The 111690-nt window shown below is 73.3% G+C and carries 103 protein-coding genes and 1 tRNA gene (2 of these 104 cut by a window edge); 47 read left to right on the top strand and 57 right to left on the bottom strand.

Features of this window, described 5'->3' with window-relative positions:
* Positions 1–39, top strand: the 3' portion of a protein-coding gene (locus tag ACZ4VF_RS03805) for a hypothetical protein (protein ID WP_467922961.1). 291 nt of this gene lie to the left of the window's left edge; only the last 39 of its 330 coding nucleotides appear in the window; its start codon lies beyond the left edge, outside the window; its stop codon occupies positions 37–39.
* Positions 40–127: 88 nt separating this feature from the next.
* On the opposite strand, the gene ACZ4VF_RS03810 is transcribed toward ACZ4VF_RS03805, so the two are convergent.
* The 3 genes from ACZ4VF_RS03810 to ACZ4VF_RS03820 form a co-directional block, all read right to left on the bottom strand.
* Positions 128–215, bottom strand: a tRNA-Leu gene (locus tag ACZ4VF_RS03810).
* A 451-nt stretch (positions 216–666) separates the two neighbouring features.
* A complete protein-coding gene (locus ACZ4VF_RS03815; protein ID WP_467922963.1) occupies positions 667–1344 on the bottom strand; it encodes a GntR family transcriptional regulator in 678 nt (225 codons plus the stop codon).
* Positions 1345–1503: 159 nt separating this feature from the next.
* Positions 1504–2451 (bottom strand): beta-ketoacyl-ACP synthase III, encoded by a 948-nt coding sequence (locus tag ACZ4VF_RS03820; RefSeq protein WP_467922965.1) that lies wholly within the window; start codon positions 2449–2451, stop codon positions 1504–1506.
* Between the two features lie 1160 nt (positions 2452–3611).
* Between ACZ4VF_RS03820 and fdhD the strand changes: the two genes are divergently transcribed.
* Positions 3612–4460, top strand: a complete 849-nt coding sequence (gene fdhD / locus ACZ4VF_RS03825; protein ID WP_467922966.1) for a formate dehydrogenase accessory sulfurtransferase FdhD — start codon at positions 3612–3614, stop codon at positions 4458–4460.
* Positions 4461–4492: 32 nt separating this feature from the next.
* On the opposite strand, the gene ACZ4VF_RS03830 is transcribed toward fdhD, so the two are convergent.
* Positions 4493–4930, bottom strand: a complete 438-nt coding sequence (locus ACZ4VF_RS03830) for a MarR family winged helix-turn-helix transcriptional regulator (RefSeq protein ID WP_467922967.1) — start codon at positions 4928–4930, stop codon at positions 4493–4495.
* Between the two features lie 133 nt (positions 4931–5063).
* Between ACZ4VF_RS03830 and ACZ4VF_RS03835 the strand changes: the two genes are divergently transcribed.
* Both ACZ4VF_RS03835 and ACZ4VF_RS03840 read left to right on the top strand, forming a co-directional pair.
* Positions 5064–5981, top strand: a complete 918-nt coding sequence (locus tag ACZ4VF_RS03835) for a quinone oxidoreductase family protein (RefSeq protein WP_467922969.1) — start codon at positions 5064–5066, stop codon at positions 5979–5981.
* Between the two features lie 111 nt (positions 5982–6092).
* Positions 6093–7967, top strand: a complete 1875-nt coding sequence (locus ACZ4VF_RS03840) for an exo-alpha-sialidase (protein WP_467922970.1) — start codon at positions 6093–6095, stop codon at positions 7965–7967.
* Here the strand turns inward: ACZ4VF_RS03840 and ACZ4VF_RS03845 are convergent.
* Positions 7917–9008, bottom strand: a complete 1092-nt coding sequence (locus tag ACZ4VF_RS03845) for a bile acid:sodium symporter family protein (protein ID WP_467922971.1) — start codon at positions 9006–9008, stop codon at positions 7917–7919. The two genes, ACZ4VF_RS03840 and ACZ4VF_RS03845, sit on opposite strands and share 51 nt — an antisense overlap.
* A gap of 144 nt (positions 9009–9152) precedes the next feature.
* Here ACZ4VF_RS03845 and ACZ4VF_RS03850 point away from each other — a divergent pair, with 144 nt between their 5' ends.
* From ACZ4VF_RS03850 to ACZ4VF_RS03860, 3 genes are all read left to right on the top strand, one after another.
* Positions 9153–10022 carry a LysR substrate-binding domain-containing protein gene (locus ACZ4VF_RS03850; protein WP_467922972.1) on the top strand — a complete coding sequence of 290 codons (870 nt, stop codon included), beginning with the start codon at positions 9153–9155 and terminating at the stop codon, positions 10020–10022.
* A 639-nt stretch (positions 10023–10661) separates the two neighbouring features.
* Entirely contained in the window at positions 10662–12488 is a 1827-nt protein-coding gene (locus ACZ4VF_RS03855) for an AMP-dependent synthetase/ligase (protein ID WP_467922974.1), read from the top strand.
* Between the two features lie 177 nt (positions 12489–12665).
* Entirely contained in the window at positions 12666–13502 is an 837-nt protein-coding gene (locus ACZ4VF_RS03860) for an aldo/keto reductase (RefSeq protein ID WP_467922976.1), read from the top strand.
* Positions 13503–13677: 175 nt separating this feature from the next.
* On the opposite strand, the gene ACZ4VF_RS03865 is transcribed toward ACZ4VF_RS03860, so the two are convergent.
* Positions 13678–14289 carry a hypothetical protein gene (locus ACZ4VF_RS03865; RefSeq protein WP_467922978.1) on the bottom strand — a complete coding sequence of 204 codons (612 nt, stop codon included), beginning with the start codon at positions 14287–14289 and terminating at the stop codon, positions 13678–13680.
* A gap of 210 nt (positions 14290–14499) precedes the next feature.
* Here ACZ4VF_RS03865 and ACZ4VF_RS03870 point away from each other — a divergent pair, with 210 nt between their 5' ends.
* Positions 14500–15204 carry a glycoside hydrolase family 75 protein gene (locus tag ACZ4VF_RS03870; RefSeq protein WP_467922980.1) on the top strand — a complete coding sequence of 235 codons (705 nt, stop codon included), beginning with the start codon at positions 14500–14502 and terminating at the stop codon, positions 15202–15204.
* Positions 15205–15217: 13 nt separating this feature from the next.
* On the opposite strand, the gene ACZ4VF_RS03875 is transcribed toward ACZ4VF_RS03870, so the two are convergent.
* From ACZ4VF_RS03875 to ACZ4VF_RS03890, 4 genes are all read right to left on the bottom strand, one after another.
* Positions 15218–15925 (bottom strand): SDR family oxidoreductase, encoded by a 708-nt coding sequence (locus ACZ4VF_RS03875; RefSeq protein WP_467922982.1) that lies wholly within the window; start codon positions 15923–15925, stop codon positions 15218–15220.
* A gap of 72 nt (positions 15926–15997) precedes the next feature.
* Complete coding sequence (locus ACZ4VF_RS03880) at positions 15998–16885, bottom strand: methyltransferase (protein WP_467923765.1); 888 nt, start codon at positions 16883–16885, stop codon at positions 15998–16000.
* 148 nt (positions 16886–17033) lie between these two features.
* On the bottom strand, positions 17034–18878 hold the full coding sequence (locus ACZ4VF_RS03885) for a glycoside hydrolase family 6 protein (RefSeq protein WP_467922983.1): 1845 nt from the start codon (positions 18876–18878) through the stop codon (positions 17034–17036).
* Positions 18879–18910: 32 nt separating this feature from the next.
* On the bottom strand, positions 18911–20386 hold the full coding sequence (locus ACZ4VF_RS03890) for a cellulose binding domain-containing protein (protein WP_467922985.1): 1476 nt from the start codon (positions 20384–20386) through the stop codon (positions 18911–18913).
* A 263-nt stretch (positions 20387–20649) separates the two neighbouring features.
* Here ACZ4VF_RS03890 and ACZ4VF_RS03895 point away from each other — a divergent pair, with 263 nt between their 5' ends.
* Together ACZ4VF_RS03895 and ACZ4VF_RS03900 are read left to right on the top strand one after the other, a co-directional pair.
* Positions 20650–23562, top strand: a complete 2913-nt coding sequence (locus ACZ4VF_RS03895; protein WP_467922986.1) for a glycoside hydrolase family 48 protein — start codon at positions 20650–20652, stop codon at positions 23560–23562.
* 95 nt (positions 23563–23657) lie between these two features.
* Positions 23658–26318 (top strand): cellulose binding domain-containing protein, encoded by a 2661-nt coding sequence (locus ACZ4VF_RS03900; RefSeq protein ID WP_467922987.1) that lies wholly within the window; start codon positions 23658–23660, stop codon positions 26316–26318.
* A 305-nt stretch (positions 26319–26623) separates the two neighbouring features.
* Here the strand turns inward: ACZ4VF_RS03900 and ACZ4VF_RS03905 are convergent, their stop codons facing one another.
* Together ACZ4VF_RS03905 and ACZ4VF_RS03910 are read right to left on the bottom strand one after the other, a co-directional pair.
* Positions 26624–27373, bottom strand: coding sequence for a class I SAM-dependent methyltransferase (locus ACZ4VF_RS03905; RefSeq protein WP_467922989.1), 750 nt, complete (start codon positions 27371–27373; stop codon positions 26624–26626).
* Between the two features lie 5 nt (positions 27374–27378).
* Positions 27379–27684 carry a 4a-hydroxytetrahydrobiopterin dehydratase gene (locus tag ACZ4VF_RS03910; RefSeq protein ID WP_467922991.1) on the bottom strand — a complete coding sequence of 102 codons (306 nt, stop codon included), beginning with the start codon at positions 27682–27684 and terminating at the stop codon, positions 27379–27381.
* 86 nt (positions 27685–27770) lie between these two features.
* Between ACZ4VF_RS03910 and ACZ4VF_RS03915 the strand changes: the two genes are divergently transcribed.
* The 3 genes from ACZ4VF_RS03915 to narJ all read left to right on the top strand — a co-directional run bounded on the left by ACZ4VF_RS03915 (position 27771) and on the right by narJ (position 30181).
* Entirely contained in the window at positions 27771–28598 is an 828-nt protein-coding gene (locus tag ACZ4VF_RS03915) for a helix-turn-helix domain-containing protein (protein ID WP_467922993.1), read from the top strand.
* 98 nt (positions 28599–28696) lie between these two features.
* The gene (locus ACZ4VF_RS03920; protein ID WP_467922995.1) at positions 28697–29560 is read left to right on the top strand and encodes a helix-turn-helix domain-containing protein; all 864 of its coding nucleotides are present in this window, start codon (positions 28697–28699) and stop codon (positions 29558–29560) included.
* 153 nt (positions 29561–29713) lie between these two features.
* Positions 29714–30181 carry a nitrate reductase molybdenum cofactor assembly chaperone gene (narJ, locus tag ACZ4VF_RS03925; protein ID WP_467922997.1) on the top strand — a complete coding sequence of 156 codons (468 nt, stop codon included), beginning with the start codon at positions 29714–29716 and terminating at the stop codon, positions 30179–30181.
* Between the two features lie 63 nt (positions 30182–30244).
* Here narJ and ACZ4VF_RS03930 read toward each other — a convergent pair whose 3' ends face one another.
* The 5 genes from ACZ4VF_RS03930 to ACZ4VF_RS03950 form a co-directional block, all read right to left on the bottom strand.
* Positions 30245–30670 (bottom strand): OsmC family protein, encoded by a 426-nt coding sequence (locus tag ACZ4VF_RS03930; RefSeq protein WP_467922999.1) that lies wholly within the window; start codon positions 30668–30670, stop codon positions 30245–30247.
* A gap of 67 nt (positions 30671–30737) precedes the next feature.
* Positions 30738–32471, bottom strand: a complete 1734-nt coding sequence (locus ACZ4VF_RS03935; protein ID WP_467923766.1) for a vWA domain-containing protein — start codon at positions 32469–32471, stop codon at positions 30738–30740.
* A 50-nt stretch (positions 32472–32521) separates the two neighbouring features.
* Positions 32522–33583, bottom strand: coding sequence for an ATP-binding protein (locus ACZ4VF_RS03940; protein ID WP_467923001.1), 1062 nt, complete (start codon positions 33581–33583; stop codon positions 32522–32524).
* Positions 33584–33662: 79 nt separating this feature from the next.
* Positions 33663–35750, bottom strand: coding sequence for a phage holin family protein (locus ACZ4VF_RS03945; RefSeq protein WP_467923003.1), 2088 nt, complete (start codon positions 35748–35750; stop codon positions 33663–33665).
* A 145-nt stretch (positions 35751–35895) separates the two neighbouring features.
* A complete protein-coding gene (locus ACZ4VF_RS03950; RefSeq protein WP_467923005.1) occupies positions 35896–36327 on the bottom strand; it encodes a hypothetical protein in 432 nt (143 codons plus the stop codon).
* A gap of 84 nt (positions 36328–36411) precedes the next feature.
* Here ACZ4VF_RS03950 and ACZ4VF_RS03955 point away from each other — a divergent pair, with 84 nt between their 5' ends.
* Entirely contained in the window at positions 36412–37185 is a 774-nt protein-coding gene (locus ACZ4VF_RS03955) for an MBL fold metallo-hydrolase (RefSeq protein WP_467923767.1), read from the top strand.
* The gene (locus ACZ4VF_RS03960) at positions 37182–37820 is read left to right on the top strand and encodes a DedA family protein (protein WP_467923007.1); all 639 of its coding nucleotides are present in this window, start codon (positions 37182–37184) and stop codon (positions 37818–37820) included. The genes ACZ4VF_RS03955 and ACZ4VF_RS03960 overlap by 4 nt, the downstream gene beginning before the upstream one ends.
* Here ACZ4VF_RS03960 and ACZ4VF_RS03965 read toward each other — a convergent pair.
* The 3 genes from ACZ4VF_RS03965 to ACZ4VF_RS03975 form a co-directional block, all read right to left on the bottom strand.
* Positions 37803–38957 (bottom strand): MBL fold metallo-hydrolase, encoded by a 1155-nt coding sequence (locus tag ACZ4VF_RS03965; RefSeq protein ID WP_467923009.1) that lies wholly within the window; start codon positions 38955–38957, stop codon positions 37803–37805. The genes ACZ4VF_RS03960 and ACZ4VF_RS03965 overlap by 18 nt on opposite strands.
* Positions 38954–40210, bottom strand: coding sequence for an aminotransferase class I/II-fold pyridoxal phosphate-dependent enzyme (locus tag ACZ4VF_RS03970; RefSeq protein WP_467923011.1), 1257 nt, complete (start codon positions 40208–40210; stop codon positions 38954–38956). Before ACZ4VF_RS03970 ends, ACZ4VF_RS03965 begins: the two co-directional genes overlap by 4 nt.
* A gap of 107 nt (positions 40211–40317) precedes the next feature.
* Positions 40318–41142 (bottom strand): hypothetical protein, encoded by an 825-nt coding sequence (locus tag ACZ4VF_RS03975; RefSeq protein ID WP_467923013.1) that lies wholly within the window; start codon positions 41140–41142, stop codon positions 40318–40320.
* A 343-nt stretch (positions 41143–41485) separates the two neighbouring features.
* On the opposite strand from ACZ4VF_RS03975, the gene ACZ4VF_RS03980 reads away from it, so the two are divergent.
* The 4 genes from ACZ4VF_RS03980 (at position 41486) to ACZ4VF_RS03995 (ending at position 44934) form a co-directional block, all read left to right on the top strand.
* Positions 41486–43282 (top strand): thiamine pyrophosphate-requiring protein, encoded by a 1797-nt coding sequence (locus tag ACZ4VF_RS03980; protein WP_467923015.1) that lies wholly within the window; start codon positions 41486–41488, stop codon positions 43280–43282.
* 76 nt (positions 43283–43358) lie between these two features.
* A complete protein-coding gene (locus ACZ4VF_RS03985) occupies positions 43359–43736 on the top strand; it encodes a DUF2795 domain-containing protein (RefSeq protein ID WP_467923017.1) in 378 nt (125 codons plus the stop codon).
* On the top strand, positions 43733–44386 hold the full coding sequence (locus tag ACZ4VF_RS03990; RefSeq protein ID WP_467923018.1) for a diguanylate cyclase: 654 nt from the start codon (positions 43733–43735) through the stop codon (positions 44384–44386). The genes ACZ4VF_RS03985 and ACZ4VF_RS03990 overlap by 4 nt, the downstream gene beginning before the upstream one ends.
* A gap of 5 nt (positions 44387–44391) precedes the next feature.
* The gene (locus ACZ4VF_RS03995; RefSeq protein ID WP_467923019.1) at positions 44392–44934 is read left to right on the top strand and encodes a type 1 glutamine amidotransferase domain-containing protein; all 543 of its coding nucleotides are present in this window, start codon (positions 44392–44394) and stop codon (positions 44932–44934) included.
* 121 nt (positions 44935–45055) lie between these two features.
* On the opposite strand, the gene ACZ4VF_RS04000 is transcribed toward ACZ4VF_RS03995, so the two are convergent.
* The 3 genes from ACZ4VF_RS04000 to ACZ4VF_RS04010 all read right to left on the bottom strand — a co-directional run bounded on the left by ACZ4VF_RS04000 (position 45056) and on the right by ACZ4VF_RS04010 (position 47811).
* Complete coding sequence (locus ACZ4VF_RS04000) at positions 45056–45343, bottom strand: DUF6158 family protein (protein WP_467923020.1); 288 nt, start codon at positions 45341–45343, stop codon at positions 45056–45058.
* Positions 45344–45465: 122 nt separating this feature from the next.
* On the bottom strand, positions 45466–47085 hold the full coding sequence (locus tag ACZ4VF_RS04005; protein WP_467923021.1) for an ABC-F family ATP-binding cassette domain-containing protein: 1620 nt from the start codon (positions 47083–47085) through the stop codon (positions 45466–45468).
* A gap of 42 nt (positions 47086–47127) precedes the next feature.
* Complete coding sequence (locus ACZ4VF_RS04010) at positions 47128–47811, bottom strand: histidine phosphatase family protein (RefSeq protein ID WP_467923023.1); 684 nt, start codon at positions 47809–47811, stop codon at positions 47128–47130.
* Positions 47812–47885: 74 nt separating this feature from the next.
* Between ACZ4VF_RS04010 and ACZ4VF_RS04015 the strand changes: the two genes are divergently transcribed.
* The 3 genes from ACZ4VF_RS04015 (at position 47886) to ACZ4VF_RS04025 (ending at position 50568) form a co-directional block, all read left to right on the top strand.
* On the top strand, positions 47886–49376 hold the full coding sequence (locus ACZ4VF_RS04015; RefSeq protein ID WP_467923025.1) for a phosphatase PAP2 family protein: 1491 nt from the start codon (positions 47886–47888) through the stop codon (positions 49374–49376).
* A gap of 157 nt (positions 49377–49533) precedes the next feature.
* On the top strand, positions 49534–50355 hold the full coding sequence (locus ACZ4VF_RS04020) for a class I SAM-dependent methyltransferase (protein ID WP_467923026.1): 822 nt from the start codon (positions 49534–49536) through the stop codon (positions 50353–50355).
* A gap of 42 nt (positions 50356–50397) precedes the next feature.
* A complete protein-coding gene (locus ACZ4VF_RS04025; RefSeq protein WP_467923028.1) occupies positions 50398–50568 on the top strand; it encodes a hydrophobic protein in 171 nt (56 codons plus the stop codon).
* Between the two features lie 35 nt (positions 50569–50603).
* Here ACZ4VF_RS04025 and ACZ4VF_RS04030 read toward each other — a convergent pair whose 3' ends face one another.
* The 13 genes from ACZ4VF_RS04030 to ACZ4VF_RS04090 all read right to left on the bottom strand — a co-directional run bounded on the left by ACZ4VF_RS04030 (position 50604) and on the right by ACZ4VF_RS04090 (position 60561).
* Positions 50604–50900, bottom strand: a complete 297-nt coding sequence (locus tag ACZ4VF_RS04030; protein WP_467923030.1) for a gas vesicle protein K — start codon at positions 50898–50900, stop codon at positions 50604–50606.
* Positions 50897–51085, bottom strand: a complete 189-nt coding sequence (locus tag ACZ4VF_RS04035; RefSeq protein WP_467923032.1) for a gas vesicle protein — start codon at positions 51083–51085, stop codon at positions 50897–50899. The genes ACZ4VF_RS04030 and ACZ4VF_RS04035 overlap by 4 nt, the downstream gene beginning before the upstream one ends.
* Positions 51082–51951, bottom strand: a complete 870-nt coding sequence (locus tag ACZ4VF_RS04040) for a GvpL/GvpF family gas vesicle protein (protein WP_467923033.1) — start codon at positions 51949–51951, stop codon at positions 51082–51084. The genes ACZ4VF_RS04035 and ACZ4VF_RS04040 overlap by 4 nt, the downstream gene beginning before the upstream one ends.
* On the bottom strand, positions 51948–52295 hold the full coding sequence (locus ACZ4VF_RS04045; protein ID WP_467923035.1) for a gas vesicle protein: 348 nt from the start codon (positions 52293–52295) through the stop codon (positions 51948–51950). The genes ACZ4VF_RS04040 and ACZ4VF_RS04045 overlap by 4 nt, the downstream gene beginning before the upstream one ends.
* Positions 52292–53545: an SRPBCC family protein gene (locus ACZ4VF_RS04050; protein ID WP_467923037.1), complete on the bottom strand. Its 1254-nt coding sequence runs from the start codon at positions 53543–53545 to the stop codon at positions 52292–52294. The genes ACZ4VF_RS04045 and ACZ4VF_RS04050 overlap by 4 nt, the downstream gene beginning before the upstream one ends.
* Positions 53542–54183, bottom strand: coding sequence for a DNA primase (locus tag ACZ4VF_RS04055; RefSeq protein WP_467923039.1), 642 nt, complete (start codon positions 54181–54183; stop codon positions 53542–53544). The genes ACZ4VF_RS04050 and ACZ4VF_RS04055 overlap by 4 nt, the downstream gene beginning before the upstream one ends.
* Before the next feature lies 1 nt (position 54184).
* Complete coding sequence (locus ACZ4VF_RS04060) at positions 54185–54442, bottom strand: gas vesicle protein GvpG (RefSeq protein ID WP_467923041.1); 258 nt, start codon at positions 54440–54442, stop codon at positions 54185–54187.
* A 31-nt stretch (positions 54443–54473) separates the two neighbouring features.
* A complete protein-coding gene (locus ACZ4VF_RS04065) occupies positions 54474–55244 on the bottom strand; it encodes a GvpL/GvpF family gas vesicle protein (protein WP_467923043.1) in 771 nt (256 codons plus the stop codon).
* Positions 55241–55660: a gas vesicle structural protein GvpA gene (locus ACZ4VF_RS04070; RefSeq protein ID WP_467923045.1), complete on the bottom strand. Its 420-nt coding sequence runs from the start codon at positions 55658–55660 to the stop codon at positions 55241–55243. The genes ACZ4VF_RS04065 and ACZ4VF_RS04070 overlap by 4 nt, the downstream gene beginning before the upstream one ends.
* A gap of 66 nt (positions 55661–55726) precedes the next feature.
* Positions 55727–56119: a gas vesicle protein GvpO gene (locus ACZ4VF_RS04075; protein WP_467923046.1), complete on the bottom strand. Its 393-nt coding sequence runs from the start codon at positions 56117–56119 to the stop codon at positions 55727–55729.
* Positions 56120–56164: 45 nt separating this feature from the next.
* A complete protein-coding gene (gene ligD / locus ACZ4VF_RS04080; protein WP_467923048.1) occupies positions 56165–57100 on the bottom strand; it encodes a non-homologous end-joining DNA ligase in 936 nt (311 codons plus the stop codon).
* Positions 57097–58944: a transketolase gene (locus ACZ4VF_RS04085; protein WP_467923049.1), complete on the bottom strand. Its 1848-nt coding sequence runs from the start codon at positions 58942–58944 to the stop codon at positions 57097–57099. The genes ligD and ACZ4VF_RS04085 overlap by 4 nt, the downstream gene beginning before the upstream one ends.
* A 42-nt stretch (positions 58945–58986) precedes the next feature.
* Entirely contained in the window at positions 58987–60561 is a 1575-nt protein-coding gene (locus tag ACZ4VF_RS04090; RefSeq protein WP_467923051.1) for an NAD(P)/FAD-dependent oxidoreductase, read from the bottom strand.
* A gap of 214 nt (positions 60562–60775) precedes the next feature.
* On the opposite strand from ACZ4VF_RS04090, the gene ACZ4VF_RS04095 reads away from it, so the two are divergent.
* The gene (locus ACZ4VF_RS04095) at positions 60776–61732 is read left to right on the top strand and encodes an LLM class F420-dependent oxidoreductase (RefSeq protein ID WP_467923052.1); all 957 of its coding nucleotides are present in this window, start codon (positions 60776–60778) and stop codon (positions 61730–61732) included.
* A gap of 108 nt (positions 61733–61840) precedes the next feature.
* Here the strand turns inward: ACZ4VF_RS04095 and ACZ4VF_RS04100 are convergent, their stop codons facing one another.
* Positions 61841–62266, bottom strand: a complete 426-nt coding sequence (locus ACZ4VF_RS04100) for a phage holin family protein (protein ID WP_467923054.1) — start codon at positions 62264–62266, stop codon at positions 61841–61843.
* Between the two features lie 81 nt (positions 62267–62347).
* Between ACZ4VF_RS04100 and ACZ4VF_RS04105 the strand changes: the two genes are divergently transcribed.
* On the top strand, positions 62348–62695 hold the full coding sequence (locus ACZ4VF_RS04105) for a VOC family protein (RefSeq protein ID WP_467923056.1): 348 nt from the start codon (positions 62348–62350) through the stop codon (positions 62693–62695).
* Here ACZ4VF_RS04105 and ACZ4VF_RS04110 read toward each other — a convergent pair.
* From ACZ4VF_RS04110 to ACZ4VF_RS04150, 9 genes are all read right to left on the bottom strand, one after another.
* Complete coding sequence (locus tag ACZ4VF_RS04110; protein ID WP_467923058.1) at positions 62683–63246, bottom strand: GNAT family N-acetyltransferase; 564 nt, start codon at positions 63244–63246, stop codon at positions 62683–62685. The genes ACZ4VF_RS04105 and ACZ4VF_RS04110 overlap by 13 nt on opposite strands.
* Positions 63247–63263: 17 nt before the next feature.
* Positions 63264–64187 (bottom strand): S66 peptidase family protein, encoded by a 924-nt coding sequence (locus tag ACZ4VF_RS04115; protein WP_467923060.1) that lies wholly within the window; start codon positions 64185–64187, stop codon positions 63264–63266.
* Entirely contained in the window at positions 64184–66151 is a 1968-nt protein-coding gene (locus tag ACZ4VF_RS04120) for a S9 family peptidase (protein WP_467923061.1), read from the bottom strand. Before ACZ4VF_RS04120 ends, ACZ4VF_RS04115 begins: the two co-directional genes overlap by 4 nt.
* Positions 66152–66154: 3 nt before the next feature.
* Positions 66155–67471 carry a M20/M25/M40 family metallo-hydrolase gene (locus tag ACZ4VF_RS04125; RefSeq protein WP_467923063.1) on the bottom strand — a complete coding sequence of 439 codons (1317 nt, stop codon included), beginning with the start codon at positions 67469–67471 and terminating at the stop codon, positions 66155–66157.
* Entirely contained in the window at positions 67464–68297 is an 834-nt protein-coding gene (locus ACZ4VF_RS04130; protein WP_467923065.1) for a M55 family metallopeptidase, read from the bottom strand. The genes ACZ4VF_RS04125 and ACZ4VF_RS04130 overlap by 8 nt, the downstream gene beginning before the upstream one ends.
* A 69-nt stretch (positions 68298–68366) precedes the next feature.
* On the bottom strand, positions 68367–69086 hold the full coding sequence (locus tag ACZ4VF_RS04135) for a class I SAM-dependent methyltransferase (protein ID WP_467923066.1): 720 nt from the start codon (positions 69084–69086) through the stop codon (positions 68367–68369).
* 77 nt (positions 69087–69163) lie between these two features.
* Positions 69164–71704: a SpoIIE family protein phosphatase gene (locus ACZ4VF_RS04140; RefSeq protein ID WP_467923067.1), complete on the bottom strand. Its 2541-nt coding sequence runs from the start codon at positions 71702–71704 to the stop codon at positions 69164–69166.
* Between the two features lie 143 nt (positions 71705–71847).
* Positions 71848–74232, bottom strand: coding sequence for an MFS transporter (locus ACZ4VF_RS04145; RefSeq protein WP_467923068.1), 2385 nt, complete (start codon positions 74230–74232; stop codon positions 71848–71850).
* 160 nt (positions 74233–74392) lie between these two features.
* A complete protein-coding gene (locus ACZ4VF_RS04150) occupies positions 74393–74836 on the bottom strand; it encodes an SRPBCC family protein (protein WP_467923069.1) in 444 nt (147 codons plus the stop codon).
* Between the two features lie 231 nt (positions 74837–75067).
* On the opposite strand from ACZ4VF_RS04150, the gene ACZ4VF_RS04155 reads away from it, so the two are divergent.
* From ACZ4VF_RS04155 to ACZ4VF_RS04165, 3 genes are all read left to right on the top strand, one after another.
* Positions 75068–76111 (top strand): Rv2578c family radical SAM protein, encoded by a 1044-nt coding sequence (locus tag ACZ4VF_RS04155; protein ID WP_467923070.1) that lies wholly within the window; start codon positions 75068–75070, stop codon positions 76109–76111.
* A 146-nt stretch (positions 76112–76257) separates the two neighbouring features.
* Positions 76258–77841 (top strand): alpha/beta hydrolase, encoded by a 1584-nt coding sequence (locus tag ACZ4VF_RS04160; RefSeq protein WP_467923071.1) that lies wholly within the window; start codon positions 76258–76260, stop codon positions 77839–77841.
* Positions 77842–77892: 51 nt separating this feature from the next.
* Positions 77893–78438 (top strand): GNAT family N-acetyltransferase, encoded by a 546-nt coding sequence (locus tag ACZ4VF_RS04165; protein WP_467923072.1) that lies wholly within the window; start codon positions 77893–77895, stop codon positions 78436–78438.
* Between the two features lie 7 nt (positions 78439–78445).
* On the opposite strand, the gene ACZ4VF_RS04170 is transcribed toward ACZ4VF_RS04165, so the two are convergent.
* Positions 78446–79027, bottom strand: coding sequence for an adenylosuccinate lyase (locus tag ACZ4VF_RS04170; protein ID WP_467923073.1), 582 nt, complete (start codon positions 79025–79027; stop codon positions 78446–78448).
* Between the two features lie 390 nt (positions 79028–79417).
* Here ACZ4VF_RS04170 and ACZ4VF_RS04175 point away from each other — a divergent pair, with 390 nt between their 5' ends.
* The 9 genes from ACZ4VF_RS04175 (at position 79418) to pssA (ending at position 90348) form a co-directional block, all read left to right on the top strand.
* Entirely contained in the window at positions 79418–81232 is a 1815-nt protein-coding gene (locus ACZ4VF_RS04175; protein WP_467923074.1) for a 3-hydroxyacyl-CoA dehydrogenase family protein, read from the top strand.
* A 160-nt stretch (positions 81233–81392) separates the two neighbouring features.
* On the top strand, positions 81393–82205 hold the full coding sequence (locus ACZ4VF_RS04180) for a TetR family transcriptional regulator (protein WP_467923075.1): 813 nt from the start codon (positions 81393–81395) through the stop codon (positions 82203–82205).
* Between the two features lie 406 nt (positions 82206–82611).
* On the top strand, positions 82612–83949 hold the full coding sequence (ccrA, locus tag ACZ4VF_RS04185) for a crotonyl-CoA carboxylase/reductase (RefSeq protein ID WP_467923768.1): 1338 nt from the start codon (positions 82612–82614) through the stop codon (positions 83947–83949).
* A gap of 17 nt (positions 83950–83966) precedes the next feature.
* Positions 83967–85994 (top strand): protein meaA, encoded by a 2028-nt coding sequence (locus ACZ4VF_RS04190; protein ID WP_467923076.1) that lies wholly within the window; start codon positions 83967–83969, stop codon positions 85992–85994.
* A complete protein-coding gene (locus tag ACZ4VF_RS04195) occupies positions 85991–86953 on the top strand; it encodes an HpcH/HpaI aldolase/citrate lyase family protein (protein WP_467923077.1) in 963 nt (320 codons plus the stop codon). The genes ACZ4VF_RS04190 and ACZ4VF_RS04195 overlap by 4 nt, the downstream gene beginning before the upstream one ends.
* 5 nt (positions 86954–86958) lie before the next feature.
* On the top strand, positions 86959–87471 hold the full coding sequence (locus ACZ4VF_RS04200; protein ID WP_392813747.1) for a MaoC family dehydratase: 513 nt from the start codon (positions 86959–86961) through the stop codon (positions 87469–87471).
* A 2-nt stretch (positions 87472–87473) separates the two neighbouring features.
* Entirely contained in the window at positions 87474–88679 is a 1206-nt protein-coding gene (locus tag ACZ4VF_RS04205) for an acyl-CoA dehydrogenase family protein (RefSeq protein ID WP_190050162.1), read from the top strand.
* 171 nt (positions 88680–88850) lie between these two features.
* On the top strand, positions 88851–89507 hold the full coding sequence (locus ACZ4VF_RS04210) for a phosphatidylserine decarboxylase (protein ID WP_467923078.1): 657 nt from the start codon (positions 88851–88853) through the stop codon (positions 89505–89507).
* A gap of 22 nt (positions 89508–89529) precedes the next feature.
* Positions 89530–90348 carry a CDP-diacylglycerol--serine O-phosphatidyltransferase gene (gene pssA / locus ACZ4VF_RS04215; protein ID WP_467923769.1) on the top strand — a complete coding sequence of 273 codons (819 nt, stop codon included), beginning with the start codon at positions 89530–89532 and terminating at the stop codon, positions 90346–90348.
* A 96-nt stretch (positions 90349–90444) separates the two neighbouring features.
* Here the strand turns inward: pssA and ACZ4VF_RS04220 are convergent, their stop codons facing one another.
* Entirely contained in the window at positions 90445–91596 is a 1152-nt protein-coding gene (locus ACZ4VF_RS04220; RefSeq protein WP_467923079.1) for a glycerate kinase, read from the bottom strand.
* Between the two features lie 150 nt (positions 91597–91746).
* Between ACZ4VF_RS04220 and ACZ4VF_RS04225 the strand changes: the two genes are divergently transcribed.
* Both ACZ4VF_RS04225 and ACZ4VF_RS04230 read left to right on the top strand, forming a co-directional pair.
* Positions 91747–92820 (top strand): ADP-ribosylglycohydrolase family protein, encoded by a 1074-nt coding sequence (locus ACZ4VF_RS04225; protein ID WP_467923080.1) that lies wholly within the window; start codon positions 91747–91749, stop codon positions 92818–92820.
* A 28-nt stretch (positions 92821–92848) separates the two neighbouring features.
* Positions 92849–93343 carry an NUDIX domain-containing protein gene (locus ACZ4VF_RS04230; protein ID WP_467923081.1) on the top strand — a complete coding sequence of 165 codons (495 nt, stop codon included), beginning with the start codon at positions 92849–92851 and terminating at the stop codon, positions 93341–93343.
* A gap of 4 nt (positions 93344–93347) precedes the next feature.
* Here ACZ4VF_RS04230 and ACZ4VF_RS04235 read toward each other — a convergent pair whose 3' ends face one another.
* Entirely contained in the window at positions 93348–93548 is a 201-nt protein-coding gene (locus ACZ4VF_RS04235; RefSeq protein WP_467923082.1) for a type II toxin-antitoxin system VapB family antitoxin, read from the bottom strand.
* Positions 93549–93634: 86 nt separating this feature from the next.
* Here ACZ4VF_RS04235 and ACZ4VF_RS04240 point away from each other — a divergent pair, with 86 nt between their 5' ends.
* On the top strand, positions 93635–94372 hold the full coding sequence (locus ACZ4VF_RS04240) for an SIR2 family NAD-dependent protein deacylase (protein ID WP_467923083.1): 738 nt from the start codon (positions 93635–93637) through the stop codon (positions 94370–94372).
* A 27-nt stretch (positions 94373–94399) separates the two neighbouring features.
* On the opposite strand, the gene ACZ4VF_RS04245 is transcribed toward ACZ4VF_RS04240, so the two are convergent.
* The 3 genes from ACZ4VF_RS04245 to ACZ4VF_RS04255 all read right to left on the bottom strand — a co-directional run bounded on the left by ACZ4VF_RS04245 (position 94400) and on the right by ACZ4VF_RS04255 (position 97314).
* The gene (locus tag ACZ4VF_RS04245) at positions 94400–94882 is read right to left on the bottom strand and encodes a methylated-DNA--[protein]-cysteine S-methyltransferase (protein WP_467923084.1); all 483 of its coding nucleotides are present in this window, start codon (positions 94880–94882) and stop codon (positions 94400–94402) included.
* Positions 94883–94903: 21 nt separating this feature from the next.
* Positions 94904–96382: an AlkA N-terminal domain-containing protein gene (locus ACZ4VF_RS04250; RefSeq protein WP_467923085.1), complete on the bottom strand. Its 1479-nt coding sequence runs from the start codon at positions 96380–96382 to the stop codon at positions 94904–94906.
* Positions 96383–96459: 77 nt separating this feature from the next.
* On the bottom strand, positions 96460–97314 hold the full coding sequence (locus ACZ4VF_RS04255; RefSeq protein ID WP_467923086.1) for a methylenetetrahydrofolate reductase: 855 nt from the start codon (positions 97312–97314) through the stop codon (positions 96460–96462).
* A gap of 161 nt (positions 97315–97475) precedes the next feature.
* On the opposite strand from ACZ4VF_RS04255, the gene ACZ4VF_RS04260 reads away from it, so the two are divergent.
* Positions 97476–98195, top strand: a complete 720-nt coding sequence (locus tag ACZ4VF_RS04260) for a B3/B4 domain-containing protein (RefSeq protein ID WP_467923087.1) — start codon at positions 97476–97478, stop codon at positions 98193–98195.
* 12 nt (positions 98196–98207) lie between these two features.
* The gene (locus tag ACZ4VF_RS04265; RefSeq protein ID WP_467923088.1) at positions 98208–100124 is read left to right on the top strand and encodes an aminotransferase-like domain-containing protein; all 1917 of its coding nucleotides are present in this window, start codon (positions 98208–98210) and stop codon (positions 100122–100124) included.
* A 16-nt stretch (positions 100125–100140) separates the two neighbouring features.
* Here the strand turns inward: ACZ4VF_RS04265 and ACZ4VF_RS04270 are convergent, their stop codons facing one another.
* The 5 genes from ACZ4VF_RS04270 to ACZ4VF_RS04290 form a co-directional block, all read right to left on the bottom strand.
* Positions 100141–100593, bottom strand: coding sequence for a DUF7144 family membrane protein (locus ACZ4VF_RS04270; protein WP_467923089.1), 453 nt, complete (start codon positions 100591–100593; stop codon positions 100141–100143).
* Positions 100594–100749: 156 nt separating this feature from the next.
* Entirely contained in the window at positions 100750–101259 is a 510-nt protein-coding gene (locus ACZ4VF_RS04275) for an O-acetyl-ADP-ribose deacetylase (protein WP_467923090.1), read from the bottom strand.
* Positions 101256–102674, bottom strand: a complete 1419-nt coding sequence (locus ACZ4VF_RS04280) for a phytoene desaturase family protein (RefSeq protein WP_467923091.1) — start codon at positions 102672–102674, stop codon at positions 101256–101258. The genes ACZ4VF_RS04275 and ACZ4VF_RS04280 overlap by 4 nt, the downstream gene beginning before the upstream one ends.
* 89 nt (positions 102675–102763) lie before the next feature.
* Positions 102764–103609 carry an inositol monophosphatase family protein gene (locus ACZ4VF_RS04285; protein WP_467923092.1) on the bottom strand — a complete coding sequence of 282 codons (846 nt, stop codon included), beginning with the start codon at positions 103607–103609 and terminating at the stop codon, positions 102764–102766.
* Positions 103610–104322: 713 nt separating this feature from the next.
* Positions 104323–106149 carry a gamma-glutamyltransferase family protein gene (locus ACZ4VF_RS04290; RefSeq protein ID WP_467923093.1) on the bottom strand — a complete coding sequence of 609 codons (1827 nt, stop codon included), beginning with the start codon at positions 106147–106149 and terminating at the stop codon, positions 104323–104325.
* 215 nt (positions 106150–106364) lie between these two features.
* Here ACZ4VF_RS04290 and ACZ4VF_RS04295 point away from each other — a divergent pair, with 215 nt between their 5' ends.
* The 6 genes from ACZ4VF_RS04295 to ACZ4VF_RS04320 all read left to right on the top strand — a co-directional run.
* Complete coding sequence (locus ACZ4VF_RS04295; protein WP_467923094.1) at positions 106365–107048, top strand: Crp/Fnr family transcriptional regulator; 684 nt, start codon at positions 106365–106367, stop codon at positions 107046–107048.
* 146 nt (positions 107049–107194) lie between these two features.
* Entirely contained in the window at positions 107195–108097 is a 903-nt protein-coding gene (locus ACZ4VF_RS04300; protein ID WP_467923095.1) for a nucleotidyl cyclase domain-containing protein, read from the top strand.
* Positions 108087–110309, top strand: a complete 2223-nt coding sequence (locus ACZ4VF_RS04305; RefSeq protein WP_467923096.1) for a hypothetical protein — start codon at positions 108087–108089, stop codon at positions 110307–110309. Before ACZ4VF_RS04300 ends, ACZ4VF_RS04305 begins: the two co-directional genes overlap by 11 nt.
* A 67-nt stretch (positions 110310–110376) precedes the next feature.
* The gene (locus tag ACZ4VF_RS04310) at positions 110377–111096 is read left to right on the top strand and encodes a hypothetical protein (protein WP_467923097.1); all 720 of its coding nucleotides are present in this window, start codon (positions 110377–110379) and stop codon (positions 111094–111096) included.
* Positions 111093–111365 carry a DNA-binding protein gene (locus ACZ4VF_RS04315; RefSeq protein ID WP_356157860.1) on the top strand — a complete coding sequence of 91 codons (273 nt, stop codon included), beginning with the start codon at positions 111093–111095 and terminating at the stop codon, positions 111363–111365. The genes ACZ4VF_RS04310 and ACZ4VF_RS04315 overlap by 4 nt, the downstream gene beginning before the upstream one ends.
* 82 nt (positions 111366–111447) lie before the next feature.
* Positions 111448–111690, top strand: the 5' end (the start) of a protein-coding gene (locus tag ACZ4VF_RS04320; RefSeq protein ID WP_467923098.1) for a hypothetical protein. It continues 801 nt past the right edge of the window; only the first 243 of its 1044 coding nucleotides appear in the window; the start codon lies at positions 111448–111450; its stop codon lies off the right edge, out of view.

The raw sequence follows: 111690 nt of genomic DNA on the forward strand, positions 1-111690 counted from the left end.
TCGAGCGCCAGCCGTCTCGGCCTGTCATCCCTGGTCTGACCAGGAGATTCGCTCGGCTGTTGGTCACGTGGTTGGTCACGCCACAGCCGGAGAAACAGAAAAACCCCAGATCAACTGGGGTTTCTGCTGGTGTCCGAGGGGGGACTTGAACCCCCACGCCCGATAAAGGGCACTAGCACCTCAAGCTAGCGCGTCTGCCATTCCGCCACCCGGACTAGGTGTCTGCCGCCTTGCGGGGTGTGTTCCCCGCGGCGACATGGACAACAATACCAAGGTTTCGGAGTGCGTTTCACCTGCGTATCCGTCCGCCGGGTGGCCCGGACCAGCGGGATTGGCGACGGTATACGGTCCGCGAGGCCTTGTGTGCCGAACGTGGTCGCGGGTGGTCGATGGGGGCGGACGCGGGCGGAGAAGCCGGTCTCCTGTCGGCCTGGAACCCAGGACCGGAACGCACGCCGGCCCTCGGCCGAGAAGTGTGTGCGCACACCCCGGCCGCCGGGGCGTCCAAGGTGGCGGCGGCACTCGCCCCCGCTGCTGCGGCGGCCGGGCCGGGCCGGTGGACCGGCGGTGTCTTGCGCGGGGCCGCACCCGGCCTTCTGGCGACCGGCGGGAACGTCCTTCGGCGGGCGGGGAATCCAGTGTCCTCCGCTCGCCGACGGGCCTGGTTCAGGTCGCGTCGCGCTCGTGGTACGACCGTCGGGTGTGCTCGGTGTGGGCGCGCATCAGCTCGGTGGCGCGCCGCTCGTCACGGGCGGCGATCGCGGTGATCAGCGCGCGGTGCTCGATCCACGACTGCCGGCCGCGCTGCCCGGCCACCGGCGTGTGGTACCAGCGGACCCGCCGGTCGACCTGGGCGGCGAGTCCGGCGAGGACGGAGTTGCCGGCCAGTTCCATCACCTTGGTGTGGAAGGCGGCGTTGAGGGCGACCACACGGTCCACGTCCTCGTCCGCCACCGCCTGCTCGCCCTCGGCGCAGAGCTCCTCCAGGGCGGCGATGCCGGGGCTGCCCGCGTGCGCGGCGGCCAGCCGGGCCGCCTCCGCCTCCAGCAGGGTGCGGACCGTGAGTAACTGGTCCGCCTCCTCGTCGGTCGGCTCGCGCACGAAGGCGCCCTGGGCGGGCCGCAGATCCACCCATCCCTCGGTGTTGAGCCGCTGGAGCGCCTCGCGCACGGGCTGCCGCGAGACACCGAGGTGCCCGGCGAGTTCGCTCTCGACGAGGTGCCGGCCCGGTTGCAGCGCGCGGGTGGTGATCAGCTCCAGCAGGGCCTCGTAGACGCGTTCACGCAGTGGTCCGGGCCGTTCCAGTCTGGGCACCGCCCCCGGCGGCACTCCGGCCGACAACATCGCGGTCCCTCCTCGGCGGGTCTGGCCGCGTGGGCCCTGGGCGCGTGCGCTGGCGCCGGCGCTCGGTCTCGGTTGCCCTTCGGCGGCAGTCTACGGCGCGCAGTGTCCAGCGGGCGGGGCAGACGGGATCTCGGCCGGGGGGACGGCGCGGGTACCGGTTCAGGGACAGCGCACGACCTGTCCGGCGTACGAGAGGTTGCCGCCGAAGCCGAAGAGCAGCACCGGGTCGCCGGTGCCGACCGCTCCCTGTTCGCGCAGCTTGGAGAAGGCGAGCGGGATGCTGGCGGCCGAGGTGTTGCCGGACTCGGTGACATCGCGGGCGATGACCGCGTTGACGGCGCCGAGCTTCTGGGCCAGCGGTTCGACGATCCGCAGGTTGGCCTGGTGCAGGACGACCCCGGCGAGGTCCCCGGGCGCCACCCCGGCCTTCTCGCAGGCCTGGCGGGCGATGGCCGGCAGCTGGGTGGTGGCCCAGCGGTAGACGCTCTGGCCCTCCTGGGCGAAGCGCGGCGGCGTCCCCTCGATCCGCACGGCGTGTCCCATCTCCGGCACCGAGCCCCACAGCACCGGCCCGATCCCGGGCGCCTCCCCCGGCGGGCAGGCCGTCACGACGGCGGCCCCGGCTCCGTCGCCGACCAGGACGCAGGTGCTGCGGTCGGTCCAGTCGGTCACGTCGGACATCTTGTCGGCGCCGATGACCAGGGCGCGGGTGGCCGCGCCGGCCCGGAGGGTGTGGTCGGCGGTGGCCAGGGCGTGGGTGAAGCCGGCGCAGACCACGTTGACGTCCATGGCGGCGGGCCGCGGGATGCCGAGCCGGGCCGCGACGCGGGCGGCGGTGTTCGGGGAGCGGTCGATCGCGGTGGAGGTGGCGACGAGCACCAGGTCGATGTCGCCGGGGCCGAGCCCGGCCGCGGCGAGGGCCTTGGCGGCGGCGTGCGCGGCCAGTTCGTCCACGGGCTCGTCGGGGCCGGCGATGTGCCGGGTGCGGATGCCGACCCGGGTGCGGATCCACTCGTCACTGGTGTCGACCATGCCCGCCAGGTCCTCGTTGGTGAGCACCTGGGCGGGCTGGTAATGACCGATGGCGGCGATGCGTGAGCCGTTCATGCCGGGGATCCCCCTCGTGGCCGTGGGTAGCGGGATGCCCCAGTCTGATCAGTGACTCACGGGTACGACGGCAGGTGAAGCCACAGGAATCGGGCTCCTTCGTTGTCGGCTCCCCTCAGACGGTCTCTTCCGGACAGTGGGACGAGCCCCTCCCGGACAGCCGGACGTACACGCGTCCGCCGCGTCACCATCCGGGCCCTCCACCGAGCACCGCGCCGCCAAGGTACGCGGGACTTTCCGGACCCGCGCCGGGTCGACCCGCTTCGTCACATGGACGTGGCCGGTGTGCCGCCGGACCACCTCTCCCCGCTTCGGTCCTCGCGGGGAACAGCACTTCAGCACTTCGACCCCGTCGTTCCCGCCGTGGCCGGTGCGGTCGCCGTCCGGGTCGTCCGGCCGGGTGCCGTGCCGGCCGATGCCGGCCGATGCCGGCCGTGCCCCGGCCGAGCGCGGCCGCGAAGCGGGCCTCGCCGCTCCCCCACGGCACCGTCGCCCGGGCCCAGGGGCGGCTCCGGCCGCGGCGCGGCGTCGCCGGCCGCCGCGACGTCGAGGTCGACGGGGAGACAGCGCCGGTCAGCGGGTCCGTACGGGTCTCGGTATGTTCGAACCGGGCGTCGGGCAGCACCCCGGTCGTCCGGCGCAGGTCTCGGCGTGCTCGAACCGGGCGCCGGGCAGGACCCCAGCCGTCCGGCGCAGGTCTCGGCGTGCTCGAACCGGGCGCCGGGCAGGACCCCAGCCGTCCGGCGCACCTCCTCGGCCGTCGAGACTTCGGCGGTGAGCCGCACGTCCTCGCGCCCGGCACACCACCTCGACCGCCGCGAATCCGACGGAGAGCCACACGCCCTCGCGCCCAGCACACCTCCTCGACCACCGCGAATCCGGCGGAGAGCCACACGTCCTCGCTCGGTTGCCCCACGAGCGCGGCCAGACGCCTGGCCTGCCGATGGGCCTCGGCCTCGGCCGCGGAACGGAAGACGGGACACGCGACGGAGTCGCCCACACCGGGCACGCTCGCACGCCTGCGGGCGGCCGGCCATGCGGACGTTCGCCGGCGCCCTTGTCCGGCAGTGGGCTGCGCGTCGCCCGTCCCCGTGCAGGACAATGAGGCGTGAAGGGCCGTTTCGGCTGCCAGCGCGTACAGAACCGGGGCTGATCAGGACATGGGACGAGTCACGGAACGCCGCAAGGTCCTGCGCATACGGGACGGCGCGGTGTCCACCCGCCCGGACACGCTCGTCGCCGAGGAGCCCCTGGAGATCCGGCTGAACGGCAAGCCGCTCGCGATCACCATGCGCACCCCCGGCGACGACTTCGCGCTGGCGGCCGGCTTCCTGGTGAGCGAGGGCGTCCTGGCCTCGGCGGCCGATCTGCAGAACATCGTCTACTGCGCGGGCGCCACGGCGGACGGCTCCAACACCTACAACGTGGTCGACGTGAAGACCGCGCCCGGTGTCGTCCTGCCCGACTTCACCCTGGAGCGGAACGTCTACACCTCCTCCTCGTGCGGGCTGTGCGGCAAGGCCAGCCTGGACGCCGTCCGTACGACCACGCGCTGGCCGATCGCCGACACTCCCCCGCTCCGGGTCACGCCCGAACTGCTGGCGGCCCTGCCCGACCGGCTGCGGGAGGCCCAGCGGGTGTTCGACCGGACCGGGGGCCTGCACGCGGCGGCCCTGTTCGACGAGGAGGGGCGGCTCCTGGACACCCGGGAGGACGTGGGCCGGCACAACGCGGTCGACAAACTGATCGGACGGGCCCTGCAGAACGACGGGCTGCCGCTGTCCCGGACGATCCTCATGGTCTCCGGCCGGGCCTCGTTCGAGCTGGCGCAGAAGGCGGTGATGGCGGGCATCCCCGTGCTCGCGGCCGTGTCGGCGCCCTCGTCGCTCGCGGTGGACCTGGCCGCGGAGACGGGGCTGACCCTGGTGGGTTTCCTGCGCGGCAGCTCGATGAACGTGTACGCGGGCGAGGACCGGATCGCCCTGCGGGAGCCGGCCGCCCGGGACTGAGCCGGCGCCGGTCGGGCGTCATGGCCGGGGCGTCAGGCGTCCGTGCCGGAGATCCGCAGCAGCAGGTCCACGAACCGGTCCCGTTCGGCGGCCGACAGCGGGGCGAGCAGCGCGTCGTTGGCCTCGCGGGCCGCCCTCTCGCAGCGTACGAGGAGCCGGGCGCCCTCCTCGGTGAGGGAGACGGCGTTCTTGCGCCGGTCGCGGGGGTCGGGGGCGCGCTCGACCAGCCCCGCGGACTGCAGGTCGTTGAGGATCCCGACGACGTCCTTGGGGTCGAGGCTCACACTGCGGCCGAGGTCGGCCTGGGCCACCGGGGCGAGGTCCCGGACGGCGGAGAGCACGACGTGGTGCCACATCTTCAGCCCCTCGGCGGCGAGGGCCTCGGCGACCAGGGCACGGCCTCGCGCGGCGGCCCGTCCGAGGAGCCAGCTGGGCAGGGAGCGGATCGCGGGCAGGGGTGCTTCGGCCATGCCCGCAGCCTATCCCAAGAATCATTGGACTTTCCAACGATCCCTCCGTACCGTTGGGGCTCCCCATGAATTCATGGGTCTTCCCAACGATTGGCCCTGCCGGGCCTCACCCGGCCGGCCACTGGAGGTTGCGATGCGTCGCGTCCGGTACGAAGCCACCGGCGGTCCCCTGTTCGTGGAGGAGGCACCCGTCCCCGAACCCGGCCCCGGTGAGCTGCTGGTGCGGTGTGGGGCCGTCGGCGTCACCCTGCCGATGGTCCGCAAGGTGACCGAGGCCGCGGAACCGGTGCCGCTGGGCGGTGAGCTGGCGGGCGAGGTGGTCGCGGCCGGCGAGGGCGTCACCCGCTTCCGCGCCGGCGACCGGGTGACCGGGCTGTGCTTCGGACACGGGTACGCCGAGTACGCCGTGCTGCACGAGGCCATGGCGTCGCCGGTACCGGACGGTGCCGACGCGGTGACCGCGGTCGCGCTGGTGCGCAGCGGCCTGGTGGCGCTGGGCGCGCTGGAGGCGGCGCGGTGCGCACCGGGCGAGTCGGTCCTCGTCACGGCGGCGGCGAGCGGCGTCGGGCACCTCGCCGTCCAGCTGGCGCGGGCCCGGGGAGCCGGACGGGTCGTGGGTGCGGTGTCCGGCCCGGCGAAGGCGGACTTCGTGCGCGCGCTCGGCGCGGACGACTGCGTCCGGTACGGCGACGACAGCTGGGGCGACCCGGTCGACTGCGTCCTGGACGCCGTCGGCGGCGACCTTCTCCGCCCCGCCCTCGCCGCGCTGGCGCCGCACGGCCGCCTGGTCGCCTACAGCTCGGGCGGTGGCACCGTCCGGGCCTACGACCTGCTGGTGGGCGCCAAGTCGGTGATCGGCTTCCAGATGGCGCTGATCGCCCGCGGCCGGCCGGACCTGTACGAACAGTGGCGGCAGGAGCTGTGGCGGCTGTCCGCCGAGGGCGCCCTGAGGCCGGCCGTGCACGGGGAGTTCGCCCTGGAGGACGCGGGGGCGGCGCACGAGGCGGTGACGAGCCGGGCCAACGTCGGCAAGGTCGTCCTGCGCCCGTAACAGCCTGCACGCTTCTTGTGACGTGGACCACTCCCCACTACCGTCGAGGGGACGTACGTCGTGGGATGTCCAAATGTCCAAATGTCCGGCCGACGAAGGGCAGGTCGCACCGTGCCGTCACGTCCGCGGGCCCGTCTCGGATCGCTGCCGGCCGCCGCCGTCACCGTCGCCGGCCTCCTCCTCGCCCTCGCCCCCGCGCATCCGGCCCACGCCCGGCCGACGGGCGGAAAGCCGCAGTTCGAACAGCAGGTGCTGTTCAAGGCCGCCCAGGACCCCGGCTACGCGTGCTTCCGCATCCCGGCGGTCGTCCGCACGGGCGACGGCACGCTGCTGGCGTTCGCCGAGGGCCGGGTCCTCAACTGCGGGGACGCGGCCGACATCGACATCGTCCTCAAGCGCTCCACCGACGGCGGGCGCACCTGGGGGCCGTTGCGGGTGGTCAACGAGGGCGCCGGCGACACCCACGGCAACCCGGCGCCGGTCGTGGACCGGGACACCGGCCGCATATGGCTCGCCGAGACCTACAACACGGGCCGTACCGACAGCGCCAGTTGTTCGGTGCCCTGTGACCGCACCCCGCATCTGCAGTACAGCGACGACGACGGCCTCAGCTGGTCGCAGCCGCGCGACCTGAGCCCGGAGATCCTGCCCGCCGACTGGAACTCCTGGTACGCCACCGGGCCCGTGCACGGCATCCAGCTGACCCGCGGCCGGTACGCGGGGCGCCTGGTCTTCGGGGTCAACACCGAGACGTGGAACGGCAGCAGGGTCACCGCCAACCACGCGGCCCTGGTCGTCAGCGACGACCACGGCGGCCACTGGAGGATCGGCGCCACCGACAGCCGGTCCGTCGCCGCCGACGGCACCTTCCGGCAGAAGCCCTCCGAACTCACCCTCGCCGAACGCGGGGACGGTGCGGTCCTGGTCAGCGGCCGGGAACAGGACGGCACCGACCTCGGCCACCGCACCCAGGCCGTCAGCCGAGACGGCGGCACCAGCTTCACCGCGCCCTTCCGCGGCCTGCCCGGCCTGTACACGCCGCAGGTGCAGGGTTCGCTGCTGCGCCTCGGCGACCGCCTGCTGCTGGCCTGCCCCGGCGACCCCGACCGGCGCCGCACGATGATGGTCCGCTCCTCCTACGACGGCGGCCGGACCTGGGACGGTGTCGACCGCGGCACGGTCGTCACCACGGACTGGTCCGGCTACTCCGACCTGGTGCGCATCGGGTCCGGCACGGTCGGCCTGCTGTACGAGGGCGGGGCGGTGGACGCGCGCGACGAAATCCGCTTCGCCCGCTTCACCGAGGACTGGCTCGCCCCGCGCCGCGGCCCCGACCCGGTCACCCCCGACCTCGCCGCGCACGCCCGCCCGGCGGCGGTGCTCGGCGACCCGGAGGAGGTGGACGGTGTGTCCGGGAACGCCCTGGAGTTCGACGGCACCGACGACGCCGTACGCCTGCCGTACCGCGCCGGCCTGCCGCTGGGCACGAAGGATTTCACCGTGTCGCTGTGGTTCCAGTACGCGGCGACCACCGGGGAGCAGCCGCTGCTGTGGATGGGCGGCGTCGGCACCAGCCAGCCGCAGGTGTGGCTGCGCGGGGAACCGGCGAGCAACCGGGTCCAGGGGCTGATCACCGTACGGAACGGGGCCGGTGCCCCGCAGACCGCGTACGTGCGCACGGGCGGCGCGTACAACGACGGCGCGTGGCACCGGACGGTCCTGCGCCGGGGCGGCGGCCGGCTGTCGTTGTCCGTCGACGGTACGGAGTCCTCCGTCGCCGACGTCCCGGGCTCGGTGAGCCGTAACTCCCCGTTCGGGGTCCACCTCGGTCAGCGGATGGACAGCCGCGCCTTCCTCACCGGTGCGCTGGACGAGGTGCGCGTCTGGGACCGGGCGCTCACCGACGAGGAGCTGACGGACCCGGAGGTGCTGCGGTCACCGCAGGACACGGTTCTCCGGCTGCCCCTCGACCGGGTGCGCGGCTGACCTCCCGGGGGTGTCCGCGGCGGCCCCGGGGTCCGCGCCTGTGGCCGTGCCCGGCTCCGTGTCCGTGGCCGCCTCGGGATCGCGGGCCCGGCGCTTGGCGATGACCGCGCACACCATCAGCTGCATCTGGTGGAAGAGCATCAGCGGCAGGACGGCCAGGGAGGCCTGGGCGCCGAACAGGACGCTCGCCATCGGCAGACCGGAGGCGAGGGACTTCTTCGACCCGGCGAACTGGATGGCGATCCGGTCCGCGCGGCCGAAGCCCAGCGCCCTGGCGCCGTACCAGGTCAGGAGCAGCATGACGGCCAGCAGAACGGCCTCGACGCCGAGGAGCCCGGCCAGCCGGACGGGACTGACCTGGTGCCAGACGCCCCGGTTCATGCCCTCGCTGAAGGCGCTGTAGACGACCAGCAGGATCGAGCCGCGGTCGACGAGGCCGAGGACCTTCTTGTGGCGGGTGACGAACCCGCCGATCCAGCGCCGCAGCACCTGCCCCGCGAGGAACGGCACGAGCAGCTGGAGCACGATCTTCACCAGGGAGTCGGTCGAGAACCCGACCTGCTCGCCGCCGAGCAGGCCCGCCGCGAGCAGCGGGGTGAGGACGATGCCGACGAGGGAGGAGAAGGATCCGGCGCAGATCGCGGCGGGCACGTTGCCGCGGGCGATCGAGGTGAACGCGATGGACGACTGGATCGTGGACGGCACCAGCGTCAGGAAGAGCAGGCCCTGGTAGAGGGGCTGGTCCAGCAGGACCGGCACCAGAGCGCGCGCGGCCAGTCCGAACCCCGGGAAGAGGACGAAGGTGCAGACCAGCACGGTGAGGTGGAGCCGCCAGTGGCGCAGTCCGTCCAGCGCCTCACGGGTGGACAGCCGGGCGCCGTAGAGGAAGAAGAGGAAGGCGATCGCGGCCGTGGACGCGCCCGAGGTGACGTCGGCGGCGGTGCCCCGGGCGGGCAGGAGCGCGGCGAGACCCACCGTCCCGAGCAGCAGCACGATGTACGGGTCGATCGGCGGCCGACTCGGCCGGCGCAGGCGTTTCACGGTGCTCCGATTGCTGTGGGCGACGGGCGGTCCCGGGCCGTACGGCCCCTTTCCATGGTCCTCCTCCCACCACTGATCGGGAATCCCGCACACCGCTCTGACTGTCATCATGATCGGTGATGGGCACCGCTACGCTTGGCGGTCGTGTACGACCCGACCCATCTGCGCACCTTCCTGGCGGTCGCCCAGACGCTGAGCTTCACGCAGGCCGCCCGGCGGCTGGGGCTGCGCCAGTCGACGGTCAGCCAGCACGTGCGCCGGCTGGAGGACGCGGCCGGCCGGCAGCTGTTCTCCCGGGACACCCACTCGGTGGAGCTGACCGAGGACGGGGAGGCGATGCTGGGGTTCGCCCGCCGGATCCTGGAGGTGCACGAGCAGGCCACGGCCTTCTTCACCGGCACGCGCGTGCGTGGCCGGCTGCGCTTCGGCGCCTCGGAGGACTTCGTGCTGACCCGGCTGCCGGAGATCCTGGAGGGCTTCCGCTACGACCATCCGGAGGTCGACCTGGAGCTGACGGTGGAGCTGTCGGGGACGCTGCACGAGCGGCTGGCCGCCGGAAAGCTCGACCTGGTGCTGGCCAAGCGGCGCCCGGAGGATCCGCGCGGCGAGCTCGTCTGGCGCGACGACCTGGTGTGGATCGGCGCCGAGCGGCTGCGCCTGGAGGCCGACCGGCCCGTTCCGCTGATCGTGTACCCGCCGCCTGGCATCACCCGGGCCCGCGCGCTGGAGGCGCTGGAGGAGCAGGGCCGCCCGTGGCGGATCGTGTGCACGAGCGGCAGCCTCAACGGGCTGATCGCCGCCGCCCGGGCCGGACTCGGGGTGATGGCCCACTCCCGGCGGCTGGTCCCGCCGGGCCTGTTCCGGCTGCCCGACCGCGTGGGCCTGCCGGATCTGGGCAGGGTCGACTTCGTCCTGGTCCACGGCCGCCGCCGGGGGCCGGCCGAGGAGGCGGCGAACGCGCTGGCCGCGGCGATCCTGGCCGGCGGCGAGCGGCTGCGCCGCAGCAGCGGCTGACCCGTCGCCCGCGCTCACCGCGCGGGACGGTGCGTCAGCCGCTTCATCCCGCGCGGGAACGGCGTCGCCTCCGCGTGCCGCACGCCGTCCAGGTGGCCCCGGGACCGGCGGTGGTGGACGCGAAGGCGGTCTCGTCGTGGCCGGCCAGGGTCGCCTCCGCGCGGTGTACGGAACATCGAGTACGGCTCCGCGCTCCTCGGTCGGTCAGGGCGGACAGGGCGGACAGGGCGGACAGGGCGGACAGGCGGCATCCGAGCGCGGGCCCGGAGCCGCCGGTGGCGCCCCGGAGTCCGGGGTGGGCGGCGCGGCCGTCGCGTTCGGGGACGGCGAGCGGCGGGGCGTCCTCCGGTTCCAGGCGGCGCCCGCGAAGCCCTCCGGCGCGGCACGCCCCCGCCCGGGCGGTGCCGTAAGCGGGGCGTACAGATTCGGTGGAGATTACGGTACCGAAACTTACTGACCCGTCAGTATTGTGTCCGGCCCTTCCCCATGTGCGCGCATTTCACGGTGGCCTTCCAGGCGGAACGTGAGGTTTGATCGGTTTCCTCACCCCTCCCGCGTACCGACCGGGTGGGGTAGCTTTCACCGCGCTGTGCGGTGATGGAGACCACGTCACTGAGGCGCGAGACACGGGGAGCGAGGTTGCGCGAGTTCACCAACCCTCCGCTGGCGTCGCCGCCGCCGGCGGGCGGTCTGGCAGACGTCGTCTTCGACCATGCCCGGACCGACCCCCTGCACATCGCGCTCGGCCGCAAGGACGCCGCCGGACAGTGGCGGGACGTGACCTCCGCCGAGTTCCGCGACGAGGTCATGGCCCTCGCCAAGGGGCTGCTGGCCGACGGTGTCCGGTTCGGCGACCGGGTCGCGATCATGTCCCGCACCCGCTACGAGTGGACCCTCTTCGACTTCGCCCTGTGGACCATCGGCGCCCAGGTGGTGCCCGTGTACCCCACCTCCTCGGCCGAGCAGTGCTTCTGGATGCTCTACGACGCCGAGGTCACCGCGGCGATCGTGGAGCACGAGGACCACGCGATGACCATCGCCACCGTCATCGACCGGCTGCCGAACCTGCGCCGGCTGTGGCAGCTGGACGCCGGCTGCGTGCAGGAGCTGTACGACTCCGGGGCGCACCTGGACGACGAGGTGGTGCACCGGCACCGGGAGGCGGTCACCCCGGACTCGGTCGCCACCGTCATCTACACCTCCGGCACCACGGGCCGTCCCAAGGGCTGTGTGATCTCGCACGGCAACTTCATGTTCGAGGCGGACACGGTGATCCGGCGCTGGGAGCCGGTGTTCCACTCGAAGAAGGGTGACGAGGCCTCCACGCTGCTGTTCCTGCCGCTGGCGCACGTCTTCGGGCGGATGGTGGAGATCGCCGCGATCCGCGGCCGGGTCCGCTTCGGGCACCAGCCGCAGCTGAACGCCGCCGCCCTGCTGCCCGATCTGGCCGCGTTCCGGCCGACGTTCATCCTCGCGGTGCCGTACATCTTCGAGAAGGTGTTCAACGCGGCCCGCCGCAGGGCCGAGAAGGAGGGCAAGGCCGGGCCGTTCGAGAAGGCCGTGGACATCGCCGTCAAGTACGCGGAGGCCGTCGAGGCGAAGGCCTGGGGCACCGGGCCCGGTCCGTCGGCGGGGCTGCGCATGCAGCACCAGCTGTTCGACAAGCTGGTGTACGCGAAGGTCCGCGCCGCGATGGGCGGCCGGATCCGGAACGCGATGTCCGGCGGCTCGGCCATGGACCGCCGGCTGGGGCTGTTCTTCGCGGGCGCGGGCGTGCAGATCTACGAGGGCTACGGCCTCACCGAGTCGACGGCCGCGGCGACCGCCAACCCTCCCGAACGCACCCGCTACGGCACGGTGGGCCAGGCCATTCCGGGCGTGACCGTGCACATCGCCGACGACGGGGAGATCTGGCTACGCGGCGGCAACGTCTTCCAGGGGTACCTCAACAACCCGAAGGCCACCGACCAGACCCTGCACGACGGCTGGCTCGCCACCGGCGACCTCGGCTCCCTGGACGAGGACGGCTATCTGACCATCACCGGGCGCAAGAAGGAGATCCTGGTGACCTCCGGGGGCAAGAGCGTCTCCCCGGGCGTGCTGGAGGAGCGGGTCCGCGAACACCCGCTGGTCAACCAGTGCATCGTCGTCGGCAACGACCGCCCGTACATCGCGGCCCTGGTCACCCTCGACCAGGAGGCGGTCGAACACTGGCTCCAGATGCGCGGCAAGCCGAGGATGACCGCGGCCAAGCTGGTGCACGACCCGGATCTGGAGACGGAGGTGCGGCGGGCGGTGGTCGCCGCCAACACCCTGGTCTCGCAGGCCGAGTCGATCCGCACCTTCCGCATCCTGGCCCAGCCGTTCACCGAGGAGCACGGGCTGCTGACACCGTCGCTGAAGCTGAAGCGGAAGGCGATCGAGAAGGCGTACGCGAACGAGGTCGACGCGCTGTACGAGATGTGACCGGCCCCCCGGACCGGTCGGCGGCCGTGCAGGCCGGCCGGCATCAGGCGGGTGTCGCCGGTCAGGAATCCTCTCACCGGTCAGTCGGTACGGATTGCGCGATCAGGAATGCGGAACGGCCCGTGATCGTTGACCATGGGAGTACCACCTGTCGACAACCGAAGGATCAAGAGGCTCGTGAGCAGCAAGGTCCCCCCGATCATCCTCAACAACGGCGTCGAGATGCCCCAGCTGGGCTTCGGCGTCTGGCAGGTGCCGGACGACGAGGCCGAGCGGGCCGTCGCCACGGCGCTGGAGGCCGGGTACCGCAGCATCGACACCGCTGCGATCTACGGCAACGAAGAGGGCACCGGCAAGGCCATCGCCGCCTCCGGCCTGCCCCGCGAGGACATCTTCGTCACCACCAAGCTCTGGAACAGCGACCAAGGCTACGACTCCACGCTGCGTGCCTTCGACGCGTCCCTGGGGAAGCTGGGGCTCGACTACGTCGACCTGTACCTGATCCACTGGCCGCTGCCGTCCCGGGACAGGTACGTCGACACCTACAAGGCGTTCGAGAAGCTGCTCGCCGACGGCCGGGCCCGCGCCATCGGCGTCTCCAACTTCCTGCCGGAGCACCTGCGGCGGCTGCTCGCGGAGACCTCCGTCGTCCCCGCGGTCAACCAGATCGAGCTGCACCCGCACCTGCAGCAGCAGCAGGCGCGCGAGGTCCACGCGGAGCACGGCATCGCCACCGAGGCCTGGTCGCCGCTCGGCCAGGGCAAGGGCCTGCTGGAAGTCCCGGCGATCGTCGCGATCGCGCGCAAGCACGACCGCACCCCGGCCCAGATCGTGCTGCGCTGGCACCTCCAGCTCGGCAACATCGTGATCCCGAAGTCCGTGACGCCGTCCCGGATCAGGGAGAACATCGAGGTGTTCGACTTCAGCCTGGACGACGAGGACCTCGCGGCGATCAGCGCGCTCGACGAGGAGCGGCGGCTCGGCCCCGACCCGGCCGCCTTCGACATGGCCTGACACGCCGGACGGTGACACCCCGGACGGTGACACCCCGGACGGCCTGACACGCCGGCCCGGGCGACACCGCCCCGCGCCGCGGACGGCCGTGCGCCCCGCCCTGCCGCGGGCCGCACGGCCGTCCCGTCGTCTCGCGCGAAGCGCACGCCCGGCGCACTCCAGCCGCACGCCCGGCTCACTCCAACCGCACGTCCGCGTACACCACCTCGAACTCCTCCAGCCCGACGACGTCCGCGTGCGCCTTCGTCGACGCCTCGTGGCGCGCGGCCGCCACGGCACCGCGCGAGGCCGCCATGGAGGCGCGGTCCACGAACACGGTGCCGGCCAGGGCCCGCCCCCGGTCACGGTCGATCAGCAAAGTGGTCCTGGCCAGTCCGGGCAGCGACTCGGCCTTCGGCACCACCGTGGCCCGGAAGGTGTCGATGACCAGATCCGCGTCGCGCGGGTCGAACTCCATCCGGCAGTAGCGCAGTCCGCCGCCCTGCCGTGGCGGCCTGACCTGATGGAACACCGGCGCCTCGTAGTGGGCGACCGACACGGTGCCCGCGAACGGTTCCAGCAGCGCCCCGCGCCGCTCCCGCATCACCTCGTCGCTGTGCCGCTGGTCCTCCTCGGTCCCCCACCAGCTCACCGCGAGGAGCTTGCCGAGTTCCCGGTCCGCGAACACGCCCGCGCCGCGGTATCCGGGGCGCTCCTCCAGCAGGTCCCGCCCCTCGCCGTTCAGTGACCGGAAGGCCGTGCCGAGCAGCGCCGGATCTCCGGTCGCGTACACCGCGCGTACGAACATGAGCCTCACCTCCGGGCCACGGCGACCGCCGGAACAGGGCCGGACGTATCCGGATACATCCGTACTGTCCAGTCTCCCCGGCGCGGCAAATCACCGCAATACGCACCGATTTCAGCCGTTCGCCATCCCGGGGTTGACGGGGGCATGGCGATGGACCACCGTGGTGGACCATCTGGTAAGGAAACTTTCCTAACAGAAGGGACCCCCCACGTGCGTCTCCGATCACTGACTCTCGCCGCGGCGTCCGGCACCGCCCTGCTCGCCGCCGGACTCCTGCCCGCGCACGCCTCCGCCGCCGCCCCCCGGTCCGCTCCCGGGTCCGCCCAGGAGGGCACGGTCGGCGCCGCCGACCTCCTCGCCAAGGTGACGTCCTGTACGCAGGTCTCCACCGGCAAGTACAAGACCGACGACGAGACCTCGGCCACGGTCCCCGTGTGCGGCAAGAACGGCGCGGTGTTCTGGAAGGCCGACATGGACGTCGACTGCGACGGCCAGCGCACCGCCAACTGCAACGAGGACCGCGACCCCTGGTACCAGGACGACACCGCCTTCCACCAGTCCGACGGCAAGCCGCTGAAGGCGGAGACCCTGCCGTACGTCGTGGTGCCCAGCACCAGCAGCATCTGGAACTACACGAACGCCGGCATCAAGGGCGGCGGTGTGGTCGCCGTCATCTACAACAACAAGGTCGAGTACGCCGTCGTCGGCGACACCGGCCCCTCGAAGATCATCGGCGAGGCGTCGTACGCCACCGCCAAGGCACTCGGCATCGACCCCGACCCGGAGACGGGCGGCACCGACTCGGGCGTGACCTACATCCTGTTCAAGAACTCCAAGGTCACCCCCATCGAGAGCCACAGTGCCGCGGTCTCCCTCGGCGACCAGCTGGCCAAGCAGTTCATCGCCGCCAACTAAGGTGCGGCGTACGTCAGTTGGGCTGGCCCAGCGGGCGTATGACGACGGTGTTGACGTCGACCCCGGCCGGCTGCCGGATCGCCCACACGACCGACTCGGCGATCTGGCCGGCGGTGAGCAGATGCCCCGGGGGCAGGTGGCCGAGCCCGTCCCAGAACGGGGTCTCCACCCGGCCGGGGGCGACCAGCGTCACGCCGATCCCGAAGTCCGTGACCTGGCGCCGGGTGTTCTCGGCCAGCCCGGTGATCGCCCACTTGGTGGCGCCGTAGAGGTTGCCCGGGGCGTTCACGAACCCGGCGACGCTGCCGACGAGGACGATCCGGCCGCCGGTCTCCTTCAGTGCCTCGACGGAGGCCCTGATCAGCAGGGCCGGGCCCAGGACGTTGGTGAGCACCATCTCGGACCAGCCGGCCGGGTCGCCCTCGGCGACCGTGTCGTGCGTGGCGACCCCGGCGTTGGCGACGACGGTGTCCAGCCGGCCGAAGGCCTCGAGCGTGCGGTCGACCGCGTCCTGGACGTCCTCGTAGGCCGCCGCGTCACCGGCCACCGTCCGCAGCTCCGCCGGATTGCCGAGTCCGTCGGCGAAGTCCCGCAGCCGCTGCTCCGTGCGCCCGGTGACGGTGACCCGCCACCCGGCGTCCAGCAGCCGCCGGGCGACGGCCGCGCCGATGCCGGTGCCTCCGCCGGTGACGAGTGCGACCGGAGCGTCGTTCGTGGTCATGCGGGCCCCCTGTGGTGTCGGTGATCGCAGGGAGTCCATCACGTGGAGAGCGCTCGAAGTCAAGTGTCCGGGTCAGTCCCGCCGGACGGCCGCGTGCACGGTGTGCGCGCCCAGCACGAACACGTCGGGCCGGACGTGCACGCTCGCCGGGTCCAACGGGTCGAGCAGCCGGTCGAGGGTGGCGCGGTCCTCGGCGTCCAGGGCGTCCCCGACGCCCTCGCGCAGCCGGGACAGGTGCGCGGCGACATAGCCGCGGGCCCGGTCGCCGACGGGGGCGGGCAGGTCGAGCAGGAAGGTCCGGGTACGGGTGTGCCTGAGGCCGGCGGAGGTCAGCAGGGCGGGCCAGTCCTCGGTCTCGGCGACCGAGCCCGGCAGGCCGGCGCGCATCCGGGCGAACCACTCCTCCCCCAGCGCGTCCATCCGCGCCTGGAGTCCGGGGCGGCCGATGCCGATGTCCCGGGGCAGGAAGCGGGAGGGCAGACCGCCCTCCAGGAGGGCGAGGGTGCCGCCGGGGGCGAGCCGCGCGGCGAACGCGGCGAGCGCGGCCCGCTGGTCGCCGAGGTGGTGCAGGCTCCGGCCGGCCCACAGCAGGTCCGCCGGATACTCCAACGCGTCCAGAACACCGGGCAGTTCACCGGCGAGGGTGCCGAAGCGGTCGGCCACGCCCTGGCGGGCGGCGCGGGCACGGGCGCGCTCCAGCAGTGGCGCGGCGGCGTCGACGGCGACGACCCGGGCCCCGGGGAACGCCTCGGCGAACAGGCAGGAGACCACTCCGGGACCGCTGCCCGCGTCCACGATCAGCCCCGGCTCGGTCACCTCCTGCCCGAGCCAGGCCATGGCCCGTTCGTAGACCGGTCCGAACAGTTCCGCCTGCGACTCCAGCAGGGGGCCCATCTCGTTCCAGTCGACGTCCGTGCCGTGTCCGTACCCGTGCCCGTGCTGGTGGTGGTCGTGCGCCATGGTGGTCAGCCTCTCTCCCGGCATGCCGTCAGGGTGCGACGGCATGCCGGGCGGAGGCCACTTCTGTTGCCGGTCCGGCAAAACGGGATGCCGTTCCGTCCGCCGGGGCCCGGGAGGGTGGCACCCGGGCCCCGGCGGGGTCACCGCGTCAGGACAGCGGCGGGTAGGCGTTCTGCACCAGCTGCTGGAACTGGGCGGAGAACCAGTGCCCGGCCAGCGGTGCGTTCGGCAGCGCGCCGGTGGGGTTGTTGCCGTTGCGGGCGTTGCCGCCGTAGGTCGGGTCGCACATCCGGTCGAAGCCCTTGCCCTCGTCGTTGGAGACGGCGGAGCTGGCTCCGTCCGACTCCCCCGGGGGCTTGACCCACACGTAGGCGTCGATCCCGGCCGCCGGGGCCGCGGTCGGCCGTTCACCGAGGCCGGCACCGCTCTGGTTGCACCAGTTGCCGGCGTGGATGCGCCGGTCGACGCGGCTGCCGTTGACGTAGTCGTCGACGGAGGTCAGCGGGCCGGACTTGGTGGGCCGGGCGGAGCCGCCCCAGCCGTTGCGGGAGGTGTCGATCAGCATGCCGAGGTTGCTGCTGAACCCGGCCGCGACCAGCTTGTCGCGCAGCGCCTGGGCGAAGGACTGCTCGTCCACGTACTGGTTCCAGTCCACCCACTTCGACTGGCGCACGGTCTGCCCGTTGACGCTGTCGGTGACCTTGAAGTACGGCTCCTTGGTGGCGCTGTAGTTGGCGGTGTTGACGATGAAGCCGGTCACGTCGCTCAGGCTCGCGCCGTTGGTGGTGGCGACCTTGTAGAACTCCTGGACGGTGGGCCCGAGGTTGGAGTCCCAGCCGAGCCAGGCGTGGTGGCCGGCGTCGATGTAGTTGTAGACGTTCGGGATGGCGCCCAGCTTGTCCAGGGCGTAGCTGACGCCCTTCTCGTAGTTGCCGTTGGACTTCATGGTCGCGCAGGCGTCGGTGCTGCCGGCGGTGCCGCCCGCGTTGGTGACCAGGTTGGGCAGGGAGTCCGGCTCGATGACGGTGGCGATCCGCAGGCCCGCGTACTTGGGGTCGGAGAGGATCGACGCGATCGGGTCGATGTACTGGGTCTTGTACTTGTCGATGTCGTTCGGCCCCAGTTCGCCGTTGGAGGCGAGGGCGGAGCAGTCGCGGCCGGGCAGGTCGTAGATGACGAGCTGGACGACCAGTTCGCCGGAGCCCTTCTGCTTCAGTGCCTCGTCGAGGTGGGCGCGCAGCCCCATGCCGCCGTTCACGCCGTTGATGGTGGCGATCCGGTCGAGCCAGACCGCGGTGGGCTGGTTGGCGACACGGCTGCCGCCCGGTTCGGCGGCGGCCTTGGCCGACCACTCGGGGTTCACGTAACCCTTGGCGCCGGCATAGGGGTTGTCGGCGCGGCTGCCGGTGTTCCCGCCGTCTCCGCCGCCGGTGCTGCCGCCGGTGCTGCCTCCCGTGCCTCCACCGGTGCTGCCCCCGGTACCGCCTCCCGTGTCTCCGCCCGTGCTGCCCCCGGTACCGCCTCCCGTGTCTCCGCCGGTGCTGCCGCCGGTGCTTCCGCCGCTGCCGCCGTCGACGTTGCAGGTGACGCCGTCGAGCGTGAAGGTGGCCGGGACGGAGTTGGTTCCGCTGTAGGAGCCGTTGAAGCCGAAGCTGACCGTGCCGCCGGCCGCGAGCGTGCCGTTGTAGCTCTCGTTGGCGGCGGTGACCGCGGTCCCGCTCTGGGTGATCTTCGCGCTCCAGCCGCTGGTGACCTTCTGGCTGCCGCCGAACGTCCACTTCAGCGCCCAGCCGGACTTGGCGGCGCCGTTGTTGGTGACGGTCACGGCGGCGGTGAAGCCGGTGTCCCACTGGCTCTGGATCTTGTAGTCGACGGCGCAGGCCGGGGCGGCGGCGGAAGCCGAGCCGGACGGCAGGGCCGCGAACGCCGTTCCGGAGGCGCCGGCGAGAAGCCCCAGGGCCACCAGCAGTGTGGTATGGGTGGTACGACTCATGAGTGCGGGTTCCTTCGGTGTTCCGTTGGGATCTACGGGTTGAGGGCGCGCAGGTGGTCGCGCAGCCCGGTGCCGTACGCGGTGGGTGTGCCGTCGTAGGCGGAGATCAGGGACGGCCCGGAGGAGCAGTCCCAGGTGTTCCAGGTCCAGCCGAGGTACGACAGGTTCCGGTCGTCGAACCACTTCATGACCCGGTCGGTGAACCCGTGGGCGCAGGTGTTCTCACCGATCTCCCCGGCGACCAGGGGGACCTGGGCGGCCACGGGTGCGAGCGTGGAGTTCCAGCAGCTCTCGGTCGAGCAGGTGTTGAAGTTGTAGACGTGGTAGGCGGCCGCGAGATTGCCGGCCGGGTCGGTGGGCCTGTACGTGTTCCACTGGCTGAGGTCGTTCGCGTACGCGAGCCCGCCGGCCATGACGACGTTCCTGGCGCCGGTGGCCCGGATGCTGTCCACGAGGTCCTGCATGCCGGCGACCTCGTAGGAGATGCCGGGGCAGGTGCCGCCGTCCCGCCAGCACTTCCAGGCGTCCGTGGTACTGGAGGTCGCCCGGTCCGGGTAGGGCTCGTTGAACAGGTCGAACACGGTCGCCTGGTCGTCCTTGAAGGTGTTCGCCACGGACGCCCAGAACGCGGGGCTGTACTGCATGTCGGGCATCGGCTTCTGACAGGTGGCGTGCACGTCGGAGCAGCCGGCCGAGTTCCCCGTGTACTGGCCGTGGGACCAGTGCAGTTCGACGATCGGGGTCAGGCCGTGCGCCTCGACGCGGGCCACCAGGTCCTTGACGGCGGCGATGTAGGCGGCGCCGCCGTACTCGGGCTTGATGTGGGAAAGGCCCAGCCAGCACTCCTCGTTGAGCGGGATGCGCACCGCGTTAGCCTTCCAGTCGGCGATCGCCTTGATCGCCGCGTCGTCCACCGGGCCGTCCCAGATGCCGTAGCCCTGCACGCACATGAACTCGCCGCCGGACCGGTTGACGCCGAGCAGACGGCGGGTCCTGCCGCCGGCGTCGGCGAACTTGTTGCCGGAGACGTGCAGCGCGGGCGCGGTGCCGCCGGCCGGGGGCGGGTCCGTCGGCGGCGGGTCGGTCGGCTCGCTGTCGGCGTTGCAGGTGGTGCCGTTGAGCTTGAACACGGCGGGCGCGGTGTCGCCGCCCGCCGAGGAGGCGAGGAATCCGGCGCTCACGCTCGCGCCGGTGCCGAGCGCGCCGTTCCAGCCCTCGTTGGCGGCGGTCACGGTGGTGCCGGACTGGGACCACCTGGCGTTCCAGCCCTGGGTGACCTTCTGCCCGCCGGGCAGGTCGAAGGTGAGTTTCCAACCGCTCAGCGCGGCCTGGTTGTTGGTGATCTTCACGGAGCCCTGGAAGCCGCCGTCCCACTGGCTGGTGACGGTGTACTCCACCGTGCACGCGGGTGCGGAGGCCTGGGCCGATGCCGCCGGGACGAGCGCGCTCGAGGCGAGCGCGACCGCACCGGCGGTGGATAAAAGTACTGAACGCGGGGGGTGTCGCATGAGCGACTCCTTGCAGGCTGGCGCGTCGTGACGGACGCGTCGACTGAACGGAATCGCTCCCACTGGTGCGAGTGAAGGTAGCGCCAAGTGGCGGGAATGCCCAGGGGCGCTGCTTCACTTTTCCTGAACCGGATCCGTCGAATCTTTTCGACTCATCAAGCACCTTGACCGGTCCCGGCCCCGTCCCCACTATGGGAGCGCTCCCACTGGTTCAAGCCTTGACGTCCGACCGAGCCGCCATGCCCGCAAGGAGGAACCAGCCCATGGATCCCGGACGCACACGCAGATCGGCGCGCCGGCTGTGGCCCGCGGTGGCCGCCGCGTTCGCCCTGCCCCTGTCGATGCTCGCCACCGCGAACACCGCCGCGCACGCGGCGTCCGTGCAGTGCAGCGTCGACTACAAGACGAACGACTGGGGTTCGGGCTTCACCGCCGACCTCACGATCACCAACCGCGGCACGGACAGCATCAACGGCTGGACGCTGACGTACGCCTATGCGGGCAACCAGAAGCTCAGCAACGGCTGGAACGGCACCTGGTCCCAGTCCGGCCAGACGGTCACCGCGAAGAACGCCTCCTACAACGGCACCATCGCGGCGGGCGCCGCCGTCTCCACCGGCGCCCAGTTCACCTACAGCGGCACCAACACCGCGCCCACCTCCTTCGCCGTCAACGGCACCACCTGCGCAGGCGCCCACCAGCCGCCGGTGACCGTGCTGACCAGCCCGAGCGCGGGCGCGGTCTACTCGCAGGGACAGGCGGTGCCGCTCGCGGCGACCGCGGCGGCGGCCGACAACGCGACCATCAGCAAGGTGGAGTTCTACGACGACACCACGCTGCTGGGCACGGACACGAGCGCGCCGTACTCGCTCTCGGCCTCCAGCTTGTCCGTGGGCAGTCATTCCCTGGTGGCGAAGGCGTACGACAGCCTGGGCGCGTCCGCCGCCTCCACCCCGGTCGGCATCACCGTCGCCTCCGGCCCCGCCGTGGTCGCCTCGCCGAGCCAGCTCGGGGTGCAGCAGGGCAAGTCGGGCACCTTCTCGGTGAAGCTGTCGACGCAGCCCAGCGCGAACGTCACCGTGAACACGGCCCGCACGGACGGCAACTCCGGCCTGTCCGTGACCGGTGGCTCCTCGCTGACCTTCACCCCGTCGAACTGGAACACCGCGCAGCCGGTGACCATCACGGCGGACTCCTCCGGCACCGGCAGCGCGACCTTCACCGCCTCGGCCACCGGCCACACCAAGGCGACGGTCACCGTCACCGAGCTGCCCGCGTCGAAGGCGTACGACGCCCGCTTCCTGGACCTCTACGGAAAGATCACCAACCCGGCGAACGGCTACTTCTCCCCCGAGGGCATTCCGTACCACTCGGTGGAGACGCTGATCGTCGAGGCGCCGGACCAGGGCCACGAGACCACGTCGGAGGCGTACAGCTACCTTCTCTGGCTGCAGGCGATGTACGGCAAGGTCACCGGTGACTGGTCGAAGTTCAACGGCGCGTGGGACCTCATGGAGAAGTACATGATCCCCACGCACGCCGACCAGCCGACCAACTCCTTCTACAACGCCTCCAAGCCGGCGACGTACGCTCCCGAGCTGGACACGCCGAACGAGTACCCGGCGAAGCTGGACACCTCGGTGCCGGTGGGCTCGGACCCGATCGCCGGTGAGCTGAAGTCGGCCTACGGCACGGACGACGTCTACGGCATGCACTGGATCCAGGACGTGGACAACGTCTACGGCTACGGCAACGAGCCCGGCAAGTGCGAGGCCGGCCCCACGGCCACCGGACCGTCGTACATCAACACCTTCCAGCGCGGCGCGCAGGAGTCCGTCTGGGAGACCGTCCCGCAGCCGACCTGCGACGCCTTCAAGTACGGCGGCAAGAACGGCTACCTGGACCTGTTCACCGGCGACAGCTCCTACGCCAAGCAGTGGAAGTACACCGACGCCCCGGACGCGGACGCGCGCGCGGTGCAGGCCGCCTACTGGGCCGACGTGTGGGCGAAGGCGCAGGGCAAGAGCGGTGACGTGTCCGGGACGGTCGCCAAGGCCGCGAAGATGGGCGACTACCTGCGGTACGCGATGTACGACAAGTACTTCAAGAAGATCGGCAACTGCACCAGCCCGTCCTGCCCGGCCGGCACCGGCAAGGACGCCTCGCACTACCTGCTGTCCTGGTACTACGCCTGGGGCGGCGCCGTCGACACCTCCGCCGGCTGGGCCTGGCGGATCGGCTCCAGCCATGTCCACGGCGGCTACCAGAACCCCCTCGCCGCCTACGCGCTCAGCTCCACCGCCGACCTGAAGCCCAAGTCGGCGACGGGCGCCTCCGACTGGGGCAAGTCGCTCCAGCGGCAGCTGGAGTTCTACCAGTGGCTCCAGTCCTCCGAGGGCGGGATCGCGGGCGGCGCGACCAACAGCTGGCAGGGCCGGTACGCCAGCCCGCCGGCCGGAGCGTCCACCTTCTACGGCATGTACTACGACTCGCAGCCCGTCTACCACGACCCGCCGTCCAACCAGTGGTTCGGCTTCCAGGCGTGGTCGATGGAGCGGGTCGCCGAGTACTACCAGCAGACCGGGAACGCCCAGGCCAAGGCGGTCCTCGACAAGTGGGTGAAGTGGGCGCTGTCCAAGACCACGATCAACCCGGACGGCACCTACCGGATCCCCTCCACCCTCCAGTGGTCGGGTCAGCCCGACACCTGGAACGCGTCGAGCCCCGGTTCCAACAGCGGACTGCACGTCACCGTCGCCGACTACACCGACGACGTCGGCGTGGCCGCCGCCTACGCCAAGACCCTGACGTACTACGCCGCCAGGTCCGGTGACAGTGCCGCCAAGTCCACGGCGAAGGCACTGCTGGACGGCATGTGGAACAACTACCAGGACGGCCTCGGCATCGCCGTCCCCGAGACCCGCACCGACTACAGCCGGTTCAACGACAGCGTGTACGTGCCGAGCGGCTGGACCGGCACCATGCCGAACGGTGACGCGATCAACTCCTCGTCCACGTTCTCCTCGCTGCGGTCCTTCTACAAGAGCGACCCCAACTGGTCGAAGATCGAGGCCTACCTCAAGGGCGGTGCCGCGCCCGTCTTCACGTACCACCGCTTCTGGGCCCAGGCGGACATCGCCCTGGCCATGGGCTCGTACGCGGAGCTCCTCGAATAGTCCCCGCTAAGGCTCCGCGTACCGCGACGGGCGGCCCCCACCCGGCTGGGGGCCGCCCCGTCGTCGCGCGCTCCCCTCCAGGAAGGACCCCCACCGTGCGAAGAACCCGCGTCCTCACCGCCGTACTGGCCCTCGCCGCCGGGCTGCTCGCCGGCACCCCGCCCGCGCTGGGCGCCGCCGGCGCCCCGAAGGCGGCCCTCGCCGCCGACACGTACACCTGGAAGAACGCCCGGATCGACGGCGGCGGCTTCGTCCCCGGGATCGTCTTCAACCGCTCCGAGAAGAACCTCGTCTACGCCCGCACCGACATCGGCGGCGCCTACCGCTGGCAGGAGTCGACGAAGAGCTGGACCCCGCTGCTGGACTCGGTCGGCTGGAACGAGTGGGGCCACACCGGCGTGGTGAGCCTGGCCTCCGACCAGGCCGACCCGGACCGGGTGTACGCGGCCGTCGGGACGTACACCAACAGCTGGGACCCGACGGACGGCGCCGTGCTGCGCTCCGCCGACCGGGGCGCGAGCTGGCGGAAGGCGGACCTGCCGTTCAAGCTGGGCGGCAACATGCCCGGCCGGGGCATGGGCGAGCGGCTCGCGGTCGACCCGCACAGGAACAGCGTGCTGTACCTGGGCGCGCCCAGCGGCAAGGGCCTGTGGCGGTCGACGGACTCCGGGGCGACCTGGTCGCAGGTGACGAACTTCCCCAACCCCGGCACCTACCAGCAGGACCCGGGCGACACGACGGGATACGCGAGCGACAACCAGGGCATCGTCTGGGTCACCTTCGACGAGTCGACGGGGTCGGCCGGGACCGCGACGAGGACGATCTACGTCGGGGTCGCCGACAAGGACAACGCCGTCTACCGCTCCACGGACGCGGGCGCCACCTGGACCCGGCTGGCCGGGCAGCCCACGGGTCATCTGGCGCACAAGGGCGTCCTCGACGCCGAGAACGGCTACCTCTATCTCGCCTACAGCGACAAGGGCGGCCCCTACGACGGCGGCAAGGGCCGGCTGTGGCGGTACGCGACGGCGACCGGCACCTGGAAGGACATCAGCCCGGTCGCGGAGGCCGACACCTCCTACGGCTTCAGCGGACTGACCGTCGACCGGCAGCACCCGGGCACGGTGATGGCGACGGCGTACAGCTCCTGGTGGCCGGACACGCAGATCTTCCGCTCCACCGACAGCGGCGGCAGCTGGACGAAGGCCTGGGACTACACGTCGTACCCCGACCGCTCGAACCGGTACACCATCGACGTGTCCTCCTCCCCCTGGCTGACCTTCGGGGCGGACCCGTCCCCGCCCGAACAGACGCCGAAACTGGGGTGGATGACCGAGTCCCTGGAGATCGACCCCTTCGACTCCGGCCGGATGATGTACGGGACGGGCGCGACGATCTACGGCACCGAGAACCTGACCGCGTGGGACAGCGGGGGCACCTTCACGGTGAAGCCGATGGTGCGGGGCCTGGAGGAGACGGCCGTCAACGACCTCGCGGCGCCGCCCTCCGGCGGTGCCCGGCTGTTCAGCGCGCTCGGTGACATCGGCGGCTTCCGGCACACCGACCTCACCGAAGTGCCGTCGATGATGTACACCTCCCCCACCTTCACCACGACCACCAGCCTGGACTTCGCCGAGTCCGACCCGAACACGGTCGTCCGCGTGGGCGACGTGGACTCCGGCCCGCACATCGCGTTCTCGACGGACAACGGCGCCGGCTGGTTCGCGGGCACGGACCCGCCGGGGGTCAGCGGGGGCGGCACGGTGGCGGCCGCGTCCGACGGCAGCCGGTTCGTGTGGAGCCCGGCCGGCACGGGTGTCCGGTACACGACGGGCTTCGGCAGCTCCTGGTCGGCGTCGAGCGGCATCCCGTCCGGCGCGATCGTGGAGTCGGACCGGGTCGACCCGAAGACGTTCTACGGCTTCGGGTCCGGGAAGTTCTACGTCAGCACGGACGGCGGCGCGACCTTCACCGCCTCCTCGGCGACGGGCCTGCCGAGCGGGGACGGCGTGCGCTTCAAGGCGCTGCCCGGCACCAGGGGCGACATCTGGCTGGCGGGCGGTGCCGCGGACGGGGCGCACGGCCTGTGGCACTCCACGGACGGCGGCGCGAGCTTCACCAGGCTGGCGGGCGTCGAGCAGGCCGACACGATCGGTTTCGGCAAGGCCGCGACCGGAGCCTCGTACCAGACGCTGTACACCAGCGCCGAGATCGGCGGGGTGCGCGGCATCTTCCGGTCCACGGACAGGGGCGCGACCTGGACGCGCATCAACGACGACGCCCACCAGTGGGGCTGGACGGGCGCGGCGATCACGGGCGACCCGCGGGTGTACGGCCGTGTGTACATCGGGACCAACGGCCGGGGCGTGATCTACGGCGACACCTCCGACACGAGCGGCGGGGGCGGGGGTACGACACCGGATCCGACCCCGGCCGGCGCCTGCACGGTGACGTACAAGATCTCCAACCAGTGGTCGGACGGCTTCCAGGCGGACGTGCGGCTCATCAACACCGGCTCGACGGCCTGGAACGGCTGGTCCCTCGGCTGGTCCTTCCCGAACGGCCAGAAGATCACGCAGATCTGGAACGCCGGCCACACCCAGTCGGGGCCGGCGGTGACGGTGAAGAACGTGAGCTGGAACGGCACCGTGGCGGCGGGCTCGTCGGTGGCCTTCGGCTTCACCGGGAGCTGGTCGGGCTCGAACGGGAAGCCGGCGTCGTTCAGGCTGGGCGAGAGGACCTGCACGACCGCCTGACCCCTCTGGTGCTCCGGCGGTTCCCGTGGTGTGCTGGTAGGAGCGGGAAGGACGCGTTCGACCACGCGGAGAAGCGGCCGACTGCCGTGCACCGCGCAATCCGGATCCGCGAGAAGCGGGTGGCGCCCTTCCCGTTCCTTCGCTGTCCCCGAGCGACGACCTCCGCCACCACCACGACCACGGCTCCGCCGTCCGACGAGCGCGAACCGCTGATGCCCCTCGCCGCTTCCGGCCCGTGCGCTCCGGCACCGTGGCCCTCGACGCGCGGGTGGCCGGCCGCCGGCCCGCCGTCATCGGCTCGCGGATCAGGCCGGCCCCGGCCTGCGGAAGGCCCGCAGGCTGAAGCGCGGGTCGGGGCGGGGGCGGTCCTGGTCGGGAAGGGCTGCCAGCCGCGCGGCGAACTCCTCGGTGCGCGGCTCGCCCGGCGGCAGCTGGGTGAACCAGCCGCGGCGCAGGTCGGCGATGGTGCTGCGCGGGCTGCGGCCCTGCCCTGTGCCGCGGAAGGAGCCCTGTCCGGCGGGCCGGAGCCCCACGCGGACGGCGTGCGCGGTGACGGTGTCCGCGGCGTCGGCCGCGGGGCGGCGCGGGCGGGCCGCGAGGACGGCGTCGATGTCGCTGCCGACGTTGTGCGCGGCGGCCTTGTCGACCGTGGTGACGTACACCCCGCCGGGCCGCAGCACCCGGGCGCACTCGGCGACCGCCGTGCGCAGGTCCTCCGGGTCGTCCAGCAGGTGCAGCAGCCAGATGCTGGTGACCGCGTCGAAGGTGCCGTCGGGGAAGGGCAGCCGGCGGCTGTCGGCCCGGACGACCGCGCCGGGCAGCCGGACCGAGGCCCGGCGGACCATGGCCGGGGTGAGGTCGGCGCCGGTCACCCGCAGCGCGGGACGCGCGGCGGCGAGCCGCCGGGTGACGATCCCCGTGCCGCAGGCGACGTCGAGGAGCCGTCCGGACGTCCCGGGTATCAGGCCGAGGACGGCCCGTGCGGCCTCGTGGGCGCGGGCCTCGCCGCCGCGCAGGGTGTCGTAGTGGTCGGCTTCCTTCTCGTAGTCGAGCACATCGCTCAGTGTGCCCCGTGGCCTGGGGCGATGTCCTCCACCCTGCGGGCGAGAGCGAAGTCCTGCTCGGTGACGGCGCCGCCCGCGCTGTGGGTGTTCACGCCGAGGGAGACGGTGTGGTAGCCGAGGGTGAGGTCGGAGTGGTGGTCCAGCTCCTCCTGGATGCCGGCGATGTGGACGACCAGCGCCGCCGCCGCGAAGTGCGAGCCGAGCCGGTAGGAGCGGGTGAGGCGGTCACCGTCCAGGGACCAGCCGGGCAGTTCGGCCAGCCGGTCCTCGATCTCCTTCTGCGACAGCGGTTCTACGGCCATGGCCGGGCTCCCTTCGGTGCTGCCCCCGTGCGGGGACGGCGGACGTGGGTTCAGCCTGCCATGCCGGCGGTACTAGGGTCGGCGGTATGCCTCTCGCCGTGTCCGGTCCCTCCGCCTCCGCCGCCGTCACCGACAGGGGTGTCGGCCCGCTGCTGCGCGCCTGGCGGGAGCGGCGCCGGATCTCCCAGCTGGAGCTGGCGCTGCGCGCCGACTCCTCCGCGCGGCACATCAGCTTCGTCGAGACCGGCCGGTCCCGGCCGAGCGAGGAGATGGTGCTGCGGCTCGCCGAGCGGCTCGAGGTGCCGGTACGGGAGCGCAACGCCCTGCTGCTGGCGGCCGGTTACGCCCCCCGCTATCCGGAGACTCCGCTGGACGATCCGGCGCTGGACGCGCTGCGCGACGGCATGGAGCGGCTCATCCGGGGCTACGAGCCCTACCCCGCGCTGGTGGTCGACGCCGGGTACACGGTCGTCGCCGCGAACCGGGGCATCGCCCTGCTGCTGGAGGGCGTGCCGGAGCACCTGCTGGCCCCGGCGCCGAACGCGATGCGGCTGACCCTGCACCCGGAGGGGCTGGCGCCGCGGATCCGGAACCTGCGGGAGTGGCGCGGGCACCTGCTGGCCCAGATGGAGCGGGAGATCGCCCTGCACCGCTCGGACCGGCTGCGCGCGCTGTACGAGGAGGTGGCGGGCTACCCGGTGGCGGAGGAGCCGCCCGGCGGCGAACCGGCCGGGCCGGTACCGTACTTCGCCCTGCCGCTGCGCATCGAGCACGCCGGCCGGGTGCTGTCGTTCGTGTCCTCCATCTCCACCTTCAACACCCCGATGGACGTCACGGTCGCGGAACTCGCCATCGAGACGTTCCTGCCGGCGGACCCCGCGACCGCGAAGTACCTGCACACTCTGGTGGGTTGACCGGAACCCGGGGCGGCCGGTCGCCTCGGGCACGTGTGCGAGGCGGCGACCCGTGACAGACTGCTCCCCGCGGATCGGCGCGTAGGGGAGGGCGTGGCGTGAGTGAACGGCGGGCTGCGCCCACCGTGGGGCAGGTGGTGCTCGGCAAGCGGCTGCAGGAGCTGCGGGAGGCGGCGGGGCTCAGCCGTGACGAGGCCGCCCGGGTCCTCAGGGTGGCGTCGGCGACCGTACGGCGGATGGAGATGGCCGAGGTCGCGCTGAAGATCCCCTACGTGCAGGTGCTGCTGGGCACCTACGGGGTGCCCGAGGAGGAGGCCGACGCGTTCGTGCGGCTGGCCGAGGAGGCGAACCAGCCGGGCTGGTGGCAGCGGTTCCACGACGTGCTGCCGGACTGGTTCAGCCTGTACGTCAGCCTGGAGGGCGCCGCCCGGATCATCCGCTCCTACGAGCCGCACTTCGTGCCCGGTCTGCTCCAGACCGAGGAGTACGCGCGGGCGGTGCTGGAGGCCGGGACGATCGGGCAGAGTTCGCCGGAGACGGTCGAGCGGCACGTGTCGCTGCGCATGGAGCGGCAGCGGCTGCTGGAGCGGGACGACCCGCCCCACCTGTGGGTGATCATGGACGAGACGGTGTTCCGGCGTCCGGTGAGCATGCGCCCGCGGGTGCTGCGGGACCAGCTGGACCGGCTGCTGGAGTACGCCGTACGGGACCGGGTCACGCTGCAGATAGCGGAGTTCGCGGCGGGCCCGCACCCGGGGACGTACGCGCCGTTCACGCTGTTCCGGTTCGCCGAGCCGGAGCTGCCGGACATGGTGTTCACCGAGTACCTGACCGGCGCGCTCTACCTGGACGCGCGCCGGGAGGTGGCCGCGCACCTGGAGGTGCTGGACCACATGACGGCCCGGGCCGCGTCCGCCCGGCGCACACTGGAGCTGCTGCGCGAGCACCGCGGGCGGCTCTGAGCGCCGGGTGACCCGTACGGGTCTGCGGACGGGTGCGTGGCGGGAGCCGCCCCTAGCTTCTGAGTACGGGGTGTTACCCGGGGAGGCCTGGCTTCTGAGTACGGGGTGCTTCCCGGGGAGGCGGCGTACGTCCGACGACGCGAAGGAGGCCTGATGCCCTCGGACGCGGTGCTCTACCAGGCGGCGGCCCTGTGCCTGACCTATCCGGACGACGACCTGATCGCCCGGCTGCCGCTGCTGCGCGAGGCCGCCCCGCAGCTGCGGGCGTTCACCGACCACGCGGCCCTCACCCCGCCGCGGGAACTGGCCGCGCACTACGTGCGGGTCTTCGGCCTCGCGGACCGGCACGGCCTCTACCTGAGCCGGTGGCCCGACGGCGAGCCCGGGTGCCGCGGGACGTCCCTGGTCCGCTTCCGGGACGCGTACCGCCGGCACGGCCTGGAGTGCAGCGCCGAGGAGCTGCCCGACTTCCTGCCGGCCGTGCTGGAGTTCACCGCGCGGACCGGCGACACCGGCCTGCTCGCCGACCACCGCGACGGCCTGGAGCGGCTGCGGGCGCGGCTGACCGGCTACGGCACGCCGTACGCCGGTGTGCTGGACGCGGTGTGCGCCACGCTCTGACCGCCGGGCGCGAAGGCGGTGCCGCGCCCCTCGTCAGGGCGCGGCACCCGGGGCCGGCGGGCCTCAGGCCAGCTCGGCCGTCAGCGTGATCGTCGTACCGGTCAGGGCCTGGCTGACCGGGCAGTTCTTCTTGGCGTCCTCGGCGGCCGAACGGAAGGCCTCCTCGTCCAGGCCGGGCACCTCGCCGCGCACGGTGAGGTGAATGCCGGTGATGCCCTCGCCCGGCTGGAAGGTGACGTCGGCCTTGGTCTCCAGCCGGGTGGGCGGGGTGCCGGCGCCGGTCAGGCCGTGCGAGAGGGCCATGGAGAAGCAGCTGGAGTGGGCGGCGGCGATCAGCTCCTCGGGGCTGGTCTTGCCGTTCGCCTGCTCGGCGCGCGAGGGCCACGACACCGGCTGCTGGCCGATGCCGGAGGAGTCGAAGGTGACGACTCCGTTGCCTTCGAGCAGGTTGCCTTCCCAGACGGTGTGCGCGGTGCGCGTGGTTGCCACGATGCGTCCTTTCGCGAGTGTCGCGGTTCCGGGGTTCCCGGATCCCCCTATCCGATCACATCCGGGCTCATCGCACTCTGAAGACCGGCCCACGCGGCGTGAACGGCAGGTGACGTCCCTGCGGGATCAGATACGCGTGTTCCCTGCGCACCCGCAGCACGTCGCACCAGCCGTCGGTGACGACCAGCACCGGCGCGGTCGGCGGGAAGTCCTCGGCCCGGTGCAGCAGGTCGATGCCGGGCTGCAGGACCGTACCGCCGCGCCCGTGCACCCGGACCCGGCTCGCGATCTCGGTGACCGGCAGATAGCCGGCGTCGTGCGGGGCCGCGTCGCAGAACACCACGCGCGCGGCCGGTACGTCGCGGGACTCCGCGTAGGAGGCGATCGCGCCGAGCGCCTTGCCGAGCAGGCCGTGCCCCATCGAGCCGGAGGTGTCGAGGACCACCCCGAAGGTGCAGCGGGCGACCTCCTCCGGCGGGAAGTACCGGCCCGCGCGCGGGATGTCGGGGGTGGAGGCCTGGCGGCGCGCGGGCCGGGCGTAGGTCCGTACGGGCTCGGGGCGGGGCACGAACTCGTCGAACCAGCGGGCCAGCCGGGCGTCCCAGGGCAGCGGCGGGTGGCTGAGGGCGCGGATCTCCTCGACCAGGCCGCCGGGCAGGAAGCCGCGTTCCTGCGCCCGGTGCAGGTCCAGGCCCCGGGTGAGGCCGCGGCGGTAGAACTCGTCCAGGTCGACGGGGTCGCGGACCGGGCGGAGCGGGCCGCCGAGGACGTCGCCGGTGCCCTTGCCGCGCAGGGTGGCCAGGCGGCGCATCCGGCGCAGGTCGCCGGCGATGCGGTCGTAGACCTCCTCGGCGGACAGGCCGGCCAGCTGCGGGTCGTACAGCAGTCCCTCGGGCATGGTGCCGACCCGCATCTCGACCAGCCAGCCGTTGATGACGTAGTCGCAGGCGACGTTGAACAGGTAGGGGTCGCGGGCGCCACAGCGGTCGCCGTGGCGCAGGGCGGCGTGCAGCATCTCGTGGGCCAGGACGAACCGCCACTCCTCGTCCTCGAAGGTGCGCAGCGGGTTGACGTAGACCTCGCCGGCCTCGGGGTCGACGGCGGCGATCTGGATGCCGTGGGCGCGGGCGAGTTCGGCGTCGGCGACCAGGGTGAGGCCGGCCGCGATGCCCCCGAGCAGCGGGTAGGAGGAGACGAACCAGCTGAGGGCCTGCTCCCAGGGGCGCCGCACGGCCGGCTCGCCGTCGAGGTTGTCCCGGCGACCGCCGGCCATGTCCATCGCGGCGGACACGGTGCGGGTCAGGGCGGTGGCGAAGGCCAGCTGGCGGTCCGGGGCGGGGCCGCGCCAGTCGAGCCAGTCGGTGAGTACCTGGTCGGGCGCGGAACCGGCGGTGCCGCAGCGCTCGTAGGCGGGCGGCAGTCCGTGGGCGCGCCAGCGGGCGGCGAGCCGCTCCTCGTCGCCGTCGGGGTAGCTCGCGGGCAGTTCCTCCGGGGTGGTGCCGACGGGGAAGCCGAGCAGGAAGCGGTTGACGACGACGCAGCGGGCCGCGAGGTCGTACCGGTCGGGCTGCTCGCGCTGTCCCTTGGCGGCCGGCAGGTGGCCGAAGCCGAGGTGGAGGGCGGCGTGCGCGAGCGCCCACGCCCAGGCGCCGGGCGCGGCGAGCCGGTCCGGGCGGGCGTGCACGGTGCCGTCGGAGTCGGTGACGAGCAGGCCCTCGTGCGGGGCGAGGGCGCAGCTCTCGCTGCGGCAGACGTCGAAGTCCACGGCGGCGAGGGCGGGGTTGGCGCGCAGCAGCCGCATGCCCTCGGCGAACGCCTCGCCGGCCGGGTCGCGTCGCTTCTTCGGCGGGCTCACCGCCGCGCCTCCACCAGGCGGGGCATGTCCCGGGCGGCCTCGACCAGGAACCACGAGGGCAGCACCGGGTTGCCGTCGGCGTCGGAGGCGATCACGGTCTGGGCGACCTCGACGGAGATCTCGGCGAGCTGTACCAGCAGCGACTTGGCGCGGTAGGCGGTCTGCCGGCCGCTCGCCGACATGTGCTCCTTGCTGGCGGGCAGCTCCTTCACGAGCCGGCCGCGGAAGGACTCCGCGAGGTAGTACAGCAGGTCGCGGTCCTGGACGCGGTGCGGCCAGCGGGCGTCGCCCTTGAGGATCGCCTCGATCCCGAACCGGCTGCGCACGACCTTGACGTAGCCGCAGAACGCGGTGGCGTGCGCGGGGGTCAGGGTGCCGTGCGCGAGGACGTCCAGCGTCGGCTCGTCCAGGCCGGGGCCGAAGGAGTGCAGGGCGTCGGAGAGCATGTGCCAGGAGCGGGGCGTGGAGAACGGCTCCTCGGTCTTGGGCGGCTTGGACCACAGGTGATCGGGCCGGTCGGTGAGGTGGTCCACGATCCACGGGTGGATGCCGTTCTCCCCCGCCCAGGCGAGCCAGTCCCGGGCGGACACCTCCAGGTGGACGTGGGTGAGCCGGTTGACCAGGGCGGAGGCGAGCGGCCGGGCCAGGGCGTTGTCGGTGGAGCGGTTCCCGGCGCCGATGACGATGGACCCCGCCGGCAGCTCGTAGTTCCCGATCCTGCGGTCCAGGATCAGGGAGTAGAACGCCTTCTGCACGTCCGGGGTGGCGGCGTTGAGCTCGTCCAGGAACAGGCAGTACGGCTCGTCCCGCGCGATCGCCTCCGGCGGGCAGAACACCGACCGCCCGTCCCGGATCTGCGGCACGCCGATCAGGTCCTCGGGCGCGAGCTGCGTGCCGAGCAGGCTCACGCACTCCAGTCCCAGCGATTCGGCGAACTCCCGCACCAGGGACGACTTGCCGATCCCCGGGGCTCCCCACAGGAAGACGGGCCGGACGGTGGCCAGGCCGAGGAGCAGCTCGGGGACACGGGCGGGGGTGACGGTGACGGCGGCCTGCAAGGCGAGGAGTCCTTGGGGTGTTCGAGGGGCGGGTGACTCGAACAGTCTGGGTCCGCCGCGGTGCGCGCGCAGCCGATTTTCAGGCGGCCCGCTCCGCCTCCACCTCCGGCGCGAGGGGTACCCGGGGTCCGGACAACTCGCCCAGCCAGCGGCGCAGTACGCGGTGGACGTGCTCGGCGCCGGCCGGTTCCCCGCCGTCCTCGGCCGGGGCGGACAGGTCGCGGGGGGAGAGCAGGAACGGGTGGGACTGGGCGCCGCCGAGGCCGCCGTGGGAGCCGATCTGCTCCTCGAAGGCGAGGACTTCGCCGTCGGCGGGGTCGTAGGCGGAGTTCACCATGATGTCGGCGGTGTGCGGGAAGGAGTGGGTGCGGCGGACGGCGTCGGCGGCGCCGGGACCGAAGGGAACCAGCGGGCCGGGCTCGTCGTCCAGCCCGGCCAGCGGGATCTCGGCACCGTGGGCGCCCAGCACCAGGCCGCCGTGCTCCTCGCTGCGCACCAGCAGGAAGCCGATGCCCGGGTGGTTGGCGAGGGTGGGGAGCAGGGCGGGGTGGCGGGCGTCGATCTCCTCCTTGGTCATGCGGTGCGGGACGTCCGGGAAGGAGACCAGGCCGAGGTTGCCGGAGGCCAGCACGATCGGCTCGGAGCCGCGGGCGGGGCGGTGCTGCCCGGTCTTGGCCTCCTCCGGCCGGCGCAGGGCGGCACGGACGGCGGCGCGGGCCTCGGCGCCGCTGTGCGTGCGCTCCGCCCGGCGCGGGACGGGCAGTCCGCAGCCGGCCCGGACGAGGTCGCCGAGGGTGAGGCCGTAGCGGGAGCGGAAGGTTTCGCCGGGGCTCTGTCCGTGGTCGGAGAGGACGACGATCCGGTAGGGGCGCGGGGCGTGTTCGGCGACGCGTTCGAGGAGGGCGAGGGACCGGTCGAGGCGCCGCAGGACCTTCTCGGCGTCCCGGCTGTGCGGGCCGGAGTGGTGGGCGACCTCGTCGTAGGCGACCAGGTCGGCGTAGACGCAGGTGCGGCCGGCGAGCATGTCGCCCATGACCGCGGCGACCACGACGTCCCGTTCGACGACGGTGGCGAAGGCGCGGACGAACGGGTAGAGGCCGCCCCGGGAGACGCGCGGACGCTGCCCGCGCAGGCGGGCACGGGTGGACTGGCCGATCTCGCGGGCCACCTCGGCGACGAAGGACAGGGCGGTGCGGACGGCGTTCGCGGGGTCGGAGAAGTAGGCGAAGTAGCCGGCGCGGGAACGGTTCTCCCGGCCGCGGCGGCGGGTGGCGATCGACAGCACGAGGGCCTGTTCGCCGGCCCCGCCGCTGAAGAGGTTGCCGCGGCTGGCGCCGTCGGCGGTGAGCAGTCCGCCGTCACCGGTGTGCCGTGCGGCCCGGCGTTGCAGCTCGGCGGCGCTCGTCGGCCGGTTGCAGACCATCACCTCACCGCGGTCCTTCTCGTACCAGCGGAAGGCGGGCACGTCGAAGGTGCTGCCGTGCAGGATGCCGAGCTGGCTGGCCCCGGTCTGGCTGGACCAGTCGGTGCGCCAGGGGGTCAGGCGGTGGGAGGAGCGGACGCCGTCCGCCGCCGGGCCGGGGGTCAGCCAGCGGGCCACCGTCGGCATCAGGCCCTTGCGGACGGCGTCCACGAGGACGTCGTGGCCGACGCCGTCGAGCTGGACGCAGACCAGGCCCGGGGCGGTGGGGCAGGGCGGATGGGCGCGGCGGCCGCGGGTGGCGAGGCGGTGCAGCCGGTGGCGGTAGGCCTCGTCGTCGCGCACGGCGAGGGCCCCTCCGGTGGCGGAGGCGACGGCGGACATCGCGGCGGCCACGATGACGGCGGTCTCCGGGGCGACCACGCCGCGGCCGGAGGGGTTGACGCGCAGCGCGAGCAGCAGCAGCGAGCCGTTGAGGAAGAAGACCAGCAGGCCGAGGACGAACGCGGGGACGAGCAGCAGCAGTCGGACCAGGACCGGCCAGGCCACCGCGGACAGGATGCCGAAGGCGCCGGCGCCGCAGGCGGCGGTGACGGCTATGCGGGTGGTGGTGTCACCGTCGGCGGACTGGAGCTGGAAGTCGGGCAGCAGCACGGCGAGGACCAGCATGGTGACCGTGGAGACCGCCCATACGGCGACGCTCCGCCCGATCTGACTGGCGATCCGCCGCCACCGCACCCCTCGCACGCCCCGTACACCTCGTGTCCCGGCCCTCCCCCGCCCCCGTGGGCGGGCGGGCCCCGTCTCGCTCCGCCGGCCCGGCCGGGCCGTCCTCCACCTTGTCACACGGGGTGCCGCCGGCCCGGGCGGGCCGTCGGGGGCCGCTGCCGGGTCACCGCCCGTCGTAGCCGGCCGTCGGCATCGACAGCCGGCGGTGCACCCGCGCCTTCATCTGCGCGTCGTACGCCGGCTCGGCCCGCCCCACCGTCTCCACCCGCACCCCCCGGCGCGCGCACTCGGCGGTGAACTCCTCCACCGACGACAGGGCCCGGCGCAGCACCCGGATGCTGGGCGCGACGAACACGTCCACCCCGGGCCGCACCCCGTCCCAGAGCGCGCAGTGGTCGAAACGCAGACCGCCGACGAGAAGTTCCCGGGCGACCACGTAGCCGCGCTCGGCGGCCCAGCGGGCGCACATGGCGTGCTGGCTGCGCGAGTCCACCAGGAAGGGGTCGGCCTCCAGCTCCTCCAGGGGCGTCAGACTCGCGATGGCGGTCACCCGCACCGTCGTGAGCGCGCCGAAGGCACCCCGCGGCTGTCCCATGGCGTCCCCCTCACCTCCGGGTTTCGCCGCCGACCCTACTCCTGCCCGTAGGCTTCGGGGAGTCGCGTGAAGGAGGCGAAGAGGGTGCCGGTGGAGATCACCTGGTGGGGTCACGCCACCTGTGCGCTGGAGGATGCGAACACACGGGTGGTGACCGACCCCTTGTTCGCCCGACGGCTGGCCCATCTCCGCCGGCGCCGGGGTGCCGTACCGCCCGCCGAGGCCCGCCGCGCCGACGTGGTGCTCGTGTCGCACCTCCACGCCGACCACCTGCACGTGCCGTCGCTGGCGTGCTTCGCCCCGGGCACGCGCCTGCTCGTGCCCCGGGGCGCACCACGGGCGGTACCCGGTCTGCGCCGGCTGCGGCACCTGCGGATCACCGAGGTGGTGCCCGGTGACGAGGTGCGGACGGGCGGGCTGCTGGTCCGGGTGGTGCCGGCGCTGCACGACGGGCGGCGGCTGCCGGTGGGCCCGAGGCGCTCGCCCGCGCTGGGCTACGTCGTCCAGGGCGAGGCGCGCACGTACTTCGCCGGGGACACCGGGCTGTTCGACGCGATGGCCGAGCGGGTCGGGCCGGTGGACGCGGCGCTGCTGCCGGTGGGCGGCTGGGGGCCGTATCTCGGGGAGGGGCACCTGGACGCGGGGCGGGCGGCGCGGGCGCTGGCCGGGCTGGCGCCGCGGGTGGCGGTGCCGGTGCACTACGGGACGTACTGGCCGATCGGCATGGACGCGGTGCGCCCGCACGAGTTCCACGCGCCGGGTGACGAGTTCGTGCGGCTGGCGGCGGCCGCCGCGCCCGGGGTGGCGGTGCACAGGCTGGGGCACGGGGAGAGCGTGCGGCTGGAGGTCGCCCGGTGACGTGGTTCACCGACGCGTCGAGAGCCGTGACGCCCGAGTACACGCAAGCGGCGGCGGGTTACCCGTCGCTGTTCCTCCTGGTGCTGATCGGGGCGCTGGTACCGGTCGTGCCGACGGGCGCGCTGGTGAGTTCGGCGGCGGTGGTGGCGTTCCACCGGACGGAGCCGTTCTCCCTGGCGCTGGTGTTCGCGGCGGCCTCGCTGGCCGCGTTCCTGGGGGACGCGTCGCTCTACTGGCTGGGGCGGCGCGGGATGCGGTCGAAGAACGGGTCGCGGTGGCTGGAGGCGATACGGTCCCGGGCGCCGGAGGAACGTCTCGCGCAGGCGCGGGAGAAGCTGGCGGAGCACGGGGTCGCCGTGCTGGTGCTGTCCCGGCTCGTCCCCGCGGGGCGGATACCGGTGATGCTGGCCTGCCTGATGGCGGAGTGGCCGCTCCGGCGGTTCTCGCGGGGCAACCTGCCCGCGTGTCTGGCCTGGGCGGCCACCTACCAGGTGATCGGCATCCTGGGGGGCTCGTTGTTCCGGGAGCCCTGGGAGGGGGTCGTGGTGGCGGTGGCGCTGACCGTGCTGTTCAGCGTGGCGCCCGGTGTGTGGCGGCGCCTTCGCTCGGGGCGCGCCTCAGTCCAGGATTCCTGAACCGCCGACCGGCAGGTCCCACAGGTCCTCTCGTGCCAGCCCCGCCTTCTCCCAGGCCGTCCGCACCCGCGTGAGCGGTTCCAGCACGGGCTCCGCCGAGAGCACGAACGTGCCCCAGTGCATGGGGGCCATGCGGCGGGCGCCGAGGTCCAGGGTGGCCTGGACCGCTTCCTCCGGGTCGCAGTGGACGTCGCTGAGCCACCAGCGGGGGTCGTAGGCGCCGATGGGCATGAGGGCGAGGTCGATGCCGGGGTAGCGGTGGCCGATGCGGGTGAACCAGTGGCCGTAACCGGTGTCGCCGGCGAAGTAGACGCGCTGCCCCTCGGGCGCGGTGAGGACCCAGCCGCCCCAGAGGCTGTGGCAGGTGTCGGTGAGGGTGCGCTTGGACCAGTGGTGGGCGGGCACGAAGTCGAAGCGGACCCCGGAGAGTTCCGCGCCCTCCCACCAGTCCAGCTCGGTGACGACGGTGAACCGGCGGCGGCGGAACCAGCGGCCGAGCCCGGCGGGGACGAACACCGGGGTGTCACGCGGGAGCCGGCGCAGGGTGGGGGCGTCCAGGTGGTCGTAGTGGTTGTGGCTGATGACGACGGCGTCGACGCGGGGCAGGGTCTCCCAGGGCACGCCCACCGGGGTGACGCGGGCCGGAGTGCCGAGGATGCGGCGGGACCACACGGGGTCGGTGAGCACGGTGAGCCCGCCGGCCTGGACGATCCAGCTGGCGTGTCCGGCCCAGGTGACGGCGAGGGCGCGGGTGTCGACGCGGGGCGGCGGGGCCGGCGCGTACGGCAGGCGGGGGATGTCGGCGAGGCCTTCGGCGCCGGGGCGCACGGCGCCTTCGCGGGCGAAGCGGGCGAGGGCCTTCAGGCCGGGCAGCGGGGCGGTGAGCCGGTCGTGGAACGTCCGGGGCCAGACCCGGCGTTCGCCCAGCGGGCGGGGCTCGGCCAGGGGCGGGACGGGGGGCGCGAAGGCCGGCGCGCCGGGTCCGGCGGCTGCCGTGGCCGCCGTGGTCGTCGCGGCTGCCGTGGCCGTCGTAGCCGTCGTGGCCGCCGTAGCCGTCGTGGCCGCCGTAGCCGTCGTGGTTGTCGCAGCCGTCGTGGTCGTCGGGGCCGGGCCGGGCTCATGCGTCTGCTGCGTCATCGAGGGGACTCCCATCGCTGAGCGTCGCGGAGATCGTCGAAGGCCGACCTCAAGGAGGTCAACGCGCGGTGGAGGTGGGGAAGGTCCAACGGGTCGGGTGACGTGAGGCATTCCGTGCGATCCTCGTCCGTGCCGCCCAGCAGCGGCCCGGTGGCGAGCCGTACGCGCAGCGCCCCGAGGTCGTCGCCGAAGCGGTGGCCGCCGGGCGCGGGCATGCCGAGCCGTGCGGTGAGCAGGTCCTCCAGTTCCTGTGCGTCGCCGACCCCTTGGGCGGCGAGCGGTTCGCGCAGCGGGGCGAGGTCGGCGTACAGATGGCGGCCGGCCTGCGGGGGCCGGGCGAGCGCACCGGCGGCGACGACCGCGGTGTGGGCGGCGGCGGCCACGCGCGCGTGCAGCCGTACGGTGGCCTCGCGGCGTTCGCTGACGGGCGGCGGTTCGTCGAGGGCGTAGCCGGCGGCCGCGGCGACGGGGCCGGCGATGCGGGCGCCGAGGGCGGTGAGGATGTCGAGCACGCGCGCGTGCAGGTGCCGTCCGACGCCGGTGAGCGGGAAGCGGGCGACGGCGGCGGGCCAGCCGGGCGGCAGCAGGGCGCCGGCCAGGTCGGTGACGACGGTGACCTGCTCGGGCCACATCTCCGCGGGGCTGAGCAGCACGGTCTCGCGCGGGGCGTGCACGGTGTCGCGCCAGGTCTCGTCGCTGACCAGGTGCAGGCCCTCGGCGGTGGCGGCCTCCACGGTCTCGTGCAGCAGTTCGGGCGGGGCGACGGTGGCGGTGGGGTCGTCGGCGACGGACAGCACCAGCAGCCGGGGGTCGCCGCCCTCGGCGCGGACCCGGCGCACCGTCTCCAGCAACGCGTAGGGGTCGGGGACGCCGCCGCTCTCGGCCGGGGTCGGCACGTGGTAGGCGGGCCGGCCGAGCACCCGGGCGTACGGCGCCCACCAGGCGGCGCAGGGCCGGGGTACGAGGATGTCCGCGCCGTCGCCGGCGAGCGCGGCGGTCAGCGCCAGCAGCAGGGCGGGGGCGCCGGGTCCGGCGGCCACCTGGTCGGGGACGGTGGGCAGTCCGCGCCGGGTCCAGTAGCCGCAGGCGGCCTCCAGCAGGGCGGGGGCACCGCCGACGGGCTGGACGTCGGCGCGGCTCGCGGCGGCGGCGAGCACGGCCGAGAGTTCCGGGAGCACGGGCAGGCCGTCGGCGGGGAGGGGCGGGCCGTAGCGGACGGGGCCGTGGCCCTCACCGGGGTCCGTCCGCCGCATGTCCGCCTCCGCGCAGTCCGTGTCTTCCCGTGGTCTCCGGGCGGTGCTCTCGGGAACCTGTCTACCCCCCGGGCGGCTCTCCATGGGCGGGGCCGGAGTCGCCCAGGTCACATGCTGGGGGGTTCGCCGCCCAGGAGGCGCCGGCGGCCGTGCAGCCGGTAGGCGGCGCCCGCGCAGGCGGCGGCCAGGCAGGCGGCGCCGGCCGCGAGCGCCGGCACCGAGTCGTTGAAGGTGCCGCCCGCTCCCGCGTCCACGCCTCGCTGGACGGCTGCCGAGCCCTGCCCGTCCGGACAGTCGGCGCCGTGGGAGTCCGGGCACGCGTGGTCGCCGCGCACCCCCTCGTCGTGCCCGGTGTTCCCCCATCCGGAACCATCCTGCACACCCTCCTGGTGTCCGGCGCCGTCCCGCCCGGAGCCATCGCGTCCGGTGCTCTCCCGGCCCGCACCGTCCGGCCCGGCACTCTGCCTGCCCGCACCGTCCGGCCCGGCACTCTGCCTGCCCGCACCGTCCGGCCCGGCGCTCTGTCTCCCCGCGCCATCGGGGCCGGCACTCTCCCGGCCGGCGCCGACCTCACCCGTACCGTCGCGCACGGCCCCGAGCCGGTCGGCACCGTCCGGGCCCACGAGAGCGGACCCGGCGCCGTCCGGCCCCCCGACGGCCGCCCCGGCACCGTCAGCCTCCGACACGCCGGCCACCGCGCCGTCCGGCACCGCGCCGGCCTGCCCGCCCCCGTCGGGCACGGCACCCTCCGGTCCTCCCCCGGAACACGGCGCACCGGCCGGTGACGTGCCGTCGGGGATGTCCGGCACCAGTGCGGTGACGGGATCGCAGGACGCGGGGCCGGCGGGGACGGCGGACGCGGCCGGGCCGGTGAGGGCGAGCACGGCACCGGCGGCGAGGGCGACGGACAGGGCGCGGGCGGTGCGGCGCATGGGAGGTGCTCCTCGGCGGACTACGGGGAAATGACGGCGGGCTGGGGCGCACTGCTGCGGTACGGCGGACGCCGGCACACCGGTACGGCGGCGGCGCCGCCAGGTGCCCGGGTACGGGGCACGGGGCGTGCCCCCGCTGCCATGACAGCCCGCGCGCGGCCGTACCGCGCGCGGCCGGAGCCCATTCGCGCGACACGCGGGGCCAGGCGGGTGACGGCGCTCCCGGCGCGCCCCCGCGGCACCGGCACGCGGCGGTGCCCGGAGGTTTTCCGTCCCCCTCGCAGGTCACTCGGTATCCGCTGACCGCATCGTCCGCTTCGTACTGCACCGGGGAGGTCTCTACATGAGCACCAAGGTCGCCGACCACATTCTGGAGCGCTTGCGCGCCTGGGGCGTGGAACAGGTCTTCGGCTATCCGGGCGACGGCATCAACGGGCTGCTCGCCGCCTGGGGCCGCGCCGAGGACCAGCCACGGTTCATCCAGTCCCGGCACGAGGAGATGTCCGCCTTCGAGGCCGTCGGGTACGCGAAGTTCAGCGGCCGCATCGGAGTGTGCGCGGCGACGTCGGGACCCGGCGCGATCCACCTCCTCAACGGTCTGTACGACGCGAAGCTGGACCATGTGCCGGTGCTGGCGATCGTCGGCCAGACCAACCGGACCGCGATGGGCGGCTCCTACCAGCAGGAGGTCGACCTCCACACGCTGTACAAGGACGTCGCCTCGGAGTTCGTGGAGACGGTGACGGTTCCCGAGCAGCTGCCGAACGTGCTGGACCGGGCGATCCGCACGGCGTACGCCCGGCGCTGCCCCACCGCCCTGATCATCCCGGGCGACGTGCAGGAGCTGGACTACTCCCCGCCGACGCACGAGTTCAAGATGGTGCCTTCCAGCCTGGGCATGAGCGAGTACTCCATGACCCCGACGGACGAGGCGCTGCAGCGGGCCGCGGACGTGCTGAACGCGGGCGACAAGGTGGCCGTCCTGATCGGACAGGGTGCCGCGGGTGCGGTCGCGGAGGTGCGGGAGGTCGCCGAGCTGCTCGGCGCGGGCGTGGCGAAGGCGCTGCTCGGCAAGGACGTGCTGAGCGACGAGCTGCCGTACGTGACGGGGCCGATCGGACTGCTGGGCAGCCGGCCGTCGTACGAGATGATGCGGGACTGCGACACGCTGCTGACGATCGGCTCGTCGTTCCCGTACACCCAGTTCATGCCGGACTTCGGCAAGGCGCGCGGCGTGCAGATCGACATCGACCCGCACATGATCGGCATGCGCTACCCGTACGAGGTGAACCTGGTCGGTGACGCCCGGTCGACGCTGCGCCGGCTGATCCCGCTGCTGAAGACGGACCGCGGCGGACGCGAGTGGTACGACACGGTGTGCGCGAACGTGAAGCGCTGGCACGAGACGATGGAGCGGCGGGCCGCGCTGGCGGCCGATCCGATCAACCCGGAGTACGTGGCCCGGGCGCTGGACCCGCTGCTGCCGGACGACGCGATCCTCACCTCGGACTCCGGTTCGGTCGCCAACTGGTACGCGCGGCACATCACGATGCGGCCGGGCATGCGCGGCTCGCTGTCCGGGACGCTGGCGACGATGGGCCCGGGCGTGCCGTACGCGATCGGCGCGAAGTTCGCCCACCCGGACCGGCCGGTGATCGCGCTGGTCGGGGACGGGGCGATGCAGATGAACGGCCTGGCGGAGATGATCACGGCCGCGAAGTACAAGGACCGCTGGTCGGATCCGCGGCTCGTGGTGGCCGTGTGGAACAACCAGGACCTGAACCAGGTGACGTGGGAGATGCGGGCGATGGAGGGAGCCCCCTCCTTCCTGCCGTCGCAGTCGATCCCGGACGTGCGGTACGCGGAGTTCGCCCGTTCGCTCGGGCTGACCGGCATCCGGGTGGAGAAGCCGGAGGACGTGGAGTCGGGCTGGCGGGCCGCGCTGGCGGCGGACGGCCCCGTGGTGATCGAGTTCCTCACCGACCCCGCCGTGCCGCCGATCCCGCCGCACGCCACCTGGGAGCAGATGGAGGCGACGGCCGCGTCGATCCTGAAGGGGGACGCCGACCGGGGTTCGATGATCAAGCAGGGGCTGAAGGCGAAGGTGCAGGAGTTCCTGCCCGGCCGGGAGAAGCGGTAGCCGTGCGGCACGAACCCCGTGTCGGATACGCGGCACCGGGTACGCGGTCCGGACCTTCGACCCTCTGGAGGGAGACATGCAGCGAGGCAGTGACCGGCTGAGCGTCCACCGGGACGACGAGATGAAGCACGAACTGAAGGGTCTGCTCCGGTCCGGCCATCCCACACGCGCCGAGGAGTGGCACGACCCGGAGCCGGCCGCGGACGACGACCCGGAGGTCTGGGGCGGCCCGGTGGGCGGCCTGGGTTCTCCGGCGTCGCTGGAGCGGACCCGGTTGGAGCTGGCCCGGCACCTGAGCCGGCACTCCTTCCCCGCGAAGCCGGGAGAGCTGGCCCGGGTGCTGCGCCGCGGCAACGCGCCGGGCGGGCTGGTCGACGCGGTGGCCGGGCTGGGGCACGGGCACCGGTACGAGAACCTGGAGCAGCTGGCCGAGGCGCTGGCGGGCGGCGCATGAGCCGGGACCAGGCGGCGGAGATCGCGCGGGGCGCCACGGTCGACGTGGGGGACGTCACCACGCGGTTTCTGCTCTACGGGCTGCTGCCCGGATGGTTCCTGCCGGGGCTCGCGGACTGGGCGATGCACCGGCGCACCCGGATCGAGGACACGGCGGGGACCAAGGAGTCCCTGATCCACTCCCTGATGATGGCCGAGGTGGGCCTGCCCATCGCGCTCACCCTGCGCTACGAGGTCAACCCGCTGCTGCTGTCGGTACAGCTGGGCGCGGCGGCGGTGCACGAGGCGACGGCGCTGTGGGACGTGCGGACGGCCGTCGACAGCGACCGTGAGGTCAAGCCGGTCGAGCAGCACATCCACAGTTTCCTGGAGTCGCTGCCGTTCGGCGGGCTGGCCGCGCTGATGTGCCTGCACGCCGACCAGGTGCGGTCGCTGCTCGCCGGCGGGCGCGGGGACCCGGACGCCTGGCGTCTGGTGCCGCGCCGCCCCGGGCTGTCGCCGGGCTATCTGGCCGGCATCGGGCTCGCGATCGGTGCGTGCGTGCTGCTGCCCTACGGCGAGGAGCTGCTGCGCTGCCGGCGGGCGGCCCGGGCGCGCAAGCGCCGCGCCCGGGTCCACCGGGCGGTGCTGAGGAAAGTGAAAGGGAACTGACAATCATGCGTATCGCGTTTCTGGTGGCACCGGAGGGTGTCGAGCAGGTCGAGCTGACCGAGCCGTGGAAGGCAGCCTCGGACGCCGGGCACGAGCCGGTGCTGGTGTCGACCGAGTCCGGGAAGATCCAGGCCTTCAACCATCTGGACAAGGCGGACACGTTCCCCGTGGACGAGGTCGTGGCCGAGACCTCGGCCGGCTCCTTCGGCGGGCTCGTGCTGCCGGGCGGGGTCGCGAACCCGGACTTCCTGCGGATGGACGAGAAGGCCGTCGCGTTCGTGAAGGACTTCTTCGAGCAGGGCCGCCCGGTGGCCGCGATCTGTCACGCGCCGTGGACGCTGGTGGAGGCGGACGTCGTACGCGGCCGGGTGCTGACGTCCTGGCCGAGCCTTCGAACCGACATCCGCAACGCCGGCGGCACCTGGGTGGACGAGCAGGTGAAGATCTGCGACCACGGCCCCAACCAGCTGGTGACCAGCCGCAAGCCGGACGATCTGAAGGCGTTCTGCGACGCGTTCCTGCACGTGTTCGCCGGCGAGCCCGGCTGACCGTACGGGAAGGGCCGGCCGCACGCGGAGCCGGCCGCACCGGGAGAGTGTCGAGGGCCGGCCCGCGAAGGGCCGGCCCTTTCGGTGTGCCGTGGGGCCGGGGCGGGTGGCGGGGCCGGGGTCAGGTCGCGGGGGTTCCCGGAGCGGCCGCCTCGCCGCAGCCGCGTTCGCGGGCGCCCTCGCGCGTGCGGGCCGCGCTCACCAGGCGGCGGGGGTTGCGGCGCAGGTACTCGCCCTCCAGCTGGGCCATGCGCTCGTTGTGGGCCCGCAGCGCGTCGTTCGAGCCGTACAGGAGCGTGTCGTGGCGCGTGCGGTGGATCGTCTCCAGCTCCTTCATGAGCTGCTGGTCGTCCAGCCGGCTGGGGTCGACTCCGGTCATCGTGGTGCCCCGCTCGTCGTGTTCGTTCATGGGCTTCGGGTACCCGCCCGGCGCGCACTGCCCCCGGGCGATTTCCGGGAGGAATCCGTGGAGCTCGCCTTCCTGGACCCACTGTACGAACATCCCGGGCTCCGGGCCTGCGCGCGGGCGGGCTACCGGGCCCGCTGCACCCGCCGCTCGTCCCAGACCGGCTCCGGGGTCTCGCGGACCCGGCCGTCGCTGCCGAAGACCAGGAAGCGGTCGAAGGAGCGGGCGAACCAGCGGTCGTGGGTGACGGCGAGGACGGTGCCCTCGAAGGCCTCCAGCCCCTCCTGGAGCGCCTCGGCGGACTCCAGGTCGAGGTTGTCGGTGGGCTCGTCCAGGAGCAGGGCGGTGGCGCCGCGCAGCTCCAGCAGCAGGATCTGGAAGCGGGCCTGCTGGCCGCCGGAGAGCCGGTCGAAGCTCTGCTCGGCCTGCTGGGTGAGCTCGTAGCGGCGCAGCCGGGACATGGCGGCGCCCCGGTCCTGGGCGTGTTCCTTCCAGAGGATGTCGAGGAGGGTGCGGCCCTGGAGCTCGGGGTGGGCATGGGTCTGCGCGAAGTGGCCGGGTACGACCCGGGCGCCCAGCTTCCACCCGCCGGTGTGCGCGACGTCCTCGCCGGCGAGCAGGCGCAGGAAGTGGGACTTGCCGGAGCCGTTGGAACCGAGGACCGCGACCCGTTCGCCGTAGAAGACCTCCAGGTCGAACGGCTGCATCAGGCCGGTCAGCTCCAGCGCCTCGCAGGTGACGGCCCGCACGCCGGTACGTCCGCCCTTCAGGCGCATGGTGATGTCCTGCTCCCGGGGCGGCTCCGGCGGCGGGCCGGCCTCCTCGAACCTGCGCAGGCGGGTCTGGGCGGCCTGGTAGCGGGAGGCCAGCTCGTGGCTGACGGTGGCGGCCTGGCGGAGCGACAGGACGAGCTTCTTCAGCTGGGCGTGCTTCTCGTCCCAGCGCCGGCGCAGCTCCTCGAAGCGGGCGAAGCGTTCGCGGCGGGCCTCGTGGTAGGTGGCGAAGCCGCCGCCGTGCACCCAGGCGTCGGCGCCGGCCGGGCCGGGCTCCACGGAGATGATCTTCTGCGCGGCGCGGGAGAGGAGTTCCCGGTCGTGGGAGACGAACAGGACCGTCTTCCGGGTCTGCCGGAGCTGCTCCTCCAGCCACCGCTTGCCGGGCACGTCGAGGTAGTTGTCCGGCTCGTCCAGCAGCAGCACCTCGTCGGTGCCGCGCAGCAGCGCCTCCAGCACGAGCCGCTTCTGCTCGCCGCCGGAGAGGGTGCGGACCTGGCGCCACTGGGCGCGCTCGTAGGGCACGCCGAGCGCGGCGGTGGTGCACATGTCCCACAGCGTCTCGGCCTCGTAGCCGCGGGCCTCGGCCCAGTCGGCGAGGGCCTGCGCGTACCGCAGCTGGGCGGCCTCGTCGTCGACGGTCATGATGAGGTGCTCGGCCTCGTCGACCGCCCGCGCCGCCTCGCGGATGCGGGGCGGGGCGACGGAGACGAGCAGGTCCCGGACGGTCGTCTCGTCCCGCACGGAGCCGACGAACTGGCGCATCACGCCGAGTCCGCCGCTGACGGTGACGGTGCCGCCGTGCGGTTTCAGCTCGCCGGAGACCAGGCGCAGCAGCGTCGTCTTGCCGGCGCCGTTCGGGCCGACCAGCGCGACGGCGGCGCCTTCACCGACCCGGAAGGACACGTCGCCGAGCAGCGCCCTCCCGTCGGGGAGGAAATACTCCAGGTGCGCGGCTTCCAGGTGTCCCATGAGCAGGCATTCTCCGGGCCGACCCGTGCCCCGGGCAAACCGTTATGCGACGCCGCCGCCCGCTCCCGGCCGGCCGGCCGCGCCCAGCGCCTCGCCCGCCGGGCCGCTCCCGCCCGCCGGTTCCACGGTGGCACCCTCCCAGGACACGGCCTTCCAGCCGTCGGAGGGAGAGCCTTCGAGGACGACCACGCCGGTGTTCTCCAGGGGGCGGGCGGCGGCGAAGGCGACGTCGACGTTGCCGGCGCGGGCCGCGGTCCACACGCGGATCGCGGCACCGTGGCTGACCATGGCGACGGCCCGGGCCCCGCTCGCGGCGGCCTCGGCGACCACGGTGTCGAACCGGGCGAGGGCCTCCTCGCCGCTCTCCCCGCCGGGCATGCGCAGCGCGGTGTCGCCGGCCGCCCACGCGAACACCGTCCGCAGGTACCGCCGGCCCTCCGGGCTGTCCCCGGGCAGCATCTCCAGGTCGCCGGCGGACAGCTCGCGGATACCGGCGCGCACGGTCACGTCCAGGCCGCGGGCGGCGGCCAGCGGCGCGGCGGTCAGCTGGGTGCGGACCAGCGTGGAGGCGTAGAGCGCCTCGACGTCCTCACCGGCGAGCGCCTGGGGCAGCGCGGCGGCCTGCGCCTCGCCGAGCGGGGTCAGCCCGGGGCCGGGCACGGCGGTGTCCAGCAGGTGCTCCACGTTGGACGGGGTCTGGCCGTGGCGGACGAGCAGCAGGCGCATCCGGGTTCTCCTCCCGCGCCGGCGGCCGGCGCGCCGGGACACAAGAAACGGGCACTTCAGGGTAACCGCACCCCATGAGCCCAGACCTGGACCTGACGTCGGCCGCGACCGCCGCCCGCACCCCGCTGCGTACGCTTCTCGATCTCGACGGCCGGCTGTTCGAGGCCGCCGCGTCCTGGCGCTGGCCCGGCGCCGAGCACGTCCTGCCGCGTCTGAGCCGCGGCGCGAACCACGGCGTGCTGTGGTTCGCGACGGCCGCCGCGATGGCCGCGAGCCGTACGCCCAGGGCCCGCCGGGCGGCGGTGCGGGGGGTGGCCTCGCTCGCCGTGGCCTCGCTGACCGTCAACACGCTGGGCAAGCGCTCGGTGCGCCGTGCCCGGCCCGTGCTGGACCCGGTGCCGCTGGTGCGACAGCTGAAGCGGCAGCCGATCACCACGTCCTTCCCGTCCGGGCACGCGGCGTCCGCGGCGGCCTTCGCGACCGGTGTGGCCCTGGAGTCCCCGGCCTGGGGCGCGGCGGTGGCGCCGGCCGCGTTCTCGGTGGCGGCGTCCCGCGTGTACACGGGCGTGCACTTCCCGAGCGACGTGCTGGCCGGGGCGGCTCTCGGCGCGGGCGCCGCGTTCCTGGTACGGCGCCTGGTGCCGGCCCGCACCCAGGTCCGGCGGCCCGCCCGGCCGCGGACCGAGGCCCCGGCGCTGCCGGAGGGCGAGGGCCTGGTGATGGTCGCGAACCAGGCGTCGGGGACCGCGGAGCGGGTGCGGGCGCTGCACGACGCGCTGCCGCGGGCGGAGATCGTCGAGTGCGCGCCGGAGGAGGTCGGGGACGAGCTGGAGAAGGCGGCGGCCCGGGCACGGGTGCTCGGGGTGTGCGGCGGCGACGGCACGGTGAACGCGGCGGCCGAGGTCGCCCTGCGGCACGGTCTGCCGCTCGCTGTGCTGCCGGGCGGCACCCTCAACCACTTCGCCTACGACCTCGGTGTGGAGGACGAACGCCGGCTGGCCCATGCGATCCGGCACGGCGAGGCGGTCCGGGTGGACGCCGGCCGGTTCACCACCCGCGGCACCAGCGGCCTGTTCCTCAACACGCTGAGCCTGGGCGTGTACCCGGAGCTGGTGCGGGCGCGCGAGCGCTGGTCCTCCCGGATCGGCGGCTGGCCGGCCGGGGTGCTCGGCGCGCTGCGCGTGCTGCGCGCCGACCGGCATCCGCTGGAGGTGGAGGCGGGCGGGAGGCGGCGGCCCCTGTGGCTGCTGTTCGTCGGCAACGGCGTCTACCACCGCATGGGTCTCGCGCCGGGCCGGCGTACCGATCTGGCGGACGGTCTGCTGGACGTGCGGGTGGTGCACAGCAGCCGCCGGCCCGCGCTGCGGCTGCTCGCCGCGGCCCTGGCCGGCCCGCTGACCCGCTCCCCCGGGCACGCGGCGGTGCAGGTGAGGCGGCTGCGGCTGACCGGCATCACCCCGGGCACCCCGTTGGCCTACGACGGCGAGGTCACCGACGTCTCGGGCGAGATGCTGCTGGAGAAGCTGCCGGAGGCGTTGACGGTCTACCGTCCGCTGACGTTCTGACACCCGGTCGGCGACCGCTGCCCGCAAGCACGCCTGACGACGCGTCAGTCCACATTCCAATACGGCTATCTCATCATTCGGCATGCGCGCGTACCGTTGTCCTCGCACCGGCGGACGGGTCCGTCCGGTCCGCCTCCGAGGGTGAAGGGGTACAGCCATGCCGAAAGCGCGGGAGACCGCCGTCTACACGCACGGGCACCACGAGTCGGTGCTGCGTTCGCACACCTGGCGGACCGCCGCCAACTCCGCGGCCTATCTGCTCGGCGTGCTGAAGCCCCACATGCGCGTCCTGGACATCGGCTGCGGGCCCGGCACGATCACCGCCGACCTGGCGGCCCTGGTTCCCGACGGCCATGTCACCGGCGTCGACCGGGCGCCCGGCGTCCTGGAACAGGCCCGGGCCACCGCCGCCGCCCGCGGCGTGACGAACGTGGATTTCGCGGTGGCCGACGTCAACGGCCTGGACTACCCGGACGACAGCTTCTGCGTGGTCCACGCCCACCAGGTGCTCCAGCACGTGGGCGACCCCGTGCGGGCCCTGCGGGAGATGCACCGGGTGACGCGGCCCGGCGGGTTCATCGCCGTCCGGGACGCGGACTACGCGGCGATGACCTGGTATCCGGCGGTGCCCGGCCTGGACGACTGGCTGGACCTGTACGAGCGGGTGGCCCGGGCGGGCGGCGGCGAACCCGACGCCGGGCGCCGGCTGACGGCGTGGGCGCGGGCGGCCGGACTGAGGGAGATCACCTCGACCTCCGGCACGTGGACGTTCGCCACTCCCGAGGAGCGGGCTTGGTGGAGCGGCCTGTGGGCGGACCGCACGGTCGCCTCCGCGTACGCCGAGCGGGCCACGCAGGGGGGTCACGCGACGCCGGAGCAGCTGCGGGCCGTGGCGGAGGCCTGGCGGGACTGGGGCCGGCGGGAGGACGGCTGGTTCGCGGTCCTGCACGGAGAGATCCTGTGCCGGAAAGAGGCCTGATCCACGCATTTCGGGAAACTCGGGCCGCAGGAGGTTCAGACTATGGTTCCCATCCTGCTGGTACTGCTTCTGGTGCTGATTCTCTTCGGCGCCGGCTTCGCGTTGAAGATCCTGTGGTGGATCGCCCTGGCGGTGCTCGTCCTGTGGCTGCTGGGTTTCCTCGTCCGCGGTACGACGGCGGGCGGCGGCAGGGGCCGCTGGTACAGGTGGTGAGCGGGTGAGCGGCCCCCCGCGCCAGGCCGCGCCGGTCAGGCCCCGTCGCGGGGGAGCAGCGGTCCGAGCGGCCCGAGGTCCAGGTTCAGGTCCTCGGGCCGCAGGCCGTAGCGGTCCCGCAGTTCGGCCATCCGGTCCTCCAGCAGCATCAGGGTGAGCCCGATCCGCTCCTCCTGCTCCTCGGTCAGGTCACCCGTGTCGAAGCGGCGCACCGCCTGCCGCTCCATGAGCTGGCGCAGCAGCTCGACCACGGTCAGCACGAGCTTCACCAGGTCGCGTTCGACGGTGTCGGGTTCCAGGTCGAGACGTTTGCGCCGGCTCTGGGCGGTCATGCGAGCTCCTCGAAGGGCGACGGTACCTGCGCGTTCACGGAGCTGATCAGTGCGTTCAGGTCGATGCGGACGAGGTCGACGTCCGCGATGCGCAAGGTGATGTCGCCGGTGATGACGACTCCGCCGGCCAGCAGCCGGTCCAGCAGGTCGACCAGCGCGATCTCGCGACGCTCGACTACGGTCACCGCCCCTCCCCCGGTCCCGTTCCGGATTCCGCTCCGGAGGTCACACCGGATCCGGCTCCGGCCGCCGCCGCGGGTTCCGCTCCGGTCTCCGCCCCGTCCTGTGCTCCAGATTCCTCACCGGAGAACGAGTACGCGGCCCACGGGCCGGTGAGTTCGACCCTGATTCCCGGTGCTTCGTCCTTCGTCCGGTCCACGAGTTCCACGAATTCCTCGGAATGGGCTCGCGGCACGAGATAGGCGGCGTTGAGCACGTTCTGTCCCGTGGCGCCGGAGATCGCGGAGTTCTGCGGGCGGTGCAGCCGGACGTCCTCGGCCCGTTCGGTGAGGCGTCCGTGCAGGGAATGCGCGAACCGCTCGGCCCGCTGCCACCTCTCCTCCTGCGCGTGGCTGCGCTCGCGCCGGCTGCGCAGGTAGTCCCGCCCGCTGACGGGCCGCGCCGCGGCGGGCTCGGCCCGCGCGGGCTCGGGCTCGGGCTCCAGATACACCTTCACCCCCCACTCGACCCGGCCGTCCAGCCGGTCGAGCAGCCGCCGGAAGTCGTCCTCGCGGGCCTCGATCATCGTCCGGAGGGCGCTGTCGTCGCGGAAGACGGTCGCGAGCCGCAGCGGCAGCGGAGTGGTGACCGTGGTGAGCGCGTCGACCACCTGCTGGTGGGCGCGGGCGGTCGCGGCCAGCCAGTCCAGGTCCTCCAGATGGGCCTTCAGCGCCTCCTCGCAGAAGTCCGCCTCCGGGACCGTACTGACGACCGCGACCAGCCCGTGGTGGTGCAGCAGCGCCGCCGGGGCACCCGCGACACCCGTCAGCTGGGCCTGCAACGGCGTCCGGAAGGGGCGGCAGACGGCGTACACGTACCGCAGTCCTGTCATGGTGCCTCCTTCGGGGCGCGCCCCGACTCCAGTTCCTCCAGCCGCGCGAGCCGTTCGCGCAGCTCGGCGTTCTCCCGGGTCAGCTCGTCCCGGCGGGCCCGGGAGGAGAGCGCGGGGTCGGTCTCCCACCAGTCGATCCCCATCTCCTTGGCCTTGTCGACGGAGGCGACGATGAGCCGCAGTTTGATGGTGAGCAGTTCGATGTCGAGCAGGTTGATCCTGATGTCACCCGCGATGACGACACCCTTGTCGAGCACGCGCTCCAGGATGTCCGCGAGGTTGGCCCCCGAGCCCTGGCCGTAGGGCTCGGGGAATCGGCCGCCTTCGGGGAAGCGGCTCGTCATCGACGGCTCCCGCGCTCGGCGTACTCGGGCTCCTCTTCCTCGTACTCGTCCTCGTCCTCGTCCTCGTACTGCTCGTCGCCGCCCTCCTCGCCGTTCTCGTCCTCGGCCGCCTGGTCGCCGTTCTCGTCGTACTCGTCCTCGTACTCGTCCTCGTCCTCGTAGGAGCCCTCCTCGCCTTCCTCGCCGTTTTCGTCCTCGTCGGGCTCCTCCTCGGCCTCCGCCTCCGGTTCCTCTTCCCCGGAGTCCTCCCCGGCCTCTTCCTCTTCGCCCTCTTCCTCTTCGCCCTCTTCCTCGCCTTCTTCCTCTTCGTCTTCCCCGGGCTCCTCCGGAGCCTGGTCCTCGGACTCCTCGGACTCCTCGGACTCCTCGGCCGCGATCGCGTCCTCGTGGCTGCGGACCACCTCGCCGTCGCGTATCTCCCCGCGCCAGCCGTCCTCCGCCTCGCCCTTGAGGGTGATGAAGCGGGCGAAGTTCTTCAGGTCCAGCCTGGCCCGGCGGCCCTGGGCGCGCCAGATGTTGCCGGTCTTCTCGAAGAGGCCGGTGGGGTAGTACTCCATGACCAGCAGCACCCGGGTGAGGTTCTCCTCCAGGCGGTGGAAGGAGACCACACCCTTGGTGGTGCCCTTGGCGCCCTCGGAGGTCCACTGGATGCGGTAGTCGGGGATCTGCTCGGTCGTCTTGGCCTTCCAGCTACGGCTGGACCAGAAGATCTTCGCCTGCCAGTCGGAGTGGGTGTCGTCGGCGCGGCCGGCGCTCTTGACGCCCTTGGCGAAGGAGGAGAAGGACTGGTACTGGGTCCACTGGTCGTAGGCGGTGCGCAGCGGCACGCCGACGTCGACGGACTCCAGGATGACCATGGGCTTCTTGCCTGCGCCGCCCTTCTTGCCCTTGCCGCCGCCGAGGCTCTTCAGCGCACCCATGACGTTCTCCTTGGCGCGCGAGGCGCCCAGTTCCACGGCGGAGCGCACCGGGCCCTTGCCCTCGGCGAGCTTGCGCCCGCCCTCGAGCGCGAGTTTGGCGAACCCCGGGCTGTTGCCCTCGGCGATGTCGTTGAGCTTGACGGTGGTCTCGCCGAGCTTGCGGCCGAGCCCCGTCAGCATGCGCTGGGCCTGCGCGGACAGGTACTCCTGTACTTCTTCCTTCAGCCGGTCGGCTGCCTCACTGTGCGCGAGGCCGCTCAGCGGGCCGCCCGTGGCGGCCCCCGTGGCCTTGCCGGCCGCCGAGGTGGCGGATCCGAGGGTGTCGGTCATCGGTCATCGCCGCCTTTCGACTGCCGGGAGGCGGAGCGGGAGGCCGCGTCCCCAGCCGAAGCCGTCTTCTTCGCGGCCGTCTTGCGGGCCGCGCTCGTCTTCTTGGCCGCCGTCTTCTTCGCGGGAGCCGTCTTCTTGGCCGCGGCCTTCTTGGCCGCCGTCTTCTTCGCCGGAGCCTTCCGGGCCGGCTCCTCGTCGCCCGAGCGGTCGTCCCGCGACCTCTTCCCGCGACGCTCCTCGTCGCGGTCGCCGGCGGGCTCCCGGGAACCCTCCTCCTCGCCGTCCTCCTCGTCCGGCTCCTCGTCGGACCCGGACGGCACGATGCCGGACAGCTGGTCGCGCACCTGCGCCGTGCGGCCGTGCAGCCGGTCGGCGAGCGCGTTGATCTGCCGTTCGGCGACCGCGCCGGATGCCGCCTTGCCGACGCCCCGCAGGTCCTGGCGCAGCTGGTCGCCGATCTCCTTGAACTGCGGATTGTTCTTCAGCTGCTGGTTCACCAGGTCCGCGAGCATGCGCGGGCTGAGGTTCAGCTTCTTCCCCGCCACCAGGGAGCCGACCGCGAGGGCCATTTTGAGTTTCTTGGTACGTCCGAGCATGTATCCGGCCCCTACGGCGAGGCCCAATGCGGTTCGGTTCATGTCACGTCCCGTTGCCTGTGGTGTCGCCGGAGCGCATCGTGGTCTCCAGCCGGTCGAGGAGTTCGTCCTCGCGTCGGTCGAACTCCTCCGCGGTGATCTCGCCGGCCTCCAACTGCTCTTCCAGGCGGGCGAGTTCGGCCCGTACGGTGGCGGGGTCGTAGTAGATCCGTTCCGCCTCGCGGAGCACCTGCCTGACGGCCCACGCGCTGCCGCGCACGGGTGCGAACGGCAGCATCAGCACTTCGCTGATCAGCCCCATGGCGTTCTCCTTTCCGTCCGGGCCGAGAGCGCTACTGCGCGCCGGCGTCCGCGCCGGCCGTGCTGCCGGCGGGCTGTGCCGGGCCGGGCTCGACGAAGCTGTACGGCGGCAGCGGCCCGTTGACCCTCAGCTCCAGATGGGGGTGGCTCTTGCGGACCTGCTCGGCGGTGGCGAGGAACTCCTCGGCCGTGCTCCGGGCCACCAGGAACGACACGTTCAGCAGCCAGCCGGTGGACTCGGGGCCCACGCTGACGGCGGAGGCGGACGGTGCGAGCAGCCCCTGGACCTCCTGCGCGTCCTCGGCCTCCCTGGCCTTCACGGCGGAGGCGACCATCTCACCGAGGCGGATCTTGTCGTCGTAGCTGCCACCACCGGCCCTGCGGTTGGCCTCGGCGAGGGCGCGGACGTCCGCGTTCTCGGCCATCACCAGGTGCAGGACGGCCTCCTCGACGTGCGTGGCCTTGACGTTGTACTCGACCTTGCCGTCCAGCTCGCGCAGCCGCTCCAGATAGTGGTCGGTCCGCTCGGTGAGCACCTGGGTGACGGCGTCGTCGTCGTCGGCGACGCTGCCGAACCGCATCGGCAGCACACAGCCGCCCGCGCCCGCCTCGGCGAGCACGTTCTGGTGCGCCAGCAGGTCCCGGCGCTTGGGGCGCAGGTCCTCGGGAGCGTCACTGACCACGGCGGCCAGGTCACCCGCGGTGAGCACGCGGATGGTGCGCGGCGGCTCGCCCACCCCGGTCATGCCCTCGGGCAGCGCCGGGTGGGACCGGGCGGTGATCCCGTAGACGTAGGTGCTCACTCCTGCTCCTCCTTACGGCGCGCCGGAGCCTTCCGGCGCGGCCTGGACTCGGTCTCCCCTTCCTGGCGCGCCTGGTTGAAGGCGTCGGATATGGTCTGCGCGGCGCCGGACAGCGCGCCCTTGGACTTGCCGCGGGCGCCGGACTCGGTGATCTCGCCCACGAGGTCGGGCAGGCCCGGGTTCTTGTGCGGACCCGACTCCAGGTCCAGGCGGTTGCACGCCTCGGCGAAGCGCAGGTAGGTGTCGACGCTGGCCACGACGACGCGGACGTCGATCTTCAGGATCTCGATGCCGACCAGGGAGACGCGGACGAACGCGTCGATCACGAGCCCTCGGTCCAGGACCAGCTCAAGTACGTCGTAGAGGCCGCTGCTGCCGCCTCCGCCTCCGGTCTGCTGTGCCGGAACAACAGTCATGCCGGCGATTCCTCCTCCTGCGTAGTGGGTGCACGGTCTTCGCGGGCGGGAAGCACGCGCCGTGGCTCAGCGGCCACCGCGCGCATCGGCCCTGCCGCGTTCGTAGCGGCGGACACGGCGGTAGCCGGTGAGCTGGCCCTCCGGGTCGAGCTCGACCTGGTAGCTCGCCATCAGGCTCATCGTGTCCGGGACCCGGGCGAGTTCCAGGACCTCGACCTCCACGGCCCAGCCGTCCTCGGTCTCCTCGAAGGAGGAGACGGACTCGGGAGTGTGTCCGGTGAGCTCGGCGAGCTGGCTGCGCGCCTGGCGCAGCACCTCCATGGGGGTCGGCCGCCGGCTCTTCGCCTCGCGGTGGGTTCCGCCCTGCGTGTCGTGCGTGTTGTCGGAGTTCTGGGAGTGCTGAGAGTCCTGTGCTTTCTGTGAACTCTGTGAATCCGATGTGCTGTTTGTGTTCGACATGGCCACCTCTCCCCTGCGTGTGGCCGTTCCTCCCTTGGCCAAACCTCAGGAGCGCAAGTCGTCGAGACGGCGTCTGGCCGGGGCCAGGGAGCGGCCACGGTGGGGCAGGTCGCCCCACGGTTGGGTCCGGGCCTGGTCAAGGGCGTCGGCGATGTTCCACCGGCGGGCGTCCAGCGCCGGATCGTCCACCTGTTCCCAGGCTAGGGGTACGGCGACCGGGGCGCCCGGGCGGCCTCGGACGGTGTAGGGGGCGACGGCGGTCTGGGCGTAGCCGTTGCGCTGCACGTCCAGGTAGAGGCGGTCCGCCCGGTCCTGCTTGCGGGCCGCCGTGGTGAGCCGGTCGGGGTGCCGGGAGGCGGCCAGCCCGGCGACGTCGTGGGCGAACCGCCGCACCGCGTCGAAGTCGTCGCGGCCGTCCAGCGGGACGACGAGGTGCAGGCCGCGCGAGCCGGTGGTCATGGGTGCCACGGGCAGGCCCAGCTCGTCCAGCAGCTCACGCATCCAGCGGGCCGCGTCCCGGACGGCGGCGAAGTCGTCCCCGGCCGGATCTAGGTCGAAGACCAGCCGGTCGGGGTGGTCGGGGCCGCCGGCCCGGTCGGTGCGCGACAGCCAGCGGTGCAGGGTGACACAGGCCTGGTCGGCGAGGTAGAGGAGGGTGGCGGTGTCGTCGCAGACGACGTGCGTGACCGTGCCGCCCTCCTTGGCCAGCTCGGCGCGGGTGATCCACCGCGGGTAGTGGTCCGGGGTGTTCTTCTGCATGAAGCGCTGGCCGTCCAGGCCGTCCGGATACCGCTCCAGCATCAGCGGACGGCCCCGCAGGTGCGGCAGCATGTACGGCGCGACGGACCGGTAGTAGTCGGCGAGGTCGCCCTTGGTGTACTCCTTCGCGCCCCCGCCGCCGGGGAAGAGCACCTTCCCCGGCCGCTGGATCTCCACCGTACGGCGTCCCGCCCGCAGGGTCCGCGCGTCACCGGGGCTCATCGCACGACCGCCTCCTCCACCAGCAGCCTGGCCGCCGCCGTGATGCCCACGGCGTCGATGCCGGCCGCGTGCAGCTGCTCGTCGGGCGCGGCGGAGCCCGGCATGGTGCGCACCGCGAGCCGCACCAGGCGGGGCGTGGGGCGGCCGTCGCCGAACGCCTCCGCGACGGCGTCCCCGAGGCCGCCCTCCGGGTGGTGGTCCTCGACGGTGAGCAGGCAGCCGGTGTCCTCGGCCGCCCGGTGCAGGGTCGCGGCGTCGACGGGCTTGACCGAGTACAGGTCGATCACCCGCACCCGGATGCCGTCGGCGGCGAGCCGGTCGGCGGCGGCCAGCGCCTCGGGGACGGTCGCCCCGGCCGCGACGACCGTCAGCCGGTCCTCGTCGCTGGAGCGCAGCGTCTTGCTGCCGCCGACCGGGAACTCCTCGTCGGGGCCGTAGATCACCGGGGTCTTGCCGCGGGAGGTGCGCAGGTAGCGGATGCCGTCCAGGCCGGCCATGGCCGCGACCAGCCGGGCGGTCTGGTTGGCGTCGCAGGGGTACAGCACGGTCGAGCCGTACACGGACCGGAACATCGCGAGGTCCTCCAGGCCCATCTGGGAGGGCCCGTCCTGCCCGATCGCGACACCGGCGTGCGAGCCGACCAGGTTGAGGCCGGAGCCGCTGATGGAGGCCATCCGCACGAAGTCGTGGGCGCGGGTGAGGAACGCGGCGAACGTCGAGGCGAACGGCGTCCAGCCGCGCGCGGCCATGCCGACCGCCGTGGCGACGAGCTGCTGCTCGGCGATGTAGCACTCGAAGAACCGGTCGGGGTGCGCCTTGGCGAACTCCTCGGTGCGGGTGGAGTCGCCGACCTCGCCGTCCAGCGCGACGACGTCGCCACGGGCGGTGCCGAGCGCCGCGAGGGCCGTGCCGAAGGCGTCCCGGGTCGCGACCTCGTCGCCCTGGTCGTAGCGGGGCAGCTGGACGGCCTCGGTGGTGAGGGAGCGCAGCGCGGCGGCGGCCTGCGGTTCGGACACCCGCACGTGCAGGTCGCGCTGACCGCCGAGTTCCGCGATGGCCTCCTCGGCCTCGGGCAGCGGCTTGCCGTGCAGGCCCTCGCGGTCCTCCACGGCGGCCACGCCCTTGCCCTTCAGGGTGCGGGCGAGGATCGCGGTGGGCTGCCCGGTGGTGGACAGCGCCTCCCCGTAGGCCCGGTCGATGGCGTCGACGTCGTGGCCGTCGATCTCGATGGTGTGCCAGTCGAAGGCCTGGAAGCGGCGGGCGTAGGCGTCCAGGTCGTGGCCGTGCCGGGTGGGGCCGCGCTGGCCGAGCCGGTTGGCGTCGACGATGACGATCAGGTTGTCGAGGTTCTCGTGACCGGCGTGTTCGGCGGCCTCCCACACCGAGCCCTCCGCCATCTCGCTGTCGCCGCACAGCACCCACACCCGGTAGCCGGTGCGGTCCAGCCGCTTCCCGGCGAGCGCGATGCCGACGCCGACGGGCAGGCCCTGGCCGAGCGAGCCGGTGGCCGTCTCCACCCACGGCAGGCGGCGGGGCGTCGGATGGCCCTCCAGCCGGCTGCCGATCTTGCGGAAGGTGACCAGCTCGCCGTCCTCGATCGCGCCGGCCGCCTTGTACGCGGCGTACAGCAGGGGCGAGGCGTGTCCCTTGGACAGCACGAACCGGTCGTTCGCGGGGTGTTCGGGGCGCTCGAAGTCGTAGCGGAGGTGATGGGCGAGCAGGACGGCCAGCAGATCGGCGGCGGACATCGAGGACGTGGGGTGTCCGGATCCCGCGGCGGCGGACGCCCGCACGCTGTCCACACGCAGCTGCTGGCCCAGTTCGGCGAGTTCGTCGGTCTTCATGGATCTCCTCTGTCTCGTGGCGCTGTGGCGCTGTGGCGCGCCTCAGTCGCGGTCCGCGGGGTCGGGGGCGTCGGTGCGCCTGACGGGCCCGGGCGCCGGATGGTCCGGGCCGCCCGGCCGGCTCTTCGCGGGCTCCCCGCCCGGCTGGTTCCTGGCCGGTTCGCCGCCCGGCTGGTTCCTCGCCGGTTCACCGCCCGGCTGGTTCCTCGCGGGCTCGGTGGCCGTCCGCCGTTCCGGTTCCGGTTCCGGTCTGTGTGTCGACTCGTGCGTCATGGGTTCCTCTCCTGCCTGGACGGACGGCCGCTGCGAGCCGTCCGGTACCCGCGCCAGTTCCGGTGACGCCGTGTCCAACGGCACCGACCAGGCCCGTACGAGGCCCAACTGGACGCCCTGGCGCGGAAGGAGGGCGTCCAGCAGCCAGTCGGCGGCGACCCGGACGCGGTTGCCGGGCAGCGCGGCCAGGTGGTAGCCGCGGGTCACGGCGCCGGCCGCCGGGCCCGACAGCGGGACGCCGAACGGGTTGGCCGCGGCCCGGGCCCCGCCCAGGTCGACGGCGAAGCCCAGGTCCCGGTGGCGGTACGGGCGCCGGCGCCGGCCGAGGCCGAGCGAGCCGGCCACGTTCTCCCCGGCCACCCGGCCCTGCCGCCAGGCGTGCTGGGCCGTCATGGGGGTGAACTCCCCGGGGCGCTCCAGGTCGGGCACGGCGGCCGCGTCCCCGCAGGCGTACACGTCGGTGCGACCGGGCAGTTGCAGGTACGGGTCCACGATCAGCCGTCCGCGTTCCAGCGGCTGCCCGACGGTCTCCACCAGCGGATCGGGCCGTACGCCCACGCACCACACCAGGGTCCGGGAGGCGACGGACTCCCCGTCGCTGAGCAGCACCCCGTCCCGGGTGGCCTCCTTCACCGAGGTGCCCGTCCGTACGTCGACGCCCCGCCCCCGCAGCACCCGGTCGGCGGTGCGGGAGAGCCGCTCGTCCAGCTCGGGCAGCACGCGCGGTGCCACGTCCAGCAGCATCCAGCGGGGGCGCACGCCGCCGGGCGGCGGGTGCCGGCGGGCCAGCCGGCCGGTGAGCATCTGCAGCTGGGCGGCCACCTCGGTGCCGGTGTAGCCGGCGCCGACCACCACGAAGGTGCACCGGGCGGCGCTCGTGTCCGGGTCGCTCTCGTCGGCGGCGAGTTCCACCTGGCGGGTCACGTGGTCGCGCAGGTACAGCGCCTCGGGCAGCCCGCGGAACCCGTGCGCGTGCTCGGCGACACCCGGGATCGGCAGCAGCTTGTCGACGCTGCCGACGGCCAGCACCAGCCGGTCGTAACCGAGGCTGCCGGCACCGCCCTCGGGGCCGCGGTAATAAACGGTGCGCCCGTCCAGGTCGACCCCGTCGGCCTCGCCGAGCACCAGGCGGACCCCGCGCAGTGTGCCCGGCAGCGACACGGTGACCCGCCGCGCCTCCAGGACCCCGGCGGCGACCTGCGGCAGCAGCGGAAGGTACAGGAAGTAGTCGGTCGGGTTCAGCACGGTGACGTCGGCCCGGTCCCGGGTCAGCCGGGCCAGGGTGCGGGCGGCCCGGTACCCGGCGAAACCGGCGCCGATGATCACCACGCGAGGTCGGCTCACGGTGCGCCTCCGGCGGTGTGGCTCGTCCGAGGTCTTCCGCGTAACCGGGGCCGGGGCACCCAAACGCCGGGCGGCTCACCCGTACGCCGGTCCGGGCACCCCGACGCCCTCGCCGCCGCGCGCCGCCATGCCGGCGTTTCGCCCGGTCGCCGACGGTTACCCGGGCCGGGACCGGATCACCCCCCATGAGCTTCGCCCGCGCGGAGGTTCCCCCATGCCCGAGTACGGCTATTTCCTGGCGAGCGAGGAGCACAGCCCCGCTGCCCTGATCGAGCAGGCCCGGATGGCCGAACAGGCCGGTTTCCAGGCGCTGTGGATCTCCGACCACTTCCATCCGTGGAACGACGCGCAGGGGCAGAGCCCGTTCGTGTGGTCGGTGATCGGGGCGCTGTCGGAGGCGGTGTCGCTGCCCATCGAGACGGCGGTGACCTGCCCGACCATCCGCACGCACCCGGCGGTCGTGGCCCAGGCCGCGGCGACCAGCGCGGTGATGACCGAGGGCCGCTTCCGGCTGGGCGTGGGCACCGGCGAGGCGCTGAACGAGCACATCCTCGGCGACCGCTGGCCCCCGCTGCACGTGCGCCTGGAGATGCTGGAGGAGTCGATCCAGGTGATGCGCCGGCTGTTCACCGGCGAGGAGGTCAACCACCACGGCACCTACTACACCGTGGAGAACGCCCGCCTCTACACCGTCCCCGACGAACCGGTCCCCATCGACATCTCCGGTTTCGGCCCCAAGGCGACGGCACTCGCCGCCCGCGTGGGCGACGGCTACATCACGATGATGCCGGAGGAGGAGATGGTCACCCGGTTCCGCAAGGGCGGCGGCGGGGCCAAGCTGGTCAGCGGCGGCACGAAGGTCTGCTATGGCACCGACCGAGACGCGTGTGTCCGTACGGTGCACAGGCTCTGGTACAACGAGCTGCTGCCCGGCGAGATGGGGCAGGTGCTGCCCTCGCCGCGGCACTTCGAGCAGCTGCAGGAGCTGGTCACCGAGGACATGGTCCGGGAGAAGACGGTGTGCGGGGACGACGTGGACGCGCATGTCGCGGCGCTGCGGGCGTTCGACGACGCCGGGTTCGACCGGGTGTACGTGAACCAGATCGGGCCGGACCAGCGGGGCTTCTTCGACTTCTACCGGACGAAGGTGCTGCCCCAGCTCAACGGATGAGCGGAAACGGCAGGGGGAGGGCGGGGCCGCAGCCCCGCCCTCCCCCTGTCTCTGTGTATCTCCGTGTATCTCTGTCGGATCTCTGTCGGATCTCTGTCGGAATCCGGGTCAGGCCCGGTGGTGCGGCGTGTCCGGCGGGCTCTCCGGCATCGGCGGGTACGGCATGCCGAGGCCCGTCGGCGGAGTGGCCGGCGGGGTGCCGCCGAGCACGTGGTCCGGGGCGTGCGGGGTGTGCCGGCGGTGCCCCGAGTGGGCCAGGCCGCGCAGGAGGTAGGCCGCGGCGCCGAGGAGCGCGGCGGTGATCAGTGCGGCGGCCCAGCCGGGCAGGCCGGCCGCCAGGGCCAGGCCCACCGCGAGGGCCAGCGCGCCGCCCGCGTACAGCGCGACGGCGCCGGACGCGGCGTAGAGCACGGCCGTGCGGCGTCGCTTGCGGGACTGCTCGCGCAGTTCGTCGCGTACCGTCTCGCGTGCCACCTGAGCCAGCTCTTCGACGAGGTGCTTGTCCAGATGTTCCAGGTGATCAGAACGGTCCATGCCCTGCGGGTACCCGCCGGACACGGCCGGTAACGCCCGCAGGCCTGCGCTCGGGCGCGGGCGCCAACTAGGCTCGTGCGCATGGAGATTCTGGGCGCCTCGCTGCGCATCTGCGTCGACGACCTCGAAGCCGCGATCCCCTTCTACGAGCGGCTGACCGGCGGCAGAGCCTCGCGCTTCGGACGCGGCGACGTGGAGGTCGCCGCGGTGGGCTCCTTCCTGTTGATGAGCGGCCCGGAGTCGGAGCTGGAGATCCTGCGCAGGGTGGCGGCGACGATCGCCGTGCAGGACGTGGAGGAGGCCCACCGGCTGCTCGACGAGCTGGGCGCCAGGATCGTCGCGGGGCCGGTGCCGACCCCGGCGGGCCGCAATCTGCTGGCGGTGCACCCGGACGGGTCGGTCTTCGAGTACGTGGATCAGCGGGGCTGAGCCGCCCCGCCGCGCATCTCGCTGGTCAGGGCCCAGCGTTCGTGGTCGCGCCAGGCTCCGTCGACGTAGAGCATGTCCGGGGAGAAGCCCTCCAGGCGGAATCCGGCGCCCCGGGCGAGGGCGATGGAGGCGGCGTTGCCGGGCTGGACGTTGATCTCCAGCCGGTGCAGGCCCAGCGGACCGAACGCGTACCCGATCACCAGCTCCAGGCCTTCGCGCATCAGGCCCCGCCCGGCCGCGTGCGCGAAGGCGCCGTAACCGAGGGCGCCGCACTGGAAGCCGCCCCGCACGATGTTGTTGATGTTGATGAAGCCGGCGATGGCCCCGCTGTCCTTCTCGCACACCAGGAAGCCGGCCCGGTCCTGGTCGGCGATGAGCCGGCCGGCGTAGTCGGCGTACGCCTCGTCGCTGTCCGGCGGGAACAGCCACGGCCGGTGCAGGTCCTTGCTCTCCCGGGCCCGCGCGGTGAACTCGGGTCCGTCCTGCGGGGTGAAGGGGCGGAGGGCGACGCGCGGGCCTTCGGCGAGGTACCGGGACGGAGGGTGCGGCATCCGGCCAGCCTACGGCGTCAGCGCAGGGCGGGCTCGTCGAGGGTCAGCGTGGCCGCGTCCGCGTCGAGTTCGGCAGCGAGCCCGAAGGGGATCGTGAGCGCTCCGTCGCAGTGGCCGAATCCGAAGTCCTCCACGACCGGGACGCCGAGCGGGGTCAGCCGGTCGGCCAGCAGGGCCCGCACCCGGGCGGGGTCGGCGCAGTCCCGCCAGGAGCCGAGCAGCACCCCGCGTACGCCGTCCAGCCAGCCGGAGCGCAGGAGTTGGGTGAGGTACCGGTCCAGCCGGTACGTCTCCTCGCCCACGTCCTCCAGGCAGAGCAGTCCGCCGCGCGCGGAGGGCCGGGCGTGCGGGGTGCCCAGTTCCGCGGCGAGCAGGCAGAGGCAGCCGCCGAGGGTGGTGCCGCGGGCCCGGCCGGACACCAGGGGCGTGCCGCCGGAGGTGATCGTGCGGACCGTCTCGGGGGCGAAGAGCGTGGCCCGCAGGTGGTCCTGGGCGCGGGTGTTCTTGACGAAGTCGATGCCGGCCGCCATCGGCCCGTGCAGCGTGGCCAGGCCCAGGCGGGTGGCGATGGCCTCGTGCAGCACGGTGAGGTCGCTGAAGCCGACGAAGACCTTGGGCCCGGCGGCCCGCAGGGCGTCCCAGTCGAGCAGGTCGATCATGCGCTGTGCGCCGTAGCCGCCGCGGGCGCACAGCACGGCGTCCACGGCGGGGTCGCACCAGGCGTTCTGGAAGTCGGCGGCGCGGTCGGCGTCCGTGCCGGCGAGGTAGCCGAACCCGGGGTGCCGGTCCAGGACGTGGGGGCCGACCACCGGGTCGAGGTCCCAGCCGCGCAGCACGTCGAGGCCGGCCTGGAGCCGTTCCTCGGGCACCGGCCCGCTGGTGGCGACGACGGCGACCCGTGCGCCGGGGGCCAGCCGGCGCGGACGGACGAGTGGGTTCACGGGGTCAGCTCCACCTTCGGTACCCGGGGTTGCGGTTCCAGCCGGAAGACCTGCGCGTACAGGGACAGTTCGGCCTCCAGGGCGCGGATCATCGTATCGGCCCGGCGGAACCCGTGCCCCTCGCCCTCGAAGGCCAGGTAGGCGTGCGGCACGCCGCGGCCGGCGATCCGGGCGAGGAAGCGTGCGCACTGGGCGGGCGGGCAGATGACGTCGTCCAGGCCCTGGAGCAGCAGGAAGGGCGCGGTGAGCCGGTGGGCGTGGGCGGTCGGGGAGCGTTCGGCGTACCGGTCGGGGACCTCGGCGAGCGGGCCGACCAGCGACTCCAGGTAACGGGACTCGAAGTCGTGGGTCTCGCCGGGGCCCCAGGTGGCGAGGTCGAGCACCGGATAGACGATGGTGCCGCAGGCGTAGACGTCGGTCGTGGTCAGGGAGGCGGCGGCGGTCCAGCCGCCGGCGCTGCCGCCGCGGATCGCCAGCCGGGCGGGGTCGGCGGTGCCCTCGTCGGCGAGGGCGCGGGCGACGGCGGCGCAGTCCTCGACGTCGACCACGCCCCACTGCTCGCGCAGCCGCTCCCGGTAGGCCCGGCCGTATCCGGTGGAGCCGCCGTAGTTCACCTCGGCGACGCCGATGCCCCGGGAGGTGAAGTAGGCGATGGAGAGGTCCAGCACGAGCGGCGCCCGGCTGGTGGGGCCGCCGTGCGCCCAGACGACGTACGGCGGGAGCTCGCCGTCGGGTGCGGTGCGGGCGGGGTGGTGCGGCGGGTGGAGGTGGGCGTGCACCTCGCGGCCGTCCGGGCCGCGGAAGGTGCGGGTCAGCGGCTCCGGGTAGTAGGCCGGGTCGACGGGGTCGCGGTGCGGGGCGCCGATGACGCGGGTGCGGCCGGTGGCGGTGTCGAGTTCGACCACCTCGTGGGCGGTGCGCGGGCCGGCGCCGACCGCGACGACGCGTCCGCCGTGGGTGGCGAGGGTGGCGGTGAACTCCGTCCACGGCCCGGCGGCGTCGACGATCTCGCCGGACTCCGGGTCGAGTATGCCGAGCGCGGCCGGTCCGCGGCCGTGGACGACCGCGAGGAGCCCGTCGTCCAGCGGCGCGAACCAGCGCAGCCCGAGCTGCCACAGCGGCCCGCCGAACTCCTCCTCGCGCGGGCAGAGGGGAACGCCGTCGCGGTAGAGGTTCCACCAGCCGCTGCGGTCGCTCGCGTACAGCAGTCCGCCGGCCGCCGACCACTCGACCTGGGCGACGGCCTCGTCCGGTCCGCCGGCGACGGTCCGCGCGTCCTTCAGCAGGCCGTCCTCGGTCACCTCGGCGACCAGCAGCTCCGTTCCGTCCCACGGCATCCGCGGGTGGTCCCAGGCCAGCCAGGCGGCGCGCCGGCCGTCCGGGGAGAGCCGGGCGCCGGTGACGAAGCGGTGGCGGGAGAGGAGCAGTTCGCGCACGGCACCGCGGTCGCCGGCGGCCGAGCCGTCCAGCGGTACGGCGGCCAGGACCCGCCGCACCTCGCCCGGGCCGTCCCCGGTGAACTCCTCCAGCACGCACCACACCTCACCGCGGGCGAGGTCCAGCCGGGGCTCCGCCCAGCGCAGGCCGCCGCCCAGCGCGGAGAGGGGGGTGAGCGGGACGGGCTCGCCGCCGGGTTCGTACCGGTACAGCCGCTGGTCGGCGAAGTGCACGAAGACGACCAGCGGCCTGCCGTCGTGCACCTCCCCGGTCCAGGGCCGTCCGCCGTACTCGACGACCCGGCTGCGCACGTTCCACGGCGCGGGCAGCACCGTCTCCTCGTCCCCGTCGGTCCGCCGCCGCACCAGCGCCCGCCGGCCGCCCTCGGCCGGCCGGGGCTCGGTCCACCAGACCTCGTCCCCGACGAAGCCCACCCAGTCGGGGCGCCCGTCGTGCGCGGCGGCGAGCGCCGCGTCGATCGGGGAGGGCCATGATCCGTACGGGGACGTCAGCACCTCGTCCGCCATCGGCTACGCCGTCCGCAGGAAGCGGTCCAGCACCCGGACCCCGAAGTGCAGCGCCTCCACGGGCACGCGTTCGTCCACGCCGTGGAAGAGCGCCTGGTAGTCGAGGTCCGGGGGCAGCTTCAGCGGGGTGAAGCCGTAGCCGGTGATGCCGAGCCGGGAGAACTGCTTGGCGTCGGTGCCGCCCGACATGCAGTACGGCACCACGTGCCCGTCGGGCGCGAACGCCTCGACGGCGGCCCGCATCCGCGCGAACAGGGGCGTGTCCACGGGTGCCTGGAGGGCCGTTTCGCGGTGCTCGAACTCCCACTGGACGTCCGGGCCCGTCAGCTCGTCCAGCGTGGCGGTGAACTCCTCCTCGCCGCCCGCCAGGAAGCGTCCGTCCACGTGGGCGACCGCCTCGCCGGGGATGACGTTGACCTTGTACCCGGCCTGGAGCATCGTCGGGTTGGCGCTGTTGCGGACGGTCGCCTCGACCAGCCGGGCGGCCGGGCCGAGTTTCTCCAGCAGGCGGTCCACCTCGGTGAGGTCGGCGTCGATGCCGTTCAGCGCGGCGAGCCGGGTGAGGGCGGCCCGCACGGTCGGGGTGAGGCGGAGCGGCCACTCGTGTTCGCCGATGCGGGTGACGGCGGCGGCGAGCCGGGTCACCGCGTTCTCCTGGTTCACCCTGGATCCGTGCCCGGCCCGGCCCCGCGCGGTGAGCTTCAGCCAGCCGGTGCCCCGCTCCCCCGCGGCGATCGGGTAGATCTCCCGGCCGGACCCGTCGTGGAAGGTGAAGCCGCCCGACTCGCCGACGCCCTCCGTGCAGCCCTCGAAGAGCTCGGGGTGCCGGTCGGCGAGGAACCCGGAGCCGTCCTCGGCGCTGGCCTCCTCGTCGGCGGTGAAGGCGATGACGAGGTCGCGGCGGGGCCGTACGCCCTGCCGGGCCCAGGACCGGACGACCGCCAGGATCATCGCGTCCATGTTCTTCATGTCGACGGCGCCGCGCCCCCACACCACACCGTCCCGGACCTCGCCGGAGAAGGGGTGGACCCGCCAGTCGGCGGCCTCGGCGGGCACGACGTCGAGATGGCCGTGGACCAGCAGCGCGTCGGCGGACGGATCGGTGCCCTCGATCCGGGCCACCACGTTGGTGCGGCCCGGGGTGCGCTCCAGCACCAGCGGTTCCAGGCCCGCCCCGGCCAGCCGCTCGGCCGCGTACTCGGCGGCGGGCCGCTCCCGGCAGTCGCCGCCGCCGCGGTTGGTGGTGTCGATGCGGATCAGGCCGGAGGTGAACTCCACGACCTCGGCCAGGGCCAGGTCGTCGGCCTGCTGGTCAGCCATACTGCTCCTCCACGGCGGCAGAGGCGATCGTGGTGACCGCCTTGAACGTCCTGATCCCCTCGTACATGGTGGCGCTGGTGTAGGCCACCTTCCGCTCCCCGGTCCGCGCCACGCCGGGGACGACGGTGGCGGCCATCGCGAGGTGCTCGGCGTCGAACTCGACGGCCACCGTGAACGGCCCGGCCTCGGCCGGTGCGTGACGGACCGCCAGCCGGGCCGCCTCCTTGGCCGCCGCGCGGATGTCGGCCGCGGTCCTGGCCGGCGTCCGGCACACGGCCGCGTACCGCGACACGTGGTCCTTGACGGCCACCTTCAGTGCCTCCGGCGCATAGCCGAGGGCGTCCTCGCAGGCCACGTCGTCTCCGGTGACGAGGACGACCGGGACCCCGTACTCGGCGACGACGTGCGCGTTGAGCAGACCCTCGCTGGCCCGGACGTCGTTCAGCCACACCCCGGTGATCTGGTTCGCGAGGTAGGTGTGGGCGAGGACGCCCTCCATGCCGGCGCCCGCGTGGTAGCCGACGAACGCGACGCCGTCGACGTCACCGTGCTGGACGCCCTCCACCATCGACAGCGCCTTGTGCCGGCCGGTGAGCATCTCGACCCGCTCGTCGAGCCGCTCCAGGAGCAGGTTGCGCATGGTCCAGTGGGCCTCGTTGACCAGTACGCGCTCCGCCCCGCCGTCGAAGAAGCCCTCCACGGCGGCGTTCACGTCGGAGGTGAACATCGGCCGGCACCGCTCCCACTGCGGCGTCCCCGGCAGCACGTCGGCGGGCCAGGTGACGCCGGTGGCACCCTCCATGTCGGCACTGATGAGGATCTTCATGCTCCGTCACGTTACGCGCAGAGTGGCGGCCAGGCTACGACCGCGCCGGGGAAGCGGCCCCGGCTCCGGTCAGGCCCCGCCGAGGACGTACCAGTGGGCCGGCAGGTCGATCCGGGTGCCGTCGGCGAGGTGCTCGGTCTGCGGCACGGTCGTCCGGCCCTCGGCCAGGACGGTGAGGCCGGCCCCGGCGAGCAGGAGGGGGATCTCGTCGTCGGGGGCGTCGGCGGGCTTGAGGCCGTGGTGGAAGACGCGCCGGAGCTTGGGGCCCGGGCCGCCCGGCTCGGACGCGGCCCGCTTCAGGACCTCCCGGGAGCCGGAGGTGAGTTCGACCACGAAGGCGCGTCCCTCGGTGCCGATCAGCTCGGCGACGGCGGCGGCCACGGCGGGCCGGGCGGCGGGTTCGCTCTGGTGGATCACGGCCCGCATGTAGACGTGGACGTCGCCGAGCTTGTGGTGGAGGGCGCGCACGGCGTCGGTGTCGGTGAGGTCGAGCTGCCGGAACTCGACGGGGGCGCCGTTCGCGGCACGGCGGGCGTGCTCGACGGCGGCGTGCGAGAGGTCGACGCCGACGGCGTGGGCGAACCGGGTGGCCAGGTAGCGGGTCTGGGTGCCGTTGCCGCAGCCGAGGTCGACGATGGTCCGGTCCGGGTCGGCGTGCGGCAGGAGCAGTTCGCTGTGCGGCGCGGCGCTCAGGGCGGGATCGGAGTCCCATATCGCCTCGCCCCGGGCGTCGGAGGTCTCGCTCCAGTAACTCTCCCACGATTGACGGTAGTTCTCCGAGACGTTCATACGATCTCCCCACGGTTCGATTCCGTGATCGGGATATCGCGGTCTCACGGCCCGGGGCAAGAGCCGGGCCGATGTCTTCACGAGACGGGGAGGGCCTGTTCGAACCAGACGGTCTTCCGGTGCCCGGTGGCGGTGGCACCCCACTCCCGGGCCAGCCGGCTCACCACGCGCAGTCCGCGGCCGGCGTCGTCGTGGGGGCCGGCGCTCAGCATGGCGGGCAGGGCCGGTTCGTCGTCGGTGACCTCGAACAGCAGCGCGTTGGTGCGGACCACCCGCAGCCCGATCCGGTCGCTCCCGGCGTGCCGGACGGCGTTGGTGACGACCTCGCTGACCAGGAGTTCGGCCGTCTCCACGGCCTGCGGCAGACCCCAGTCGAGCAGGCGCTCGCGGACCAGACGGCGGGCGCGGGCCACCTCGCGCGGATCCGGGTCGAGCCGCCACTCGGCGACGTGGTCGTCGGGGATGCCGTTGAGGCGGGCCATGAGCAGGGCGACGTCGTCCTTGCGTCCGCCGTGCGTGTTGAGGGCACGGATGATGGTGTCGCAGGCGTCGTCCATCGAGGCCGCGGGGTGGGCGGCGGACTCGCAGAGGGCGGCGAGACCCTCGCCGATGTCGGTGCCGCGCACCTCGACCAGGCCGTCGGTGCACAGCACCAGGCGGTCGCCGGGCCGGACCCTGACCCGGGTGGCCTCGAACGGGACCCCGCCGACGCCGATCGGGGCACCGGTGGGCAGGTCGAGGAGTTCGCTGCCGCCGTCCTCGGCGCGCACCAGCACGGGCGGGATGTGGCCGGCGTTGGCGAGGGTCAGGTCGCCGCGGATCGGGTCGTAGACCGCGTACAGGCAGGTGGCGAGGTAGCTGTCGCCGAGTCTGCGGGCCAGGTCGTCCAGGTGGCGCAGCAGCTGGGCGGGCGGGGTCTCCATGGCGGCCATGGTCTGCACGGCGGTGCGCAACTGGCCCATCATGGCGGCCGAGTTGAGACCGTGCCCCATGACGTCGCCGACGACGAGGGCGGTGCGGGAGCCGGGCAGCTTGATGGTGTCGAACCAGTCGCCGCCGATCCGGCCGAGCCGGGTGCCGGGCAGGTAGCGGGTGGCGATGTCGCAGCCGGCCATCCGCGGGGCGACCCGGGGCAGCATGCTGTCCTGGAGGGTGTCGGCGACGTTCTCCTGGTAGGTGTACATGCGGGCGTTGTCGAGCACGAGGCCCGCGCGGGCGGCGAGTTCGGCGCCGGTGGTGCGGTCCATGTCGTCGAACTGCGGCCGGTCGGGGCGGCGCATGAGCACCATGAAGCCGAGGACGACGTTGCGTGCCTTGAGGGGGACGATCAGCAGGGACCGGCCGCCGATGAGCGGGCGGAGGTCGCGCTTCTCGAACTCGCCGGAGATCCGCTCGGACAGCTCCTCGGTGACCCGCGGGACGAGGACGGGTTCGCCGGTGACCATGCACTGGTAGAACGGCGTGTGCTCGGGGAAGGCGAAGGCCTCGCCGACGGGCACGGTGTCGTCCCAGCGGCCCGGTTCGTCGTTGTGCTCGACCCAGACGCGGAACATCATGGTGGTGGCGTCCGGCGGGCCGTCCGGGAAGCCCTCGCCGGCCAGCACCGCGGCGCGCAGATGGGTGCCGGCGAAGTCCGCGAACCGGGGTACGGCGGCGCTGGTGACCTCGCGGATGGTCTCGCCGAGGTCCAGGGAGGAGCCGATGCGGGAGCTGACCTCGTTGAGGAACTCCAGCCGCTCGCGGACGGCGGCGTACTCCAGGTCCCGTTCCGCGCCGGCGGGGACCACGGCGGCCGTCCGCTGCGCGGGTACGACGGCCGCGGCCGGCTGGGCTGCCGCGGCGCGGCTGCGCCCGGGACGGCGGGGGACGCCCCAGTCCGGGCTCACGGGGACCCGCTCGAACTGGCTGAACTCCAGGACCGGGTAGCCGAGTTCCAGGACCTGGGCGACGATCCGGGCGCTGAGCCCGGGGCCCATGTTGGGCAGGATGTCGGGCAGGCGCCGTTCGAGTTCCTCGGAGGCGGGCAGTTCGGTGTGGCGGGCGAAGCCGGGCGAGATGCGCTCGGCGGTCTCGTCGTCGTAGCCGCGTTCGTCGCGCAGCCGGGTGGCGTCGGCGGCGAGCACGAGCAGCCGGGAGGGCCCGGGGCCGACCAGCGGGTAGGCCCACCACAGCACGTCGAGCCGCTCGTCGCCGGACGGCTGCCCGGGCGGGCAGAGCCGGGCGCGGCCCGCGGTGGCGTAGCCGGTGGACCCGCCGAGCGAGGTCTCCAGGTCGGGGCCGGGTCCGTCGTACGCCACGGGGTCGTAGGCCGCGAAGTCGGCCGTCATCGCGTCGGCCGTCATCGCGTCGGCCGTCATCGTGTCCGCGGGCATCGCGTCGGCGGGCATCGCCTCGGCCGGTGGGTCGTCCGGGAGGGTGCCGGCGACCGGCAGCAGGTCGGCCGCCGTGCGACCCACGGCGTCCTCCCGGCTCACGCCGAACATACGCCGTGCGCCGCTGCTCCAGTGGGACACCAGCCCGGCGCGGTCGACGACGACCACGGCCAGCGGAATCCGGCCCGCCGCGATGTCGCCGGCGCCGCGCCCGGGAACTGCGTCCCGCTCGCTGCCACGGTCCATGGCCCAGGCCCTCTCTCCCCACGGCTGTCCGCAAACGATCTGTGCCGCCCGCCACTACGGTACGGCGGCGCCTCGTCGCGATGTGTGGCAATCCTGGAATTGGTTTCCCCGGGATCGCTCCGGCGCGCGGTACCGCGCCCCGCTCAGTCCTCGTGGCCGAGCTGGAGATCGCGCTCCGTGCGGCCACCCCCCGCGACCTGCAGCACTGTGGCGACCGGCGGGTAACCTGCGGCGATGACGGTGTACTCGCCGGAGGACAGATCCACGAACCGGAACGTCCCGTCGGATCCGGTGGTGAGGGTGTCGACCACGTTGCCGGCGGCGTCGAGGAGGGTCACGCGCGCGTCCTCCACGGCCCGCCCGCCGCTCGCCCGGACGGTGCCCCGCAGCACGGCGCCGCCCGCGAGTTCGATGTCCTGCCGGGTCTCCCGGGAGGCCTGCACGGTGACCGGGAGCGCGGCGGGCCGGAAGGCGGGGGCGCTGGCGGCGAGGGTGTACTCGCCGGCGACCAGTTCGGTGATGACGTAGCCGCCCTCGCGTCCGCTGCGGGTGCTGGCGACGACCTCGCCGTGCACGTTGGTGAGGGTGACGGTGGCGTCCCTGACGGGGCTGCCGTCGGCGGTGAGCACGCTGCCGGCGAGGCGTCCGGCGCCGCCGAGGACGACGTCGAGCTCGACGGGGCGTTCGCCGACGGTGACGGAGACGGCCTGCGGCTGGTGGCCGCCGGCGGCGGCGATCAGCACGTACGACCCGGAGCCGGGGGTGCCGAGCGCGTACCGTCCGTCCTCGCCGCTCGCGCCCCGGCCGACCTGCTGCCCGGCGACGTCGATGAGGGTGAGGGCCGCGCGGGGCACCACGGTGCCGTCGGGGTGCTGCACGGTGCCGCAGACGGGGATCCCGGCGGCGTGGGGCGCACGGGCGCCGGGGATCGGTGCGGTCACGGTCTGCGGCTCCGTTTCGGCGGTGTTGTGGGACACCAGTGGTTTCTCCTTGAGGAAGAAGGCGATGAGCAGGCCGAGGGCGAGCACCGGGACCAGGTAGAGGAAGATCCGGGGCATCGCGTCGGCGTAGGCGCGGATGTAGGCGTCGCGCAGGGCCGGGGGCAGCGCGTGGACGAGCTGCGGGGTGAGGGAGTCGGCGTCGGGCAGTCCGGTGCCCGCGCGCGGGGGCAGTTCCGCCCGCAGCGCGGACGTGAGCCGGTCGGCGAAGAGGGTGCCGAAGACGGCGGCGCCGACGCTGCCGCCGATCTGCCGGAAGTAGTTGTTGGCGCTGGTGGCGCTGCCGAGGTCGGCGGGGCGCACGGAGTTCTGCACGGCGAGGACGAGGACGGGCATCACCAGGCCGATGCCGGCGCCGAGGACGGCCATCCAGACGCTGTAGTACAGCCGGGGCGTGTCGGTCTCCAGCCGGGACAGCAGCCACATGCCGGCGGTGGCGACGGCGCCGCCGAGCAGCGGGAAGATCTTGTACCGGCCGGTGTGGCTGATGAGCTGGCCGCCGATGACGGAGGCGCCGACGATCCCGGCCATCATGGGCAGCATCAGCAGCCCGGACTCGGTGGCGCTGGCACCGTCGACCATCTGCAGGAAGGTCGGCAGGTAGCTGGCGGCGCCGAACAGGGCGACACCGATCACCAGGCCGACCAGGCCGCTGACGACGAAGACGGAGTCACGGAACAGCCGGAGCGGGATCAGGGGTTCGGCGGCGAAGCGTTCGGCGACGAGGAAGAGGACGGTGGCGGCGAGGGCGCCGGCGCCGAGGCCGAGGATCTGCCGGGAGTCCCAGGCGTACTCGGTGCCGCCCCAGCTGGTGAGCAGGACCAGGCAGGTGGAGGCGGCGGCGAGGAGCAGCGCGCCGGGCACGTCGAGGCGGGCCCGCGCGCGGGGCCGGGGCAGCTTGAGGACGACGGCGACGACGGCGAGGGTGATCAGGCCGAAGGGGACGTTGACGTAGAAGCACCAGCGCCAGGAGAGGTGGTCGGTGAAGTAGCCGCCGAGCAGCGGCCCGGCGACGGAGGCGAGGCCGAAGACGGCGCCGATGAGGCCCATGTACCGGCCGCGTTCCCGGGGCGGCACGATGTCGGCGATGATCGCCTGCACCCCGATCATGAGCCCGCCCGCGCCGACGCCCTGGACCGCGCGGAAGGCGATCAGCTGGTCCATGGTGCCGGCCCGGCCGGCGAGCGCGGAACCGAGGACGAAGACGGCGATGGCGAACTGGAAGACGCCCTTGCGGCCCAGCAGGTCGCCGAGTTTGCCGTAGATCGGCAGGCCGACGGTGGAGGTCAGCAGATAGGCGGTGATCGCCCACGACATCCGGTCCAGGCCGTGCAGTTCGCCGACGACCTTCGGCAGGGCGGTGGCGACGATCATCTGGTCGAGGGCGGCCAGCAGCAGTGCCAGCATCAGCCCGAAGAAGACCAGTCGCACGCGGCGGGGGCTCGGTTCGACGGCCTCGGCGGGTAGCGGGTCGGGGAGGCCGGGTGGCGCGGTGACCGTTTCCGTCCGGTCCAGAGTGATCCCGCTCATCCAGCGCTCCCCTCGTCACACCTGCCACACAGTTGCCGCGCGATGCGACAACTCCGAGCAAGTGCGACGAGTTACGGCGCCGACCCGGTCGAGATGTGTTTCCACTCGAACCGGTGAAGGGACCCAACACCCCGGAGGGTGCGGGGACTTGCCGCCGGGCCTACTGCTCGACCTCGGCGGCGAGCCTGGCGAGCAGGGCGTCGTAGATCCGGCCGAGGCCCTTGGGCGCGAAGGTCCTCTCGAAGAAGCCTCCGATGCCGCCGGCGCCCTGCCAGGTGGTGGTGACGACGACCCGCGACCTGCCCTCACCGGCGGGGGTGACGCGCCAGGTGGTGACCATGGAGGAGTTGCGGTCCTTCTCGACCAGTTCGCCGTCGGTGGGCTCGCCGACCTCCAGCAGGCAGTCGCGCACCCGCTTGCTGGTGGCCTGGAGCTTCCAGTGGACGAGGGTGCCCTCGCCGTCGCCGCCCTCGCGCACCTCGTACTCGCTGAACTGCTCGGGCAGCAGCTTCTGCCGGGTGCCGCGGTAGTCGGCGAGGGCGTCGAACACCTTCTCCGCGTCCGCCGCGACGACCCGCTCCGTAGTGGCCTCGACCTGCGCCATTGCGTTCCTCCACGACCTGGTTCCTCGGGGTTGGGGCAAGCCAACCACCCTGGCGCCCGGCCGCCCAAATCGGGGGCCGCCACCGGGCCGCCCCCGGGACCGGCCGGGGCCGGGACCCGGGGCCGGGTCAGCCTCCCGAGCAGGGCCCCGATCGGGGTTCCGGTCCGGGCTCGCACGATCATGGGAACAGATGTTCTATTCTGTGGCCCGGGGCGAGCACGAGGAGGCGTCATGCGCTGGGACAACCTCACGGACGAGAACGAACACGGCCGGGCCGCCGACGCCGCGCTGTTCGGCGCGGACGCCGTGGTCAGCCGGACGTTCGACACCCCCGAGTTCGCCGGGATGACCTTCCACGAGGTGCGGGCGCGCTCGGTGCTGAACCGGGTGCCGGGCGCCTCGCGCATGCCGTTCGAGTGGACGGTCAACCCCTACCGCGGCTGCACGCACGCGTGCGTCTACTGTTTCGCCCGCAAGACGCACAGCTACCTCGACCTGGACACGGGCATCGGCTTCGACACCCAGATCGTGGTCAAGGTGAACGCCCCCGAGGTGCTGCGCCGCCAGCTGGCCTCCCGCCGCTGGCAGGGCGACCACGTGGCGATGGGCACGAACGTCGACTGCTACCAGCGCGCCGAGGGCCGCTACCGGCTGATGCCGGGCATCGTCTCCGCCCTCACCGACCACGCGAACCCGTTCTCGATCCTCACCAAGGGGACCCTGATCCTGCGCGACCTGGAGCTGCTGGTCCGGGCGGCCGAGGTGACGGACGTGGGCATCTCCGTCTCGGTCGGCTTCCTCGACACCGAGCTGTGGCGCACGGTCGAGCCGGGCACACCCGCGCCGGAGCGCCGGCTGGACGTCGTGCGCACCCTCGGCGAGCACGGGATCGGCTGCGGGGTGCTGATGGCGCCGGTGATCCCCTTCCTGAGCGACCACCCGGACCGGCTGCGCGAGACGGTACGGGCGATCGCGGCGGCCGGGGCCACCTCCGTCACCCCGCTGGTGCTGCATCTGCGCCCGGGCGCCCGGGAGTGGTTCATGGCCTGGCTCGGGCAGCACCACCCCCACCTGGTGCGGCGGTACGAGCGGCTGTACGCGGAGGGCTCCTACGCGCCCCGGTGGTACCAGCGCCGGATCACCCGTCAGGTGCACGAGCTGGCCGAGGAGTACGGCATCGGGCCCACGCGCGCGGGAGTGGCCCGCCGGATCCGCCCGGCCGGACCGGCACCGGTCCCGGCCGACGCCGCGCCGGTCCAGCTCAGCCTCATGTGAGCACGTCCGGGGCGTTAGGGGGCATCCCACGGCCCAATTGGGTCAACTATCGGCAGATCGGGTTCTTCAGGACGCCGACTCCGGGACGATCCGGCGAGAACCGCGGGCCTCGCGGTTCTCCGCCCCCTCCGTCCCGGGAGGACCGTATGAGAACACGCGCAGCCGTGCTGTGCACGGCCGCAGCCGCCGCCGTGCTGGCGGGCTCCGTCACCGCCGCTCCCGCGCACGCCTCCCGGCCCGACCGGCCGGGCCGGGCGGAGCCCGCGCGGCTCAGCTGGAAGAAGTGCGGCATCAGCGACTACCCCGGGCTCCAGTGCGCGTCCCTTAAGGTGCCGCTGGACCACGCGAACCCGTCGGGCCGGCAGGTCACGCTCGCCCTGTCCCGCGTCCCGCACACCGCGCGGTCCTCGCTGGGCCCGCTGCTGGTCAACCCCGGGGGGCCCGGCGGCAGCGGCCTGACGCTCGCCGGGTTCGTCGCCTCGGCGCTGCCGAAGAGCGTCGCCTCGCGCTACGACGTCGTCGGCTTCGACCCGCGCGGGGTCGGCCGGAGCACGCCCGCGCTGAACTGCGCGCCGGGCCACTTCGCGCCGGTGCGCCCGGACTCCGTGCCGGGCACCCCCGCGGTGGAGCGCGCGAACCTCGACCGCGCCCGGTCCTTCGCCGCCGCCTGCGGCCGCCGGTACGCCGACGTCCTGCCGTACCTGGACACCGTCAGCGCGGCCCGGGACCTGGACGCCGTCCGCCGGGCGCTGGGCGCCGGGCGGATCAGCTACTTCGGCTACTCCTACGGCACCTACCTGGGCGCGGTCTACGCGAAGCTGTATCCGCAGCGGGTGCACCGGCTGGTGCTGGACTCGGTCGTCGACCCGACCGGCGTCTGGTACGAGGACAACCTGGGCCAGGACTACGCCTTCGACGGCCGCCACCGCGCGCTGATGGCCTGGATCGCGAAGTACGACACGGCCTACGGGCTCGGCAAGGACCCGGCGCGGATCGAGGCCCTCTGGTACGCGATGCGGTCGGCGCTGGCGAAGAGGCCGGCCGGGGGCCGGGTCGGGGCTGCGGAGCTGGAGGACACCTTCATGTCCGGTGCCTACTACGACGGTTACTGGCCGCACCTCGCCGAGGCGTTCGCGGCCTACGTCCAGCGCAAGGACACCGGGCCGCTGGTGAGGACGTACGAGAACGTCGCCGCGGTGGACGCCACGGGCGAGAACGGCTACAGCGTCTACACGGCGGTGCAGTGCCGTGACGCGGCCTGGCCGCGCGGCTGGAACCGGTGGCGCGCGGACGGCTGGAAGGTGTACGCGAAGGCACCGCTGATGGCGTGGAACAACACCTGGTACAACGCGCCCTGCGCGTTCTGGCCGACGGCCCCGCTGAAGCCGGTGGACATCACCAACCGCTCGCTGCCGCCGGCGCTGCTGTTCCAGGCGACCGAGGACGCGGCGACCCCGTACACCGGCGGGGTGACGGTGCACCGGCTGCTGGCCGGCTCCAGCCTGGTGGTCGAGCAGGGCGGCGGCAACCACGGCGTCACGCTGAGCGGCAACGCCTGCCTGGACCGGCACCTGGCCGCGTACCTGGGCAGCGGCACGGTGCCGCGGGGCGCCGGTCCGGCCGACGCGGTCTGCGCGAAGTCGCCCGACCCGAAGCCGTTGAAGGGGAAGACGGCGCCGACGGCGTCCCGCGGTTCGATGCTGCACGGCCTGCTGGGCTTCCGCCCTTGACCGAGGGACCCGGCCCACGGGGTCGTCCGCGGGATGGTCCACCATGAGCCCATGAGCGAACCGGTCCCCCTGCCCCGCGTCGGCCCCCTGACGGTCCGTGAGATGCGGCTCGCCGACTGCGAGCGCGTCTCCGGGATACGGATCCGGGGCTGGCGGCACGCCTATCGGGGGCTGATGCCCCAAACGTACCTCGACGGGCTCAGCGTCACCGAGGACGCCGAGCGGCGGCGGGCCCGGTTCGTGCAGGGCGGCGGCTCGGTGGTGAACCTGGTCGCCGAGCAGGAGGGCGAGGTCGTCGGGTGGGCGGCGTGCGGGCCGTACCGGGACGGCGGTACGGCCACCGGGGACGCCGAGCTGTACGCGGTCTACGTCGACCCGGACCGCCTCGGCGCCGGCATCGGCCGGGCGTTGCTGGCCGCGGCGGTCGAGCGGTGCCGGGCGTACCCGCGGATGCTGCTGTGGGTGCTGAAGGGCAACGCGCCCGCCCGCCGTTTCTACGAGCGCGCCGGTTTCCGGCCCGACGGCACCGAGGAGTCCTTCGAGGCGGACGGCGTGCCCGTGCCCGAGGTGCGGTACGAGCGGACGCTGGGCGGCTGACCGGGCGTCAGCGGGGCTGCTGCTGCGGGATCCGGGCGAGGGCGTGCACCGCCGCCTCGGCGAGCGCGGGATGCGCGAGGGCCTCGCTCAGCACCCGGCGGGCGCGGGCGTCACCGAGCGCGCCCAGGCCCTCCACGCACGCCAGGGCCACCCGCCGGTAGGGGTCGTGCGGGCGCAGCCGCCGCTCCAGGGTGGTGATCAGCGCGGGTACGGACTCGGGGGCGCGCAGTTCGGTCAGGAGCCGCACCGGGTGCAGGGCGTAGGCGACGCGGAGTTCGTTGGTGGCCAGGGCCGCGGCGGCCCGGGCGGTGCGCGGATCGCCAAGCCGGGCGAGGGCGTGCGCGGCGGAGGCGCAGCGCGGCGGGTCGCGGTGGTTGAGCAGCAGCACCAGGGACTCGAAGGCGCGCCGGTCGCCCGCGCGGCCGAGGCGGAACGCGGCCAGCTCCCGGGCCCACAGGGGCTGTCCGGGCGCGGTGAGCACCTCCGCCAGTTCGTCGGGGTCCTCGGTGGCCAGCAGGCGGTCGAAGCCGGGCGTCCCGCCCGACTCCCGCCGTAAGCGCTCCGTGAGCGATCGCAACTCTTCGTCCACGACGTCCAGCCTAGGCGGGTCGCCGCCGGCGAGGGAGGTACATCACAAAGTCGGTTTCCGCCGAGGGGCTGGCGCGCTCGTTACCCGCCGGTTAAGCTCATACGAGCGAGTAACCCTCTCGCACTTCCGCTGGCGACGGTTTGGTGACGCAGCCGTCGCGAGCGCGTTCTGTCGGTTCGGTACGCCGTCTGTACCGCAGTACGACCCGGCTTCGGGACAGAGCCGGTCGGACGTTCCGCCGCTGCCGGGCGTGTGCACGCCCGTGGCACCGGCGACACCGGGCGTGTGCGCTCGCAGCCCGGCAACACCCGCACTCTCCTCGCACCGTGGTGCGCCCTCCGGCGCACCCGGCGCGCTCCTCGTCGTCACCCTCATTCCTGGAGTCCCGCGATGGCCACTCCCCTGTCCCCCCAGTCCGGCAGCTCCCCGTCCCGGCTCGAGACGATCGCCGTCGTCGGCCTCGGCACCATGGGCACCGGTATCACCGAGGTCCTCGCGAAGGCCGGCCGCGAGGTGATCGGCATCGACATCAGCGAGGACCGGACCGCCAAGGCGCTCGCCTCGCTGGAGGCCGCCACCGCCCGTGCCGTGGAGCGCGGCCGGCTCACCGAGGAGGAACGCGCCGGGGCGCTGGCCCGGGTGCGCACCGCCACCGACCTCACCGCGGCGGCCGACGCCGACCTCGTCATCGAGGTGGCCCCGGAGTCGTACGAGATCAAGCACCAGATCTTCCGTGAGCTGGACGGCATCGTCCGCCCCGAGACGATCCTCGCGACCGGCACCAACGCGCTGTCCGTGACCCGGCTGGCCGCGGACTCGGCCCGGCCGGAGCGCGTGCTCGGCCTGCACTTCTTCAACCCGGCGCCGGCGATGAAGCTGGTCGAGGTCGTCTCCTCGGTGCTGACCGCGCCGGGTGCCGTCGCCGCCGTCACGGATCTCGCCTTCGAGCTGGGCAAGGAGCCGGTCGCGGTCGGCGACCGGCCGGGATTCGTCGCGGACGGACTGCTGTTCGGCTACCTGAACCAGGCCGCCGCGATGTACGAGGCCAAGTACGCCTCACGCGAGGACATCGACGCCGCGATGCGGCTCGGCTGCGGCCTGCCGATGGGTCCGCTCGCCCTGCTGGACCTGATCGGCGTCGACACCGCGCGGACCGTCCTGGAGGCGATGTACGCCGAGTCCCGGGACCGGCTGCACGCTCCCGCCCCGATCCTGAGGCAGCTCAGCGAGGCGGGCCTGACCGGCCGCAAGTCCGGGCGCGGCTTCTACACCTACGAGGCGCCGGGCAGCGCCACCGTGGTGCCGGACGCGCTGACCCCGGCGGCGGACGGCTCGCCCGCCGCGGGCCGCGAGGTCCGCTCGGTCGGTGTCGCCGGCTCCGGGACCATGGCCTCCGGCATCGCCGAGGTGTTCGCCAAGGCGGGCTACCAGGTGGTCCTGGCCGCCCGCAGCGAGGAGAAGGCCCAGGCGGCCAGGGCCCGGATCGGGAAGTCCCTCGCCCGGTCCGTCGACAAGGGCCGGCTGACCGCCGAGGCCGCCGCCGAGACCCTGGAGCGGATCGTCCCGGCGGGGTCCTACGACGCCTTCGCCGAGGTGGACCTGGCGGTGGAGGCGGTCGCGGAGGACCTGGAGGTCAAGCGGCAGCTGTTCGCCACGCTGGACAAGGTGTGCAAGCCGGGCGCGGTGCTGGCCACCACCACCTCGTCGCTGCCCGTCGTCGCCTGCGCCCGCGCCACCTCGCGCCCGCAGGACGTCATCGGCATGCACTTCTTCAACCCGGCGCCGGCCATGAAGCTGGTCGAGGTGGTCCGCACGGTGCTGACCGCCGACGACGTGCACGCGACGGTCCGCGAGGTCTGCAGGAAGATCAGGAAGCACGCCGTGGACTGCGGGGACCGGGCCGGCTTCATCGTGAACGCGCTGCTGTTCCCGTACCTGAACAACGCGATCAAGATGGTGCAGGACCACTACGCGTCCCTGGACGACATCGACGCGGCGATGAAGCTCGGCGGCGGTTACCCGATGGGCCCGTTCGAACTGCTGGACGTGGTCGGCCTGGACGTGTCGCTGGCCATCGAGCGGGTCCTGCACCGCGAGTTCCGCGACCCGGGCCTCGCCCCGGCGCCGCTGCTGGAGCACCTGGTGGCCGCGGGCTGCCTCGGCCGCAAGACCGGCCGCGGCTTCCGCGAGTATGCCCGCCGCTGACGGCGCCGGCGACTGGTTCCGGACGGAGGCGGACTGGGGAGGGCTGCTCGGGCCGGGCGGCCCTCCCCCGTCAGCCCGGGCCGGCGGCGCCCCGCCCTCCGGGGGCGGGGAACACCCCGGACCTGCGCGGGGAGCCGCGCGCATGCAGTACGTTCGGGTCATGTCCCAGCCCGCCAAGTCCTCACGTACGCCAGCCACGCCCGACGCGCCGGAAAGTGCCGCAGGCAGTCGCGCCGCCGCCCAGCGGCTGAAAATGCGCCGAGAACTGGCGGCAGCAGCCATGGAGCTGTTCGCGACCAAGGGGTACGAAGCCACCACCGTCGACGAGATCGCCGCCGCCGCCGGGGTCGCCCGGCGCACCTTCTTCCGCCACTTCCGCTCCAAGGAAGAGGCGATCTTCCCGGACCACGACGACACGCTGATCCGCGCCGAGGCCGTCCTGAACGCCGCTCCCGCGCACGAGCATCCGCTCGACACCGTGTGCCGGGGCATCAAGGAGGTCATGAAGATGTACGCGGCGCGGCCGGAGATCTCGGTCGCCCGCTACAAGCTCACCCGCGAGGTGCCCACGCTGCGCGAGGCCGAGATCGCCTCGGTGGCGCGCTACGAGCGGCTGTTCACCCGCTACCTGCTCGGCCACTTCGACGAGCACGCGCACGCCGACGACGCCAACGACGACCCGCTGCTGGCCGAGGTCGCCGCCTCGGCCGTGGTCACCGCGCACAACCACGTGCTCAGGCGCTGGCTGCGGGCGGGCGGACAGGGGGACGTGGAGGCGCAGCTGGACCACGCCTTCGCGATCGTGCGCAAGACGTTCGGCACCGGCATAGGGGCCGGCCGCGAGAGCGCTCCGCGGACCACGCCGGCCACCGCCGCCGCCCACGGGGAGGTGCTGGTGACGGTGGCCAGGACCGACGCTCCGCTGGACGAGGTGATGCGCACCATCGAGCAGGCGCTCAAAGAACGGTCGTAACCGGTCGGACCGTGACGAACGGGCAGTGGGTGGCACTGGGTGCCGCCCACTGCCCGTTTCGTTTGCCCGATCGTTGATCGATCATCGCTCATTTGTTGCGTAAAGATTTCATCTGAGAGCAAGTTCTGGCACTCAGTGCCTTGCCACCTGACACGCGGTGTCATACGTTGAAGGTGTCCGGCGGCCGGCGAGCAGAGACCGTTCGCTCGCCGGCTGTCCCCGCAAGCCCACGGCCTGCGCGCCCGGACGCCTGCGTCACAGGCACCCTCCCGCGCCACAAAGCGCTGCCGAAGCACCACCGAGCCGAACCGACGGCACACCCCTCGAAAACCCTCATTCAGCAGCACCGACGATCCCCCAGCGCCCCTCCCTCAGGGCGCTCACCGCCGGAGGCAACACCGTGACCGTGAAGGACATCCTGGACGCGATCCAGTCGAAGGACGCCACGTCCGCCGACTTCGCCGCCCTGCCGCTCCCCGAGTCGTACCGTGCGATCACCGTGCACAAGGACGAGACGGAGATGTTCGCGGGTCTGGAGACCCGCGACAAGGACCCGCGCAAGTCGATCCACCTCGACGAGGTGCCCGTGCCGGAACTGGGCCCGGGCGAGGCCCTGGTCGCCGTCATGGCCTCCTCGGTCAACTACAACTCGGTGTGGACCTCGATCTTCGAGCCGGTCTCGACGTTCGCCTTCCTGGAGCGCTACGGCAGGCTGTCGCCGCTGACCAAGCGCCACGACCTGCCATACCACATCATCGGCTCCGACCTCGCGGGCGTCGTCCTGCGCACCGGCCCCGGCGTCAACGCCTGGCAGCCCGGTGACGAGGTCGTCGCGCACTGCCTGAGCGTCGAGCTGGAGTCGCCCGACGGCCACGACGACACCATGCTCGACCCCGAGCAGCGCATCTGGGGCTTCGAGACCAACTTCGGCGGCCTGGCCGAGATCGCGCTGGTCAAGACGAACCAGCTGATGCCGAAGCCGAAGCACCTCACCTGGGAGGAGGCCGCGGCTCCCGGCCTGGTGAACTCCACCGCCTACCGCCAGCTGGTCTCCCGCAACGGTGCCGCCATGAAGCAGGGCGACAACGTCCTGATCTGGGGTGCGAGCGGCGGGCTCGGCTCGTACGCCACGCAGTTCGCGCTGGCGGGCGGCGCCAACCCGATCTGTGTCGTCTCCTCGCCCCAGAAGGCGGAGATCTGCCGCGCGATGGGCGCCGAGGCGATCATCGACCGCAACGCCGAGGGCTACAAGTTCTGGAAGGACGAGCACACCCAGGACCCCAAGGAGTGGAAGCGCTTCGGCAAGCGCATCCGCGAGCTCACCGGCGGCGAGGACATCGACATCGTCTTCGAGCACCCCGGCCGCGAGACCTTCGGCGCCTCCGTCTACGTCACCCGCAAGGGCGGCACCATCACCACCTGCGCCTCGACCTCGGGCTACATGCACGAGTACGACAACCGGTACCTGTGGATGTCCCTGAAGCGGATCATCGGCTCCCACTTCGCCAACTACCGCGAGGCGTACGAGGCCAACCGCCTGATCGCCAAGGGCAAGATCCACCCGACGCTGTCGAAGACGTACTCCCTGGAGGAGACCGGCCAGGCGGCGTACGACGTCCACCGCAACCTGCACCAGGGCAAGGTCGGCGTTCTCTGTCTCGCGCCGGAGGAAGGCCTCGGCGTGCGCGACGCGGAGATGCGCGCCAAGCACGTCGACGCCATCAACCGCTTCCGCAACGTCTGAGACACCCGAGGTCATAGATGACTGAGCGTCAGAAGGACCGGCCGTGGCTCATGCGCACGTACGCCGGTCACTCCACGGCCGAGGCGTCCAACGAGCTGTACCGGCGCAACCTCGCCAAGGGCCAGACAGGTCTGTCGGTGGCGTTCGACCTGCCGACGCAGACCGGCTACGACCCCGACCACATCCTCGCGCGCGGCGAGGTCGGCCGGGTGGGCGTGCCCGTCGCGCACCTCGGTGACATGCGCCGGCTGTTCCAGGACATCCCCCTGGAGCAGATGAACACCTCGATGACGATCAACGCCACGGCCATGTGGCTGCTGGCGCTCTACCAGGTCGTCGCGGAGGAGCAGGGCGCGGACATCACCAAGCTCCAGGGCACGACCCAGAACGACATCGTCAAGGAGTACCTGTCCCGCGGGACGCACGTCTTCCCGCCGGGGCCCTCGCTCCGCCTGACGACGGACATGATCGCGTACACGGTCTCCCACATCCCGAAGTGGAACCCGATCAACATCTGCAGCTACCACCTGCAGGAAGCCGGGGCCACACCGGTGCAGGAGATCGCGTACGCGATGTCCACCGCGATCGCCGTCCTCGACGCCGTCCGCGACAGCGGCCAGGTGCCGCAGGAGCGCATGGGGGACGTGGTCGCCCGCATCTCCTTCTTCGTGAACGCGGGCGTCCGCTTCATCGAGGAGATGTGCAAGATGCGGGCGTTCGGCCGCATCTGGGACCAGGTCACCCGCGAGCGGTACGGCATCGAGAACCCCAAGCAGCGCCGTTTCCGCTACGGCGTCCAGGTCAACTCCCTCGGCCTGACCGAGGCGCAGCCGGAGAACAACGTCCAGCGGATCGTGCTGGAGATGCTGGCGGTGACCCTGTCGAAGGACGCACGCGCGCGTGCGGTGCAGCTGCCCGCCTGGAACGAGGCGCTGGGCCTGCCCCGGCCCTGGGACCAGCAGTGGAGCCTGCGCATCCAGCAGGTGCTCGCCTACGAGAGCGACCTGCTGGAGTACGAGGACATCTTCGAGGGCTCGAAGGTGATCGAGGCGAAGGTGCAGGAGCTGGTCGCCGACTCCCTCGCGGAGATCGACCGCATCCAGGAGATGGGCGGCGCGATGGCCGCCGTGGAGTCCGGCTACCTGAAGTCGCAGCTGGTCTCCTCGCACGCCGAGCGCCGGGCCCGGATCGAGTCCGGCGAGGAGAAGATCATCGGTGTCAACGCCTTCGAGGGCACCGAGCCGAACCCGCTCACGGCCGACCTGGACACCGCGATCATGACGGTCGACCCGGCGGTCGAGGCCCGGGTCATCGCCTCCCTGGAGAACTGGCGCGACACGCGCTACCAGCCGCCCTTCAACCACCCGCGCCCCTGCAAGGCGCTGGAGCGGCTGAAGGAGGCCGCCAAGGGCACCGACAACCTCATGGAGGCCACTCTGGAGTGCGCCCGCGCCGGGGTCACCACCGGCGAGTGGGCGGGCGCCCTGCGCGAGGTCTTCGGCGAGTACCGGGCGCCCACCGGGGTCTCCTCCGCGCCGGTCGCCGTCGCCGCCGAGCCCGGCTCGGCCCTGGCGGAGGTCCGGGCCAAGGTGGACGCCACCGCGCGCGAGCTGGGCGTCGGCAAGCTCCGTTTCCTGGTCGGCAAGCCCGGCCTGGACGGGCACTCCAACGGCGCCGAGCAGATAGCGGTGCGCGCGCGGGACGCCGGCTTCGAGGTGGTCTACCAGGGCATCCGGCTCACCCCGGAGCAGATCGTGGACGCGGCCCTGGCCGAGGACGTCCACGCCGTGGGTCTGTCGATCCTGTCCGGCTCGCACGCCCAGCTGGTCCCGGACGTGCTCCAGCGGCTCCGTGTGGCCGGTGCCACAGATATACCCGTGATCGCGGGTGGCATCATCCCGAACGGTGACGCCGAACAGCTCAGGGCCGCCGGGGTGGCCGCGGTGTTCACCCCGAAGGACTTCGACATCACCGGGATCATCGGCCGCATCGTGGACGAGATCCGCACAGCGAACAAGCTCGACCCCCTGGAGGTCCCCGCATGACGACCGTCAACCGCCTTCGCCCGCGGCGCTCCTGCCTGGCCGTGCCCGGCAGCAACCCGCGCTTCCTGGAGAAGGCGCAGGGCCTCCCCGCGGACCAGGTCTTCCTGGACCTGGAGGACGCGTGCGCGCCGCTCGCCAAGCCGGAGGCCCGCCACACCATCGTCAAGTTCCTCAACGAGGGTGACTGGACGGGCAAGACCCGGGTGGTCCGCGTCAACGACTGGACGACCGAGTGGACGTACCGCGACGTCGTCACGGTGGTCGAGGGCGCCGGCCAGAACCTCGACTGCATCATGCTGCCGAAGGTGCAGAACGCCGAGCAGGTCGTCGCGCTGGACCTGCTGCTGACGCAGATCGAGAAGACGATGGGCTTCGAGGTCGGCAAGATCGGCATCGAGGCGCAGATCGAGAACGCGCAGGGCCTGAACAACGTCAACGCGATCGCCGAGGCCTCGCCGCGCCTGGAGACGATCATCTTCGGCCCGGCCGACTTCATGGCCTCCATCAACATGAAGTCCCTGGTCGTGGGCGAGCAGCCGCCCGGCTACCCGGCGGACGCCTACCACTACATCCTGATGAAGATCCTGATGGCCGCCCGCGCCAACAACCTCCAGGCGATCGACGGCCCCTACCTGCAGATCCGCAACGTGGACGGCTACCGCGCGGTCGCCCAGCGCGCCGCCGCCCTCGGCTTCGACGGCAAGTGGGTGCTGCACCCCGGCCAGGTCGAGGCCTCCAACGAGATCTTCTCGCCGTCGCAGGAGGACTACGACCACGCCGAGCTGATCCTGGACGCGTACGACTACTACACGTCCGAGGCGGGCGGCAAGAAGGGCTCCGCGATGCTCGGCGACGAGATGATCGACGAGGCCAGCCGCAAGATGGCCCTGGTCATCGCCGGCAAGGGGCGGGCGGCGGGGATGACCCGTACGTCGACGTTCGAGATCCCGGAGGCCTGAGCGCGATGCAGTTCGGACGCACCTACGAGGAGTTCGAGGTCGGGGCGACGTACAAGCACTGGCCGGGCAAGACGGTCACGGAGTACGACGACCACCTGTTCTGTCTCCTCACCATGAACCACCACCCGCTCCACATGGACACCAACTATGCGGAGAAGACGACGGACTTCGGCAAGAACGTCGTCGTCGGGAACTACATCTACTCGCTGCTGCTCGGCATGAGCGTCCCGGACGTCTCCGGCAAGGCGATCGCCAACCTGGAGATCGAGTCGCTCAGGCACGTCGCGCCGACCTTCCACGGCGACACGATCTACGGCGAGACCACCGTCCTGGACAAGTGGCCGTCGAAGTCGAAGGACGACCGCGGGATCGTCTACGTCGAGACCAAGGGCTACAAGCAGGACGGCACCCTGGTGTGCGTCTTCCGCCGCAAGGTGATGGTGCCCACCGAGACGTACATCAAGGAGCGCGGCGGCGAGCAGCCGGGCCGCCCGGAGCTGAAGCAGCAGGAGAAGTAGAGATGGCCCGTCTCGCCCAGACCGCCGGTCTGACCGACGTCCAGCAGGAGATCCTTTCGACGGTCCGTGACTTCGTCGACAAGGAGATCATCCCGGTCGCCACCGAGCTGGAGCACCGTGACGAGTACCCGCAAGCGATCGTGGACGGGCTCAAGGAACTGGGTCTGTTCGGTCTGATGATCCCCGAGGAGTACGGGGGACTGGGCGAGTCGCTCCTCACCTACGCGCTGTGCGTCGAGGAGATCGCCCGTGGCTGGATGTCGGTGTCCGGCATCATCAACACCCACTTCATCGTCGCGTACATGCTCAAGCAGCACGGCACGCAGGAGCAGAAGGACCACTTCCTGCCGAGGATGGCGGCCGGCGACATCCGCGGCGCCTTCTCCATGTCGGAGCCGGGTCTGGGCTCCGACGTGTCGGCGATCACGTCGAAGGCGGTCAGGGACGGCGACGAGTACGTCCTGAACGGCCAGAAGATGTGGCTGACGAACGGCGGTACGTCCTCGCTCGTGGCCGTGCTGGTCCGCAGTGACGAAGGACACCCCGAGGGCACGGCCCCGCACAAGTCGATGACGACCTTCCTGGTCGAGAAGGAGCCGGGCTTCGGCGAGGTCCGCCCGGGCCTCACCATCCCCGGCAAGATCGACAAGATGGGCTACAAGGGCGTCGACACCACCGAATTGATCATGGACGGCCTGCGGATCCCGGCCGACCGGGTGCTCGGCGGGGTCACCGGCCGAGGTTTTTACCAAATGATGGACGGCGTGGAGGTCGGCCGGGTCAATGTGGCGGCCCGCGGCTGCGGTGTCGCCCAGCGCGCCTTCGAGCTGGGGGTGCAGTACGCCCAGCAGCGGCACACCTTCGGCAAGCCGATCGCCCAGCACCAGGCCATCCAGTTCAAGCTCGCGGAGATGGCCACCAAGGTCGAGGCCGCGCATGCGATGATGGTGAACGCCGCACGTAAAAAGGACTCCGGGGAGCGAAACGACCTGGAGGCCGGCATGGCGAAGTACCTCGCCTCCGAGTACTGCAAGGAGGTCGTGGAGGACGCCTTCCGGATCCACGGCGGCTACGGTTTCTCGAAGGAGTACGAGATCGAGCGCCTCTACCGCGAGGCCCCGATGCTGCTCATCGGTGAAGGTACCGCCGAGATCCAGAAAATGATCATCGGGCGCAGGCTGCTCGAAGAGTATCGATTCCAGGGCTGATTGTCCGGATACGGGGTGTTTTCTTCGAGAAGAAGATCACACCCCGTAGACACTCTTCGGCCGCCGACTCGGCTGCCTGGCTTGCCGAGTTGTGGCCCGCGACCGGTACGATCCCGGGAAAGCCGCCGTCCCCCGATCAGAGCGCGGCATCATCCGCTACGAAGGTCATCCATGCCCCACAGCCAAACCTCTGCACACCGCGACAGCCTGGTAGGCGCACGCCTCGCGCGCGGAGCATCGCCGTGGCTTCTCCCGACCGTCGCCACCGCAGCCCTCAGCCTGGCCCGCGCTCGCCGCTCGGGCGTCGCCAAGGCCGTCGCCGTGCCCGCCACCGCGCTCGCGGCGGGCATGCTGTGGTTCTTCCGCGACCCCGAGCGCGAGATCGCCCCGGGCCGGGTCATCTCCCCCGCCGACGGCGTGGTGCAGAGCATCATGCCGTGGAAGGACGGGCGCACCCGCGTCGCGATCTTCATGAGCCCGCTCAACGTCCACGTCAACCGCGCGCCCCTCGCGGGCACCGTGACGTCGGTCGAGCACATCCCCGGCGGCTTTGTTCCGGCTTTCAACAAGGAGAGCGAGAACAACGAGCGCGTAGTCTGGCATTTCGACACCGAACTCGGCGACATCGAGATGATCCAGATCGCCGGCGCGGTGGCCCGCCGCATCGTGCCGTACCTCCCGGAGGGCACGAAGGTCGAGCAGGGCGACCGTATCGGTCTGATCCGCTTCGGCTCGCGTGTCGACCTCTACCTGCCCGAGGGCGTGGAGGTCGCGGTCGAGGTCGGACAGAAGACCGTGGCTGGGGTGACTCGCATTGACCGTGATTGATCCGGAGACCCAGGCGGGCTGGGTGCCCGAGGCCGACGAGGCCGACGACGAGGAGGAGATGCCTCTCTCGCTCCGCCTGTCGATAGCGGACACCCTCACCCTGGGCAACGCCACGTGTGGCTTCATGGCGGTGTACTTCACCACCACCGGCATCCTGATCCCGGACCTCACCGGCAGCCCGGCGACCGGCATGACCCGCCACAGCGCGGCCACGGCGGTCATCCTGATGCTGTGCGCGGCGGTCTTCGACCTGTTCGACGGCCTGGTGGCCCGGAAGCTGCGCTCGTCGCCAATGGGCGCGGAGCTGGACAACCTGTCGGACCTGATCAGCTTCGGTCTCGCCCCCGCGTACTTCGTGCTCGTCTACGGCATGGTCGCCGACGACGCGCACCAGCGGGTGGCGGCGGTGGGCGCGATCGTGGTGCTGCTGGCCGTGGTCCTCAGACTGGCCCGGTTCAGCTGCGTGACGATGAAGGACGGCATGTTCCAGGGCATGCCCTCGCCGTTCGGCGCGCTGACCGTGGTCTCGATCGTGCTGCTGGAGCTGCCGTTCGCGGCGACGCTGCTGGCCATTCTGGGGACGGCGTGGCTGATGGTGAGCCGGGTGGAGTACCCGAAGCCGCGGGGCCGCCTCGCCGGCGCGATGCTCTCCTGGATCGTGCTGTCGATGGGTCTGCTGGCGGCGTGGGCCTTCGACGCGCCCAGCGGTCAGCTGCTCCTCCAGACGGGCTGTGCGCTGCAGCTGGTCATGGGCGCGGTGATCCCCCTGTTCGCCACGGCCCGCCGGGTGAACAACTTCCGCGACAACCGGCGCGAGGCGCGCGCCGCGCAGCTGCCGTAGCCGACGGCGAGGACGACGGACGGCACGACGTACGAGGAGGGCCCCTCACCCGGGACGGGTGAGGGGCCCTCCTCTTCGCGCAGCCGCCCTCCGGGCTCAGGCCAGGTGGTCCTCGGCGATCCGGGCGGCGACCCGTTCCAGGATCGGTCCCGCGTCCGCGATGCACGTGGCCACGTCGGGCTCGACGGACGTCAGCGGGTACGCCTGCGAGATCCCGGCCCGCAGCAGCGCCTCCGTCGGCAGGGCCAGGCGCCCGCACACGGCGACGACGTCCTTGCCCGCGGCCCGCGCCGCCGCGGCCACCCCCGCCGGTGCCTTCCCGTGCAGGGTCTGCTCGTCCAGGGAGCCCTCCCCGGTGATGACGAGCGAGGCCCGTTCCAGGGCGGGGGCGAAGCCCAGGACGTCCAGCATGACCTCGATACCGGAGCGGAACCCGGCGCCCAGGAGGAGGGCGCCGTAGCCGATCCCCCCGGCCGCGCCCGCGCCCGGGGACGCCGCGTACCGGGCCGCCCGCGGACCGGCCTCCGCCTCCAGGACCTTCGCGAAGTGGGCCAGCGCCGCGTCCAGGGTCTCCACGTCGTCCGGCGTGGCGCCCTTCTGCGGCCCGTACACCGCCGGCGCGCCCTTCGGGCCGGTCAGCGGGTTGTCGACATCGCTCGCGAGCACCAGTTCCACCGAGGACAGCCGCGGGTCGAGGCCGGACAGGTCCGCCCGGGCCAGGTCGGCGAGGCCGCCGCCGCCCGGGGACACCGGGTCTCCCTCCTCGGTCAGGAACCGGGCGCCCAGCGCGGACAGCATGCCCGCGCCGCCGTCGGTCGTGGCGCTGCCGCCGACGCCGAACACGATCGTCCGCGCGCCCGCGTCCAGCGCGGCCCGCAGCAGCTCACCGGAGCCGTACGTGGAGGCGGTCAGCGGGGCGAAGACCCCCGCCGGCAGGCGCTGCAGACCGCTCGCCTCCGCCATCTCCACCACCGCGGTGCCGCCGCGCAGCGCGAACGCGGCCGTGACCTCCTCGCCGAGCGGCCCGGCGACCCGCACCTCCCGGCGCTCGAAGCCCGCCGCGACCGCCGCGTCCACGGTCCCGTCGCCGCCGTCGGCCACGGGCAGCGCCTCGACCGCGAGGTCCGGCACGACCCGGCGCAGGCCGGCCGTCACCCGCTCGGCGACCTGCACGGCCGTCAGCGAGCCCTTGAACTTGTCCGCGGCGATGAGCACCCGACGGGTCTCGTTCCCTGCAGCGTCCGCCACCTTGTCTTCCCCTTGCTCTCCGGGCCCCGCGCACGTCAGGGCCAGTCGCGCCGCTGTGACCATAACCGCAGGACACCCCTGCCGTCATGCCCCGCCCGAACCCTGGGAAGCCGCTGGGAGCGGGCCGGGCAAAGTGGGTACACCCCTGCCATGGGCACCCAGCGCACCGGACCGGACCTCGCCGACCGCGTCCACGGCGGCTGGCTCGGCCGGATCGCGGGCAACATGCTCGGCAAACCGGTCGAGCAGGGCGAGGTGTGGACCCGTGCGCGCATCGACCGCTACCTGCGCCGGGCCGCGGCCCTGCCGCTGACCGACTACCTGCCCGAGCCGGCCGACGCCGACGAGGCCGCCGTACTGCGCCCGGAGTGGCGCCAGTGCGTGCGCGGGCGGATTCACGGCAGCTGCCGGGACGACGACGTGGACTACGCGATCCTCGGCCTGCACCTGCTGGAGACCCACGGCTTCGGCTTCAGCACCGAGCAGGTCGGCGACCTGTGGCTGCTCCGGCTGCCGTACCTGCAGACGTTCACGGCGGAACGGGCCGCGTACCGCAACCTCGCGAACGGGCTGAAGCCGCCGCTGACGGCGACGTACGACAACCCGCACCAGGAGTGGATCGGTGCGCTGATCCGCGCCGACGTCTACGGCTGGACCTGCCCCGGCGATCCGGTCCGGGCCGCCGGTCTGGCCCGCCGGGACGCGGTGCTGTCGCACACCGGCAACGGCGTCTACGGCGCGATGTGGGCCGCCGCGCTGATCTCGGCGGCCTTCACCGCGCCGACCGTCCGGGACGCCGTGGACACCGCGCTCACGGTCGTACCGGCGAGCAGCCGGCTGGCCCGGACCGTGCGGCGGGCCGCGTCCCTGCACGAGACCCGGCTGCCGTGGGAGGAGACCCTGGCCACCCTGTCCGAGGAGACCGCCGGGCTCGGCTGGATCCACACGGTCCCGAACGCCGCCGTCCTCACCGCCGGGCTGCTGTACGGCGACGGTGACTTCACCCGGACCATCGCCCTGACCGTGCGCGGCGGCCTGGACACCGACTCCAACGGGGCGACGGCCGGCTCGGTCGCCGGCGTCCTCACCGGCGCGGAGGCCATCCCGGCGCACTGGCGGGAACCCCTGCAGGACACGGTGCGCAGCGCGGTGTTCGGGTTCGACGGCGTGCGGATCAGTGCGCTGGCCGAACGCACCCTGCGCCTGGCGACGAGCGTGCCGTAGCCGTCGGCCGGCTGGATACCCTTCCCCCATGACCACGACGCAAGACTTCGCCGCGTACATCGCGAGCCTGCCCCGTGTCCTCGCCGGCGCCGCCGCGCTCTTCCGGGACGAGGAGGGCCGGGTGCTGCTCGTCGAGCCCAACTACCGGGAGGGGTGGGCGCTTCCGGGCGGGACCGTCGAGTCCGACGACGGGGAGACCCCGCGCCAGGGCGCCCGCCGGGAGACGCTGGAGGAGATCGGCCTCGACCGGGAACCCGGCCGGCTGCTCGCCGTGGACTGGGTGCACGGCGCGGGCCGGCCGCCGCTGGTGGCGTACCTGTACGACGGCGGTGTCCTGACCGACTCCGACCTGAAGGCGATCCGTCTCCAGGAGGAGGAGCTGCTGTCCTGGCGCCTGGTGGCCCGCGAGGACCTCACCGCGCACCTGCCCGGGGCGCTCGGTCACCGGGTGCTGGTCGCCCTGGACGTCCTCGCGGCCGGCTCGGGCACGGCGGAGCTGGAGAACGGCCGGCGCGTGGCCTGAGCGGTCAGCCCTCCGGGTCGCGGGGCCTGGCGTCCACCTCGCGCAGCGCCTCGTCCCGGGCGGCGGCCCGCGCCTCCGTGCGGTGCCCGCGTTCGATGTAGTCGCGGACGACCAGTTCCACGGCGTCCTGCGGGTTGCCGACCCCCGCGAGCACCATGACCTCCACGACGAGCTGGGCGTCGAGCGAGACAGTCACCTTGGCCATGCCGGGAAGCTAGCACGGGCCGGCTGCTCGAAAACCCGGCTTTATCCGCTCGCGACCGCCCGGGTGCCCGACCTACGCTCGGTGCCATGGCCAAGCCCCTCGTCGCGCTGCTCAGCGGGGCCGGTGTCTCCACCGACTCCGGGATCCCCGACTACCGCGGGCCCAACGGGCTGTGGCGGCGCGATCCGGAGGCCGAGAAGCTCGTGACGTACGAGTACTACATGGCGGATCCGGAGATCCGCCGGCGCTCCTGGCGGATGCGCCGCGCGAACCGCACCCTCCACGCCCAGCCGAACGCCGCACACCGGGCCATCGCCGAGCTGGAGAGGTCCGGCGTCCCGGTCCGGGTCATCACCCAGAACGTGGACGGGCTGCACCAGCTCGCCGGGATGCCCGCCCGCAAGGTGCTCGAACTGCACGGCACCGCCCGCAGTGTCGTCTGCACGCGGTGCCACGCGCGCGGCCCGATGGAGGACGCCCTCGCCCGGGTCGAGGCCGGCGAGGAGGACCCTCCGTGCCTGGAGTGCGGCGGCATCCTGAAGTCGGCGACGGTGATGTTCGGCGAGAAGCTCGACCCGGTGGTCCTCGGGGAGGCCGTGGCCATCGCCAAGGCCTGCCAGGTGTTCATCGCCGTCGGCAGCAGCCTCCAGGTGCAGCCCGCCGCCGGCCTCGCCGGGGTGGCCGCCGACCACGGCGCCCGGCTGGTCATCGTCAACGCGGAACCCACGCCGTACGACGACCGGGCCGACGAGATCGTCCGCGAGCCGATCGGCACCGCGCTGCCCGCACTGCTGCGCCGTCTGACCGCGGAGGCGGACGGGTGACGGACGCCCTCACGGCGGCGAAGGCGGTCAGAACAGGGCCGTCCCCCGTTCGAAGTCCAGCAGGCGGCGCTTGCGGTCCAGGCCGCCGCCGTAGCCGGTGAGGTCGCCGCCCGCGCCGATGACGCGGTGGCAGGGGACGATGATGCCGAGCGGGTTCCGGCCGTTGGCCAGGCCGACCGCGCGGGACGCCTTGGGGTTGCCGAGGGCGTCGGCGAGCTGGCCGTAGGAGCGGGTCTCGCCGTACGGGATCCGGGTCAGCTGCTCCCAGACCCTGCGCTGGAACGGGGTGCCCTGCAGGCGGAAGTCGAGGGTGAACTCCTTCAGCTCGCCCGCGAAGTAGGCGGTGAGCTGCTCCTGGGCCTCGGCGAAGGGCGTGTCGTCGGGTGCGCCGAAGTTCTCCTCCGGCGGGCGGTGGCGCTGGTCGGTCATGTAGAGGCCGCACAGGACGCCGTCGTCGGCGACGAGCGTGAGAGGGCCGTAGGGGCTGTCGATGACGGTGTGCTGCTTCATCACGAAGTCCTCGCGAGGTCCTTATACGGGCAGGAAGTTGATCGGGTGGCTGTCGGTCGCCCACAGGTACTGGACCGCGTAGGCTCGCCAGGGCCGCCAGGCCTCGGCGCGGGCGGTGAGCGCGGCCGGGGTGGCGGGCAGGCCCAGCTCGCCCGCGGCGCGCCGGATGCCGAGGTCGGTGGCGAGGAAGGCGTCGGGATCGCCGAGGGCGCGCATGGCGATGACGTCGACCGTCCAGGGCCCGAAGCCGGGCAGGTCCAGGAGCCGGGCACGGGCCTCCGCCCAGTCCGACTCCATTCCCAGGCGGAGCCTGCCGTCGGCGAGCTCACGGACGAGGGTGGTGAAGGTCGTGCGCCGGGTGCGGGGCATGGCCAGGGTGCCGGGGTCCGCCTCGGCCAGTGCCTCGGGGGACGGGAAGAGGTGGGTGAGTCCGCCCTCGGGGTCGTCCAGGGGCTTGCCGTGGGCGGCGACCAGGCGGGCCGCGTGGGTGCGGGCGGCGGCCGTGGAGACCTGCTGGCCGAGGACGGCCCGGACGGCGAACTCGGCCTCGTCGACCGTGCGCGGTACCCGGCGGCCCGGCTCCTCGTCGACCAGGGGCGCGAGGAGGGGGTCGGTGCGCAGGTGGCCGTCGACCGCCACCGGGTCGGCGTCCAGGTCGAGCAGGCGCCGGCAGCGGTTGATGGCCACGGTCAGGTCGCGCAGGTCGCCGAGGGTGAGGCGGCAGGCGATGTGGTCGGGGCGGGGCGCGAGGGCGACGATGCCGTGCCCGTACGGCAGGCTGAGCGTGCGCCGGTAGGCGCCGTCCCGCCACTCCTCGACACCGGGTACGGCGGTGGCGGCGAGGTGGCCGAAGAGGTTGGACGGGTTGAGCGGGGCGCGGAACGGCAGCCGCAGGGTGAGCACGCCGGGGGTGCCGGCCCCGCTCCTGGGCGCTCGGGCGCGCAGTTCGCCCGGGGGCAGGGCGAAGACCTCGCGGACGGTGTCGTTGAAGGTGCGGATGGAGGAGAAGCCGGCCGCGAACGCGATCTCCGCCATGGGCAGCGTGGTGGTCTCGATGAGCAGCCGCGCGGTCTGGGCCCGCTGGGCCCGGGCGAGCGCGAGGGGACCGGCGCCCAGCTCGGCGAGGAGCTGCCGCTCCACCTGCCGGGTGCTGTAGCCGAGCCGGGCGGCGAGCCCGGGGACGCCCTCACGGTCCACGACCCCGTCGGCGATCAGCCGCATGGCCCGGGCCACCAGGTCGGCGCGCCGGTTCCACTCCGGGGAGCCGGGGCTGGTGTCGGGGCGGCAGCGCTTGCACGCCCGGAAGCCGGCCTGCTGGCAGGCGGCGGCGCTCGGGTGGAACGTCATGTTCTCCGGCTTGGGCGGTACCACCGGGCAGCTCGGCCGGCAGTAGATCCCCGTGGTCAGGACGGCCGTGAAGAACCATCCGTCGAACCGCGCGTCCTTGGACCGCACGGCACGCACGCAGTGCTCCCGGTCGAGGTGCATCCCTGTCTGCATGGGTCAAGCATCGGCCACCGCGCACCCCCGGCGCTGGCGGAAATCCGACACGTACGTGGCTCTGGCCAGGGACCCGGTCAGCCCCGGCCGGCCGCGGGCGCGTCCTGGCGGAAGCGGGTGATCCACTCGGCGGTGGCCCGCAGTCCGCCGAAGGTGTAGAAGTGCACCTTCACGGTGCCGTGCCGCTCGGGGTCGTACCGCTCGGCGAACGTGCGCAGGAACCGGTCGGGGCCGGTCGTGCCCACGAGGTTGGTCAGCGAGAACCCGTACTTGCGGGCCACGGACGCGCTGGTGCCGACGCCGAAGCGGGTGGCGTAGCCGAGCAGCCGGCGCACACCGGCCGGTCCGGGGACGCCGATGCGGACGGGCAGGTGCACGCCCCGCGCGCGGAGGGCCTCCAGCCAGGTGAGGACCGGGTCGACGTCGAAACCGAACTGGGTGATGACGTCCCCGGTGAACCGTTCCGCCCCGATCGCCGCCGCCTTGTCGGTGAGCGCGGCCCACAGCGTCGGGCCGGGAATGCCGGGGTGGCCCTCGGGATAGCCGGTGATACCGACGTGCCGGACGCCGTGGCCGCGCAGCAGCCCGCTGCGCAGGACGGCGAGGGCGTCCTCGTAGGGGCCCTCGGGCCGGGCGGGGTCGCCACCGACGAGGAACACGTTCTCGGCGGTGCCGTCGGCCGCCAGCCCGGCGAGGAACTCCTCCAGCGCGGGCCGGGAGGGCAGCCGGCGCGCGGAGATGTGGGGTACGGGGACGAAACCGAGCCGCTTGACCGCGCGGGCGGCCCGCAGCCGGGTACCGGTGTCCTCGCCGGCCAGGAAGGTGATGTTGATCCGGGTGCCCGGCGGGATGCTGTCGCGGGCCTCCTGAAGACCGGGCACGTCCTTGCCGGTCATCTCCAGGGAGAAGTCGTCCAGCAGAGCGGGGTTCATCGTGTCTGTCGTGCTCCTCGTGGGACGGTCCCGGACCCGGCCGATGATGTCACGCGCCGTTGTGGACCTGTCGTCCGGGCCGTCTTTGGCCCTGGCCGCCGGACCAGGGGCCGGGCAGGGTGAGGGTCTCCGGTCCCCGTCCCCTCACCGAGGAGTTCCTGTTGAGCGTTTGCACGTGCGTGCGGTTCCGGCATGCGCAGGAGGTCAGGGCCGCGTTCCCCGAACTGGCCGCCGGCGTGCTCCACGCCACCGGCGTCCACGGCCCCGCCGACACCCGGCGGCGCGCCGCCGCGTACACCGGCCGGGCCGTGGCCCGGCTGGCGGGGACCGCCGAGGGCGAGTTCGCGGAGGTGCTGGCCTGGCGGCGGGCCTTCACCCGGATGGGGCTGCGTCCGACGCAGTACCGGTCCGCCTCGGAGTCGCTGCTGCGCCGGCTGCGGAAGGAGGGCGCGCTGCCGCGGATCCATCCGCTGGTGGACCTGTGCAACGCGGTCTCGGTGGCGTACGCGGTTCCGGTGGCGGTCCTCGACCTCGACCGGATCGCCGGGCCGCTGCTGGAGGTGCGCCCGGCCCGCGGGGACGAGACGTACACGGCGTTCGGCGGTGGCGTCGAGCACCCCGCGCCCGGCGAGGTGACCTTCGTCGACTCCGCGGGCCGGGCACACGCGCGCCGCTGGACCCACCGGCAGAGCGGGCACTCGGCGGTCGGCGCGCACACCGGCCGGGTGCTGGTGGTGGTGGAGGCGATGCACGACGGGGGCGCGGAGGTGGTGGCCGAGGTGCTGAAGACGGTCGAGGAGGAGGTGGCGGCCCACTGGCCGGCCACCACGGCGACGGCCGTCCTCACGCCCGGCGCACCGGAGTTCGCCTTCGGACCGTGACCGCGTGACAGCATGGGCCGGGTGGACGAGGGGCGGGACACGGTGGAGGTGGCGGCGCGCGGCTCGGACTTCCTGCAACTGGCGGTCGCCGACGTGCCCGCCGGCGGGAAGGCGGAGTGGCTGGCCGGGCGGCTGCGGCAGGCCATGGCCGACGGCCGGCTGACGGTGGGCAGCAGGCTGCCGCCGACCCGCCTGCTCGCCGCGGAGCTGCGCGTGTCCCGGGGCGTGGTGACGGAGGCGTACCGGCGTCTCGCCGAGGACGGCCAGGTGACGGGCCGCCGCCGCGGAGGCACGGTGGTGGTCGCGACCCCGTTCACCGCGTCGCCGCCGAGCCTCCCCGACGCCGCTCCGCCACCAGCGGCCGCGTCCGGCACGGGGCGGGCCGACGGGCGGGGCCCGCGGGGGGCGGGCGAGGCCTGCCGCGCCGGGGAGCTGAACGACGGCCGCGGACCCGGTGAGCGCGGTGCCGTCACCGGCGGTGGTGCGGGCGGCCGGCCGACCGGCGACGGGGGCGGTGGGCGCGGCGGTCCGTGTGCCGGGCGGAGTGGTGGGGCCGGTGGGCCGGACACCCACCGGCACGACGACGAGGCCGGCGGGCCGGACCCCGCCGGGAACGGCGCGCGGGGAGGGCCGTGCCCCGGGCGGGGCGGCGGCGAGCCGGAACGGCCGTGTGCCGGACGGCACGACGGGGCGTCGCCGGGGCCGGACGCCCCTCGTCACGGTGGGCCCGGTGGGTCGTACGCCGGGTGGGGTGACGGCGGGGCCGGTGGGGCTCTCGGGCCGGGGCCGGCCGGGCGGTTCGGCGGTGTGCCGGGGGCCGAGGTCTTCGATGTGCTGCGGGACGCTCCGGCCGCCGTGGACTTCACCCCGGGACGGCCCGATCTCAGCACCTTTCCGCGGGCGGCCTGGCTGCGGGCCGAGCGGGCCGTGCTGGCGGAGCTGTCGGCCGACCAGCTCGGGTACGGCGACCCGCGCGGAACGCTCCCGCTGCGGCGGGCCGTCGCCCAGTGGCTCGCGCGGATGCGGGGCGTGCGGGTGGAGCCGGACGCGGTGCTGATCGTGGCCGGCACCGCGCAGGCGCTGACACTGCTGCAGCCGGTGCTGCGCGCGGACGGCGTCGACGCGGTCGCGGTGGAGGATCCCGGTTCGCTCGGGGCCCGCCAGCACCTGGCGAACGGGGGGCTGGCCACCCCGCCGGTGCCGGTCGACGAGCAGGGCGTACGGGTGGACGCGCTGCGGGCGACGGGTGCCCGGGCCGTGCTGCTCACGCCCGCACACCAGTTCCCCACGGGCGTGGTGACGAGCGGCGAACGCCGGCGCGAGCTGCTGGAGTGGGCGCGCGACGGCGGGCTGATCCTGGAGGACGACTACGACGCCGAGCACCGCTACGACCGCCCGCCCGTGCCCGCGCTGCGCGCTCTGCTGGCCGACCGGGTCTGCTACCTGGGCAGCGTGTCGAAGCTGCTCGCGCCGGCGCTGCGGATCGGCTGGCTGGTGGCACCGGCCGGGTACCGTGCCGCGCTGGCCGACGCCAAGCGCTTCAACGACCTGGGCAACGCGGTGCTGCCGCAGCTGGTGCTGGCGCGGCTGATGGAGTCGGGCGGACTGGAGCGGCACCTCAGAGCGGTGCGCGGGCGCCACCGCAGGCGCCGGGACGCGATGATCGCCGCCCTCGCCGAGCACCTCCCCGGTGCGCGGGTGCACGGGGCGGCGGCCGGCCTGCACCTGACGGTGACGTACGCCTCGGACGTGCCCGACACGGCGTTCGCCGCGGCGGCGCTCGCGCACGGCGTGAAGTGCCAGCCGCTCTCCTGGCACCGGCAGTCACCCGGCCGGCCCGGTCTCGTCCTCGGCTACGCGGCCACCCCGCCGGGTGTCGTCGCGGAGGGCGTGGCCCTGCTCGGACGGGCGCTGCGCGAGCTGGGCTGAACCGGCCGTACGCGCCTCAGCTCGCCGCTTCCTGACGGGATGCCAGGGCCCAGATCACGAAGACGTCGATCGCCATCAGGACGAACGACCAGACGGGCTGGTACGGCAGGAAGAGGAACTGGGCGATCAGGCTGAGCGAGACGAGGAACAGCCCGGCGAAGCGTGCCCAGGCCATGTCCATGAGCAGGCCGATGCCGGTCAGCAGGACCAGGGCGCCGACGATGATGTGGAGCGTGCCCCAGCCGGTGAGGTTCATCTTGTAGACGTAGGCGCCGATACGGAAGTACACGTCGTCCCCGGCTATCGCGGCGATTCCCTGGAGGACGGCGAGGATGCCGCTGCACACCATCAGTACTCCGGCGAAGGTGACGCCGCCGGTCACCCAGCCGCCGGTCCGGGACCCGGGCTGCCGCGGCGGCCGCGAGCCGGCCGAGGAGGCGGATCCGGAGGGCTGCGCTGCCTGGCTCATGAGCGTGTCCTTTCTGCTTCCCCCGTGCCGTCGGGACCGAGCCGCTCGCGCGGAGGCGGGCGGGCACTCCGAGCGTTGGCCAGGCAGCGGCCGGGCGCATCGGGAACTACACCGTTCGGGTGAGGCGGGACGGCCCCGCGCCGGCCGTGGCGGGCGTCAGCCGGTGTGCCGGGCGAACGCCTCGTACGCACGGTCGTCGAAGAGGACGAACCGGACCTCCTCGACCGCCGTCGGCGTGTTCCGTACCGTCTCCACCGCGATGCGCGCCGCGTCGTCCATCGGCCACCGGTACACACCGGTGGAGATCGCCGGGAAGGCGACCGTCCGGGCACCGAGCTCGTCGGCCACGCGGAGCGACTCCCGGTAGCAGGAGGCGAGCAGGTCGGGATCAGCACCCGACTCCTGGTGGACGGGGCCCACGGTGTGGATCACCCAGCGGGCGTCCAGCGCGCCCGCCGTGGTGGCGACGGCCTGGCCGGCGGGAAGGCCCTTGCCGTACCGGGAGGCGCGCAGGGCGCGGCACTCCTCCAGGATGGCGGGGCCGCCGCGGCGGTGGATCGCGCCGTCCACGCCTCCGCCGCCGAGGAGGGAGGAGTTGGCCGCGTTGACGATGGCGTCGGCGTGCTGCCGGGTGATGTCGCCCCGGAAGAGGGTGATGGTGGTCATGTCTGCCTCAGTCTCCGCCAGACGGCCTTGGCCGCGTTGTGGCCCGACATGCCGTGCACGCCGGGACCGGGCGGGGTGGCCGAGGAGCAGATGAAGACGGCCGGGTGGGGGGTGTGGTACGGGAACAGGGAGAGTCTCGGGCGCAGCAGCAGCTGGAGTCCGGAGGCCGCGCCGCAGGCGATGTCGCCGCCGACGTAGTTGGCGTTGCGGGCGGCCATCTCGGCGGGGCCGGCGGTGGCGCGGGCGAGCACGCGGTCGCGGAAGCCGGGGGCGAAGCGCTCCAGCTGGCGTTCTATGGCGTCGGTGAGGTCGCCCGACCAACTGTTGGGTACATGACCGTAGGCCCAGAAGACGTGCTTGCCCTCGGGGGCGCGTCCGGGGTCGGCCACGCTGGGCTGCACGGTGATCATGAACGGCTTGTCGGGGGCGCGGCCCTCCCGGGAGGCGGCGCGCAGTGCGGTGCCGATCTCGGCCTGGGACGCGCCGATCTGGACGGTGCCAGCGGTGCGGGCCTCGGGCGCGGTCCACGGCACCGGGCCGTCCAGCGCGTAGTCGATCTTGAAGACGCTGGGCCCGTAACGGTAGTTCGCGTAGTGGTCGCCGAAGCCGGCGATGCGGGCGAGCGCGGCGGGCGAGGTGTCGAAGACGTACGCGCGCGCGGGCGGCAGGTCGTCCAGCCGCTTGACCTCGTAGTCGGTGTGGACGGCGCCGCCGAGGTCGGTCAGGTAGGCGGCGAGGGCGTCGGAGATGGCCTGGGAGCCGCCGCGGGGCACCGGCCAGCCGCGGGCGTGCGCGGAGAGCGCGAACACCAGCCCGATGGCGCTGGTGGCGAGGCCGCCCAGCGGTGCCATCACATGGGCGACCAGACCGGCGAACACGGTCTTCACCCGCTCGTCGTGGAAGCGGCGCATCAGCCAGGTGGACGGCGGGAGGCCGGCCAGGCCGAAGCGGGCCAGGGTGACGGGGTCGCGCGGGAGCGCGGTCAGCGGCAGCGACATGAAGTCCCGGACCAGCGTGTCCCATCGGCCGAGCAGCGGCTCGACCAGCCTGCGGTACGGGCCCGCGTCGCGCGGTCCGAAGGAGGCGGCGGTCTCGGCCACCGACCGGGACAGCACGGCCGCGCTGCCGTCCGGGAACGGGTGGGCCATCGGCAGCGGGGCGTGCAGCCACTCCAGGCCGTACCGATCGAGGGGCATCGCGCGGAACGCCGGGGAGTTGATGCCGAGGGGGTGCGCGGCCGAGCACGGGTCGTGCCGGAAGCCGGGCAGGGTCAGCTCCTCGGTGCGGGCACCCCCGCCCACCGTGGCCTTCGCCTCGAACAGGGCCACGGAGAAACCGCGGCGGGCCAGCTCCACGGCTGCGGTCAGTCCGTTCGGCCCCGCACCCACCACGACCGCATCGAGCATCGACGGCACCTTGGGACCCCTTCGTCAGCCGACGGCCATTCGAGATCAGCATATGCCGGGGGACCGGCACTCCCCCGGCCCGGGTGTCCCCGCGGGACTCAGGCGGCCGTACGCAGCAGGCCGGTGATCCGGCGGGCGGTGGCCTCGTCCCGGGCGGCGGTGAACGGCAGGGCGTTGCCTCCGGTGACGCGGAACGGCTCGCCGCTCAGCGTGAGGTGCGTGCCGCCCGCCTCCTCGACCAGGAGCAGGCCGGCCGCGTGGTCCCAGGCGGCCTCCCAGGAGAAGGCCACGGCGTCCAGCTCGCCCCGGGCGACGGCGAGGTACTCCAGGCCGGCGGAGCCGCAGGGGCGCGGGGCGAGGCCGTCCGTCCACAGGGGGCGCAGCGCGCGCTTCTGGTCGTCGGTGGTGTAGTCCGGGTGGGAGGTCGCGACGACGAGGTCCCGGCCGGGGGCCGGCGCGCCCGCGGACAGCCGCCTCCCGTCGAGGAAGGCGCCCTGTCCACGGACGGCGGTGGCGAGCTGGTCGCGCGCCGCCGCGTAGGTCCAGGAGGCGAGCACGACGCCGTGGTGCACGAGCGCCACCAGGGTGCAGAAGCCGTCGTCGCCGTGCACGAACTGGCGGGTGCCGTCCACCGGGTCGACGATCCAGACCGGGGTGTCGCCCTGGAGCGCCCCGTACACCGCCGGGTCGGCGTGCACCGCTTCCTCGCCGACGACCAGCGAACCGGGCAGCAGGGAGCCGAGGTCCTCGGTGAGCCGCAGCTCGGCGAGGCGGTCGGCGTCCGTCACGAGGTCGTGCGGGCCGCTCTTCCGGTCGACCTCGTGTGCGGCCAGGCGGCGGAAGCGGGGCAGGATCTCGGCCGCGGCGGCCTTGCGGACCGCCTCCTCCACGTCGGCCGAGCAGCGGGCGAGAAACTCCTCGATGGTTTCCGTCTCTTCGATCATGTGCCCCATGAGAGCACGTCCCACTGACAATCCCCGCCGCCGGGTCGTGGACGGGGGGTGGAATCCGGGTGAGGAGCGGGGGGCGGCACCGTCGCCGGACGAGGCCCGGTCGGGCTCCCGGACGAGGAGGGGTCGGTCGCGGCAGGGGGGACGGGGAGGCCGCTGCCGCACGAAGACGGGCGCGGGGCGGGTACGCGGCGTACGGCGAGCACGGGCCACGACGGGGAGGCCGATGCCGCCCAAGGCAGCCGCGGGGCCTTTCCCGCTGGCGTAAGCAGGACCGGGACCTATCCCCCGGCGTACGGCCGACCCGGAACACATCCCCCGGCGTACGGCCGACCCAGAACCCATCCCCCGGCGTACGGCCGACCCAGAACCATCCCCCGGCGCGCGGCCGACCCAGAACGGACCCCCCGACGGCGCACGGCCGACCCAGAACCCGCCCCCCCGTCACACGCGACCCCAGAACCCACCCCCCGTCACACGGCCGCCCCGAAACCATCCCCCCGGCGCACAGCCAACCCGGAACCGACCCCCGACGGCGCACGGCCGACCCAGAACCCACCCCCCGTCACACGCGACCCCAGAACCCACCCCCCGTCACACGGCCACCCCAGAACCATCCCGACGGCGTACGACCGCCCCGGACCCCCTCCCGACGGCGTACGCGAGCACGGGACCGGCACGGCCGGCGACCGGGCCCGGTGCCGTCGTCAGCGGCCCACCGCGTAACCCTGCATTCCGCGCGGGTTGGCCGCCGCCGACAGGACGCCGGTCTCCGGGTCCCGGGCCACCACGCACAGCCGCCCCTCGGACCAGGCGGGACCGACGGTGACGTCGTGGCCCCGGCGCCGCAGCTCCTCGATCACCGCGGGTTCGGTGCGGGACTCCACGGTCACACTGCCGGGGCGGCGGCCGCGCGGGGGGAAGGAGCTGGGGAAGCTGTCGTTGTGCCAGTTCGGGGCGTCGATGGCGCCCTGCAGGTCGAGGCCGCCGCGCACGGGGGCGCGCAGGACCGCGGCGAGGAAGAAGTGCAGCTGCCACTGGTCCTGCTGGTCGCCGCCGGGCGTGCCGAACGCCATGACCGGTACGCCGTCGCGCAGCGCGAGGGACGGGGTGAGGGTGGTGCGGGGCCGGCGGCCGGGGGTGAGCGTGCCCGGCAGGCCCTCCTCCAGCCAGGTCATCTGCAGCCGGGTGCCGAGGGGGAAGCCCAGCTCGGGGACGACGGGGTTGGACTGGAGCCAGCCGCCGCTGGGCGTGGCCGCGATCATGTTGCCCCAGCGGTCCACGACGTCCAGGTGGCAGGTGTCGCCGCGGGTCGTTCCGTCGGCGGCGACCTCCGGCTCGCCGGGCGGCCCCGCGACGGTCGGCTCGCCGGCGCCCATCGGGTCGAAGCCGGATGCGCCGGCGGCCGGCACGCGCGCGTGGGCGAGCGCCCGTGCGGGCAGCCGGGGGACGCGTCCCCCGGGGTTGCCGGGGCGCAGCCCGTGATCGGCCTTCTCGCCGACGAGGGACCGCCGTACGGCGTTGTAGTCGTCCGACAGGAGGTCCGCGAGGGGCACCTCGGCGGCGTCGCCGTACCAGGCCTCCCGGTCGGCCATGGCGAGTTTGCAGCCCTCGATCAGCAGGTGGACGTAGTCGGCGGAGCCGTGGGCGGGCAGCTCGGGCGGGAGCAGGGCGAGCTGCTGGAGCAGGACGGGGCCCTGGCTCCAGGGGCCCGCCTTGCACACGGTCCAGCCGTTCCGGTCGTACGTCACCGGGGTCTCGTAGCCCGCCGACCAGCCGGCGAGGTCGGCCTCGGTGAGGGTGCCGGTGTGCCGCTCGCCGCTGGTGTCCAGGGTGGGCCGCCGGGACTGCCGCACGAGGGCCTCGGCGATGAAGCCGGAGCGCCACACCTCGCGCGCGGCGTCGATCCGGGCCTCCCGCCCGCGCGCGTGGGCGGTCTCGGCCAGCAGCCGCTTCCAGGTGGCGGCGAGGGCGGGGTTGCGCAGCAGGGTGCCGGGGCGGGGCGGCCGGCCGCCCGGCAGGTACACCTCGGCGGAGGAGGTCCACTCGGTCTCGAACAACCGCCGTACGCTGCCGACGGTCAGACCGACGTTCTCCACGGGCGGGTGCCCGTGCTCCGCGTATCCGACGGCGTACTTCAGGACGTCGTCCAGGGGTTTGGTGCCGTGGTCGCGCAGGAGCAGCAGCCAGGCGTCGAACGCACCGGGCACGGCGGCGGCGAGCGGTCCGGTGCCCGGTACGAGGTCCAGTCCGAGCCCGCGATAGTGGGCCGCCGTGGCGCCCGCCGGGGCCACGCCCTGCCCGCACAGCACGCGCACCTCGCCGCCGGCCGGGGCGAGCAGGATCGGCACCTCGCCGGCCGGCCCGTTGAGGTGCGGCTCCACGACGTGCAGCACGAACGCCCCGGCCACGGCCGCGTCGAAGGCGTTGCCGCCGTCCTCCAGGACCGCCATCGCCGACTGGGAGGCGAGCCAGTGGGTGGAGGAGACCATGCCGAAAGTCCCCATGAGGGTGGGGCGGGTCGTGAATTCCATGTCTCACCTCGGAGTTCGGGGGTGCCGGTCGGCTGATCCATCCCCCGACGAGGGCCGAGCACACGGGGGTTCCGGGTCTCGGAGGATTCCGCGTGCCGGAAGAGTGCCGGTGGACCTTGATCCGAGGATGGGCCCCATCAGGCAGGAGAGGAAAGGCGGCGAACAGAAACGATCATTGCGTCCCGGAGGCCCCCGCCGCCGTCTACGTTCGTCGCATGAGCGAAGAAACTCGGGTTTCGCCGGCCCGGACACTGCGCGACCTCGTCCCCGGCGAAGCGTGGGAGCAGCTGACGAACGGCCGCCGCCGCACCCATCCGGCGGGCACGACGCTGCTCCGCCAGGGCGATACCGGAACGCACGTACTGGCATTGATCGATGGACTGGTGAAGGTCGTCCGCAGGGACGTCGACGGCCGCGAGAGGCTGCTGAGCTTCCGCGGGCCGGGCGAGGTGCTGGGCGACATGGCGGTGCAGAACGGCAGGACTCGACTCGCCGACGTACAGACCATTAGCATATGCGAAGTAGCGTCGATTCCCGCGAGCGTCTTCCGGAACTTCGTCGACCGGCACGACCTCCCCGGCCGGCTGGCCTGCCTGGCCAACGACCGTCTGCGGGAGCAGACGGAGGCCGGCGAGGGAGACCTCGACCAGCGGCTCGCGGGAACCCTGCTGCGCCTGGTGGCCATGTCCGGTGAACGCGCCTTCCGGCTCACCCGCACGGAACTCGCCCAGCACCTCGGAGCGGGCCGCAACTCCGTCAGCGACGCGCTGCGGCGCCTGGGCCCGGGCTGTGTGCGGGCCGACAAGACCTGCATCGAGGTCGTCGACGCGCGCCGGCTGCACGACGCGCTGCGACGCCCCCGGTCCGCCCGGCCACCCGTCCCCTCCGGGCGGCAGTGACGACCGTCACTCCCCCTGCGCACTGAGCGTGCACTGCCCCCCTCCCGCGGTGGCGAAGCTCGGAGAGCGCCCTCACCGGCGCCCCCGACCGCCGGTACCGGCCCCAAGCGCCCCGGTACCGGCGGGCCTTCGCAGAGGAGAGAGCAATGCACAGCGACCGTTCCGGGCTGCCCGCGACCTCGGCGGCCCCCTACTCCCGCAGCCGCCCGCTCCCGCCGTACCGCGGGATCCTGGCCGTGGACCTGAAGGGCTTCACCGAGCGCCCCGCCATCGACCACGAGGTGGTCAGCCGCGCGGTGCCCGACCTCCTGAGGATCTCGCTCGAACGCGCCGGACTGGCGCGGCTGTGGACCGACCGGCTGTTCCCCGCCACCACCGGCGACGGCTATGTCCTGGGCTTCGACCCCGCGTTGACGCCCCTGGTGATCCACCCCTGGCTGGACACCCTGCAGGACGTCGTCGCCGAACTGAACGTCCACGCCCTCGGCACGGCCCCGCTGCGGCTGCGGGTCGGTCTGCACATCGGCCCGCTGCCCGACACGGCGGACGCGTTCGGCGGCAACGGAACGGCCCGTACCGACACGCACCGGCTGCTCGACTCCCGTCCGGTCAGGGCCGTGCTGGCCGCGCACAGCGAGAACGTCACGCATGTGGCGGCCATCCTCTCCGACCGGTGCTACCAGGACGCCGTCGCCTCCGGGTACACCGGACGGCACCGCGACTGGTTCCACGAGGTGCCGGCGACCGTCGACGGCAAGGCGTTCGCCCAGCGGGCCTGGCTGTACGTGCCCTCCCCCTCCGGACCGCCGCCCGGCCGGACCGCCCCGGCGGACGGGACCACCGCGTCGGACCGCACCGCTCCGGCAGGCAGGAGGGCACCGGCGGGAGGGACGGGCACGGGCACGGGGGCGGGACGCCACCGTGCCGTCACCCGTGTGCTCCGTGCCGAGCGGGGCATCATCAACACCGGTTCCGTCCAGGGCGGCCAGCACCTGACCAACCTGGACGGGGCCGTCCGCCCCGGCCCGGAGGGCGGCCATGGCGACTGACCTCGACCCGGACGGTGTCCTCGACGCCCTTCCGCCCGAACTCGTCCAGGACCGCGGCCTGGTCGTCATCGCCCCGAACGGCTCGGTCAACACCGGCACCGTGCACGGCGGCCAGCGGTACACGGCGACGGACTCCCCCGCCGACGTACCCCTGGTGCGCCAGGGCCCGGTACGGGCGAAGGACCTCCGGGCGGCCCGGCGCCGCTTCGCCCGGCCGCCCGGCTACACCACCGGCCTCGACGCGCTGGACTCCTCCGGCGTCCTGTTCGTCGTCGGGGCACCCGGCACCGGCCGGCAGTCCCTGGCGCTGAACCTCCTGGCGCACGGCCGCGCCGAGCCCGTGCTGGTCCAGGTCGACGGGACGGTGGATCTGGCGCACTGGCGGCCCCGGCCCCGCGGAGTGCACGGCTACCTGGCGATGAACCTGGCCGACCCGTTCTCCCTGCGGCCCTGGGACGTCTCGCGTCTGGAGGCGGAGACGGAGAAGGCCGGCGCCCGGCTGGTCGTCGTCCTGCGGGAGACGCCGGGTCTGGCGCGGGTCCTGGAGGACCGCCTGGACGTGCGGGTGCTGCGGCACCGGCCGCCCGACCCGGGGGAGGTCTTCTCGCTCCACTTCGCGAGCCTGTGCCCGGACTCCCAGGAGCGCTCCCGCCGGCGCCGCCGGGTGGGGCAGGAGACCCTCACCGCGCTCCTGCCGCCCGGGCTGCCGCCCGGCAGAGCGGTGCGGGTGGCCGAGGCCCTGGCCCGTCCCGGGCCGGAACGGCGGGCGACCGCGGCCGAGCTGACGTCCGGGCTCGCCGCGGCCGAGGCGGCGCGGCTGGTCTCGGCGGCGGACGATGCTCCGGCGCTGCTGGCCCACCTGTTGTCGGTCTGCGTCCACCAGGGACTTCACCGGAACACGGTCCTCGGCCGGGCGACGGAACTGCTCGCCCTGGTCCGCGCCGACCACGGCCCCGGGACCCCGCCGAAGGCGCCGCCGCCGTACGACGGTGACGCGGGCAGGCCGGCGCTCGCCCTGCCGGGCCGCGCGGAGCCCCGGCCGGCCCTCGCGCCCGCCGCGGTGGAAGTGCCGGCCGAGATCGCCGCGGTGTGCGCGGTCGGCCAGGACGGTGACGGGGACCCGGTCGTCGCCTTCCTGTGGCCCGCGGTGGCCGAAGCCGTCTGGGACGAGGTGTGCCGGACCCGGACCGAGTGGCTGCCGCTGCTGCACGTCTGGCTCTGCGCGGCCGGGGACGAGGAGCAGGCGGAACGCGCCGGGCGCGCGCTGGCCGCCCTGGCCGTACGCACCGCCGGGCGCGGTCTCGCACTCCTCGCGGACCTGGTCCGCACCGGGGCGGAGGCGGCCGCCGAGATCGCGGGCCGTGCTCTCGCGGCGTCGTCACGCCTCACCCCGGCCGCCGCCACGGCGCGGGCGCTGCTGGAGGAATGGAGCGGCTCGCCCGAAGCGGAGCTGCGCGCCGCGGTCGCGGTCGCGTGCCGGCCGGACGCGGACGGACTGCCCGCCGAGGACGCCATGGGGCTGCTGCGCCGGGTGGTGGACGCGATCAGCGACGAGGACGCCGTGGCGACGGCCCTGCAGGTGTCGCGGGCGCTCCTGCTCCGGTTCTCCGCCGGAACGAGCCGGACCAGGGCGGTCGTCGTGCGTGAGCTGGCCGTCTGGGCGAACGCCGAGGACGTGGCGGGGTTGTTGGCCACCCTCGCGTTCCCCGCGCTCGTCGCCGACGACTGCGACTGGTTCGGCGGCCGGCTGGTCTCGGCGGAGGCGGCGTGCGTGGGGGGCGGGGACACCCGGGAAGACACCGGGGACACGGGAGACACCGGCGACGAGGCCCGGAGCGCCGAGGAGTCCAGGGTGTCCGCGGAGCCCGGGGAGTCCGCGGAGCCCGGGGAGTCCGCGGAGTCCGGGGAGGAGGACGCCGCGGGTCCGGTCGTCGCCCTCGTCGGTGCCGCCCTTGACGAGGCCTCGGCCTATCCGGCGATGCGGGACGCGCTGCTGATGTGGTGCGCCGGAGCGGACGGCGTTCCCGAACGCGCCCGGCAGCTGGACGAGTTGTTCGCCCGGCTCGCCGACAGCCGCCGTCCCGGCTTCCTGCGGCTGCTGCTGTCGATCGAGCGGGCGGACGGGACCACGCCCGGCAAGGCGCTCGCCGAGCGGTCCCTCGCCCGGTGGCGCGGCGTATCCGCCCGTGCCTTGGCCGACCCGGCCGAGTGAACCGCGCCGGGTGCCCCACGCCTTCCCGGCCAGGCGCCCCTTCCCCCTCATGACCAGGAGACCAACGATGACATCACCCCCGTACTCCGGCCTCTTCACCCGCGTGGAGCGGGACCTCGGCAGCCGGGAGCCGCTCACCGGGCTCCGGCTGGACGACGGATCCGGGGCCCCGGGCACCGCCCTGACCCCCGCCGAGGCACGCCCCCTGCTCTACGACCGCTCGGCGCCGCCCGCCCGGCGGGCCGCGCTGTGGCACCGGATCGTCGCACTGGCCCAGGCGGACACGGACGGCAACGGCTGGCGGCTGGGCGCGGTGTGGCTGGGGCTGCCGGGTCTGCGCCGCCACGCCTTCGCCCTCGTGCACCGGTTCGGCGCCGACCGCGACGACGTCGAGGCGGAGTTGCTCACCGCCTATCTGGAGACGCTGCGGACGATCGAGCCGCACACCCCCGACCCCGGATCCGTCCTGTTGCGCTCGGCGTGCACCCGCGCCTGGAAGGCCGTCGGGAGGGCCCGGCCGGAGAGGACCGTGGAGGACATCCGGTACACGGTCGACTCCCGGGGCGAGCGGGGCGCCCTGTGGCAGGCGGAGTTCGGCGGCCGCGACCGGCCGGACGGCCTCGCCGCCACCCTGCGGATCACCGTTCCGGCCGACCGGGTGGAGGGCGTGCGGATCGGCGCCCTGGCCCGGGAATGGGGGCTGACCGCACGGGTCGCCGGGGCCTGCCGGTTCCGGCGGGGCCGCAGGATCGGCACGCTGTCGCTCCGCTCCCGGAGCCGCGGATGACCGGGCGCGCGCAGACCCCGCTGACCTTCCGGGAGGTCCTGGACCTGCCGGTCAGTGTCGACCTGAGGACGGCGGCCAGGGCGTACGGCATGTGCGTGGCCACGGCCTACCGGCTGGTCGCCCTCGGCACCTTCCCCTGCGAGACCGTCCGGGTCGGCCGCCGGCACCGCGTCCTGACCGCCCATCTGCTGACCTCGCTGGGCATCGAGGAGCGGCCCGTCTACGCCGACGACCTCGGCGACGGCGTGGCGCCGACCCTCTTCGACTGAGCCACACCCGGCCGGGCGGGGCCGGACCGCCCCGCCCGTGCCCCTTCTCCCCTCCCCCTTCGTCTTCAGGAGGTACTTCGTCATGCCCACCTGTCTCGTCCTGGGCCCCGCGGCGCTCTTCCACGAGGAGGTCGTACGGCCCGTCTGCGAGGAACTGGAGCTGTCCCTGATCCGCGCCGACCAGCTCCCCGACCCCAGCCCGCTGGGTGAACGGCTCATGCGTCACCTGGTCGAGGAGGACGTCGTCGTCGCCGACCTCACCGGGGGCCACCCGGCCGTGGTGCTCGGGCTCGGGATCCGGCACGCCGCCGGACGGAGCGCGGTC

It is taken from the genome of Streptomyces sp. NPDC029151 (genome assembly GCF_055564315.1).

Bases quoted from the DNA above. Each gene is read 5' to 3' on its own strand.
- ACZ4VF_RS03815 (WP_467922963.1), bottom strand. From the start codon at position 1,344: ATGTTGTCGGCCGGAGTGCCGCCGGGGGCGGTGCCCAGACTGGAACGG.
- ACZ4VF_RS03820 (WP_467922965.1), bottom strand. From the start codon at position 2,451: ATGAACGGCTCACGCATCGCCGCCATCGGTCATTACCAGCCCGCCCAG.
- fdhD (WP_467922966.1), top strand. From the start codon at position 3,612: ATGGGACGAGTCACGGAACGCCGCAAGGTCCTGCGCATACGGGACGGC.
- ACZ4VF_RS03830 (WP_467922967.1), bottom strand. From the start codon at position 4,930: ATGGCCGAAGCACCCCTGCCCGCGATCCGCTCCCTGCCCAGCTGGCTC.
- ACZ4VF_RS03835 (WP_467922969.1), top strand. From the start codon at position 5,064: ATGCGTCGCGTCCGGTACGAAGCCACCGGCGGTCCCCTGTTCGTGGAG.
- ACZ4VF_RS03865 (WP_467922978.1), bottom strand. From the start codon at position 14,289: ATGTTCGTACGCGCGGTGTACGCGACCGGAGATCCGGCGCTGCTCGGC.
- ACZ4VF_RS03875 (WP_467922982.1), bottom strand. From the start codon at position 15,925: ATGACCACGAACGACGCTCCGGTCGCACTCGTCACCGGCGGAGGCACC.
- ACZ4VF_RS03880 (WP_467923765.1), bottom strand. From the start codon at position 16,885: ATGGCGCACGACCACCACCAGCACGGGCACGGGTACGGACACGGCACG.
- ACZ4VF_RS03885 (WP_467922983.1), bottom strand. From the start codon at position 18,878: ATGAGTCGTACCACCCATACCACACTGCTGGTGGCCCTGGGGCTTCTC.
- ACZ4VF_RS03890 (WP_467922985.1), bottom strand. From the start codon at position 20,386: ATGCGACACCCCCCGCGTTCAGTACTTTTATCCACCGCCGGTGCGGTC.
- ACZ4VF_RS03895 (WP_467922986.1), top strand. From the start codon at position 20,650: ATGGATCCCGGACGCACACGCAGATCGGCGCGCCGGCTGTGGCCCGCG.
- ACZ4VF_RS03910 (WP_467922991.1), bottom strand. From the start codon at position 27,684: ATGGCCGTAGAACCGCTGTCGCAGAAGGAGATCGAGGACCGGCTGGCC.
- ACZ4VF_RS03915 (WP_467922993.1), top strand. From the start codon at position 27,771: ATGCCTCTCGCCGTGTCCGGTCCCTCCGCCTCCGCCGCCGTCACCGAC.
- narJ (WP_467922997.1), top strand. From the start codon at position 29,714: ATGCCCTCGGACGCGGTGCTCTACCAGGCGGCGGCCCTGTGCCTGACC.
- ACZ4VF_RS03935 (WP_467923766.1), bottom strand. From the start codon at position 32,471: ATGCGGCTGCTGCGCGCCAACCCCGCCCTCGCCGCCGTGGACTTCGAC.
- ACZ4VF_RS03950 (WP_467923005.1), bottom strand. From the start codon at position 36,327: ATGGGACAGCCGCGGGGTGCCTTCGGCGCGCTCACGACGGTGCGGGTG.
- ACZ4VF_RS03965 (WP_467923009.1), bottom strand. From the start codon at position 38,957: ATGACGCAGCAGACGCATGAGCCCGGCCCGGCCCCGACGACCACGACG.
- ACZ4VF_RS03970 (WP_467923011.1), bottom strand. From the start codon at position 40,210: ATGCGGCGGACGGACCCCGGTGAGGGCCACGGCCCCGTCCGCTACGGC.
- ACZ4VF_RS03975 (WP_467923013.1), bottom strand. From the start codon at position 41,142: ATGCGCCGCACCGCCCGCGCCCTGTCCGTCGCCCTCGCCGCCGGTGCC.
- ACZ4VF_RS03980 (WP_467923015.1), top strand. From the start codon at position 41,486: ATGAGCACCAAGGTCGCCGACCACATTCTGGAGCGCTTGCGCGCCTGG.
- ACZ4VF_RS03985 (WP_467923017.1), top strand. From the start codon at position 43,359: ATGCAGCGAGGCAGTGACCGGCTGAGCGTCCACCGGGACGACGAGATG.
- ACZ4VF_RS03990 (WP_467923018.1), top strand. From the start codon at position 43,733: ATGAGCCGGGACCAGGCGGCGGAGATCGCGCGGGGCGCCACGGTCGAC.
- ACZ4VF_RS03995 (WP_467923019.1), top strand. From the start codon at position 44,392: ATGCGTATCGCGTTTCTGGTGGCACCGGAGGGTGTCGAGCAGGTCGAG.
- ACZ4VF_RS04000 (WP_467923020.1), bottom strand. From the start codon at position 45,343: ATGAACGAACACGACGAGCGGGGCACCACGATGACCGGAGTCGACCCC.
- ACZ4VF_RS04005 (WP_467923021.1), bottom strand. From the start codon at position 47,085: ATGGGACACCTGGAAGCCGCGCACCTGGAGTATTTCCTCCCCGACGGG.
- ACZ4VF_RS04010 (WP_467923023.1), bottom strand. From the start codon at position 47,811: ATGCGCCTGCTGCTCGTCCGCCACGGCCAGACCCCGTCCAACGTGGAG.
- ACZ4VF_RS04015 (WP_467923025.1), top strand. From the start codon at position 47,886: ATGAGCCCAGACCTGGACCTGACGTCGGCCGCGACCGCCGCCCGCACC.
- ACZ4VF_RS04020 (WP_467923026.1), top strand. From the start codon at position 49,534: ATGCCGAAAGCGCGGGAGACCGCCGTCTACACGCACGGGCACCACGAG.
- ACZ4VF_RS04025 (WP_467923028.1), top strand. From the start codon at position 50,398: ATGGTTCCCATCCTGCTGGTACTGCTTCTGGTGCTGATTCTCTTCGGC.
- ACZ4VF_RS04030 (WP_467923030.1), bottom strand. From the start codon at position 50,900: ATGACCGCCCAGAGCCGGCGCAAACGTCTCGACCTGGAACCCGACACC.
- ACZ4VF_RS04040 (WP_467923033.1), bottom strand. From the start codon at position 51,951: ATGACAGGACTGCGGTACGTGTACGCCGTCTGCCGCCCCTTCCGGACG.
- ACZ4VF_RS04045 (WP_467923035.1), bottom strand. From the start codon at position 52,295: ATGACGAGCCGCTTCCCCGAAGGCGGCCGATTCCCCGAGCCCTACGGC.
- ACZ4VF_RS04050 (WP_467923037.1), bottom strand. From the start codon at position 53,545: ATGACCGACACCCTCGGATCCGCCACCTCGGCGGCCGGCAAGGCCACG.
- ACZ4VF_RS04055 (WP_467923039.1), bottom strand. From the start codon at position 54,183: ATGAACCGAACCGCATTGGGCCTCGCCGTAGGGGCCGGATACATGCTC.
- ACZ4VF_RS04060 (WP_467923041.1), bottom strand. From the start codon at position 54,442: ATGGGGCTGATCAGCGAAGTGCTGATGCTGCCGTTCGCACCCGTGCGC.
- ACZ4VF_RS04070 (WP_467923045.1), bottom strand. From the start codon at position 55,660: ATGACTGTTGTTCCGGCACAGCAGACCGGAGGCGGAGGCGGCAGCAGC.
- ACZ4VF_RS04075 (WP_467923046.1), bottom strand. From the start codon at position 56,119: ATGTCGAACACAAACAGCACATCGGATTCACAGAGTTCACAGAAAGCA.
- ligD (WP_467923048.1), bottom strand. From the start codon at position 57,100: ATGAGCCCCGGTGACGCGCGGACCCTGCGGGCGGGACGCCGTACGGTG.
- ACZ4VF_RS04085 (WP_467923049.1), bottom strand. From the start codon at position 58,944: ATGAAGACCGACGAACTCGCCGAACTGGGCCAGCAGCTGCGTGTGGAC.
- ACZ4VF_RS04095 (WP_467923052.1), top strand. From the start codon at position 60,776: ATGCCCGAGTACGGCTATTTCCTGGCGAGCGAGGAGCACAGCCCCGCT.
- ACZ4VF_RS04100 (WP_467923054.1), bottom strand. From the start codon at position 62,266: ATGGACCGTTCTGATCACCTGGAACATCTGGACAAGCACCTCGTCGAA.
- ACZ4VF_RS04105 (WP_467923056.1), top strand. From the start codon at position 62,348: ATGGAGATTCTGGGCGCCTCGCTGCGCATCTGCGTCGACGACCTCGAA.
- ACZ4VF_RS04110 (WP_467923058.1), bottom strand. From the start codon at position 63,246: ATGCCGCACCCTCCGTCCCGGTACCTCGCCGAAGGCCCGCGCGTCGCC.
- ACZ4VF_RS04120 (WP_467923061.1), bottom strand. From the start codon at position 66,151: ATGGCGGACGAGGTGCTGACGTCCCCGTACGGATCATGGCCCTCCCCG.
- ACZ4VF_RS04125 (WP_467923063.1), bottom strand. From the start codon at position 67,471: ATGGCTGACCAGCAGGCCGACGACCTGGCCCTGGCCGAGGTCGTGGAG.
- ACZ4VF_RS04130 (WP_467923065.1), bottom strand. From the start codon at position 68,297: ATGAAGATCCTCATCAGTGCCGACATGGAGGGTGCCACCGGCGTCACC.
- ACZ4VF_RS04135 (WP_467923066.1), bottom strand. From the start codon at position 69,086: ATGAACGTCTCGGAGAACTACCGTCAATCGTGGGAGAGTTACTGGAGC.
- ACZ4VF_RS04140 (WP_467923067.1), bottom strand. From the start codon at position 71,704: ATGGACCGTGGCAGCGAGCGGGACGCAGTTCCCGGGCGCGGCGCCGGC.
- ACZ4VF_RS04145 (WP_467923068.1), bottom strand. From the start codon at position 74,232: ATGAGCGGGATCACTCTGGACCGGACGGAAACGGTCACCGCGCCACCC.
- ACZ4VF_RS04150 (WP_467923069.1), bottom strand. From the start codon at position 74,836: ATGGCGCAGGTCGAGGCCACTACGGAGCGGGTCGTCGCGGCGGACGCG.
- ACZ4VF_RS04155 (WP_467923070.1), top strand. From the start codon at position 75,068: ATGCGCTGGGACAACCTCACGGACGAGAACGAACACGGCCGGGCCGCC.
- ACZ4VF_RS04160 (WP_467923071.1), top strand. From the start codon at position 76,258: ATGAGAACACGCGCAGCCGTGCTGTGCACGGCCGCAGCCGCCGCCGTG.
- ACZ4VF_RS04165 (WP_467923072.1), top strand. From the start codon at position 77,893: ATGAGCGAACCGGTCCCCCTGCCCCGCGTCGGCCCCCTGACGGTCCGT.
- ACZ4VF_RS04175 (WP_467923074.1), top strand. From the start codon at position 79,418: ATGGCCACTCCCCTGTCCCCCCAGTCCGGCAGCTCCCCGTCCCGGCTC.
- ACZ4VF_RS04180 (WP_467923075.1), top strand. From the start codon at position 81,393: ATGTCCCAGCCCGCCAAGTCCTCACGTACGCCAGCCACGCCCGACGCG.
- ACZ4VF_RS04190 (WP_467923076.1), top strand. From the start codon at position 83,967: ATGACTGAGCGTCAGAAGGACCGGCCGTGGCTCATGCGCACGTACGCC.
- ACZ4VF_RS04195 (WP_467923077.1), top strand. From the start codon at position 85,991: ATGACGACCGTCAACCGCCTTCGCCCGCGGCGCTCCTGCCTGGCCGTG.
- ACZ4VF_RS04200 (WP_392813747.1), top strand. From the start codon at position 86,959: ATGCAGTTCGGACGCACCTACGAGGAGTTCGAGGTCGGGGCGACGTAC.
- ACZ4VF_RS04205 (WP_190050162.1), top strand. From the start codon at position 87,474: ATGGCCCGTCTCGCCCAGACCGCCGGTCTGACCGACGTCCAGCAGGAG.
- ACZ4VF_RS04210 (WP_467923078.1), top strand. From the start codon at position 88,851: ATGCCCCACAGCCAAACCTCTGCACACCGCGACAGCCTGGTAGGCGCA.
- ACZ4VF_RS04225 (WP_467923080.1), top strand. From the start codon at position 91,747: ATGGGCACCCAGCGCACCGGACCGGACCTCGCCGACCGCGTCCACGGC.
- ACZ4VF_RS04230 (WP_467923081.1), top strand. From the start codon at position 92,849: ATGACCACGACGCAAGACTTCGCCGCGTACATCGCGAGCCTGCCCCGT.
- ACZ4VF_RS04235 (WP_467923082.1), bottom strand. From the start codon at position 93,548: ATGGCCAAGGTGACTGTCTCGCTCGACGCCCAGCTCGTCGTGGAGGTC.
- ACZ4VF_RS04240 (WP_467923083.1), top strand. From the start codon at position 93,635: ATGGCCAAGCCCCTCGTCGCGCTGCTCAGCGGGGCCGGTGTCTCCACC.
- ACZ4VF_RS04245 (WP_467923084.1), bottom strand. From the start codon at position 94,882: ATGAAGCAGCACACCGTCATCGACAGCCCCTACGGCCCTCTCACGCTC.
- ACZ4VF_RS04250 (WP_467923085.1), bottom strand. From the start codon at position 96,382: ATGCAGACAGGGATGCACCTCGACCGGGAGCACTGCGTGCGTGCCGTG.
- ACZ4VF_RS04255 (WP_467923086.1), bottom strand. From the start codon at position 97,314: ATGAACCCCGCTCTGCTGGACGACTTCTCCCTGGAGATGACCGGCAAG.
- ACZ4VF_RS04265 (WP_467923088.1), top strand. From the start codon at position 98,208: ATGGGCCGGGTGGACGAGGGGCGGGACACGGTGGAGGTGGCGGCGCGC.
- ACZ4VF_RS04270 (WP_467923089.1), bottom strand. From the start codon at position 100,593: ATGAGCCAGGCAGCGCAGCCCTCCGGATCCGCCTCCTCGGCCGGCTCG.
- ACZ4VF_RS04275 (WP_467923090.1), bottom strand. From the start codon at position 101,259: ATGACCACCATCACCCTCTTCCGGGGCGACATCACCCGGCAGCACGCC.
- ACZ4VF_RS04285 (WP_467923092.1), bottom strand. From the start codon at position 103,609: ATGATCGAAGAGACGGAAACCATCGAGGAGTTTCTCGCCCGCTGCTCG.
- ACZ4VF_RS04290 (WP_467923093.1), bottom strand. From the start codon at position 106,149: ATGGAATTCACGACCCGCCCCACCCTCATGGGGACTTTCGGCATGGTC.
- ACZ4VF_RS04295 (WP_467923094.1), top strand. From the start codon at position 106,365: ATGAGCGAAGAAACTCGGGTTTCGCCGGCCCGGACACTGCGCGACCTC.
- ACZ4VF_RS04300 (WP_467923095.1), top strand. From the start codon at position 107,195: ATGCACAGCGACCGTTCCGGGCTGCCCGCGACCTCGGCGGCCCCCTAC.
- ACZ4VF_RS04305 (WP_467923096.1), top strand. From the start codon at position 108,087: ATGGCGACTGACCTCGACCCGGACGGTGTCCTCGACGCCCTTCCGCCC.
- ACZ4VF_RS04310 (WP_467923097.1), top strand. From the start codon at position 110,377: ATGACATCACCCCCGTACTCCGGCCTCTTCACCCGCGTGGAGCGGGAC.
- ACZ4VF_RS04315 (WP_356157860.1), top strand. From the start codon at position 111,093: ATGACCGGGCGCGCGCAGACCCCGCTGACCTTCCGGGAGGTCCTGGAC.